Origin of the sequence: Muricoprocola aceti, assembly GCF_025567005.1 — a bacterium.
Taxonomy (GTDB): domain Bacteria; phylum Bacillota; class Clostridia; order Lachnospirales; family Lachnospiraceae; genus Marvinbryantia; species Marvinbryantia aceti.
On sequence record NZ_JAOQKE010000010.1, the window covers coordinates 1 to 90,751 of the forward strand.

A 90,751-nucleotide genomic window follows, 5' to 3' on the forward strand; every position below is an offset into this window, starting at 1 on the left:
GCAGCATATGGTTTTGAGGTACCATGTCATCCATGGAAAACATCATCATTTGTTCTCTTTTTTTATCTGTATTTTTCGTCATCATAAAAAAACACCGCCCTTCTGATATTTATTATATCAGAAAAGCGGCTCCAACAATAGCAAAACCCTGCAAAAGCAGGGCTTTGTCTACAGTCTGAGACAACAAATTAATTTGTTGTCTACCTGCGCTGCTGAATTGGCATACTGCCGGCTATGCGAATTTCTGTTTTCGTTATGTTATTGTATCTTTTTTCGATGCAGTCATTTCAAAGCTTAAAATCGATGTAACTGTTCAGAGCCAGGTAAAATAATAGTTATGATATTTTTACAAATACAACACTTTGGCCCTGTATGGTGATCTTTTTGCCATCACTGGACAAACCTCTTCCAAACTGATAGAGCACTTCACCAATCTGTCCATCATATGGGAATTCCACCGTTCTGGCTGCCGGATTGATGACCACCAGAATATTTTCTTCTTCGCTGCTTCTTACATAAGCCAGTGGATAGGCATTTTCTTCTGCATAGACATAGGTAATCTCTCCCTTACTCTGAAGAGCCGGGTGTGCCATACGGATCTGAATCAGCTTCTGAACCTCATGATACAGAGAATCCGGATCCTGTTTCTGCGCTTTTAAGGTCGGACGATCTTTTGCCGGATCCTGCTGGATGTAGAGACACTCCTTCGGGGCATGGCTGAAGCCTGCATTCATACTGTCATCCCACTGCATCGGAGACCGGGAACCAGTACGTTCATAACCACCTTCTACTGAGGTTAATCCTTCCACATAACGCATGCCTATCTCGTCTCCATAATAGATAAATGGTGCTCCTGGCATGGATAACAGGAAAGCAAAAGCAATTTTCAGTTCATCTCCCTGCAGCCGACGTGCCAGACGAGCCATGTCATGATTGCCTGACGGAATACAGATCAGGCCCTTGCATTCTGATTTCTCATAATTTTTCTGATAAGTATGTACAAATTCTGCAATATTTCCTTTTCCGCTGGAAGAAAAGAATGGTTCTTCACAACGGAACAGATCCATATAGTGAGATGGACCAAACTGGAGTAAAAAGTCCATATGGAAACCACCCTGCAGGGATTTATCCGGCTCGCCCCATTCTGATACCATTGCAGCATCCGGAAATTCTTCGTTCAGGAACTTCCGCACATTCTGCCAGAGCCGAATGGTTCCTTTTCCCTCTTCGTCATTTTTTACCAGTGATCCTGCCATATCTACCCGAAATCCATCACACCCCATTTTCAGCCAGAAACGCATCACGTCTTTCATCGCTTCCAGAGTGGCCTGCGGTCCCGGATCATCAAAGGACTGCTGCCATGGCTTATCTGGCTTGTAAAAGCCGTAGTTTAATGCTGGCTGATGAGAAAAGAAGTTCACCGCACAGGAGCCGTCACGATCAGAAATACCTCGGATACAGCCCATGCCATCTGGTGATTCCCACACGCAGTCCGTCCAGACATACCGATCGGTATACTCATTTTTCTCTGCTTTCATAGATTCCCGGAACCATCTGTGCGTCACAGCGGTATGTCCCGGAACCAGATCCAGAATCACATGCAGACCTTTTTTATGCGCTTCTTCAAACAACCGTGCCAGATCTTCATTGGTTCCATATCGCGGTGCTACCTGACAGTAATCTTCCACATCATATCCCGCATCTCCAAAGGGTGACTGAAAACATGGATTCAGCCAGATAGCGTTACATCCAAGCTCACTGATATCATCCAGATGTCGGATGATACCTTCGATATCTCCGATACCGTCAGCATTGGTATCCTGAAATGATTGTGGATAAATCTCATAAAACACTGCATTGTCCAACCACTTTGGCTGTCTTGTCTGTTCACTCATGTGTATTTGTTCTCCCTATTTTTATTTTCTCGCTGTTTTGCAATTTACTTCAGCAATTTCTTATAGTATACACCAACTTCTTTTATTTTTCCATCTGTGATAATCACTGTCATCTGCATCTGAATAATTTTTCGGATCATTTTCAGGTTCCCCCTTTCTTTTCTGAGCCAATCATAATATAATAAATCTATTCATTCCGTGGTTATAACCACAAAAAAAGAGGGTTTTATGAGAAAATTTCAGTCCATACTTTTTCAGGGATTTACCGATGAGGACTGGACACAGCCGAAACAACTGTCCGGTATCCGCATCACTTCTTACTCAAATTAAGTCAGATCGATGCCGGTGAAATGCAACTGGATGGATTGATCGAATATCACAAAAATATGATCTATCTTACAAAGGACAATCTATATGAATAAAAAGATTTCTTCTATCCGTCTGCCATTTCACTTTGACCGTGCCATGCTGCCGGTGATTTTCTCTCTGGCCTGGCCGACCATGCTGGAACAGTTTATGCAGACGGCTGTTCAATACATTGATACCGCTATGGTGGGTACTCTTGGTACCCAGGCTACTGCAGCGGTGGGATCAACCGGTACGATCAACTGGCTGATTGAAAGTACGATCTCCGCTATTGGAATTGGATTTTTATATTATATTTCCCAGTCAATTGGAGCAGGAAACATCCTGCAGGCAAAAAAAGCAGCCGGACAGGCTGTTTTTTCTACGGTTCTGGCTGGTATTTTCTTTACGGTTCTGACCTGCGGATGCAGTCATCTGGTACCGGTATGGATGCGGGTGGATCCTTCCATTCGGGATATGGCCGCACGATATTTCCTGATTTTATATTCTCCAATGCTGTTCCGTACCATGAATATTATTCTGGGTACCGTACTGCGCTCTGCCGGAGATGCCAGGTCTCCTATGATTGCCGGCATCACCATGAATGTGATCAATATTGTGCTGAATTTCCTCCTGATCTACAATACCCGTTCCGTGTATCTTGGCAGCTGGCTTCTCACTGTTCCTGGAGCCGGATGGGGTATTGAAGGTGCAGCCATAGCCAGCGCTGTTGCATACACTTGCGGCGGCATCTTGATTGCCTGGAAGCTCTGGCATCACGATACCGTATCCCCAAAAGGCCAGTCTCTCAGACCGGACCCACAGGTATTAAAGCCCTGCCTGCGTGTAGCTTTTCCAAATATGCTCCAGCGCTTTGCAACTTCTTTGGGCTATGTGGCTTTTGCTTCCATGATCAATTCACTGGGAGAACTGTCTACCGCAGCACATACCATCGCCAATACCGTAGAATCTGCCTTTTACATTCCTGGCTGGGGTATGCAAACCGCAGCCGCTACCCTCTCCGGCAATGCCAGAGGTGCTCAGGATGAGGCACGTCTCCATCGGCTTTCCAACACCATTATTCCAATGGAAATCAGCCTGATGCTGGTATCCGGAGGTATGCTTTTTGTGTTTGCACCAGTCCTGATGGGAATCTTCACACATGATCCTCAGGTACTTTCTCTGGGAACTACTGTGCTTCGTATTGTTGCCATGTCAGAACCATTTTACGGCGTACCGATCGTTCTGGAAGGAATGATGCAGGGACTGGGAAAAACCATGATTCCATTTATCTTCAATATCATCGGTATGTGGGGTGTGCGCATCGTTGGAACTTTCATCTGCACCCAGCTTCTTGGGCTGGGACTGATTGCTGCCTGGGGATGTATGATTGCACATAACCTGCTGCTGTTTGTACTGTATATCGCTTTATTCTCCTCTGGAAAATGGAAATAATGAATTATTTGTCTAATCTGAAAAAGGGCAACCGGTTCATTCCGGATGCCCTCATTTTTCTTCTATTCTTACTGTTCAATGTCTTTCATACTGAAGCTGATTCTGCCCATCTTGTCTTTTCCAAGGCATACAACCTTCACTACATCACCTAATGACAGTACATCTTCTACCTTGTCAATTCTCTCTTTGGAGATCTTGGAGATGTGTACCATTCCTTCTTTTCCAGGAGCAAATTCCAGGAATGCACCGAATTCTTTGATGCTGATGACTTTTCCTGTGAATACCTGTCCTGCTTCGAAGTCTGTGGTGATGATACGAATCATATCCATAGCTTCTGCCATCTTTTCTTTATCTGTTCCACAGATGGATACTGCACCATCATCTGTGATATCAATCTTCACACCAGTCTGTTCGATGATTGCGTTGATGGTCTTTCCTCTCTGGCCAACTACATCACCGATCTTCTGTGGATCAATGTTGATCTGGATGATCTTTGGAGCATATTCTCCTACACTGCTTCTTGGCTCTGCAATAGCTTTTGCCATAACTTCATCCAGAATGTAGGTTCTTGCAATCTTTGTCTTGGCAATGGCTTCTTCAATGATCGGACGAGTCAGACCATGGATCTTAATATCCATCTGGATTGCTGTGATACCCTTATGAGTACCAGCTACCTTAAAGTCCATATCTCCGAAGAAGTCTTCCAGTCCCTGGATATCTGTCAGTACAATGTAGTCATCGTCTGTCTCGCCAGTAACAAGACCACAGGAAATACCTGCCACGGCACTCTTAATCGGCACACCTGCTGCCATCAGTGACATGGAAGATGCACAGATACTTGCCTGAGAAGTAGATCCGTTGGACTCGAAGGTCTCGGATACTGTTCTGATGGCATATGGGAATTCTGTTTCACTCGGAAGTACCGGTACCAGGGCACGTTCAGCCAGTGCTCCATGACCGATCTCACGACGTCCCGGTCCTCTGGATGGCTTTGTCTCACCTACAGAGTAGCTTGGGAAGTTGTAGTGATGCATATAACGTTTACTTGTCTCAGCCACGTCCAGACCATCAATCTTCTGTGCTTCTGACAGTGGAGCCAGTGTACAGATATTGCAGATCTGTGTCTGTCCACGGGTAAACATAGCAGAGCCATGTACTCTTGGAATCAGATCTACTTCTGCTGCCAGCGGACGGATCTGGTCGATCTGACGTCCGTCTGGACGCTTATGATCTTTTAAGATCATCTTACGAACAGTCTTCTTCTGATACTGGTAAACTGCTTCATCCAGTACAGCCAGCCATTCTTCATTATCAGCGAATTCTTCGGTCAGTTTTTCCTTAATCTGACGGATGTTCTCTTCTCTCTTCTGCTTCTCATCTGTGAAGACAGCCACTTCCATCTCTTCCGGAGTCACGATCTTCTTCATTGCTTCGAAAAGCTCTTCTGGAACTGCGCAGCTTGTATAGCTGTGTTTTGGTTTGCCACATTCTGCTACGATGGTGTCGATAAATGCGATAACCTTCTGGTTTACTTCATGAGCTGCAAAGATTGCTTCAATCATCTTATCTTCCGGTACTTCATTGGCACCAGCTTCAATCATGATGACTTTTTCTCTGGTAGATGCAACAGTCAGCTGCAGATCAGATACTGCCTTCTGTGCTGCGTTCGGGTTGAATACGAATTCACCGTCAATCAGACCTACCTGTGTGGTAGCTGTAGGGCCGTCAAATGGGATATCTGAAATCGCAGTTGCAATTGCAGAACCCAGCATAGCAGTCAGCTCCGGTGCACAGTCTGGATCTACGGAGAGTACCAGATTGTTCAAAGTTACATCATTTCTGTAATCCTTCGGGAACAGCGGTCTCATCGGTCTGTCGATAACACGGCTGGTCAGAATTGCATTCTCAGATGCCTTTCCCTCTCTCTTATTAAATCCTCCCGGGATCTTTCCTACTGCATACATCTTCTCTTCGTATTCTACGCTAAGTGGGAAGAAATCGATTCCTTCTCTTGGCTTCTCGGAAGCAGTTGCTGTAGAAAGGACAGTGGTATCACCATAGTGCATCAGTGCTGCACCATTTGCCTGCTTTGCTACACGATTTACATCGACTGTCAGTGTTCTGCCAGCCAGTTCCATGGAATAGCTCTTATACATGGTCATTCTCCTTTTCTTTTTGTTGTTACAGCGGCATAAGTCTTCCGAAACGACTGAAAAAAGCACTTACAGGAAATGCGCTTTTCAGTGGTCTCGGCTCTCTGCCGTCTGTGTGTTACGGTGTCTGTTGTCTGTAAAACATTTTACTGCAATAGAATACACGATCCGCGAATATTCTATTGTCATGAACAACAACGGGGACGGTTACCCGTCCCCATGTAAATTATTTTCTGATTCCTAATTTTGCAATTAAAGCACGGTATCCTTCAATATCAGTTTTCTTTAAGTATGCCAGTAAACCACGTCTCTGACCTACCATTTTCAGAAGACCTCTTCTTGAATGATGATCCTTAGGATTACTCTGCAGATGAGCTGTCAGTTCCTGAATTCTTGCTGTTAATACTGCGATCTGTACTTCAGGTGATCCTGTATCTCCTTCTTTACGTCCGTATTCAGCGATAATTGCCTGTTTCTTTTCTTTTGAAATCATGATTCTTTCTCCTTTCATTTTTAAACGCCTCACACTAAGAAACGGTCGGAGTGTCCTATCTCTGAGTGTCGGCTCATTTCATACCCGAACATTGTAACATGATCTTTTTGCTTCGTCAACCTCTTGTTGCAAATATCATAAAGAATATTCCACCGATACAACAACACAAAAATCCTGCATAATATATCGTCCTGGCAAGTTCTGTTCTTTTATCATTTTTGTATAGTTCAAATTCTTCCGGTTTTCTTTCGTTATAACGTATCTGTACCTCTTCATTCACCATATACAGACAGGGATTGCTTCCTTTTGCATATTGTTCCCGATGAAGAATTCCATCCGCATAAAATGTAATTACTGGATAAAAATAATCATGTATACCTGCCTGTCGTCCAAAGCTATCTGGTTCTCCCGCTACAATCTCTGCTACTACACCAGTTGTTTTTCCCTTGTATTTCTGTCTTCCTTCTATGGATAACAGCCAGAAATACCCTGCCAGAACCAGCAGACCTCCCAGCGCAATAAATACGATACTTGCTGTCAGCATTTTTTTCACCACCTGTTTTTTTCTTTAGCTATCATATTTCAGCCATTAAGAAAAGTCAAGTACTGATGCAATTGTACCGCACCATTATGGATCAGCGTACTTTTTTTCCTTATTCACTTTCCTCTGCCGTATATTCCACCACATCTGTCCTTGTCACTTGTTTTATATGTTGTTTTTTTAGACGACTATATACAAATTCACGGAAAATCGTATAAAATACCGATACCAGCGGAATAAAAATAAGCATACCTACAATTCCCATGAGATTTCCACCGATTGTAACTGCCGCCAGTACCCATATCGATGGCAGTCCTACGGATCCTCCAACAACATGTGGATAGATCAGATTACCTTCTATCTGCTGCAAAAACAAAAATACTATAATAAATAAAACTGCCTGTCTGGGATTTATCATAAAAATCAAAAGACTTCCCACTGCACAGCCGATAAAAGCGCCAAAAACAGGAACCAATGCGGTAAATGCAATCAAAATACCAATTAAAAGTGCATATGGCATTTTTAAAATACTTAACGTAATGACAAACATAGTTCCGAGAATCACAGCTTCCAGACACTGTCCGGCAAGAAAGTGTGCAAAAGTCCGATAGGTCAGGGAACATATTTTAAGAATTGCATCTGCTTTTTGTTTTGGAATAAACGCAAAAATCACTTTTCTTACCTGCAAATGCAGTCTTTCCTTCTGGAAAAGAATATAACAGGCAAAGGAAAACGCGATAAAAAAGGTCGCTAATCCGCTGGCAATGGAACCTACTGCTGACATCGTCGTATTCATCATATTTCCGGCGCCGCTTCCAAGAAGACTTATCCCCCATTTAATTGCCTGATCAGGCTGAAACTGCAGTTGATCTACCAGCTTCATAATTTCCTGATTATCATGTGAAAATTCTCTGATCCAGTTTTGCATCTGTGGAATAAAATCCGAAATACTTGTCATCAGATTTCCCATTGTCTGTGTTAGCTGAGGTATCACACCAAACATTACCAATACAATTACACCAGCCACCAGTATAATTGTAAGGAGCAGACTTATCGGTCTCGCAGCTTTTTTGCCTGTTTTATTTTCTTCTTTTATATTTCTGAGAATTTTCTTTTCCAGAAAACTCATTGGCACATTAATCACAAAGGCAATTGCACCACCAAGCGCAAAAGGAAACACGATTTTCCATGCTGTCTTTAAGACTTCAATCACTACATCGAATTTCCATAAAGCAACTACGAGAAATGCAGTAAACACAATCAGTTCCCGAATTTTTTTCATCGATCGTCTGCTTAAATCCATTATTTTTCTCCACTTCTTCTTAATTTTTTTACAATAAAGATCTCTTTAATAAAAAAGAGACCCTTATCGCATCATAAAAATGCAATAAAAGTCTCACCATTTCCTTATGATACCGGATGCTTCCATCGTACTGACGATATCACAAACGCAAAACTGTTAAGCGTAGGTTACTCCCCTTTATTGGCACCAATCATACACCCGATCCAATCTCTCTGTCAAGGTATGACATTGCCAGCTCTGATCTTTTTTCACTCTTTACTGTTAAAATATTCTTTTCCAAAGCAGATATCCCTGTGCATCTGTGCTTTCAATTCATCCAGATCCGGGAACTTCTGCTCCGGTCTCTCAAAGGAATACAACTGCACTTCAATTTCTTTTCCGTACAGATCTCCTTCAAAATCAAATAAATAGGTCTCTACGCCTCGGAAATATTCTCCCACAGTAGGCTTATATCCTATATTCGTTACGCCATTGAATATTCCTTCTTCCAGAACAGTCTTTGTCGCATAGACCCCATTGGGAGGCAGAAGCTTTCCCACGGATGGAATCAGGTTGGTGGTAGGCATTCCTAAGGTTCTTCCGATCCTCCGTCCATGAAGCACCTCGCCTCTGACTGTATAAGGATACCCCAGAAGTTCTGTGACCAGTTCCATATTTCCCTTTTCCAGTGCATCTTTTACGTAGGTACTGCTGATTTCCCGTTCCTGATACATCTCCTTTGGAACGATCTCCAGCGTATACCCCAGTTCTTTTTGCATCTGTTCCAGCAAATGGCAGTCTCCCTTTCTCTGATAACCAAACCGGAAGTCCTCACCTACTGCAATATATTTTGCCCGCAGACGTTTTACCAGAATATCACGTACAAAGTCTTCCGAACTCATATGAGAAATCTCCGGAAGGAATGGACAGTCGATCCACCAGGATACGCCCATCTTCTTTAAAAGTTCTTTTTTTTCACCTTTGGTCAGCAGTGCCGGATTCTTCGGATCCGGCCAGATGGTTACTACCACACTCTCCAGTCCTGCTTTTTCCTTCTCACAGATCCGCCGGATTAACTGCTGATGTCCCAGATGCAGTCCGTCGAACTTCCCCAGTGTCACCGCGCTGTCTCTGTCCATGGTATAATCGTCCATTAAGCCTTCTATATACTTCATGTTCTGTTCCTTTTTTTCCTATTTCTCATTTCGCCAGTCTAAAAACATCTTTACCGGCTGATAACGTTTTTTCTGCATATCATACTGGTAGACTCCACAGAAATGTTCCTGTGAGTCATATATACGCACCCAGCCGAAAGCCCTTTTTTCTGCTGATGTTCCTGTGAACTGATTTGGAAATAACGGATTTCCGTTATACAAAAATCTGTCCATTCCTTTTTTCATCTCGAAAGCCGGATACTGCTTCAGCATCTGATCCACCGGAATAATATGCTCCAGGAGTTCCTGACTGACACTCTCTCCCTCTGCCTTCTTCTTCTGCAGTTCTTCTGCTTCTGAAAGCCGCAGAGCGTCCTGAATCTCAAAGATCCCTACACGGATACGGGTCAGTTCTTCCATACAGGCACAGATTCCCAGCTTCTCTCCGATATCATGACACAGGGTACGGATATAGGTTCCCTTCGAACAGGTCACGGTCATGGTAACTCTCGGCAGGTCGATCTCTTCGATGGTCAGTTCCAGAATCTTTACAGGTCTGGCCTTCCGCTCAATGGTCTTGCCTTCTCGGGCCAGTTCATAGAGCTTTTTGCCATTTACCTTCAGTGCAGAATACATCGGTGGAATCTGTTCGTAATCCCCGATAAAACTCTCTGCCGCTTCCTTCACCTGTTCTTCTGTCACGGTCACCGGCATTTCCTTCAGAACTGTTCCTGAAATATCCTGCGTATCTGTCTCTTTTCCCAGAAGCATAACGGTTCGGTAAGTCTTATCCTTATCTGTCAGCATATCGCATAATCTGGTTCCGGCTCCCAGACATACCGGAAGCACCCCTTCCGCATCTGGATCCAGGGTGCCTGTATGTCCGATCTTTTTCTGCTTTAAAATTCCCCGCAGCTTTGCCACTACATCATGGGAAGTGTAGCCTTTTTCTTTGTAAATATTAATGACGCCATGAATCATTTTTTCACTCGTCTCCTGTTATTACATCTGTTTTTCAATATGAAGGGTCAGATTATTGATCACATCATGCATGGATCCCTGCATGGTACATCCGGCTGCACGCACATGTCCACCGCCGCCAAAATACTGAGCTACTTTACAGACATCCACATAAGATTTGGAACGAAGACTGACCTTATATTCCTGTACATTAGTCTCATACAGGAAAATAGCCACTTCCACGCCCCTGGTCAGTCTCATCTGACTGACAATGCCATCCAGATCTGACGGTTCCACACCGTAAAACTTCATATCTTTTTTCTTAATGGCACTGATGATACATCTGCCATCCAGAACCATTATGCTCTCCAGCAGTGCTCTTCCCAGAATCTGATTCTGCACATAAGTCTTTTCCATGTAAGTAGTGTCAATAATATAACTGCAGTCAATATCTTTGCGCATCAACTCTGCCGCCACTTCCATGGTATGAGGAGAGGTACAGGAATACTGAAAGATTCCGGTATCATGGGCAATCCCCATATACAGCGCTTCTGCAGTCTCTTTGGTGATCTTTTCCGGATCCATCACATGATAGACCAGTTCTGATGTCGAACTGACAGCCGGATCCACATAATCGGTATCGGCAAATCCCTTGTTGCTCACATGATGATCATAGCAAAGGGTATGGCGGGCTGTCTGAAAATACTTTACAGATTCGCCCAAACGTCCCAGATCTCCACAGTCCAGCGCAATAAACAGATCATAGATCTCATCGCTGTCACAGTTATGATGGATGTCCTCTGTGCCGCTGATGATGTGATAACTCTCCGGTATCTCCTGCAGATAGACATCGATCTTATTCAGCTGTGGAAAGTTCTCTTTTAAGTACAAATACAGTCCCATACAGGAACCGACACAGTCACCGTCCGGCCGGATATGGCCGGATATGGCTACTGTTGTGATTCCATTCAGTTCTTCCCTGATGTTATTCGTCTTGATCATCCTCATCCCTCCCGGATTCTTCCACATGATTTTCATCAATCAGCCTTGACATATGAACACCATATTCAATAGACTGATCCATTATGAATCGGATCTCCGGTGTATTTCTGAGATTCAGGTTTCTGGCAAGCTGACGTCTGATATAGCCGACTGCACTGTTCAGACCTTCCAGCGTCTTTTTCTGCGCTTCCTGATCTCCAAGCACACTGATATATGCTTTACATGTCTTCAGATCCGGCGCTACTTCTGCCGTAACCACTGAGGTCAGCGGATGAATACGTGGATCTTTGATCTCTCCACGGATAATATTAGCCAGTTCTCTCTGCACTTCGCTGTTAATCCGCGTATTCTTTATGCTGTTTTTTCTCATAATTGCTCCATTTCTCCAGGTACCCAGGCTGCTCCTATCGTGGTACTTCTACCATAGTATAAGCCTCTACCTGGTCAAATTCCTTGATGTCATTGAATTTTTCAAATACAAGACCACATTCATATCCTGTTTTTACTTCTTTCACATCATCTTTAAATCTCTTCAGAGATGCCAGTGCTCCATCAAAGATCTGTTCTCCGTCTCTGGTGATACGGCAGGAACAACCTCTCTGGAATACACCATCCAGTACATAAGCACCTGCAATGGTACCAACACCAGATGCCTTGAATGTCTGACGCACTTCTGCATGACCGATAACTTTTTCTTCAAATACCGGATCTAACATACCCTTCATAGCCGCTTCTACATCGTTGATTGCATCGTAGATGACACGGTACAGTCTCACGTCTACATTTTCACGCTCTGCGGTTGCCTTGGCACCGGAATCAATACGTGTGTTAAATCCAATGATAATTGCATTGGATGCTGCTGCCAGGCTGACATCGGATTCATTGATGGCACCTGCTGCTGCATGGATCACTTTTACTGCTACTTCTTCATTGCTGAGTTTTACCAAGCTCTGTTTTACCGCTTCTACGGATCCCTGTACATCGGCTTTTACAATCAGGTTCAGTTCTTTTAAGTTACCAGCCTGAATCTGTGTAAACAGATCATCCAGAGACATTTTGGACTTGGTCTCTTCCAGAAGCTTTTCTTTGCTCTGGCTGATGAATGTCTCTGAGAAACTTCTTGCCGCTTTTTCATTTTCGCATACAACGAATACTTCTCCTGCATTTGGTACATCGGAAAGTCCGAGAATCTCTACTGGTGTAGATGGTGTTGCTTCTTTGACACGTTTTCCTCTGTCGTCCATCATAGCACGAACCTTACCATAGCTTGCGCCTGCTGCCACGATATCTCCTACATGGAGAGTACCTTTCTGTACCAGCACGGTAGCAACCGGACCTTTACCTTTATCCAGTTCAGCCTCAATGACCAGACCTCTTGCTTTTCTCTTTGGATTGGCCTTCAGTTCCGCTACTTCAGCAGTCAGAAGAACCATTTCCAGCAGTGTATCCAGACCTTCATGGGTATGAGCAGATACTGGTACACATACGATATTTCCACCCCAGTCTTCCGGAACCAGTTCATGTTCTGCCAGTTCCTGTTTTACTCTGTCGATGTTCGCTGCCGGCTTATCAATCTTGTTGATGGCAACGATCACTTCAACACCTGCTGCCTTTGCATGGCTGATTGCTTCGATGGTCTGTGGCATTACACCATCATCGGCTGCTACAACCAGGATTGCAATATCCGTTGCATTGGCACCACGCATACGCATAGCGGTGAATGCTTCATGTCCAGGGGTATCCAGGAAAGTAATCTTCTGTCCGTTTACCTCAACCATGTAAGCACCAATGTGCTGTGTAATACCACCGGCCTCTCTGGAAATTACATGGGTATGGCGGATGGCATCCAGAATAGATGTTTTACCATGGTCAACGTGACCCATAACACAGACAACAGGCGGTCTGCTTACCAGTGTATCTTCTGGATCATCCTCTTCTTTTAACAGTTCTTCTATGACGTCTACTTTCACTTCATGCTCTGCAATACAGTTGTATTCCAGTGCGATCTCTTCTGCAGTTTCATAGTCAATCTCATGATTTACGGTTACCATAGTTCCCTGCAGGAACAGCTTCTTCACAATAGCTGCTGCCTGAATCTTCAGAATATCTGCCAGTTCACGAATGGTCATACTGTCTGGCAGTGTTACGGTTCTGATTTCATCTTCTTTCTTTTCTACCGGTTTTTCTACTGGTTTTACCGGTTTGATGAATCTTCCTGCTTTCTTTTCATTCTTCTGAGGATTATTCTTCTGTCCGGAACGTCCCTGTCCCTTCTCTTCTCTGTCGAACTTGTCATGCTTGTTATATTTTTCTTTTTCTGCACGGATACGGGACTCTTTGGTTACCGGCTTGCTTGCGATCTCTGGCTGAGCCATGGCACGTCCGCCACCGTTTCTTCCCTGGCTGCGTCCCTGTCCTCTGTTATCTCTGCTGTCTCTTCCGTCTTTATCACCAAAAGTTCTTCCCTGACCACGGTTGTCTCTGTCTCCAAAGCTTCTTCCCTGACCGCCGCGGTTATTATCTCTGTCTCCGAAATATCTTCCCTGGCCTCCACGATTATTGTCTCTGTCTCCAAAGCTTCTTCCCTGGCCTCCACGGTTGTTATCTCTGTCTCCGAAAGATCTTCCCTGACCTCCACGGTTATTATCTCTGTCTCCAAAGTTTCTTCCCTGACCGCCGCGGTTATTATTGTTGTTGTTTCTGAAGTTCTGACGATCCCCTCTGGAGGTCTCTTCATTTCTGGTATTCTCTGCTTTTGCCGGTTCTGCTGGCTTTGTCTGACTTTCTGCTTTTGGTACTGCCACCTTAGCTGCAGAAGCCTGTACCGCCGGTTTCACTGCATTTGCAGCAGCTACAGTTTTTTCTGTATTCTGTACCGGTGCTTCCGGCTTTACCTCTGTCTGAGCTGGCTTTGCAGCTGCCGGACGATTCTGTGGTGCCGCTGCCGGGCGCTGTCCAGCAGGTCTGCTGCCTGCTGCCGGACGCTGTCCCTGTGTACGCATACCGGATGGTCTCTGAATTCCGGTACGGCTGTTCTGAGAATGGAAGACTCTGGAAATATTCTTTTTCTTCGGTGCTTCCCCTGTCTTTGCAGCTTCTGCTGCAGGTGCTGCTTCTGCAGCCGGCTTTCTTACAACCTCTTTTACCGGTACCTGACGTTTTACCGTCTGTATCTGATCCTCTTCCAGCACACTCATATGACTCTTTACTTCAATGCCGTTTGCTGTCAGACAGTTGATGATTTCTTTATTATCTCTACCTAATTCTTTTGCTAATTCATATACTCTTATTTTTGACATACTCACTACCTCCGTTAGCCAATGTTAACTGCTTTCTGATTGCATCGGAAAGACCCTGATCGGTCACTGCCATGGATGCTCGGAATTCTTTTCCCATAGCTCCCCCCAGTTCTGTCTTCGTACCGTAAAAATATACGGGAACCTGATAATAATCGCACATATTCCTGAACTTCTTTTTTGTATTATCAGAGGCCTCATCTGAAACAATGACGAGATATGCAGTTCCAGTCTTCACAGCTTTTTCTGTAGAAAACTCACCGCTCACGGTTTTACCGGCCTTCGTTGCCAAACCTACGAGAGAGAGTACTCTATTCTGCTTCAATCTGCTCGATCTCCTTCTTCAAACTTTCATATATTTCCGCCGGAATATTCATCTTCAGTGAACGTTCCAGTCCCTTATTTTTACACGCTTTTTCAAAACAGGCGGACTGTTTGCAAAGATATGCTCCCCGTCCGTTCTTACGTCCTGTTGTGTCAATCACAAGTTCTTCCTCCGGTGTCCGGATGACGCGCAGCATCTCTTTTTTGCTCTTCATTTCCTGACACCCGATGCATTTGCGCATAGGGATTTTTCTTGCCTGACTCATATACTCACTCCTGCCTTATTCTTCTGATGATTCTGCCGGAGCTTCTGCGTCAGCAGTCGGTTCTTCTTCATAGTATTCATCGTATCCGTCTTCGTAATACTCATCTTCATCATATGCTTCGAAATCGCCTGCCTCGATAGCCTGTGTCTCACTCTTGATATCAATCTTGAAGCCGGTCAGTCTTGCTGCCAGTCTCGCGTTCTGTCCTTCCTTACCGATTGCAAGAGATAACTGATAATCAGGAACTACTACCTTGGCTGTCTTCTCATCATTATCTGCTGCAACGTAGATAACTTTTGCAGGACTTAATGCATTCTCGATCAGAATTGCAGGATTCTCATCCCAGTTAATGATATCGATCTTCTCACCTTTGAGTTCATCCACAATTGCATTGACTCTGGCACCGTTTACACCAACACACGCTCCTACCGGATCTACATCTGGATCATTAGACCATACTGCCATCTTGGTTCTGTTGCCAGCTTCTCTGGAAATGCATTTGATCTCTACTGTACCATCTCTTACTTCGGTTACTTCGTTCTCAAATAAACGTTTTACCAGTTCCGGATGGGTTCTGGATACCAGGATCTTCGGTCCCTTTGGTGTATCTTTTACTTCCAGTACATAGACTTTTACTCTCTCGTTTGGCTTGAATGTCTCACCTTTAACCATTTCGTTTTCATTTAAAATAGCATCTACTTTACCAAGATTGATGCTGACATTTCTTCCCAGATATCTCTGCACAATACCGGTTACTACTTCTCTTTCTTTGCTGTAGTATTCATTGTACAGTACCTTTCTCTCTTCTTCACGGATCTTCTGCAGAATCACATTTTTTGCATTCTGAGTAGCAATACGTCCGAATTCTTTGGATTTGATCTCTACATTTACGATATCACCCAGCTCATACTTGGAGTCTTTCATCTTTGCATCTGTCAGACTGATCTCCGTTACCGGATCTTCTACCTCTTCTACTACTGTCTTGGCAGCCATAACAGTGAAATCTCCGGTTTCCGGATTGATGGTTACTTTTACGTTGTCTGCTTTTCCGAAATGGTTCTTACATGCCTGAAGCAGAGACTGTAAAATCGCTTCCAGTAAAGTGCTTTTGCTGATATTTTTTTCTTTCTCCAGAATATCCAATGCTTCGATTAATTCGCTGTTCATTTTCCTCATTCCTCCTTAAAAATCAAATGCGAGCCGGATCAACGCTATGTCAGACCGGTTGATCTGCATCTTTTCTTCCTCTTCAAGCTCAATGGTTACGGTTTCTTTATCGTATGCTTCCAGTATGCCGATAAATTCTTTCTGTCTGTTAATCGGGCGGAAAGTGCGGATCTCCACCTCTTCCCCGATACTTCTGGCGAAGTCTTTTTCTTTCTTCAGCGGTCTTCCAAGACCAGGAGAGCTTACCTCGAATACATAAGAATCTTCTACAAAATCCTTCTCATCCAGAATATCATTTGCTGCTCTGCTTACCAGTTCACAGTCATCTACGGTAATTCCACCCGGCTTATCGATATATGCTCTCAGGTACCAGGTACCGCCTTCTTTCACATACTCCACATCTACCAGTTCAAATCCGTTGGCATCCACGATTGGCTGCAGAATCTCTTCTGTCTTCTGTTCATATTCTTCTCGTTTTGTCATTCGACCTGTCTCTCCTCCTTTATTTTTCAACTGAAACATAAAAGAATGAGTGAACTTTTCGTCCACTCATTCACGTCAGTTACATATATCGTTGTTATCATAACACGCTTTTTTCAAAAAAACAAGAGTTTTTCAGCTTTTTTGTGCCTCAATTTTCTCAGCAAGCTCTGTCAGATACTCCCAGCGCTCCATTTTCTGTTCCAGAAGTGCCTCTGTCTCTTCTTTTTCTTTTGTCAGATCTGACAGCTTTCCGTAGCTGCTGGCATTGGCCATCATCTCTGCTTCCAGATCAGCAATTTTCGTTTCCAGTTCTTCGATATCACTCTCAATCGTCTCAAATTCCCGCTGTTCTTTGTAGCTGAACTTTAACTTCGATGGCTGCTTTCTTCCTGCATTTTTCTGTTCTCTGACCGAAAGGGTGTCTGCTTTTTTCTGAACTGATGTGTTCTTCCATCCACCAGGCTCCTGACCATAGCGTCGTTCAAAGGCAATCAGATAATCGCTGTAACCACCTTCATATTGCCGGATATGCCCATTTTCTTCAAAGGCAAAGATCCGTCGCACAATCCGGTCAAGGAAATAACGGTCATGGGATACCGTAATCACAATGCCATCAAAATGATCCAGATAATCTTCCAGAATTGTCAGAGTCTGAATATCCAGATCGTTTGTCGGCTCATCCAGAATCAGTACATTCGGAGCACTCATCAATACACGGAGCAGCTGCAGTCTTCTGCGTTCCCCGCCGGATAATTTTCCAATCAGACTATACTGCATATTACCATCAAATAAAAATCGTTCCAGCATCATAGCCGCCGTGATCTTGCCTTCTGTAGTGGTGATATATTCTCCCACTTCTTTGACATAATCGATCACGCGCATATTCTCATCCATTTTTCGGCTGTCCTGGGAAAAATAGCCGATTTTCACAGTATCACCGATCGTGACTGTTCCTTCTTTCGGCTGTTCTTCTCCTACGATAATTTTCAACAGAGTACTTTTTCCACATCCGTTTTCTCCTATGATGCCGATGCGGTCATTTTTCAGGAAAATATAGCTGTAGTCCCGGAACAGCACCCGGTCGCCGTAGGCCATTGACACGTTCTCCAGTTCAATGGTCTTTCGTCCCATTCTGGTGCTGACAGAACTCATCTCGATGACAGAATCCTCCACTGGCCCTTTTTGTGCCTGCATCTCTTCAATACGCTGAATATGGGCCTTCTGCTTGGTAGATCTGGCTCTGGCACCTCTGGCCAGCCATTCCAGTTCGGTACGAAGCATACTCTGGCGCTTCCGCTCTGATGCAATCTCGATATTCTGCCTCGCCTCTTTCAGACGAATGAATTCTGAATAATTTCCCGGATAAGTATAAATCTTCCCCTTATCCAGTTCCACGATCCGGTTGGATACCCGGTCCAGAAAATAACGATCATGAGTAACCATCACCACCGCACTTTTGGAATTCGTCAGATAATCTTCCAGCCATTCAGACATGGCATTATCCAGATGGTTGGTCGGCTCATCCAGAATCAGGATATCCGCTTCAGATAACAATACCTGTGCCAGTGCCACACGCTTTTTCTGTCCGCCGGACAGTTCACTCATTGGCTGGTCAAAGTTCGGTACCTTCAGCTGGTTCAGCATGGTTTTCGCATCACTTTCCAGCGTCCAGGCATTCCATTCATTCTGATTGCCTTCCATCACTGCCTCCAGCGCTGTCATATGCTCTGGGAAAGTCTGCTGCTGTGTCAGAAAGCGAATCTGTACCTTGTTTCCTTTTGTCACCTTCCCCACATCCGGTTCTTCCTGTCCGGCAAGAATCTTCAGCAACGTAGACTTGCCGGTTCCATTGATGCCAATGATTCCGATCTTGTCTCCTTCCTGAATACTGAAATCTGTATCATCAAACAGCTTTCGTTCCGTATACGCTTTCGTCAGATGTTCTATGGTCAGTAAATTCATACTCGGATCCTCGTTCCTTTCGTATCGCGACCTGCGATCTTTAACTTATCCAGATGTACTTCTTTTTCTTTATAGTAAATGACTTTATCCTTTTCACTGTCCGGATAGTATACCTCTTCAATTCGGTCCTCTCCGTCCAGTTTCATACCGCGAACGCCAATCGCCGCTTTCTTCTTCTGTGGTATCTCACTGATGGCAATTCGCAGGCACATACCCTGATGGCTGCGAAATACACAGGTCTGCGCTTCTCCCAAAGCTGCGATCGATACTACTTTATCTTCTTCTCCCAGCTTCGTTGCTGCAATGGTACGTTTGGCTACGTCAAATTCCGTACCCTCTACCTGCTTGATCATTCCCTTTTCCGTAACAAAAATCAGTACTGACATTCTTACTTTCTGCAGAGTATCTACAAAAATAATTCGTTCCGTCTTACCATCATAATTACAGATATTATCAATCGGCTTGCCCTTATCACGGAACTTGCCATATGGCACATCCATGACTTTTAACAGATGCTGACTTCCCGTATCGGTCATGACACAAAGCTTATCCGTATTCATGCAGAACAGCACATACTTGCTTTCTGCATCCGCTGCTTCTTTATTTCTCTCATAAACAGCCGGATCCACGGTTCTGGCATAGCCGAAACGATCCATGAGGAATACCACTTCCATGGCTTCTGCTTTCTTTTCTTCGTAAACAGCTTCTTCGCCATTCTCCACTACCGTCCGGCGCTCTCTGCCATATTCCTTCTTGATTGCTTTTAATTCTTTTACAATCAGGTTCGCCATGGAATCATAGTTATTCAACAGATCCTGATAGGTCTCAATATGTTCCAGTGTGATCTCGTATTCCTTCTGCAGTGCCTCGATCTCCAGTCCGATCAGCTTATACAGGCGCATTTCCAGAATTGCTGCCGCCTGGGCTTCTGTAAACTTCAGCTGCTCTGCCTGCTTCCTGGATGCTCTGGACTTGAACTTGATTCCATCTATCACGCCCAGTACCAGGCAGTCCTTTACCTGCTGCTGGCTCTTGCTGCCTCGCAGGATCTCGATAATCAGATCAATCACATCACAGGCCTTGATCAGACCTTCCTGAATCTCTTTCCTGTGCAGTTCTTTATCTAATAAAGTCTGGTATTTTCTTGTATTGACTTCAAACTGAAAATCAATATGATGCTCAATAATCCGCTTCAGACTCAAAGTCTCCGGTCTGCCTTCTGCCACCGCCAGCATATTCACTCCAAAGGTATCTTCCAGCCTGGTCTTTTTATAGAGCATATTGATCAGATTCTTCACATCCGCATTCTTGCGCAGCTCCAGTACAATACGGATACCGTCTTTGGAAGACTGGTTGGAAATATCTGTGATATCTGTGGTCTTTTTTGACTCTACCAGATTCGCAATATCATTTAAGAACTTGCCAATATTCGCTCCCATCATGGTGTACGGGATCTCCGTAATGACCAGATTCTCTTTTCCGCCCTTCGTCTGTTCCACTTCCACTTTTCCACGCAGACGAATCTTGCCGGTTCCTGTTTCATATATCTCCAGCAGGTCATCTTTATTGACTACCAGTCCTCCGGTCGGGAAATCCGGTCCCTGGATATATTTCATCAGTTCTTTTGTGGTAATGTCGCCATTTTTGATCGTGGCAATCACCGCATCGATCACTTCTCCCAGATTGTGAGGCGGAATGCTGGTCACCATACCAACCGCAATACCATCTGATCCATTGACCAGAAGATTCGGCAGACGTACCGGAAGCACCTCCGGTTCTTTTTCCGTCTCATCAAAGTTCGGCAGAAACTTCACTACGTTTTTGTCCAGGTCACCCAGGAATGCCTCCTGGGTGATCTTCTGCAGTCTGGCCTCCGTATATCGCATAGCCGCTGCCCCGTCTCCTTCGATGGAACCGAAGTTACCATGTCCGTCTACCAAAGGCAGTCCTTTTTTGAATTCCTGTGCCATCACCACCAGTGCGTCATAAATCGAGCTGTCACCATGAGGATGATACTTACCCATAGTATCTCCCACAATACGGGCACTTTTTCGATAAGGCCGATCATAGCGGATACCCAATTCATACATATCATACAGAGTTCTTCTCTGTACCGGTTTTAATCCATCCCGGACATCCGGAAGTGCTCTGGATATGATAACACTCATGGCATAGTCGATGTAAGACTTCTGCATCACTTCCGAATATTCGGTACGAATGATCTGTTCTCCTGTTCTCTCCATATATTCACACTACCTCTTTCTTTGCAAATTCGTGTAAGTTATCTATACTTTATCAGATATCCAGTTCTGCATCCTGTGCATGTTCATAGATGAAGGCTCTTCTTGGCGGAACTTCTGACCCCATCAGCATCTCCGTTACGCTGGAAGCCATACGAGCATCCTCGATCTCCACCCGTTTCAGAATTCTGGTCTCTGGATTCAGTGTCGTCTCCCACAGCTGTTCTGCATCCATTTCACCCAGACCTTTGTATCGCTGAAGAGTAAAATTCTTATGTGTCTTTCTATACTTTTCCAGTGCTTTATCATCATAGAGATATTCTTCTTTTCCTCTGGCCGGCATAGCCTTATAAAGAGGTGGCATGGCAATATAGACATGGCCTTCAAAGATCAGTTCCGGCATAAAACGATAGAATAATGTCAAAAGCAGAGTGCTGATATGGGCGCCATCCACATCCGCATCGGCCATAATAATAATCTTGTCATAACGCAGCTTTGTAATATCAAAGTCATTGCCGTATCCTTCTGAAAATCCACATCCAAATGCATTGATCATGGTCTTAATTTCAGCATTGGCCAATACTTTATCGATGCTGGCTTTCTCCACGTTCAGAATCTTTCCCCGGATCGGCATGATTGCCTGATAATTTCGATTTCTTGCCATCTTGGCTGAACCGCCCGCCGAATCTCCCTCTACGATAAAGATCTCACACAGTTCCGGCTTTCTGCTTTCACAGTTCGCCAGCTTACCATTGGAATCAAAGGAATACTTCTGCTTCGTCAGCATATTCGTCTTGGCTTTTTCTTCAGTCTTACGAATCTTGGCAGCACGCTCTGCACAGCTTAAGACCTGCTTCAGTACTTCCAGGTTACGGTCAAAATACAGTACCGCTTCATCACTGACTACCTTGGCCACAGCTTTAGAAGCATCTTGATTATCCAGCTTGGTCTTCGTCTGACCTTCAAACCGTGGCGCCGGATGCTTAATGGATACCACCGCTGTCATACCATTTCGAATATCCGCTCCGGTAAAGTTCACATCTTTTTCTTTCAGGATACCAAGTTCTCTGGCATAGGTATTCATGATACCGGTAAATGCCGTCTTGAAACCGGTCAGGTGAGTACCACCCTCTGCGTTGTAAATATTGTTACAGAAGCCCAGCACATTCTCATGGAACTCATTCACATACTGAATAGCACATTCCACAGTAATCCCGTCACTTTCTCCCTTGAAATACACTGGTTCTTCATTTACCAGTTCTTTATTCTTATTCAGATCCTTCACAAATCCCAGAATGCCATCTGATTCATGAAATTCTTCATGATCCAGCTCTGCCTGTCTTCTGTCTTCAAAGATGATGGTCAGAGCAGGATTCAGATAAGCCGTCTCATGAAGACGGCTTTTGATCTCATCTGCAGAGAAATACGTCTTTTCGAAAATCTCCGGATCCGGTAAGAAATTAATGCAGGTTCCGGTCTCTTTGGTCTTTCCCAGTGTAGGGAGAAGTCCATTCACCAGATCAATGGTCGGAACTCCCCGTTCAAACCGGTCATGGTGCACATATCCTTCCCGACTGATCTTCACATCCAGATAAACAGACAGCGCATTCACCACCGAAGAACCTACGCCGTGCAGGCCGCCACTGGTCTTATAATTGCTGTTATCGAATTTTCCTCCCGCATGGAGTGTGGTAAATACCAGACGCTCTGCAGGCATTCCCTTCTCATGCATGCCAACCGGAATACCCCGGCCATTATCGATGACTGTGGCGGAACCATCCTTTTCCAGATACACCTGGATCCGGTCACATTCCCCTGCCAGATGTTCATCCACCGCATTATCCACGATCTCATACACCAGATGGTTCAGACCTTTTCTGGAAACACTTCCGATGTACATACCAGGTCTCTTCCGGACTGCCTCCAGTCCTTCCAATACGGATATACTTGCTGCATCATAAGTCTTCTTCTTTGCCATACCAATGCTCCATTTCTCAATACAATCCTACTGTGTCAAAAAAAGCTCCCCTTAATCTCTTAAGGAGAGCTTTCTATTTTGTGAGCAGTTCGTAGGGGAATCGAACCCCTGTTTCCGCCGTGAGAGGGCGGCGTCTTAACCGCTTGACCAACGAACCGTACTTGCATATAATACAATGTTATCTTCTAAATGTCAACACCTTTTTTTAATTTTTTTATTTTGACTGACTTTATTTTTTAATTATACCAGAGGTACTAATCAAATTCCCATGACTAACCCTACACCGGAAAGGCAAAACCACGCTGAATCCGTGGTCATATACCCGATTGGCAATACAAGCTCGACCCCGGAAAAGCAAAATCTCGCTGAATCCGTGGTCATATACCCGATTGGCAGTACAAGCTCGACCCCGGAAAACAAAAATCACGCTGAACTCGTGGCTGTTTACCGGTTTTTCCAGGTAAATTTCTTCTATGGAAAAGAATCTTCAAAAAAGGCCTCATTCCAGGTACTAATTCGTACCAAGATATGGGGTCTTTAAGATCCATTTCTATTTTAGATCCTTTTTAATTTTACTTCACAATCATTCCGGTCTTTCTGTCACTGAACAGTGCTACTTCGATCAGGAAGATGATTCCAAGGATCAGCTGCTGCAGCTGTGTCGGGATCATCAGCATAACCAGACCACCGGAAAGTACTTTGTAGGTCATAACACCAAAAATGATGTTATAGAACCGCACTTTCGCACCACCATTTACCGGCATTCCGCCAAGTACCAGTGCGATCATAATCTGTGTCTCCAGCTGATTACCTGCTGTAGATGTTACAGAACCTACTTTGACAGAGTTGATGAATGCTGCCAGTCCGGTAATACATCCTGCTGTCATGTAGATCAGCATCTTGGTGCGGTCTACACGGATACCTGCAAATCTTGCTGCGGTCTCTCCTGCTCCGATTGCTTTCAGTCTGGATCCCAGTCCTGTGTAAGTAAATGCAAGATAAGCCACTACGAAGATGACAATGGTAAAGGTAAGCATGAATGTCAGTGTATTTTCATTATCCGCAATGCTCTCCGTACGGATCTGTCTCTTCAATGACTGTTGAAACAGAAACGTCTGCATAAGAAGAGCTGCCATGACACAGCCAACACAAAATACCATGATTGCTTTTCGCATGGTCCAGCCGCTTTTTTTCACTTTTCTCCCCCTGATCACCCAACAGTTTCTTCTGCTTCTATGGTACCGTTTGGACCTTACTTTGTCAATTTTTTAATTACTTGTATTTGCCTTCCATTTCGTTTATAATCCAATCAGCATCTTATATTTATCTGGAGGCATTTATGACACATACATCCATTGATCTGCATGTCCATTCCACTGCTTCCGATGGCACTTTCACACCAACTCAGCTGGTACACTATGCCATTTCCAGGGGTCTGGCTGCTTTTGCCCTGACGGATCACGACAGCGTGGCCGGTCTGAACGAAGCAATGTCTGCTGCTGCAGGCACCTCTCTGGAAGTCATCCGTGGAATTGAATTTTCTACCGTTTATCAGGGAAGTGATGTCCATATTGTAGGGCTGGATATCGATCCAGCTCATCCGGATTTTTCGAACCGGCTGCATCAGTTTCTTCATTCCCGGGAGACACGCAATCTCCGTATGATAGAAAAGATGCGGAAAGATGGCATGATCATTTCTCTGGAACTGCTGCAAAGGCGCTTTGGAGATACTGTTCTGACCCGTGCACATATTGCCCGGTTCCTTATGGAAGCCGGCTATGTATCCCAGATGTCAGAAGCTTTTGACCGCTTCTTAAGTCCTGGATGCCCTTATTATATCGAACGGGAAAAAGTGACACCTGCGGATGCCGTACAGCTGATCTGCTCCACTGGAGGGATCCCGATTCTTGCACACCCAATTCTGTACCATTTCACCGATGAAAAGCTTCGTCAGCTGATCGTTTCTCTGAAAAAAATGGGTCTGATGGGAATCGAGGCTATCTATTCTACCTATTCTGTCAGTGAAGAAGCCTATATTCGTGATCTGGCTGCTGAATTGGATCTTTGTATTTCCGGCGGTTCTGATTTTCACGGGGATAATAAGCCGGGGCTCGATCTTGGCTGTGGGTACGGACACCTGGACATTCCTCATTCTATTTTAGATACATTACGCGAAAGAAGGAAATACTATGAAGACTGAAACAAAAATTCTGTTTACGGATCTGGACGGCACACTGCTAAATGATCAGAAGCAGATCTCAGAAGGCAATCTGGCTGCGATCCGTCAGGCACTGGATCTTGGACATAAAGTGGTGATCTCCACCGGCCGGGCTCTGGCCAGTGCAAAGAAGCAGGCTGAGACTCTTGGTCTCACCATGCCCGGATGTTATATCATTGCATTTAATGGTGCCTGTATCTATGACAGTTATGAGCAAAAAGTAGTGTTCTCTCAGACTATCCCAATGGAGTATGTCTGCCACCTTTTTGAAGCAGCTCACAGCCATGGCATTCATATTCAGACCTATGATGATACACAGGTAGTGACAGAGACTGAAAATGAAGATCTGTACGAATACTGCCGCAATACCAGTATGGATTATAAGATTGTTCCATCCATTCGCGAGGCACTTACCACGGATCCTTACAAGGTTCTGGCAGTCGATTATCAGCACCATGAACCACTGATTCAGTTTCAGAAAGATATCAGCGGCTGGGCACAGGGAAAAATCGATGGTTACTTTTCCTGCGACTCCCTGCTGGAGATCATTGCACCAGGCATTTCCAAAGGAAATGCTATCCTGCGGTTATGCGAGCAGCTTCAGATTCCACTGGAGCATACCATTTCTGCCGGAGATGCTGACAATGATATCTCCATGCTGCAGACCACTCCGGTCAGTGTCGTGATGAAAAATGCTGATTCTCATATGCATACCTATGCTACTTATATTACCGAACATGACAACAATCATGATGGAGTGGCAGAGGCTATATATAAGTTTATGATATAAGAAAGCGAGGACACAATTATGAAAAAAACAAAAATCATCTGTACTCTTGGTCCATCTACTGACAAACCAGGCATTCTGGAAGCATTAATTGAGTCTGGTATGGATGTTGCAAGATTTAACTTTTCTCACGGAGATCACGAGGAACAGAAAAAACGGTTTCTGGAACTGAAGCATGCCAGAAATAAGGCAAAAAAACCGATTGCCGCACTTCTGGACACCAAGGGTCCTGAAATCCGTCTGAAAGATTTTAAAGAAGGGAAAGTCATTCTGGAAAAAGGCCAGACATTTTCTCTTACTACCCGTGATATCGAAGGTGACGCTTCTGCAGTTGCCATCACCTATACCAATCTGCTTCACGATGTGAAGCCGGGTGACAGTATTCTGATCGACGATGGTCTGATCGGGCTGACCGTCAAAGAAATCACTGATACAGACATTGTCTGTACCGTAGAAAATCCAGGTCCTGTATCCAACCATAAAGGTGTGAATGTTCCAAACGTATCTCTGACCATGCCGTTTATCAGCCCAAAAGATCATGATGATATCCTTTTCGGTATTAAAATGGGCTATGACTTTATTGCTGCTTCTTTCACAAGAACTGCCAGTGATATTCTGGAAATTCGCAAAATTCTGGAAGAGGAAAACTGCGATACAATCCGCATCATTGCAAAGATTGAGAACAAAGAAGGAGTAGATAATATCGATGAAATTCTGAAAGTTGCTGATGGTATCATGGTAGCCCGTGGCGATATGGGAGTGGAGATTCCTTTGGAGGATCTTCCTGTTATCCAGAAAAGTCTGATTAAAAAGGCCATGTTCGCAGGCAAAATTGTCATCACAGCGACGCAGATGCTGGATTCCATGATAAATAATCCACGTCCTACCAGAGCTGAGACTACTGATGTAGCCAATGCAATCTTCGATGGAACCAGTGCCATTATGCTTTCTGGAGAAACTGCTGCCGGCAAATATCCGGTAGAAACCCTGCAGACTATGGTACGTATTGCTGAAAGAACCGAACGTTCCATCAATTATGTCAATCGATTTAATCACCGGTCTACTGCATCCAATCAAGACAATGTAACAGAAGCCATTTCCTATGCCACCTGTTCCACTGCTCATGACTTAAATGCAGCCGCCATTGTAAGCGTTACCAAATCAGGAAGTACCGCTCAGATGATCGCCAAATTCCGTCCGGACAGCCCGATCATCGGATGTGCCACACATCCACATGTATGTCGCCAGCTGAGCCTTTGCTGGGGTGTCATTCCAATTCAGACAAAAGAAGAACAGGATACCTTCGAACTGTTCGAACACTCCATTGATGAAGCTGTTCGTGCCGGTCTGTTAAAAGAAGGTGATGTGGCAGTTATTACCGCAGGTGTTCCTCTTGGTCGTCCTGGAACTACTAATCTGATCAACGTACATGTTGTTGGGGAAGAATACTAAAATTCAATGCCATAAAACAATCCCGGGTGTTTGACGCACCCGGGATTTTCTATTACATACTCATTTAATTCCAGCTTTCCGGCACAATTCCTATGATATCATCCATCTCCAGCATCTTCAGCATATCTGCTTTTGTCGCTATGCAGACAAATCCATAAGAGCTGATACCATTCTCCTCGATATAATCCGCTATACTCTTGTCAAATATGCTACTTGTATATTCCTCCATCATATTGATGAATTTGTGCTGGTCTCCCATATACCGCAGCATGCTGACCAGATGCTGGGTCATCACCGATTCATCCTGCAGCTTCTGCTCTGCCTTCTCATAATCTGCATCATCATATCCATCCTTTTCATATAAGGTCAATTCCGGATATTTTTCATTCCATGCTACCGGTGCCAGTGCCTGTGGCGCATCACAGGCATATCCAACCACTTCTCCCCCATCCTCACTGCCATACACAGCGACCCAGACAAGTGATGGCCAGACATCCTGTTCTTTCAGGGAATCCATGATCTCATTTACTTCTGTAAATGTCTTTGGACGGTCAAAGGACACATAAGCCTGATACATGGTATGATCATCTTCCAGTTCATCAATAGCTGCCTTTCCGTCCTCCAATGTTCCGTAAAACCATCGATTATAAATCGTCAATTCTCCATCTTCTTCGATCACATTTTCTTTCATCTGAGATACAAAATCCCGATCCCGGTTCAGCCCGTATCCCACAAAATAATTTGCTGGGCCCCCCTGAAGATAATCTGGATTATACAGCTCCAGTTTGCCCTTTCGAATCTGTCCGGCTGTAGTAGTTCCCCGCTTCGTTCCAAAACTGATGACTGGAGATATTAGAATCTGATAGTTTCCATATCCATTGGAAAGTGCCTGTACATTATCACAGACTTTGCACGGAAGGCTCAGTTCTGCATATACATGAAAATCCACCTCGATCTGAGAGTAGGAAGTTTGATAAGTAATATCTCCCGACCTCGTCTCCAATATCTCGGTTTTCGCCGGATTATAGTAAAGCGAAGACATCAGTGGTGACATGCCAAACTGTATAAAAAGAACTACTGCCAGCACGACTCCACCTACCGCCATTCCCATTCTTCGAAAGCTTCTGTGAATGGATTTCTTTACATAGGCTTCAAACTCTTTTGCTGAGGCGGTGTTCTGCTCCATCTTCTCTTTTGCATCTGTCTGTTCACCACTGTCTTTACTGAAAAACTCCTCCTCCAGATCATCCATCAGCCGATCTGCCAGATAATCACTGATAGCTTCGGTCTTTTCAATCTCTGCTTCTACTTCTTTTGTTTCTTCTTCCGTCAGCTGATGCTTCTTATATCGTTCTATCTTTTCTCTATAACTCATATCCATCGCCCTCCATCTCATTTCGCAGCTGCTTTTTCGCCCGATATGCCAGCACCCGTACATTTTCAGATGTCAATGACAGAACTGCTGCAATCTCTTTGATGCTCATTTCTGAAAAATAAAACAATTCCAGTATCTCCCTCTGTCTGTCCGGCAGCTTCATCATTGCCCGATACAGTTGCTTTTTCTGCTCATTCTGTATGACATTTCCAAAAATGGTCTTATCAGACACTGCCAGTTGCTCATCCAGTTCTGTCTCCCGGTTTCGTTTTCGTAATTCATTCAAACAGGTATTTCTGGCTACTTTATAAAGCCAGGCTCGTATGTTGGTATGAGAATCTGAAAGAGAGAGAAGCGCTTTTAAGAATACATCCTGCATCAGATCTTCTGCCAGCTCCCTCCTCTTTGGTTCTTCTATAGATATAACACATCAAGACAGAGTTTGTTACAATATTCTTATTCTTTTTATCGTTTTGTTTTTCTGTGCCGAAATACAAATATAAATGATATATACCACTCCAACGAACAGCATCAAATTCTGAGCATCCATTCCTCTCTGAATTATTCTCCTGAATCTATCTGAATGCGAAACGGTTCTCCCACTTCTTTCCAGCCATAATTTTCTTCTGCGGGTGGAATGAACCTCTCTCCCCACTCATATTTATCATCTTCCACCTTTTCCCTCTGCTTGTCCGATTACAAGTATGATTTCTTGTAATCTGATTTTATCATCTCCTACTCTATAAGTCGTATCTTTTTTCAAAAAGTTACCAGAAAAATAAAAAAAGTTCAGTTTCCTGAATTTCAGGATTCTGAACCTTTCTTTTTACTTTTGTTATTATTTTTTCTGCATCTTTTCTATCTGACAGGTATGGATCTTGTTTTTCTTATTATAATTGATTCCTGCCAACAGCAGATTTCCATGGTACTCTTCCAAAACTGCCGGATAATTCTTTTCTTTGATCTGTCGAATTGCGCCTTGTGCGCTTTTATCCCATTTCAGTTCAATCACGACTGCAGGTTTTTGTGTATATTTTTTTCGCGGTATCATACAAATGTCTGCAAATCCTTTTCCTGTCGGTAATTCCCGAACTATATGATAATATTCCCTTGCAGAATAAAATGCCAGCATAACTGTACAGCTCAATGAATTTTCATCATGGTAGCTCAGAATGGAAATCTCCTCATGCGCACGTTCAATTCCTTCTGCTACTACCTTTTCCTCCTGATTCCATAATGCTTCCAGCAATGTTTTTGAATGATCTATTGATCGAATTACTTCACTCCATGATAATGTACTGATCGCGTTCACATATTCCTGTGCCACTTCTTTATTTGGAATGGTCACAGTCTTATCTGTCCAATGATAACTCAGATACCCCAGATGTACCAGCAGTGTCAGTACATCATCTTTTACCTTGAATGATGTCATGTCATTTCCAAATGTTCCGATATTGATCCGAACACGATCACCAGCCAGCATACGTACGATATCATCCTTCAGTCCCTCATAATTCATCTGAATATAGACTTTCAGTGCTTCATAGCTTTCCGTCTGATTCCAGTAATTATCATATATGCCGCTTAACATAGCCTCAACAACTGATTTCGGACTGTACATCGAATATTTTTTCTGACTGATTCCTTCCACTGTGATCAGATCATATCCATCATACCAGGCTTTCGCCTCTTCAAAACTTCTCTGATATTTCTGACAAAGCTCATTTACTTCATCCTCGGTGAAGCCGAAATACTCCGTCATTTCACGCGGATTGGTCATGGAATATTCCGTAAACATATTTAGCGCAGAATGCGAACCATATTTCTTTATCGGTAAAATTCCTGTCATATATGCAAGTCCAACGTACTCTTTATCCTTCAACCACGCACGCAGAAAATCCAGATACTTTTTCTGTGCCGACTGCTCATTTTCATACTCTCGAAACAGACAATCCCACTCATCAATCAGAATCACAAAAGAACGTTGTGTTTCTGCATAAATGTCCTGCATAGCAAATATCAGATTATTTTCCTCTTCAGGCACAATCTCCTTATATTTCTTCTTTAATTCTCGAAGGAGCCTTTTCTGCAGCAATTTCAGCATTTCTTCCACATCATGTGACAGGCTCAAAAACTCCTGCACATTAATTTTCAGTACCTCATGCTGATTTAAATGGCTGCGGTATTGCGGGCTGTTACTGATTTTAAATGGCTGAAACAGCAGATCTGTATCTTCTTCGCAGCCATAATATGCAGCCAGCATATCAGCCGCCATCGATTTTCCAAAGCGACGTGGACGGCTTACACAGACATATTTTTGTCGTGTACCCAATACAATATTTACTTTTTCAATCATTCCTGTTTTATCTACATAAATCTGTGACTGAATACTCTCTCGAAATCCTGCACTTCCCGGATTTAAATAAATTCCCATATTGCCGCCTTCCCGCTCTCACAAATATACCTTTCTGCTACCTGTTCGGAATAAGTAAAGTGTAACATACCCTATCTAAAAACACAATCTCAACCCCTACTCTATCATCTCTTCAATCTCATTCAATTCCTGCATAATTCCCTTCTGGCGTTCGCTGAACAGCAAACTCTTGTTATACTGATAGTAGCGATCGCAGCCGTTCTGATCCACATACCAGACTGCATAGTAGTCGGTATTTAATTCTGTCAGGAAAATAACCATTTCCTGGCTGTCTCCAAAGGTCCTTTCCATAAAGTCGAACGCATAATTCAGCATCTGATCGGTAGCATCGATGATCTGTTCTCTCTGCTGTGTCTCCGCCGCGAATTTTTCCCTGATGCATGCAAAGGCTTCCTTACCGTCGAGGTGTGCTGTCTTCACTTCATCCCGGTATGATTCCAGTCTCTGCTGAATCTGCATTCTCCTGTGCAGGCTGTCTTTATCCAGCTGTTCTGCCTTTTTCAGCTGCTCCGTTTCTGCCTCATACTGCAGGCACAGGTCTTCCAAAATGCTGGATACCTGTTCCGTCTCCATCCGACCCTTTACCTGCTTCATTTCCTCATATAATTCTGTCACCAGCGTATCCACCTCAGAAGATTTACGGAAATATTCATGGAGTCTTGCGATCAACAGGCCAATGACACTGAGTTTTTCATCAAAGGCCGCTCTTCGGATCTTATCGCATGCTTCTTCTGTAATATGGCCCTGCAGGATCTCTTCTACCTTATAGTCCTTCTGGTACTTGTAATACAGCTCCAGATAATTGGCAAAATCCTTTGCTATCTTCCAGTGCTGAATATACTGATAGACTACCTCTCGATCCATCGGAAGTCCCAGATCTTCATAGACGCCGATCATCTGGGACAAATCCTCCCATCCACGGGCGGTGGCAAACATCTTACCATCTACCGTCGTCTCTACTCGATAGAAGTTCTCTTTCTTCAATTCCAGATAAGAGATCACTGCCTGATGAACCCCTGCCTGATATGCATATTCCTTCCAGACAGAAAAATCGGCTTCCACATCGATCTTCTTGATACGGTCCAGCGTCACTACATCGAATTCCCGCACCGAGCGGTTGTATTCTGGTGGATTTCCTGCCGCCACGATTACCCAGCCTTCCGGCACCTTCTGATTACCAAAGGTCTTACACTGCAGGAACTGCAGCATAGTCGGAGCCAGCGTCTCGGATACACAGTTAATCTCATCAATAAAAAGAATCCCTTCTTTTAAGCCTGTCTGCTCAATCTTCTCATAAACCGATGCGATAATCTCACTCATAGTATATTCCGTTACGGAATAGGTCTTACCACCAAATTCCTTTTCCCGGATAAACGGCAGGCCTACCGCACTCTGTCTGGTATGATGCGTGATGGTATAAGACACCAGTGCTACCTTACATTCCCTTGCCACCTGCTCCATGATCTGGGTTTTCCCGATTCCAGGAGGTCCGATCAGCAGCAGCGGTCTCTGACGAATCGCCGGTATACGGTACTCTCCATATTCATTTTTGCTCAAATATGCATGGATCGAATGTTCGATCTCTTCTTTTGCTCTCTTGATATTCATAATCCGACTCCTCTATGATTTTTTGCTTCATGGCAGCTTTTTCTAACATTTCTCAATTTCAAGAATGCAACGCCATTCTTGCTGGAGGCTTCTCAGGAGTGAGATAACATCTCACTTCTGAGAACGATTTTCATTGCCCACGGCGGTACATCTGTCTGAGACTGTTCTTCATCCATGAAGACAAAAGCTGTCTGAAATGGTGGCATCCGCCTCGGATACATACCGAATCCATCCGTAAAATACAATAGTCCCTTCAGATTGGAAAACTCTTTTTTTCTGCACAGTTCTTCCACGTAAGTAAACGCCGGTCGAAAATCCGTACCGCCACCGCCTGCCACTTCAAAATGCTCCATGTAGTCTTTTAATTCTTCCTCAGAAGTAATCTTCACATCCGCCTGTACTTTTTCATCACACTGAATGATATGAATATGGATCTTTCGAAAGAAGCTTTCCTGCTCTTTTAAAATGCTATAAGTTTCTTCCAGGAAGGCCTTCACCAGATCTCCAGAACAGGACATAGAAGTATCAATGACAATGGCAAACTCTTCCACTTTCATCACCTCTCTGGATTCCTGTGGTTCAATCAGTGGCATATTGCCATACATGGACAATCCATAACTGTAAAAAATATAATCAAAGTTATCCGGATCGATCTGCATCTCTTCCCGAAGCACCGCAAACTTACGCAAAAATGTCCGGTAATCGATAGTCTCCCGGTTCGCCACTTTCAGCTGATCCCGCAGATTCCCTTCCGCATCCACTGCTTCTTTGGAAAAGGAGTTCAGATCCATCTCCATCTTCTCACGAACATCCTTCCATTTGTCACGCTGCTGCTCAGTCTTTGGCTGCTGATTCTGGTGATTCACCCAGTAACGATGATCATCTACTGTAAATTCCCGTAGCAGCTGCTGCAGCTTCTTTTCCCCCGGCAGTTCTGTAGTCAATACATGATAGATGCCTTCCGCTGTCAGCACCTTCAGTTTTTTTCGCAGTTCTTTATAGGTGCTCTCTCTCAGCCAGGAAATGGGCACCGTCACACAACGTATCTGCATACCGTCAATGATGGATTCCATGGCAATATCACATGCCAGATTCCAATATACCGTATCCTCTTTGGGCGGTGTAAAGACATGGCAGAACAGACAGTGTAACACCATATGCAGATACGCACGGTTCACCCGCTTTCTGTCATCCCTGTAATAACTCCCCAGATATCTTGCATTATAATAAATCACATTTCCGTCTGTAGCCACGGTATCTACCGTACTGTCCATGGCATAATCCAGAGAGGACAACGCCACATCCAGGAATCGCATATGCAGATATAATTCATTTCGCGCGGTAAACAGAATATGTCGTCCCACAGATTCCATTCTCCGTGCAAATTCTTTTTCCTTTTCAAATATATCTTCCATTTTTCTCCTCTTACAGATCAAATGTCTTCTTTTTCTTTCCAAAATGCTGATGCTTGTAATCCATCAGAAAGCTCTGGATTTCCAGTCGTCCCTTCTGATTGGCTTCTTCTATCAGATCAGACAGTTCCTCTTCTCGCCAGTCAATAAATCCGGTCAGGAATTCCAGAATCTCATTCTGTTCGAACTCGATACACCATCCCGCAGCTGACATACGGTGCTCCATAAGGTAAGACTGATAGACTCCTTCTGCATCTCTGGAAAGTTGTTCTTTCTCCATCAATCTGGTCACCGCCAGTTCAATACAAAAGTCCTCGCTTTCCAGATTCTGTGCTTCCTGAAAAAGCCGGTCATATTCTCCAAACTGGAATACTCCATCCTGAAAACACTGACGATAACTGTATCCAGAACCGTGAAACTGCGTCTCCAGCATACGTGCCGGTGTATTTTCCACTGCCTCTTCATAATATTCCGGAAACAACAACGTGCATATTCGATCCTTATAAACCATACTTGCTTTCAGCTCATGATGCACTTCACTGAGTACATCTTTCATGCAATATCCCTCCGCCTGATCCATTCGAAAAGTAAGTTTTTTCAGATGATGGCATCCGGTAAATGCGCCTCCTGCAATATCTCGGGTACGGTGAGTGATGGTCAGTGCCTCCAAATAATAACATCCATAAAATGCATAGCCGCCAATCTCCCGTATGGAATCCGGAAGAAGGATCTCTTTCACCTGATTGCCACAGATCGCCGCTTTCTGATCTGGTTCCCTCCTGGCCTGGGAAAAGATATACGGAGCCAGTGCCGTCACCGGCAGTCCTTCGATCTGTGCCGGAACTGCCACACGTTCTTCACTGCCGTATATACGCTTCAGCAGTATTTCCCCATCTTTTACTTCATATTCAAATTCCATATTTCCCCCTGTGTTCGGTCCAGGCGCATGGAAATTCATGCGCGCAACGATAAAAAGCGGGGAAACTGCTCCCCGCCTGTCCCTTTTATCTTATTCTTCTTCATTCAGTCCATTCAGATAATCATCAATGGCGCCTGTGGATACCTCATAGCTTTTTGCTACTGGTACATGTACCTTACCATACACGGAAAAACCGATCCAGCAGACTACCAGTGCACATACTACATATCCGCCAATCTTCCATGCAAGACGTTCTCTTTTCTCCTTGCGCATAATCTTCTGTCTGTTTGCTTTTTCCTGCTTGTATTTATCTACTTTTGCCTGACTCATTTTACTACTCCTGTCATCGACACCTGCATATCACAGGCCTGATTGGGAAATGTGATTTCCTTTTGTCATTGTAGCACAGATCCGGCGGAATTTCATCCCTTTTTTGTCTACATCCTCAGCTTTTTATGAAATTCCCGGAAAGTATCTTTTTTCTGAAAAATCATAAGACCTGTCAGTACCAGAAAACTGATACCACTGCAAATCACCGATAGATACACAAATCGAATCAGATTCAGCCATACCAGCACAATCGGAATACATCCTGCCATCGCTGCCTGAATCAGATAAAACAGATATTCCTCCCGTTCCAGGTGCTGTACCTTTGCGATCACTGTCATAGAACAAAGCACGCCTAACGCTCCAATTGGCAGTACAAAATCCAGAGACCATCCCATCCAGCCGGTATAACGATCCCACACTATGGCCAATATGGTTATCAAAAGCAGCTGCCACATTTCATTTTTCAAAATATTCCGCCGCTTGCTGTAGGCGACTGCCACCAAAAGCCAGGTGCAGGCGATCCCTGCCACTGCGAACCCAAACCAGTTTAATGCTCCGGTGAACAGATAGTCCGATACAGCACAGATGACTGCTGCTGCAATACACAGGAAGCTAAAGATCCGAAAGATCTGCCTTTCCTCTTTCTCCTGTTGCTCATTTCTTCCAGGGAAATCCTGTTTTTCTTCCCGAAATCCAACGGATTCTTCTTTTAAAATCCTCTGAAAATTCCGTTGTATATTATCATTTGGCAGCTTGGAAGTAAAACCAAGCAGCATCTGATCCTGATAAGAACAGGAACAGAGCTGTAAAATATCGGTACTGGCAAAAATGCCAAAATGTTCGATATACGCTTCATAGCCAGGTGGAAAACGTAAAATCCCGATATTGGAATATACTGCAGTAATGCTGCGACTGCCGAGGGACGCCCCTATCATCAGAAAATATTTTTTTATTTCCAGTGGTACTGCACGTACAAACGGATTTTTTTCCAATCTGACATACCCATTCATATGACGTGCCACATTTTCCCTGATCAGTTCTTTTCCAAACTGTTCTTTCACATGATTCACCACGTCCTTTAGCGTGGTATTCGCCTCAAAGGTATAGCCTACTTCAATCCAGCCAAAGAAATTCGCCATGGACTGAGATGGGAAATAATTACGCAGGTTCACCGGCACCATCAGTGTCACAGGCTTTTTCTGCCGGCTTCTCGGGATCTCTTCTCCAATTGCACACAGCATCACAGCCGCCAGAAATACCGTGATGGATACACCATAGGATTTTGCCTTTGCATGGATCTCTTTCACCGGAATATTCAGTTCCGTAATCTGCATCTCTTCGTGAGGAAGTTTTTCTCCTTTTAATCTGACAGCTGTCGGCTTCTTCTCGCTTTTTCCCTCTGGTAATGAATAATACTGGGAAAAGCTGTCTTCCTCCTGATCCCATGGCGTACTCTCTTCTCCAGACTCCATTCTAGAAAGATGTGCTTCCGGGTGCTTTCGGATCAGATAATTCTGCACCAGTTCCTGCAAAAAGTGCATCGCACCGGTTCCGTCTGTCAATGCATGATAAACTTCAAAATTAATCCTATTCTTATAATAGGTTACTTCAAAAAGCAGTGTTTTTTTATCCGGTATATAGAGCCTGCTACATGGCGGCTTTTTTTCTTCTGTTACCACAGATTTAATCTCTCTTCGCTCCAGATAAAACCAGAACAGCCCCTTTCGCAGCACTGCCTGAAACAATGGATATTTCTTCATAGTCTCATCCAGTGCTTTCTGCAGGATCTCAGGATCTACCGGTTCTTTACATTCACAGTAAAACCGAAACACTCTGGTGTCGTGCTTTCCGGTCACCAGTGGAAATGCCAGCGCTGCGTTATCCAGCTTTCTCCATCTTGAATAGCCTGTCTCCATTATTCTTCGCTTCCCTTCAGAAATGCATTGATGTACGTAAAGCTCTCCCGCACATGCAGAAAACGAATTCCCAGAGCAAAAAATCCATGAAAGGCATTCTCGATCCGGTGCAGTTCTACGTCATTTCCTGCTGCCTGCAGTTTTTTCGCATAGTCCTCTCCCTCATCCCGCAGGGGATCCAGCTGTGCTGTCAAAATCAATGTCTTCGGGAGATGTGAAAAATCCTCGGCCAGGAGCGGCGCAAAATATGGATTCTGCCGGTCCTGTGGACAGCTCTCATACAACTTCAGATAATCTTCCATCTTTACTGCTGTCAGAAGATACTCTGTACCGTTCTCCTGTACAGAAGGATATGGGGATTGCTCTGTATAGCAGTTATACAGCGCCGGATAGATCAAGATCTGACGTTTCGGAGTAAAGTCTCCGGTATCTCTTGCCTTCAGACATACCGCTGCTGTCAGATTGCCCCCTGCGGAATCCCCCATAATCGTAATCTGATCCGGGTGAATCTTCAAAATACTGTGATTCGTGTACAATGCCTTTGCCGCTGCGTAGCAGTCATCCAATGCTGTAGGAAAGCGGTATTCCGGCGCCAGCCGGTATTCCACCGATGCTACAATACAGCCGGTAGCCTGCGCCATTCTGGCACAAACTCTGTTATATGTGGCAACACTCTCTGTTACCCATCCTCCGCCATGGAAAAACAGCAGTACAGAAAAATGACTGCGTTGATCCGGCTCCAGATGCATGGCTTCCTCAGTAGGAAAATACAGACGCACCGGAACCTCATACTCCCCATTATAGATCTTTGTATCCAGTTTCTTTAAAAAGATAGCCAGGGCATCTAATTTTTTCAGATCTGCCAGCCGGCGTGAAGACTCTACTTCAATATTTCCACTGGACAATGCCTGTAAAACGGAATGCATCGTTTTTGAAATCAAATCTTTTTCCTCATCTTTTTCTTTTATAGCCAAAACGGGCATGATGTTCTCCTGCACCATACCCGTCTGCTTTCTATTCTTCTGCTTCAGACGCTGCCTCTACGATCAGCTTCACGCAAAGATCATATCCAAGCTTTCCGCTGTCCAGTGTCATATCATAATTATGACTGTCGCCCCATTTCTGGCCGCCGCTGTAATGATTGTAATAGTTATGTCTGGCATGATCTCTCTTGGTCAGCATCTTCTGGATCTCTGTAGCGTTCTTTGTTCCGGTCAGTTCAGTCACCCGTACGCCTCGGTGCAGTTCATCTGCATGGATGAATATATCCAATGTGTCAATCTCTGCTTCTTTTAAGATCACATCTGCACAGCGTCCCAGAATCACGCAAGGTCCCTTCTGCGCCATTTTGATGATAATTGCTTTCTGAATCTCATGAATAGCATCCTGAGAATCATTAAAATAGGAACTGGAAATCGAACTGATCTTTTTCCAGATATCATCGCTGGTAGAGCGGTCTTCCTCTTCCTTTTCAATCAGTTTCTTTTCAAATCCACTTTCTTCTGCCGTCGCACGGACAATGTCACGGTCATAAAACGGAATTCCCAGTGCTTCTGCTACCTTTGTTCCGATGGAATGTCCTCCTGCACCGTATTCACGGCTGATTGTGATTACTTTATTCATAGTAAATACCTCCCTCGTATAATATATTTTAGATACATAAATACCTGTATCTTGATTAATAAGTCACTAAATAAATATTGTTCAATAGGCTTAGTAAAGCCCATGATATAATTGTCCCAGTGTCAATCAGGTAATAGTTCTTCATACCTCTGTTGAACCAGTGATGGTTGCTTCATAATAAAGTCTGTTCCCCTGACATGGAAGTTAACTTCAAACCGGCTGGCTGTTTGCTTAAGTACATGGACGACCATCTAGCAGTGTGGTTTCGCATCTGTCCATCTTAAGCTGGATTCTTATATGCGAGGGTGTTGATGCTCCATGATCATGGGTTTTACCAAGCCGATTGAACACTTTAATCCACAACGAAAGAAGGTGATCACAATGAACAAACTTTACGTCGGTATTGATGTGAGCAGCAAATCCAATGTCGTTTTCCTGATGCTTCCAAATGGTGATAAACACAGCAACTTTTCTGTTGCTAACTCTCAGGAAGGTTCTACCCAGTTGGTAAAAAGAATCTATTCTGCTTTAACTTCACATTCCCTTGACACGGTTCTGATCGGTCTTGAAGCAACCTCCGCGTACGGAGACAATCTCGTGTACTTCTTAAGGGAAGATGCCACTCTGGCACCGTTTAACAGAAAGATTCACGTCCTCAATCCTAAGCAGGTCAAAAAATTTCATGACTCTTACAATGACCTGCCAAAGAATGATTATGTGGACTCCTTTGTTATTGCTGACTGCCTGCGTTTCGGTAGAATCAACAAAGAGGTATATATGGAAGACTACCGTTATAAAGCTCTCCAAAACCTCACACGAGCACGTTTCTTCGCTGTTCAGAATCTTGTCAAAGAAAAACAGCGATTCATGAATGTGCTGTTCAAGAAGTATTCTACGATGACGCAGGAGAAGGTATTCAGCGATACCTTCAGCAGTACTGCCCTTGCTGTCTACGATGAATTTGAATCCGCAGAAGCACTGGCAAATATGGACTTACATGAGCTTACTGACTTCATCATTGAAAAAGGAAAGAATCGTTTTCCTGATCCTGATGCAGTAGCCAAAGCCATCCAGAAAGCTGCCCGAAGTTCTTACCGTTTACCAAAAACGGTGAATGATTCTGTCAATCAGGTGCTTTCTATATCCATAACCTCCATGAAGGCATTGGAAGTTCAGATCAAAGAGTTCGATAAAGCAATCAAAACGCAGATGGAACTCTTGCCAAATGTATTGGTATCCATTCCTGGTATTGGCCCTGTATATTCAGCGGGGATCATGGCTGAAATCGGTGATATTAATCGTTTTGATAATCAGGCTGCACTTGCCAAATATGCAGGTCTTGCCTGGAAGCAACACCAGTCAGGTGGATTTGAAGCTGAAGTTACAAGGCTCATTCCATCCGGCAACCGATTTTTAAAGTATTATCTGTGTGAAGCTGCATTTTCCCTTGTAAGATGCGACAAAGAATACAGCGACTTCTACCGCCTCAAATACAAAGAGGTAAACAGATGCCAGCACAAACGTGCACTCGCATTAACTGCCCGTAAATTTGTGCGTTTAGTCTTTCGACTGCTGAAAGACAACCGCCTATACAGTCCAGCAAAGTAGATTTCATCTGCTTGTTGGTGAGCTACGCCCTGCTCATTTTTAAAGATTTGATCGACAGGGCTTAGGTGGGTGTTTTTTGTCTTCGTGAAATATATGAAAAAATATATGATTTTTTGTTATTTATTTCTTGACATCACACCGCTGGACTTTCTTAATCCAGCAGCGCATTGACCATCTCTTTGTCAAACACCACCTGTGGTACATGATCTACCTCGATCTGATACAATGTATTGGCTGCAATATGCTCTGCTGCCTGCTCCAGATCACGAATACCGGAAGTATTTCGATAACGGTCGATGACCGCATCCAGTGCCTCCTCGGTTACCACACATTCTTCCTCTCTGAGGCTCATGCGCTTCAGTACTTTTGGAAGTGCAAATCTGGAGAATATCACTTTTTTCTCTTCTGTCGTATAATCCGGAATCTCAATCACTGCAAATCGGGACATCAGCGGCGCACTGATCTGATCTTTTTCATTGGCCGTTGCAATCGGATATACACCGACTGTCGGGATCATACATTCCATATAATTATCCGTAAAGCCCAGATTATCTAAAAGTGTCAGAAGCACATCTGCCGGGTTGCCATTTCCTTTACCGGAATTCGCCTTATCCAGCTCATTGATGATAAATACCAAATTCGATGTTCCAGCCATGGAAAATGCATCCATGATGATACCCGGCTTGGCATTGGCATAAATTCTGGAGCTTCCGGTAAGCTGTTCCGGGTCATTAATGGAACTCATATCCAGTGTGGTCCACGGAAGTTTCAGGATTCTGGCAACCGCATAGGCAATCTGAGACTTTCCAGTACCGGCCGGTCCGATCAGCAGCAATCCGTATGCCGGAAGGGTATGGGTACGGTTGATCTGTATAATAGTTTCTATGATACGCTGCTTTACCCGCTCCATTCCATAAAGCTCTTCATCCAGAATTCTTCTGGCTTCTTTCGGATCAATGGCTTCAAAATAATTATTCTTCCACTGAATATTCATCATAATTGACAGTGCTCTCTGTGCATGGCGCCGTTCTTCCTGAGACACTTCATGGGATCTGGCCACCGCCAGATTCCTTCTTGCCCACAGACGGATATTATCCGGCATGGTTCTGCCTGCACAGGTCATAAAATCTGTGATGCTCTGAATGCTGGTCAGCTTCATATCGTCACCGATCTCTTCCTTGTCATCCTCTTCGATCTCTTCTTCCGGTGCGTTGCTGGCCAGGAGACGTTCAATCATGAACTGAAGAAATCCGTCTTCCGCTGACAGCTTGGTACCGCCGCCAAAAGCAATCTCCCGGATCTTATAAACTGCATAGCCCCTTTCCAGATTCGCTCCTGAAAGACGAACCGTAATATGATTCTCTCCCAGCCAACGAAGCAGACTGATAAATCTTGCATCGATCTTCAGAATATCTGCCTGAATTGTCTCATCCTCTTCTTTAAATTCGAATGCAGTTCTCTTTGTCGGATTCAGAAAAATCCCACAGGAATGATGCTTCCACTGTCTTTTGCTGTTATCCAGCACCATAATCGGCTGCTCCGGTGTCGGCTGTGGATTATCTGAATAGAAAACTTCATAAGTACACTCGGTGATCTTCTTACTCTCTGATGCCCCGCTAAAATCAAATACTGGCATATTTATTTTCCTCTTTCGTAACTGCTCAGTACCTTCACAGTTACAGTGGGTTCTGAACAGTTCCTCTCTTTTATTTAATTCCGGGTATGTTTTTTCATCACTTTTCGTGCTGCACATACCAGTATTACTATACCAAGAATTATGGTAATTGTCCATATCCAGACAGGCACATCATGAATATTAAAACATCTGACACTGACCCACATCTGATTGATATCCTGATTCTGTTTCTCATCAAAATAAATCATAATCGAAGACCGATCCATGGCATCTGCATCCGGATACTGGGCATACAGCTGTCTTTTTACCTGCTCCGCCGGTGCCGTGATAATATAATCCTCACTGTCTGTATCTTCTGTGAAAAAATAAGCCAGATCATAATCTACCGTATCTTCTTCCTCATCTTCTGCGCTATAATTCCAGTCTGCATATTCAAATATTCTCGGGTCATCCCCGCCTGAAATCACAGAGGTATAACCGATATAATACATATTCCTGATGGCATTGTCCGGACGGGAATTGAAGTTAATAAATGCTTCTGCTGCCTGCTGTTTATCTTTGTCTTCTCCGACTCCGTTTTTCAGCATTACCCATCCGTCAAAATAAATATTGGTAGATTCTTCCGGTACCGCATAGTCCAGAAATACCCCGTCTTCTTCTGCCTGATCCATGGTATAGACCGCATCACCGGACCACTGATAATTAGCCAGTACTTTTCCGGTAATCATATCTGCTTTCCCAGAATCTGTTTCAAAAGAATAGGCATTATTTTTCACATCCTGCAGATAATCCTGTACAGCCTGAATGGTCTCAGGCGAGGTATCGTTCATCTCATCCACCAGTTTTTGCCTGTAATCCGGGTCATTTCGGAAACTTTCTGACGTGAGCAGATCAGATTTCAGTGCACCAACGGCTGCAAAATAAGAATCTCTTACATTATCCTTGATGGTTACCTGACGCTTATAGTCTGGGTTATCGAGAATCTTCCAGCTGCTGGCATCCTCTTCACTGACTTCTTCCGGATTATATACAATACCGGTCAGCCCCCACATATAGCCGGCTGCATATTTGCTCCAGGCTTCTCCGTTAATTTCATTTTTCTCAAAAATATTACGGATGTATGGAGATACTCCTTTACTGTAATAATTATTCTCATCTGACGTATCAAAAAAATGTTCGGATAATGGAACAAGCTTATCTTCCGCCATCAGCTTCATGATCATATATTCTGACGGGCAGACAATATCATATACATCTCCCAGTGTCAGCATATTATACAGATCTTCATTGGTTCCAAAGGTCGAATACTCTACCTTTACTTTTACTCCATACGTCTCATAATACCACTGTTCAAAGTCTTCCACCATAGAGTTTTCTCCTATGATATCTCCACTTTCCAGATCAATGGTTTCTTCTTCGTCCCAGTCCCCCAGGTCAATGTATTCTTCCCAGTTACATACCCGTAAGGTCACTTCTTTCGCAGCTGTTGTACCATCTTCCGCACAAACACGGCTGTCATACAAAGATCCAAAAGGATTCATGCCAACTGCCAGCGCCACTGCGGCTGCCAGAGTCATACCGATTTTGATTTTCTTCATTTTATGCATCCGCCCTTTCTGACACTTTTTTATTGGCCTTCAGATTCATCACTGCCACAAGGATCAGTACGATCAGGAAAATGACAGTGGACAATGCCCACAACGCTGTTTTAATCGTAGTCTGAGCTCCTTTGGTTGCATTTACCACGTAGGTACTGATGGTATCAAAGGTAGCCGGTTTGGTATAGGTTGCTACAAAATAATCATCTAAAGATAATGTGATGGCCAGGGCAAATCCTGAGATGATACCCGGCAGAATCTGTGGAATCACTACCTGTGTCAATGCCACAAATGGGGTTGCGCCCAGATCCAGTGCCGCCTCATAGATACTTGGATCCATCTGCCGGATCTTCGGCATAACAGAGAGGTATACAAATGGTGCACATAAAATCACATGACCAACAACCAGCGGTACAAACGTATCTTTACTGACACCGAATACGACTACCAGTAAAATACACAACGAAAATCCGGTCACCACATCTGCATTGACTACCGGCACCTGATTCATTGTGGAAATCGCCTGAGACACTCCTTTTTTCGAATAGAATGCTCCGATTGCTCCCAGAGTGCCAAGCAATGTAGCCAGAATGGCCGCTCCTACTGCAAGCAGCAACGTTCCGCCGATCATCCCAAGAAGCTCTGGCGTAGTAAATAATGTCACATAATTGTGAAGGGAAAAGCCCCGAATAGAGCCAATATTGGCAGCATCTGTAAAGCTATATACAGCCAGAATAAAAATCGGCAGATAGAGGAATAACAACACCAGTATCAAGAACGCACTTTTGATATATTTTTTCATTATAACAGGGCACCTCCTCTCGTATTTTCTTCTCCTGATCCATTGGTCAGTAAGGTAAACAGGCAGATGATTCCCAGCAGAATCAGAGCAATCATGGAGCCGCCATGCCAGTTGTAGGCTGCAAAATAGCTTCCAATCAGACTTCCCATAATGTAAGTGCTGTTATACAGCATATCCAGTACAACATAGTTTGTCATTGCCGGCAGAAATACCATCGACACCCCACTGATAATACCAGGTACCGACAGTGGCAGTGTAATCTTCCAAAATGTCTCCAGTTCACTGGCTCCCAGATCCATAGCCGCCTCGCGCAGCGACTTATCCAGCTTGGAGATTGTGGTATAGATCGGGAGAATCATAAATGGCAGGAAGTCATAGGTCATACCAATCACTGCATTTAAAAATGGATGCATGGCCAGATTTCCTTCCAGTACTGTCAAGACTTCCTTTAATGCTGTGATACGCAGGGAAAAGTTGATCCACATCGGCATCACAAACAGCATCAGTATTACAGATTTACTTTTCATATTACTAAATGCAAGAATATAGGCAATCGGATAGGCCAGAAGAAGACATACTGCGGTAGTGACGATTGCCAGTGCAAAACTATAGCATAGAGTTCCCACTGTGTTCGGATTGGTGAAAAAGCCAGTCAGATTGGCAACAGTGAACTGCCCCTGTCCGTCTGTAAATGCATAATAAAATAACACCAGCAGAGGAGCAATCACGAATACCAGTAAAAACAATGCATAAGGGATGCCCAGGCTTTTTCTGGAAAATGATAATTTACGCATGGTCTCCTCCTTATCTCTTTAAAGCGAATTTCATTTTATCTACTGGCATCAGAAGACCTACCTGGTCATCCATGTTCCACAGATATTCATCATTTACAATAAAATCCTGTTCCAGATCTGTATGGATCACATAACTGTAATGATCTCCTTTATAGATCAGGTTGCTGATGTATCCCTGTACAATTCCCTCTTCCATATTATCTGTCATCCGGATATCAGAAGGCTGGATGGATACCATAATTTTGGTTTTCTTCGGATCAATTACTTCTCCGTGAGCATCCAGAAGCGTACCGTCCTCTGTACGTCTGCTTCCTTTGATGATCCTGGTCACACTGGTATCCAGGATATGTCCATTATATTCCAGATGAAAGTCCGGATTAATATCTGCCGCAAAAATGTTAGTATGATCCTCGGCAATCATAATATGAATATTCTCAGGGTCTACCCGCATTCCCACACGTTCTCCAGGTGTCGCAGATTTAACAGTCTGAATCACCATCTCATTCTTTCCGGATACCACCGTAATCTCATAATGCATTCCTTTAAAAATCACCGAATCTACCACACCAGAAATGATTCCCTCTTCAGGAGCAGTAAGTTCCACATCCTCCGGGCGGACAACAGCAGTAATATGCGTTCCCTGTTCCACATCATCCACACAGGCAAATTCTCCGCCGCAGAAACGAGCCTTTAATTTACCGGTCATGATACCATTAAAGATATTACTTTCTCCGATAAAGTCTGCAACAAAAGCATTTTTCGGTTCATTGTAGATGTCTTCCGGGGTACCGATCTGCTGCATCTTACCTTCTGACATAACAACAATCTTATCTGACATGGTCAGTGCCTCTTCCTGGTCATGAGTAACATAGATAAACGTAATGCCCAGTTCATCATGCATAGCCTTCAGCTCGATCTGCATTTCTTTTCTCATCTTCAGATCCAGTGCCCCAAGCGGTTCATCCAGAAGCAGAATCTCCGGTTCATTTACCAGAGCTCTCGCAATAGCAATTCTCTGCTGCTGCCCACCGGAAAGCGTTGCCACACTTCGATTCTCAAATCCTTCCAGATCTACCAACGCCAGGACTTTTTTTACTTTCTTTTCGATCACATCCTTCGGCGTCTTCTTCTGTTTCAGACCAAAGGCAATATTCTCATAAATGTTCATATGAGGAAATAGCGCATAACGCTGAAACACAGTATTGATCGGTCGTTTATTCGGAGGCAGATTGGTAATCGGCTCTCCGTTTAACAGAATCTCTCCTGATGTTGGAAGGTCAAATCCGGCTATCATACGCAAGGTTGTGGTCTTTCCACAGCCAGATGGACCTAAAAAGGTCACAAATTCTCCTCTTTTTACTTCCAGATTGAAATCAGATACTGCTGAAAATCCGTCTTCATAGGTTCTGGTGATATGTTTCAGTTCAATAATATTGTCTGATTTTCCCATGTTGCTCCCTCTCTTTTTCACTAATATTTTAAAATTTGGATTACACGGATTGTTACGTGCTTCGCACTCTCACTTCTCCGTTCCACTTCGGTCGGTGCTAAGCATGTGCCACTGGCACATAGCACTGTAATCAGAACATCGGCGGCGTACTGACCCAGATAAACTTTGCCGGGCGCTGCCCAGGATTCTCAATACGGTGAATCTTCTTTGCCGGATAATAGAAACTCTCTCCTGCCTTTACATGATAGATCTGGTCTCCCAGAATGACATTCAGCCTTCCCGACATCACATAGCCGAATTCCTCTCCGTCATGGGGCTTATCTTCTTCCAGGCTCTGATGCGGTTGCACCACCACCAGGAGCGGTTCCATTCGATAACGCTGAGCAGTGGGGACAATCCACTGAATACTGTTTCCCGCTTCATCGATCTTTTCAAAATAGCCCTGTTCGGAAAATACTACCTGTTCTTCTTCTGTCTCTTTGAAAAAGTCAGCTGCAGTCGTTCCCAGACATTCGATCAGATCCAGCAATGTCACCACAGACGGAGATACCTGCCCTCTTTCCAGCTGAGAGATAAATCCCTTTGTCAGTTCTGTCCGGTCCGCCAGTTCCTGCTGTGTCAGTCCGTTCCGGTTTCGCAGATCCCTGATTTTCCTGCCAATCTTCTCATTAATATATTCCAGTTCCATTTTTGAAACTTTCGCCTCCGATTCTTTAATGCTAAACTAAAAATATGTTTTTACTAAACTTTTCTCCAAGAAAAAATTATACTACTAATAAACTTTCTGTCAATTATTAATATGATTTTCTTTCTTTTTTCTTTGTATTTATTTAGATACAATCTCACTTCTTTTCCATTTTGTAAAACAGGGGTATAATAATGGTGATTTTGATGTAAATTCACAAAGGAGACCTGATATATGAACTGGATGGATCAGATGGGCATTCGCCCGGAATTACAAAAAGAGGTGGCTCATTTTCGAGAACGATTTGACAAAGACACCGCACCATCTTCTGTCAGAGATGCTGCGGAAGTTCCGCGTTTTCACTATCTTGGAAAAGATATTTTGGAAAAAGCTATCTGTGCCCTGTTGTGTGAAAAGAATCTTCTGCTGGCCGGCCCAAAAGCAACCGGGAAAAATGTTCTTGCAGAGAACCTGGCCTGGATCTTTGGCCGTCCCTGCTGGAATGTTTCTTTTCATATCAATGTGGATGCTTCTTATCTGATCGGAACGGATACTTTTGATGGAGAAAAAGTAGTATTCCGTCCAGGTCCAGTCTACCAGTGTGCAAGGTATGGCGGTTTCGGTATCCTGGACGAGATCAATATGGCAAAGAATGAAGCCATGGCCGTTCTCCATGCTACCCTGGACTATCGGCGGATTCTGGAAGTATCCGGCTATGACCGAATCGTCCTGCATCCTGCTGCCCGCTTCATCGGTACTATGAATTATGGCTATGCCGGTACCAGAGAGCTGAACGAAGCTCTCGGATCCCGTTTTCTGGTTCTTCAGATGCCGACCATCTCAGAGAAACAGCTGGATCTGCTTCTGAAAACGGAATATCCGGAAATCGGACGGAATATGTGCCGCCAGCTCAGTGCCATTTTTTATGAACTGGATGCCAAAGCAGAAAGTGCCGAGATCAGCCCAAGAGTCGTAGACCTGCGGGGACTTCTGGATGCAGTCGCCCTGATGCGTCTCGGTCTTTCCCCTCTGGATGCCTGTGATATGGGACTGACGAATAAAGTCTTTGATGCAACGGAACGCGCTATCATTCATGATGTCATTGCAGCGAGGATACCAAAATCATGGAATTAACACATTCTCTGAAAAAAAGAGCCACGAACATGGTATGGACTGCTGCAGGACGTTATGATTTTGAACCAGTCTATCTGTTCTTTCACAGTAATAACGAACCATCCCTCTATCTGAATACCCTGGAAGGACTGGCTTATCGTACCATGAATCCGGATATTTTACTGCCATTTTTAAAGGGTCTGGACTTTGGCCGTAAGCCGGAAAAATTCCGTTCTCTGGCTCAACTGGTTCTGGAACAGGCAGTCTTCTCACGGGAATGCAGCAGGCGTTCCTCTCTTTCTGCTCTTAGGGAAGAGTATGCCAGACTGCATCTGACCGAATTTCTTCCTGCCGGAAGATACACAGAATTGGGCTGGGAACGTCAGGCACTGATTCACTGGAAACGGGTTCTTCACATGGATCTGACTGATTTTTCCAGGCGAGAACTTTCCCTAGCGGATGCTATGGAAAGCATTGCAACTCTCCCGGATGCAGAACTGGTTCGATCTGCAAAAGCAATCTTTCGCAAATATTATTATTATCAGCCTCTGGACGCCAGGAAATCTGAAACGACAAAGTTTGTAGGGGCCGGTCTGTTTCTTGTGATTCTTGGTCAGTTATTTTCCGGTGATCTGCATATCCGGCTCTCTGATCCTGATAAAAATGGCTTTTCTCCTGTCTTTTCCCGCCTCTATGTAATGGAAAAGCATCTGCTTAGCCAGACCACGGCAAAAGAAGATCATGATTATATGCTCCATACCTTTGGTCCCTGTCTCTTTTCTGACAGCCAGATGGCGCTTTTTGAAAAAACATTTTGTACCGGTTACCATTCCAGAAGTCTTCTCTGGTATGCAGGTGCAACTTCTCCGGACCTGATCTTCGGTGCAGAACAGGAAACACAATATCGAAAAAATCTGCAATATTATCAGAAAGATAAACGCTACTATGAGCGAAGTATCCATCAGATTACAGAACATCTGAAGCAGGCGCTGGAAGAACAGCAGGAACCAGATCTGGTACGGGTACAAAGCGGCCATCTCAATCCGGGACAGGTCTACCGTATTCCTGCCATGCATGATCTGTCTGTCTTCTATCGGGAAATCATCTGGCCTATGCCAGATTTTACCGTTGATCTGGTGCTGGATGCCTCCAGCTCCCGCTGTCAGGAGCAGGAAAGTATTGCTGCGCAGGCGTATCTGATCACCCAAAGTCTGCTGGAGCTCCAGATTCCGGTTCAGGTCACCAGTTTCCGCAGTATTCGTGGATATACGATTCTCCAGTTGCTGAAAACTTATAGGGAAACTGGCACTGCTGATGGTATCTTTCACTTTTTTACTGCCGGCAACAACCGGGACGGACTGGCTTTTCGCGCCATTCGCCCACTTATGGAGCAATATGATACGCCCCATGCCAAACGAATTGTTCTGATCCTGACCGATGCCCTGCCTTCAGATTCCAGACGGGCAGCTTCTGATCATGGCTTATTACGTGGAAAAGATTACCGGGACACTCTGGCCATTGATGATACAAGGGAAGCCATCCGCCAGCTCCGGTCAGAAGGGATCTGTGTGGCTGCCATTTTCTGGGGCGGTGATTATGCTGTCCCATCTCTTCGCAGGATCTATGGGGATTCTTTTATCCGCATCAAACAGATTCAGCAGTTCCCGGATGCTGTATCCGGCCTCCTGATGCGCCTTCTGGATCAGATGCATGAGCAGTAACCCCATGGTTTATTTTTTCATTTTAGGCTGACAGATCAGACTGGCGATATAAGAAAAAATCAGCGCCGATGAAGTTCCTGTAGCCGCTGCCGTAAATCCGCCCTTGAATAACCCTAAAAAGCCGTCTTCGTCCACGGCTTTTTTTACGCCTTCCCACAGATTGTTGCCAAATCCCAGCAGGGGAACTGTCACACCTGCCCCTGCATATTCTTTTAAATACGGGAACAGACCAAAAGCGCCTAAAAAAGTACCGGTCACTACCAGAATGACCATGATTCTTCCAGGCATCAGCTTCGTATTTTCAATCAGAATCTGCACCAGCACACAGACCAGTCCCCCTACCCAGAACGCATTGAAGTATTCCATATTCTTTCATCTCCTTTCTCAGCAATGTTCCAGTATAATGCCATGGGCAATCCCAGGCACGCTCTGGCCTTCATTGAAACTCACCGGAGACATCAGAGCTCCTGTAGGCACGAACAGTACCTGTTTCCAGATTCCTTTCCGAAGGTTTGGCAGAATCAGTGCTGACAATACCGTTGCGGAGCAGCCACAGCCACTTCCTCCTGCATGGGTATCCTGTGTCTCCCTATCATAGATCTCGATTCCGCAGTCCATATGCTTCTGGCTGATGTCATAGCCTTCTTTTTTCAGAAGATTCAGCAAAATCTCCTGGCCTACATATCCCAGATCCCCTGTGATGATCTTATCATAATCCAACGGACCTCTCCCAAAGTCCCGAAAATGTCCCGCTATAGTATCGCACGCCGCCGGTGCCATAGTCAAGTTAACACCATAATTTTATTATGCTCCCAGTAAAATTTCTGTTTTATTCTTGTCTAATATATCTTTATTATTCTTAATATATTCTAATGCCTCTAAATATGGATTCTGATATTTAAATACGATTTTAACTTTCTTGTTCTCATAAATATATATAGTATCTATAAGTGCCACCACTACTTCCCTTGTCAATTTATCTATATTTTGATATTTTACAAATTGGTCAAGGAATTCATTTTTGCTGTCTGCACCTTTTTCAGTCTTTTCTATCTGATCTTGATATTCCATAACTTTCTGAAGTGCATTCTGTTTCTGTAATTCAAAACGCTCCTTCAATTTGACATATTCATTTTTTGTTATCACGCCGCTTTTCCAGTCTGGATACAGATCACAAAGCATATCCTCAGCTTTTTGAACATCACTCCTTGATTTTTCTAACATTTTTCTCAATCTTACTGCTTCTCTGTTTGCATTTTCATTCATATTAATCTCATTGATTGCCTGTTCCATATCTACAGCCAGCGCAATCTGACTTTGAATTGCTGAAAGCACGATTTTTTCCAGATTGTCTATTCGAGTGGAATGTTTGGTGCATGCATTTTTATCAATCTTTACATATGTGCTACAAACATAATAAGCATATTCTCCATAACTATGATGGTGGCATTTTCGTGACATACTCCGACCACAGTCACCACACTTCACAAATCCTGATAATGCATAAAGCTTATTATTTTGAGGTGCCTTTCTTCCCCTTCGTTTTAATAATGACTGAACTATTTCAAAATCTTCTTTTGATATAATTGCTTCATGTGTACCTTTTACTATAATCCAATCATCTTGATTCACTCGTTGCGCCACCTGTACTTTATAACTTTTAATTTTAAGCACTCCCTGTACCAAGTCTCCAATATACATCTGGTTGCTGAGAATTTTTCTAACGGTACTATACCCCCATTTTCCATCCGATATTTTTGCATACTGATTTTTATAATTTATTCCCAATTCCTTTTTATAAGCCGATGGATTTTTTACTCCCATTTCATTTAATTTTTTTACAATGGATATTATACTTATCCCTGAAATATACCATTTATATATGTCACGTACTACGTATGCCGCTTCTTCATCAATAACGAGATGATTATGATCTTGTGGATCTTTTTTATAGCCATAGCAGGCAAATGATCCAATATGCTTTCCCTGCTTTCTCTTCATATCCAGTGAACTTCTTACTTTATTTGATATATCTCTACAATATTCGTCATTTATCAAATTTTTAAAAGGTACTATGATATTATTCATTGACTGGGGATTTTTATAGCTGTCCAATCTGTCTGTTATTGAAATAAACCGTATATCCATCAATGGAAACATCTTTTCTATATACTGTCCTACCTCAATATAATTTCTCCCAAATCTGGATAAATCCTTTACAATAACGCAATCTATTTTTTTTGCTTTTATATCATCTATCATGCGTTTAAATTCCGGTCTTTCAAAATTTGTTCCGCTCCATCCATCATCCACATATACATCAAATACAGATATATCTGATTCTAACTCTACAAACTGGTGCAGTAACTCCTTCTGGTTTCCTATGCTATCACTTTCTGCTTTATCCCCATCTTCTCTTGATAAACGCACATAAAGAGCCGCCTGCCAAATCTTCATAGTTCTGCCAGACCGCTCTTTTTCATTTTCATACAATAATAATTCATTTACCATAGACACAGTATCATCCTCCACTCATAATGAATGGCGTACTATGCTAATGTTCTACACGCTTTTATTATACACGCCATTCCGGACTAATACAACATTTATCTGATTCATCACTATGGTACTTTTTGTTAATTATCCGTAATCACACCTTCCAATAATTTCTGCAAAGTTTTTTCACTATTGTCCCAGATAAGTTCCACCTGATACCCTTCCATCACATATTTATTCACAGATGTTATATTCGGAAGCAACGATTTCATTCTTTTTGAAGGCGGAGATCGAAAATCAATACTATCTGATATCCCATATACATCTTTTAAAACATTCCTATTAATTGAATCATCGTAGTTCAAATCCAAGTTCTCACTTCCTCTCATCCATATTATTCCATTTCTTTCAAACCCTATTCAGTCAACTGACATTCCACTTTTTATAATAAAAACAGCCACATACATTTCTGTACATGACTGCCTTTTTCTACTTCCATGCTGTTTCATAACGCCCGATATACATCGGAACCTGATCTGACAGAAATGCTTCTTCCTGTCTCTGTCCCCTGTATCTCTTCGTACACATGAATATCTTCCCATCCCTGCTTCTGCTGCATAGCCAGTAATCCCGTTCCCCGGTTCCTGCGACTTCTTCCCGGACATCCACGTAATACTCCTCTGATACTTTGTACCGTTCTGCTGTTACGATCTGTTTTTCCACTTTGGCAAACCTCCACTTCCTCTTTTGGCTGCCCCTTAATTTTCCCCATTGCAGTCTATCATACCACGAAAACATGAAAAGGAAAGTATTGACTTTTTGATAAAATTGCAGTATGGAGAGCATTTGTCTCCCTACAGGGCTGTCTGTGTTTTTACTTGTTTCTTTTACGGCAGGCTTTTTCCAATTTCTGTCAGCCACTTTTCCAGCCCGTCCCAGGATGGCTTTTCTTTCGGGCGGATTTCCGTATTCAGCAGTACTTCCGGATCTATTTCCAGGATGACTGCTTTTCCCTGTTTCTCCAGTTCCCGGAAATACTTCAGGTCTGTCTCATTGATCAGCTTCAGGTTTTCCATCTTCTTTTTTCGTCTGCTCCTTTTTTGCTTTCTTTTTGAACCCAAATACCAGTGACCGGTTTTCCGGACAGAAAAAGGCGGCTGCCTCTTTTGGTGACATTTCATGGAATACGGCATTTTCCTCTGTCCAGTCTTTCTGCATATCCGCTTTGGAAAATGCCCCGACAATTGTATGTGCATGCAGGATACCGTCTGCCGCTTTTACCGTTTTTGCTTCGACTGACAGTGCCACGCTCATGAGATGTTCCAGCTTGCCGGTCTGGTTATAGCAGACATGGCTAAGCAGGTAGGCATTCCCGGCACGTACCTTTTCCAGTTCCTGAAATACTTTGGATTCTTCATAAACACAGTGGTACTTTTCAATCTGCCGGACATAGGATTTTACCAGTGTCACTCCTCCGCCATCCAGATAAAACCGTTTCTGCCCTTCCCTCAAAAGGCTCTCCTTTTCCGCCTTTGACATATACGGGCCAAGTTGTTCGGATTCCAGATAGGCTTTGCTCTCCCAGGTATGGTACTTATCATCCATGACGGCATCGTAGCCCTTGATAAAGATCAGACATCTGCGGTTGTCCATCTTTCTTACCTCATCCGGCATCAGGATCTCCCGGCCAAGGACATCATAATTGTTCGAACTGCTTCCATGGCTCCCTTTTGTTTCCCCATGGGATTTTTTATCAATCGTATACTTGCCAAGGAGCTTGCTGATGTATTCATGTGTCCCCTGCTCATTGCCGCCAAGGTAAACAAGCGTGTCACAGTTACCTGTCAGCGATTCCCAGTCATCCTTAAACATGGATTTGATCTGTGCAATGTTCTGGATGATGATATTGGCACTCATGTTTCTGGAACGCATGGTAGCCAGCACGTTGATAAAGTTTTTTGGCAGTGCGATATTGGCAAATTCATCGAGCCAGAATGCCACATGGACCGGAAGTTTCCCTTTGTGTTTTTTGTCCGCAATCAGTTCCAGTTCCTGGAACATCTGCGTATACAGCATCCCGCAGATAAAGTTGTAGGACTTGTCGTTATCCGGGATCTTCAGAAACAATGCCACTTTCCGCTCCGGGTTTTCAAAGACGCCTTCCCCAAAGGATGCAAAGTCCATGTCATCGGTTTCCAGAATGCGCAGAACCTTTGGATTCTGCAAAAATGCAAGCCTTGCATGGGCGGATATGAAAATCGACCGGATCGTATCCTGTGCCCCGCCACGCACCTTTTCATAGGTGACACGGGCCGGATGGTCTAACGGGAGCTGTTCCATCAGCCTGTCCAGGTCAGACTTTTCGCCCTCTTTTGCCGGGACTTTTGCCATGTTCAGCATTTCCATAAAACCGGGCATGTTCGCTTCTCTTCCCATTTTGGGAAACTCGTACCAGACGTAGGACATTAACGCCTGGTGCAGCATGGACTCCGCGTGTTCCCAAAACGGATCAGACGGGCTGGATTCCTTTGGCGTGGTATTGGCCATCATGTTGGTAATCAGCTTAATGATGTCTTCATCCGAATGGATGTATCGGAACGGGTTGTACCGGTCCGATCCGTCAAAATCAATCAGGTCAAGGACACGCACCTCATAACCATGCTGCTCCAGATAGCCGCCACAGTCTCTCAGAAGTTCCCCTTTGGGGTCTGTCACGACAAAACTGGTTCCGCACTGGTACAGGTTCGGTTTCACCTCATAAAATGATTTTCCGGAACCGGAGCCGCCAATGATGACCGAATTGGCATTGACGTTCTGCATGTCGTATTGAAGCCTGGCAGTCTGAGACAGAATTTTGTTTTTCTCCGGCTGCTGGAAGTTACAGGTATAACGGTTCAGTTCCTTTGCCGTCAGCAGCCTGCTGGTACCAAACTCTCTGCCCGGCATGAAAATCCTGGTATCTGCCATTTTGTACAGAAAGAAAAGACCCCACAAAAAGGATAAAAACACCGTCAGTAAAACTGAATTTTTTGTGATGAGCGGGGCTCTCCATGGATCGGTCAGGGCAAGGATCATGGTGTCCTCGAAATTCTCTATCGTTACTTGATGGAAGTCCACCCGACCGACAGCCAATCCAACATAAATCAGGAACAGCAGAAGGATCACGTAAAGACCAGCATTCTTTTTCTGGTTGTTTCGGTTGTCCATGTTACCTTACCTTCTGTCTGCCCTGTTCCCGCAACTTTTCCGGGAAATTTTTGATGGTTTCTGCCAGAGTGCCAAACGGCTTTTCCTGACTGAACACAGGCATTCCCTCTGTCTGCTCTTCTGCTTCCTGTTTTGACAAATTCAGCATCTGCATGATCCGGCTTCCACTGTCATATGAAACCGCTGGCCGTGCTCCTTTTTTCGCTGTTTCTCTGACCTCCTCCAGATCTACCACCGGGTAGCTCTCCTGGCTGTCAAGGATGCAGATATCTTTTCTGTGTCTTTTCCCTGCCTCTGTATATAGCTCCACTTCCGGTTCTTCCTTGTCCACTTTTTCCAAACCTTGCGTTTTTGGGCCCCGCTCTCTCAAATCCATTCGTTTCGGATTCCATTCTTCTGCCTTAATAATATGCTCTCTTGGAATCACCACGCCTTTTCCATCCACCGTCTCATACAGTCCCCACTTTTCGTTTTCCGCCAGCGGCTCCTGTTCAAAGGTCTGGCTGGTTTCTGACATGACCTGTTCTCGTAATTTTGCCATGCCGGACAGCAGGATATCCTCTTTCGGCTCCTCTGCCGGTTTCCTGTCTTCACCGGAAACCGTTCTGGCCGTTTTCCTCTGCTCTTTTTCCAGTTCTTCTTTTGCAGAAATTTCCAGGTCTTTTAGTTCCTTTGTTTCTTTGCCCTTCTCATCCCGCCCGGTTTCGGCATAGTCCATGGCAGAGATGAGCCCTGCCGCAGTCTCACGGCAGGGTCCATCCTTGTGGTCCAGCAGGAAGGCCTTTACTTTTCCGATGTCCGAAGCAGCAACGGCGTACTGGGTTCTCCCATCCCCTCCGCACAGATCCGGCAGCCTCGCAAACAGGATCTGATGGGCTTTTAATTCCTTTTCGATGCCTTTTAATTTTTCTTCCTTTTCCGTGGAAAAATTCAGGTAGATCAGGTTGTCACCCTTGATTTTTCGCAGGCGGGTAAGGTTCGTTTTGCCTTTCCATTTGGACAGATACAGCGTGTTCCAAAGTTTCATCTGGATCAGGGCAGCCCGGTAAGTCAGCTTCGTAACCACGCCAAATACCTGGCCGGATATCATGATGATCTGCAGGGCATCACTTACTTCGCTCATGCTCTTGTTTCTCCTTTCCGGGCAGTTTCTCCTGCTCCGCAGCTTTTTTGTACGCTTCCAGAATTTCCTGATTCAGCATCTCAAGGAACATGACGTGGTACGATGCAGGGCAGACGATCTGGTACGGCTGGTTCCGGTACAGCCCATGTGGATAAAGCACGTACAGGCTTCCCCGTTGTTCCCGGATCTGGATTTCACGGATCTCCATACAATCTTTATAGGTAAGCGTTGCAATCCCTCGGATATATTCCGATCCCTTCACCAGCCGTATGGAGATCCTGATATCCTCTATGCAGTAGTCCCATCCGACATTCTCTCTGACCAGCCTTGCCACTTCCTGCAGTACCGCCGTTTCTACTTTTTTCTGAATCTCCGGATCTGTGAAATGCACCACCTCTTTCTCTTCCTTTCCTACCTTCCTTTTCGGGAAGTAGACACGTGTCTCTTCTCCATTCTGGAAAACCTTTACCTGCTGTATCTCTATCAGGTCATCCAGAATGACATCCCCGACCGCAAGAAGCTTTTCCTGCCCGATGATTTTCATGTTTGCTGTGATGTTCATGTTTCTATGTTCTCCCCTGCATATGCCTCCCCGGTTTTCCTATCCATCTCTTCCACCACCCTGCCTGTCAGCATCACGCCTTCTGGCACTGCCTGTTCTTTCATGAGGAATGCCTGCGCCGCTTCCTGCGGGGTATACAGGATATGGTATTTTGATCCAAACTCTGCCATGAGGATACGCTCATAGTTTTTCAGCCACTTTTCATGTTCCTTCTGCTCCTGTTTCTGCATCCGTTTTTTTAACAGTTCCCGTCTTTCCTGCATTCTCCGGATTTCCTCTTCCATCTTTTGCATCTGTTCTTCAGTGCGTTCACTCTGCTGCTGTTCCATTTTCTCTGCCCTCCTCTTCCTTATCTGCACATGGCTTTTCGTTCCTCTTTTCGTTCCAGTTCTTTTTGATAGGCCCGTTCCATGCCCTGTATGATCGCTTCTGCCGTTGTCTGGATGGTAGTCAGGGATGCCAATAGCTCCGGCACCTCTTTTCCGGATGACCAGCCTGCGATATACCCAAAGCTGTTTTCATCCGTCCGGTTTCCAAAGTAACTGTTCACCACAAACGCCACCGATTCCGCTTCCACTTCTTTCGTCCTTCTGTCCTTCCTAATGCCAGTCAATGCCTGTTCTTCCTCCAGCATTTCCTGGTTATGCAGCATGGCGTGGCTGAGTTCATGGATTAATGCTGCGGCGGTCTGACGTTCACTCATCCCCTCCCGGATGCAGATCCGTTTTTCCGTATGGCTGTAATATCCATCTACTGTGTCTTCCATTGGTTCATAAGATACCGGCACCGGGGAGATCCCGCAGACGGCCGAAAAAAAAGTAGGGAACTGTTCCACTTCTCCATGAAGGCTTTCCACGATGGATGGGAGCTCCCTGCCCTCCGTCTGGGAGACATCAAACACATGCACGACCCGGAAGCCCCGAAGCATGTAAAAAAGATCCGGTTCTTCCTGATCTTTGGTTTCCTCATCCACTTCTGTTTTTTCCTTTTTCGTCTTGTAGGTAACCGGAGCCAGGATCTGGATTCCTTTTTCGCCTTTTTTCACCTGACGCCCAAACTTACTTTTCCAGGTCTGGTAGCCCGCCACATGGCTTGCAGCCGGTCTCTGCAGGTAAATCAGAAGCGTATTGTTAAAGCTGTAATGTGGGAACTTCGCCATGGTCCTCAGATAACTTTTATACTTTTCGCTGTCAAAGATCCCGGTGACCCCATCCACCAGTTCATCCATCAGTTTCTTTACCTGTTCATCCATTCCTCACATCCCCTTTGTGCTTTTATAAAACCGGTGCAGACATGGGAACTGCTTTTTCCTGTGCCGCATGTTTCTTTCCATATTTTTCCGGATCCTTTTCTGCATTTCTGACATACTGGCCGGCATTTTCCAGGACGTGTGCATAAGCAGAATAATGCTGTACCTTATCTGACAGGAAATCCTCTTCACTTACCTCACTCCTGTTCACTGACTGCACCAGTTCTGCCATTTCTTCCAGCGACATGGCATCCTCCTCCGGGAGAAGGATGACTTCATGTTTGGATGACGGCAGTACATAATAATCCCCTTTCAGTTCTTTTGCGATCCTATCCTGGATATCCGGATTCATAATACCTCCTGCACCAAACTTCTGGTCCTCATTGGTAAGGATATACATAGGCACAGGGGATATCCCGCATCCCGGGACCGCCTTAGTCAGGAATTCGCCTATGTTCAAAAACATCATATTCTTTTTTGCGTTTTCCATAGCTGCCCTGTGGATCTCTTCTCTTGTCGTTCCCCACTGTTCCATGATTCCGTCCGTGATCTTGATGCTGCTGTTTTTGAGTGGATACCCAGCCACTACATAATACTGTGCGAAATCCCCCTGTTGTTCATGCACCACGCCGGACAGCATCTTCTGGTTTTTCTCTGCATCGCAGATATATACCTGAATATTTGGTTTCATTTCTGCAAAATCCAGAAAACGCTCCATCGAGATCTGTTCGGTTTCCTTAAGCGCCCCGCAAAAAACTTCTCCCATCTGGAAGCAGATTTTCCGGTAATCCTTTTCTCCGAGCATTTCCATATCCTGCATATCTTTTTCTTTCATATAAGCATTTAACAGATCCTCCAGATAAACACATGGTGCAAGGGAACTTCCATCCGCTTTTTTCACAGACAGGCTGATACCGGTCTTTTTTCTGTCATTTGTCCGCACTACCGTTCTGGTATCCAGGTCACAGTCCTGATATTTTTCAGGCACATATTCTTTGATATGCTGGCAGATATAGGCCAGCAGTTCTTCTTTCTTCTGTTCCATTTGTATGTTTCCATCCTTTTCTTATCTTTTGCCTTTTTTCAGAAAAGCTTATCCACGTACCATCCCTGTCCGCTGCTTTGCCGTTTTCTCCTGTTCCTTTCCATACTTTTGTGGATCCGCTTTTACTTTTTTCTGGTACTGGCAGGCATTTTCCAGGGTCTGTGCCGACGCTGAATAATGCTGCACATGGTAGGATAAAAGATCTTCTTCCCCCACCCGTTCATTGGCCATTTTTACTTCTGCTGTCAGATCATCCAGATCTGTTTCCGGATTGTCTGACACAATCAGGACTTCATGGATCGATGACGGGAGCACGTAATAGTCCCCTTCCATCTTATCGGATACCAGTTTCTGGATATCCGGATGTAAAATCATCCCTGCGCCATAACAGCCTTTTTGATTTGTCAGTACATACATGCCTCTTTCTCTGTTTTTTTCCAGTTCGTCTTTTGTGCAGGCCCCTTCCATAAATTCTTCCATCGGTACCAGCCGCATTTCCTGTTTCATATTTTCCATCGCTGCTTCCCGCAGTTCCTCTTTTGAAACTTTCCACCCCTCCAGCATACGGTTTGTAACCTTCAGCATGGTATCTTTCAGAAGAAAATCTGCAAGATAATAATATTGTGCAAAATCTCCCGTCCCGTCAGAAACCAGTGTTTTCAGCATTTCCCGGTTTCTGTCCGGATCACAGATCCCAGCACGCAGGGCTGGCTTTACGTATGGAAACGAATGGATCTGGCTGGCTTTTGCAAAATCAAAGTCCGATCTGGTCATTCTGTTTGCTGCATACACAGATGCCATTTCCCGGCAGATCTTCTGGCAGGTCTTTCTGTCCCCGGCAATCTGTTCCAGATCCCGATACACTGGATATTCATATTCTTCTAAAAAACTTTCCAGAAACAGGCAGGCACTGACATGCTCCATTTCCCCCTTTTCTGAAACGATGACCGCCGTCCGCTTCACATCATTTTCTTTCAGGATCTCTTCTATCCTGATCCGGTATTTTTCTGTCTGCGGGAGGTAGTCCGGCAGATGATCTTTCATATATTCAGCTAATTTTTTCTTCATCTGCTCCATCTGGTTTTCTCCTTCCAGCAGATCTTACGCCTTCATAAAACGTATACATCCGCATCCTGTTCTTTCCTGTATCCTCCGGTTTGCTCTCTTCCAATGTTATGCTTCCGCCCTTTGGCAGCGTCATCTGATAATCCATCTCTGGTCCTCTCTTTCATTTTTATTTTCTGCGATATGTGGTAGTAGGTCTTTTTTCTTTCAAAACGGCAATGGCATCACCTCTCCTCTTTCGTTTATTCTGTCAGTTTTCTGCTTCTCTCTATCTCTGTCCTTCCCAGATTCAGTTCCTGATCTTTTTCTGCATCACTCAGGATTTTCAGTTCCTGGTTCAGGTCTTTTTCTGTCATGCGGTATTCCTTCTGCTTTTCTTTTAGATTTTTGTAACGGCTCCTCACCTCTTCCAGTGTCCCGTAACGTTCCACCTCGGATAAAAGCTCTTCTGCTTTTTCATATGCTTCCGGCAAGCCTTCCATGTTTTTCATAAACCGCTCATATTTTCGCAGTGCCACAAATGCTCCGCTTTTCCGGATTCTGGTGGAGGTGATTCTTTTCTGTTCCATCAGATACTTCTTTTCTCTGAAAAGCTCTTCCTTTCGTTCCTGCAGATCATCCACGGATTCGATATCGTGTTCTACCAGATAACGGATCACATCAGCCAGCCTCGTCACTTCCAGTATTTCCTTCCGGTTCGCCGCCCAGCTCAGTTTCCTGTACTCCGGTTTCCGGATAAAAAAGGTCTGGTTCCATCTGCGGTAAAACTGTTTCTGGTACTCCGGCATCTTCCAGCCAGGTGACTTCTGTATCCTGGCACAGATGATGTTTTGCATCTCCCTCTGGCTGCCATAAGTTGCCATCCGGTAATCCAGTACATCTCCATACTCTTTGTTTTGAATCCGCTCTGTCAGTTCTTCTTTCGTGTATCCCATTCCCAGACGGCTGGTACGGACGGCCTGCTTTCTTCCATCTGGTTTTAATGATAAATACTTTCCGCTTCGTACCTGATAGCCATGTTCCGCTAAATAGGAAAGAAATGCTTCGTACGTGTCACTGTATTCTATGGCTTCGTCAATATCATCCCGGATGATGTCATACCAGCTGTACCCGGCCTGTTCCTTTCCTAATTTTTTCTGCTCCTGTTCATGCTTCCATTCTCCGTAAGTTTTCCCGGTTTTCTGATCTGGTTCCAGAACGGAAAAACCATACTTTTGGCATAACCGGTCCGTGATGGGCTGTATCCGTTTCTCCCAGTCCCCTCTTGGAGAATGGAATTTTTTTCCTGTTGTTATCCCAACCGAATCAAACGTGATATGCGCATGAAGGTGCCCCGTATCGTTATGGACGGCAATCAGGTACAGATAGTCTTCCCCCAGAAGCTCTGTGGCAAATTCTTCTGCAAAAGCCAGGCACTGCCCCGGCGTGATCCTTTCATCCGGTGGAAAGGAAATGACATAATGGAAGCCCTGTGTACCGTCTTCTTTCTCCCAGTACGCTTTGTTCCTCATCATGCTCCGGTAAGCCATCTCCCATGTATGCCCGGCTGTTCCTCCAATATAGGTTCCCTGCATGGTTTTCTCCGGCCTGCAGATATAGCAGAGATTATGTTTCAGATGCCCGGCCCTGTTACCAGATTTACGCTCTTTCAGACGCAGCAGCTTTGTGATTGCCATGCCTTTTTCTCACTAATTTCCGATATACCTTTTCGTAAGATTTATCCAGCCTGGTTAAAAGTCTGCTCAGTGCATCGGTATCTTCTTTCATTACAAAACCTCTTGCATGGCTCGCCTTTACGATCTGATTGATATTATTTCCGATTTTCCGGTTTAAATAGTCCAGATCCCTCAGGGCATCCATGATCTCAACCGGCTGTTCCCTTGCGGTTCCATGTAGCGCACAGTTACGGACATAGGCAGATCTGGTTTGATGGTTCTTTCGGCTAAGTTCATTGATCTGCCGGATTTCCCACTCGCTGCAGCGGACAAGGATCACCCTGTCCTTGTTATTTTTCTTTCCCATAATCTTTTTTGGCTCCCCCTTTTTCCTATATTTCCCGGTGCCAGAACACCCATCTTTCTTGCGGTTTTTCTCTATCAGATAAGTAAATGGCAAGATACGCATTTGTATATACAAACGCACTTGGCAGGGAGTTCCCTGCGACCCCGTATTTGCTAATGTTATGAGGCAAATTCCCATGATCCGCTGTCCAGCCAGTAGATGCCCGTAACCACTGATCCGTCTGATACGGAAAAAGTCACTTCTGCCCTTCTGGTGTCCGGATCAATCTGATAGTCTGTCACGGCAGCATCTGTGGCTGCCTGATTTCCTCTTCCATACAGGTAGTGGTACAGTTCATACTGAAGCAAATATTCATTTCCGATATAATTCTTCAGTTCTTCCGGGAGATGCCGGATGGAAAATCTGGATGCATCATAAGCGTTTTCAGTTTCCTGTGTCCTGCGATTTTCTGTTTCCGGGGCAGTCCTCTGCTCTTCCAATACTTGCGTATCTTCTGTCATTCTGATCGGTTCCTCTTTTTCGGTTTCCGTTTCTTCCTGTTTCTTTTCCTTTAAGGCAAACAAATAAAAATCCGGAAGTTTTGGGAAAAACGTTACGATGAGCTCTTTGCTTGTCTCACTCCCAAGCTCTGCCAGATAAACCTGCGATGCTGCGGAAGATCCGGTAAGTTCTCTGGTAAACCGGACACTGGATGCTGTCAAGTTCCGGTCTTTCAAAAAAGAAGAGAGTGCCGTTACAAATGCACTCTCCTGAAAATTCAGTTTCTTTTTTTCTTTGCCCGTCAGCCCGGATACCCGGATCATCCCTCCAACCGTTGCTTCTGATTCTTCTCCAAATACCCATTCTAACGGAATTGTGTAACTTTCCACTTCCGTCTCTGCTAATTTCTGGATATGCACCTGTGCGGGCTTTTTCTCCACTACAGCCGGTTCCTGTCCTGTAAAGAACACAGCCGCTGCAAGTACGATCAGGATTCCTGCAGCCAACCAGCCATACCGGAATGTCTGATGCTCCTGCTTTGCTTCTGTCTGCACTGGCATCAGCCTCTGCTCCGCTTCCAATCTTTGCTTTTCTTTCATTTAGCTCCCCTTACTTTAAAGCCCCTCGTAGGAATAGGCTTTTTCTTTTTTGTTATAGGTCCCTTTGATGGTTTTCCCGGTATTTAACTTGATCTCAAACGTTGCCTCTTCCTTTTCCACGTCAATCTTGTGGCTACTCATGGTTCCCACAATCTCACCTGTCAGCTTTTTGGATAACACATACTCAAATGCCTTGTCGTAAAACTTGTCTTTCCCACCGCAGTAATCCAACAGGTTCTGTGACACTTTCAGGATATCAAAGGAAGTGGTGACCGTCCTTGTTTCGCCTCCGGATGCCCCGGTGCTTCCAGAGGACCTTCCTGCCGATCCGGTCGTTATCGTGCTGCTCCCGCCGATGCTTCCATTTCCAGATGTTCCATACCCGGATGTCCCGCCGGTACTTTCCGGACTATCCGTTTCATTCTCGCTTTCAGCCTCTGCTTCCGTCAGTTCGGAAAAAACATATTTTTTCTCTTTTACAAAGAACGTGGCAAGCAGTTCCCTTTCCGGGTCTTCATTCAGGTAAAGGTAATGGTATACTTTATCACTGTCCTGTTCCCCGTCATAGGCCCGTTCTTCAAATGTGATATCGGTCACATCCGAATAACTGCTTCTGGCGGAATCCACATGCAGGGAATCACCGAACTGCTGGATAAACTCTTTATCATCAAATAAACCGTTATAGCTGACCAGAATCTCTGAGGTCACACCATGCAGCGTGATATCATAGCCATCCGATTTTTCCGTTTCTTCTGTCTCAGTCTCGCTGTAGGACAGCATCTGATCTGAAAAACTGAAATTCATAATCACATCTGCCTTTGGCATGACAAAATTGATTCTTTTCTCCGTTGTCTCCGTATCCAGAACCGAATAGTTGATTCTGCTTAAGTTCGTATCCTGCATATCCAGATCTTTAAATTCCTTTCCATCTTTTGGGGATACCAGGATCGTCACAAACGTATCTTCCGGTATGGACAGGATCGTTGCCGTTCCTGCATCTTCTTTTAAATACTCCTGATTGAATGCAAACCCGGCATCACTGCTTTTATACAGGGTCACCTCATGGGACACGGCTTCGGTTTCCGGTTCCTCTATTGGAATATCATTCTGATGCTTTTTCACGTTTAAAAAAATCAGGATTGCAAATACCATTACCATAAATACACCGGTAATCACAGCCGGAAGTTTGCTCTTCTTCTTATACATATCCATTCTCCTTTAATTTTCTTCCTCAATGCCTTCCGGATAAATCCGGTAGAACTGATACGCTGTATCATACTCACAGATCAGGTTTTCCTCATGGGTAAATCCATCTTCGGTTTCATAAACCAGTTCTGTCCGGTATCCGCTCTCTCCATAGGGTTCCAGAAACGTTGCGCTGGTTAAGTGGCACGTCTGGCCTGTGATGCCCTGAAGATATAATTCTGCCGTTGTACAGAAAGCTGCTTCTCTGTCTCCAAGAAACTTCTTTGCATATCCTTCTTTTCCTTCCCGGTAGAGGGTTTTTCTTTTTTCCCCTACTGCCTCGGTTTCAGATAAGCCGCTCCTTTCATCCGGGTCTTCACTTCCACCTGCCGGTGTCTTGACAGATAATCGTTCTGTCTGTCGTTTTTCACTTTCTGTACCATCTGTTTTCTCCGATTCACTTTCCTCATCCGTTTCTGTCTCCTGTACTCTTCTGATTCTTCCCGCCAGCCCGTGGCACGTATCCGTAATAATGCCGGGGATGACAATGGACAGCACCATCACGGTCGCCCATAAAATAATAAAATACCAGTTTCTTTTTTTCATTTTTCTTCATCCTTCTGTTATGATCCAAAATACCAGTTCCCGCCGTTTCCGATCTGCACTGCATCTGATCCGGTCACCTTTCCTTTCGTTGAACGGAAACAGGTGTATGGGTGGTTACGTATCCCTTTTTTCAGGCAGTCATGAACCGCTTCTATGACATATCCCGGTACATTTCCGCCCAGCCTGCTTCTCCAGTAGTTGTCGATACTGTAGCAATACTGCCCGTTCGCTGTCAGCTGCTGCAGGGCATTGGAACCGCAGTAGGACCATCTGGCAGATTCTGTCCTGTTCATGGCTGATGTGATGACGGCCAGTGCCCCGTCATAACTGCCATTATCTTCCTGCGCCACAATCGCCCAGATCAGTTCCAGCTGTTCCTGCGTATAAACTGTCCCGTCCGTCTGGTTTCCGCCACTGCCTTTTTTCGTTTTTCTTACGGTCTGTGTCGTATATCTGCGGATGGAAGTCACCGGCATATAATCCGCCCGGCTGATGGTTGGTCCCGGTCCCGGATTGGCTGCCGTATGACAGGAATCCCCGGAACACTGTACGACCATCCCTTTTCCTATATAAATACCAACGTGTGGACCAGAAGACCAGTACACAATATCCCCCGGCTGTGCATCCATGAAGCTGTCAACTGCCTGTCCCTGTATGCCCTGTTCTTCTGCAAGTCTTGGCAGCACAATGCCAAACTTAGAAAACAGGCTCTGGGTAAAACCGGAACAGTCAGCGCCGCTTACAAGTGACGTCCAGCCCCAGACATAGCCCAGTCTTCCAACGTACTGCTGTGCCGCCTTTGCGATCTGTTCGCCCAGTGTGCTGCAGGCTTCTTTGACGGATTTTAAGGTGTAATAGCAGCTCCGGTTCTCCTGCGGGGAGATCAGTTCCTGCGCCAGCGGCATGTCACCTTCTCCGATACTTTTTACCAGATCCACAGATGCCTGTGTTTCCAGAAGGCTGCTGATCTGGACAAAGCCACGCACATCCCCGGATTCCACAAAGAGCCATCCATTATCCACCGTTTCTAAGACATATACCAGACACCCGGACATGCTCCTGCCAACTTCCCTTGCATCTTTTCTGGCATACTCCAGAATCGATCCGCTGTATAAAAAAATGGCATATTCCTTCTGCGCTAATACTGGCTGTGTCGTTGTATGGGTATAGGTAAAGGCTGCATTATCTGCAGCCTCACACCACGCTTCTCCTTCCGAGAATGCTTCTGTCCCAATTTCAGTTACCAGTTCTTCTGCCATGGTCTTCTCCAAAAGTTCCTCTTTTTTCACAAATCCACGGACATTCCCGGATTCCACGTAAGCCCATGTTTCATCCACCTGATCCAAGATATACAGTTTTCCAAAATAAGGGATTTCCCCTACCTGTTTTGCCCCTGTACGAATAGATTCATAGACTGCGGTGTTTCCCAATCCATCTGCAAGCGTGCAGTCCCATTCTGCTTCCGGGATCTGAGTAAAACGAAAATCTTCTGCATATTCCATATCCTCTCCATAGTCTGTCCATGCCGGACTGTAGGATGGAACCTCTGGCTGCCAGTCTGTTTCTGACTGTGTCTCCGATTGACTGGCTGTTTCCAATTCTGTTTCCCGCTGTGTTTCTGTTTCCGGTACACTTTCTGATCCGCTCCCAGTTCCTGCTTCACTTTCTGTTTCCGGCTCCGTAATGATTTCTCCGTCAGGCTTGTTTTCTGTCACATCCTCGCTTTCTGTCTCTACCGCTGTTTCCATTTCTGTGTCTGTTTCACTTTCATCTTCTGTCACCGCCTCGCTTTCTGTTTCCAGTTCTGTGGTTTTCTCGCTTTCCGTTTCTGGTTCGGTCATGGTTTCGCTCTCTGTTCCCGGCTCTGTAGCTGCTTCACTGCTATCCGGCTCTCCCTTCGTGTCCGGCTCACTTTTTGCTTCCGTCTTTGGCTGTGTCACCACTTCTGTCTCCTGCACTTCTGGCAGATCTGTATTGCTTTCTATATCTTCTTTTTCTGTGCACTCACTTTCGGTTTCCACCGCTGGCAGTTCTTCCGCCAGTACCGGTTGCATCTCACTTATGCATAAAGCCAGTGCACAGATTATCCCGACTGCACGTTTCATCTTTCTCCTCGCTTTTCCTTTAGTTTCCAAAGTACCAGTTTCCATTGGCACCAATCTGTACTGCATTTGCTCCTGTCTCACTTCCTTTTGTAGAGCGGAAACAGGTGTATGGGTGGTTACGGATGCCTCTTTTCAGGCAGTCTTCCACTGCCTTTTTCGTATAGTCCGGCACGTTGCCGCCCAGCCTTGCCTGCCAGTAATTGTCAATGCTGTAGCAGAACTGCCCCGGTGCCGTAAGCTGTTGCAGGGCGTTCGATCCGCAGTAAGCCCACCTTGGGGAATCCACCCGGTTCATAGCGGTGCTGATGACGGCAAGAGATCCTTCATAACTTCCGTTATCCTCCTGTGCCACAATTGCCCAGATCAGTTCCAGTTGTGCCTGTGTATAGCCTGTCCCGTCCACCTTATGCCCGCCGGTTCCAATTCCACCGGTTGTTACCGGTTCATTGATCCGTATAATGGCTTTTATGATACCAGACGGCAGATCCTGCGGTCCCAGTGACTGCACCCTGATACTCTGTGCCCCGGCTCCCGGTACGGTATAGCATTTGCCTTTCCCGATATAAACGGCTGCCTGCATCTTAGTCCCGTAAAAGCAGATATCTCCTGCTTTTAACTGCCCGCTTTTTACCAGCTTCCCCGCTGATTTATTTACATCCAGAATCTTGCAGCTTTCCTTTACTTCTTTTTTTACCGTGTCATTCATCATCAGTTTTCCTGAGGTGCTCCAGTAAATGATCTGTCCATACTCCAGGATTCCAAGATCATACAGCCCCCAGCAGACCAGCCTTGGTCCGTTTAATCTTTTATTTCCATCCGGTGCAATTGCTTTTTGGAAACTTCCCGCTCCGTACAATCTGGATACATGCCAGCTTTTTCCTTTTTTGATATCCGCCCGGATTTCCTTATCATAGGCTTTCATGACCTTTACCAGTTCTTTCCCGCTTGGTCCGGCAGTCCCTTTCAGCCGGTAGATCTGGATCACTTCTTCTGACTGGCTTTTTTGAAGCGGACCGATAGAAGCAACTTTTCCACCGTCCTTTTTCACATCGTACCATTTGCCATCCCCGGCATAGACATTGATGTGGTCTACGTACAGACAGATATCACCCATCTGCAAGATATCTTCTAACTGGGATACCGTTTTGTAGCAGCTTATGGTCTCGCAGTATTTCCGGATTTTAGACGAACCGCCACCTGCAAAACTGATACTGCCATTTCCCTGTGTGGTAAAGCCATCCCCTGCGTCAAACACGCCCATATCCCGGAGCGCCCAGGTTACCATCTGTGCCTCTGTCAGCATCCGTTTTCCTTTCTTTTCCACTTCAAAGGATTCTGCATTGTCATATCCATATTTCCAACTTCCTTTCCGGATCTCAGAAGCATATCCATCTAATGTCTCAAGCAGCTGCTGTGCAGAAATAATATCACTGTCCACCACTCTCCTTACCTGATAAGGACGTCCGTCTGAAGCCACGCTACTCTCACAGACGCCTCTCCCGGCATGGGCGGCATCGTAATTTTCCGGACCACCGGAGCAGTGAATTATATTTCCGTTGCCGGAATAAATTGCCACATGGCTGCTGGCATTCGTTGAAATACTCCCTGAATAAAATAAAATCAAGTCACCCGGAAGTGCCTGATCTGTTCCGTTTGTAGCTATCACCGTCCCGCCTGAGACTTCCATTGCATAGGTAGTCGAACCAATGTCATGGTCAAAATGGGAAAATACACCACTCACAAACGAGGAACAGTCTGCATAGTCCATCCAATCATCCTTTCCACCACGCCCTGCACCCCAGACATAACGGGTTTTTCCAATCCATTCCCGCGCATACGCAACAATAGCTTCCCCATTGGAACTCCCAACGGACTGGTCCGTTTCTTCATCTGATGCCAGAAACATCCCTGCCATCATCATCAGAATTAAGATAAGAAGTAACGGAAAAGCTGCCCCGCCAAGTGCTGCCAGAACAGCCATGCCCGTACGCATCCCGGATTCCTTCAGTTGCTTTACTGTTGCTGTTCTTTTTTTCAGAAACTTTACTGGGATTTCCAACATATAGCCCCCGGCTCTGGCAGTTTTCTCGGTTTCCTCTAAGAAGCTCCTGTTCTGTTCCAGATTCCTTGCATCCTCTTTCTGCTGTTCCCTGTTCAAATTTCTTCTTATATAATGGAGTATCCGGCGCTGCTCCCGTTTCTTATCTCTGGTTTGCTTTTTTCTGTCCTTCTGAATATCTGGTTTCTTTTTTCTATCGGCTTTATTATGTAAGGACTTTTCCTGTCTCTGTCTGTTTCTGTCCAGATACCCGGATACGGTATCTGTCCTTTCACTGCCTTGCTGCCTGTCCAGTCCGGCATTTCTTATGGCTCCCGACATACCCCGAATATCTTTCCTCATACGGATACCGGGATCATCATAGTTCTTCCTTGCATCCCGTCTCTGCCTGGCCATCCCAGTCTGCACATCCCGTCTTTCTGGCAGATCATACCTTTCTGATTCCAGATAAAGTCTTTTTTGTACCTGCCTGTGTCCCCACCGTTTTTCTGCTGATACCTCCTGCCTGTCTGCCATTCCCTGATTGTTCGGGGCCACTGCATAGCTTTTGGCTTTTTTTAGTATCCGCTGTCTTTTTTTCGGGCTGTATGTTCTCCAGATCTTTCTCTCTTTTCTGGACAGTCCGGTAAATGCATCGCCGTTTTTTCGGATATCCGACTGAAAAGTCCTTACTTCAGGTGTCTCTTTTCTGGTTCGTATCTCCATCTTTTATCTGCTCTTCTCCGGCCTTTTCTCTGTCTTTTTTTCGGGCGCTTTCTTTTGCTCCGGATGATCCCGCTCTTTCACGGCCTCCTGATAGGCTTTCATCATAAGATCCGACACCATTCTTCTCGTCATAAAATCAATGGGATAAAAATGGTTTTTATAAATTTGTTTATTGTCTTTCGTAAACTGACCGCTTGGATAAGCCGGGAATGACACATACAACTCTTTTTTCTCATCACTTTCCGGTTCTGTTTCTGTCCCACTGTACTTTCTCAGTGTGATCCCGGAAAATGCAAAGCAGCCATCCATGACAACCGTTCCAATGCCTTTCGTCATGGACTGTGGATCTTCTACCAGATATGCCTTTGCTTCATATTTCACTGCTAACTTATCATCTACATTAAACTGATACCATCTGCTTTTCGACTGGGCGGTATATTCATAGGCTTTTAAGATATTCCCATACAGTTCATCGCGAAATTCTTTGGTGATTGGGAAACAGTAGTCCTGATAGTTTCCTTCCTTATCTTTATAATGAGGCATGGCTACATAAAGTTCCTCTTCTTTACTCCTTAAAATCCTGATATTTTCCACCTTCATATTTTCATTAAAAATGATAAATGCAGACCCGCACACATTCTTTTTATTGTCCCCATAACGGCTGATCCCGATTTCATACTGCATTTTTCCGTTCCTCCTCTTCCTGTACTTTTTCATGGAAGTTGGTGTTAAACATCCTGTAAGGCTCACTGTCCTTGGGGAGCCGTCCATCCCTTGGGATATATTTCTCGCCAAATTTCAGAAGCCCGGTTCCCGGCGGTGCATTCCGGACATATTCTAACAGGCTGTCCGATACATCAAAGATCCCCTGCAGGATATCCAGCTCCGCATCACCCATGGACAGCAGTGACAGATACTCACTGTTGCTTAACATGGTTTCCACCACCTTCGACTGCATCAGGTCAACGATCTGCTGCGTAATGCCGGTACAAAGGCCGCCCAGTTTTCGTACCTCTTTCCAGATTTTCTGCAGCCGTCTGGCGCTGAACTCATCCGCAACCAGATTGTGAAACTCGTCAATGTAGAGCCATGTGGCAACTCCTCTTTTGCAGTTTTCTGCGATCCGGCTTCGGATCAGTTCCAGTAAAATCAGAATTCCGATGCCTTTCTGCTCGTCTCCCAGATCTGCCAGCCCAAATACCGTCAGCCGTTTATGGATATTTACATTGGTCTGTTTTGCAAAAATGTCCATTGGCTCTGTGATCCATGCTTCCAGTGCCAGCTTCAGTTCCCTTGCATTGCTCTCTGGCTGTCTTCCCAGTTCTTCGGAAAATTCCCGTAAGGTCGGAGCCTGTACCTGCTTTCTTTTGGCCGGATCTATATTTTTATAAATATTCTGCACGCACCGGATCAGGATGGATTTGTCCTGCGCTGACAAACTTCCACCCTGAATCATGGAAAACACAGCCTGCATCAGTTCCGCCTTGTCCCGGATAAAGGTCTGCTTCGTGTCCATGTACTTCCAGGTATCCAGCCCCAGCGGATTCACATGATGACCTGTAGCTGACCCAAAACGGATAAACTCACCTTTTAACTTTGGTGTAAATTCTTCATTTTCATTCTGGGGATCGACATAGATAATGTCATCTTTTGTGTTTAACAGCACCTGCATCATTTCTATTTTGACGTCCATCGACTTGCCGCCGCCCGTAACTCCAAGGGTAAACCCATTCCCGTTTTTTAACATTTTCCGGTTCCCGATCAGCATATTTTTACTGATCTGATTCACGCCGTAATAGATTCCACCCGGCATGTATAATTCCTGCACGATAAATGGCGTAAGGGCACTGACTGGCTGGGTAAAGAGCGGCTGCATATCCGTGACATACCTTGCTCCGGTCGGGATTGCCGTCTGGATCACCTCAATCTGCCGGTAATAAGCAGGTTCAAACATCAGGTTTTCTTCTGCCGCTGTAGCACGGAACGCTACCAGATGGTTTTCCAGTTCCTGCCGTGTATCTGCAGAAAGCACCGCATACAGAGCAACGTAAGACATTTTTTCATCGTTATCGTGTATAATATCCAGATAGGATTCCAGTTCTTCTTTTTCCTGACGTTTTTCATACGTGATATCACTGGAATAAGCATGCTGCTTATTTCTCGTTTCCTGCTGTTTTTCAATAGCCCTGCCATTTTGCATCAATAACTCTTCCAGCCTTTTTGTCACATACTGCATCGGTACTGCCGCCACATCCATGGTAAGGATCAGATGGTAGGTACCGGATGTCAGCCGCTTTATCACATCCGGGTTTAAGGATGCAGGGAATACCGGAAGATACAATGCCGTCACATAACGTCCGTCCATCTGGATACAGCTTCCGTCATATTCCCCGTATTCGTTTTGCCCGTGTTTGATGACATGCGGACTGATAATATCATGCCAGTCCTGCTTTCCTTTTTTCAGGGTATCCCAGTCATACTGAAATTCCGCTTCTTTCCCGCACCGGTAAAAGTCATGCAGCATCCGAATCCGTTCTATCCCGGATATGGAAATCAGCCTGCTTTTTAAGGTGCGGAAATTCACCTGCAGGTTTCCCTCAATGCTCCGGAAAAAGTTCCTGGCTGCATCCACATCTTTCCGCTTACAGCTGATAACCAGAACCCTGACCTGCTCCATCCCGGACAGCCCTTCCATCAGAATCTGTTCCATATGACGGTTCATGGATCGGGTAAGCTTTTCATACTCAGGATCTTCGTTTTTCAGGAATACCTGAGCTTTCACTTTTTCCATGTCCCGGTTTACGTTCATAACCAGGATTTTATAAGATACATTCAAGGAATTTAAAGTCTTGCACCACAATTTCAGAAACTCTGTTTTTCCATCGTCATCCATGGTTGAAAAATTGGCATCCTCAAACCAATATGCTTTGTCATACAGTTTTTCCGCATCCTCCGGTTTTTTCTCCAGTTCAAAAATCCCATCTTCTGATATCCGGTGAACCGGTATCAGTTCCTGTACCCGCTTCGGAACCGGATATAATTTCACACTTTTTTCTTTAAAGTCCAGCATGGATTTCCCGATCCATCCCATCTTCTGTCCCTCCTTCCATCTGCAGGTATACCTGCTTTATTCTGCTGTTTTTCTTCCCTGCGCTTTTCTCTGGTTCTTCCAGATAATACCGGTCCCGTTCTTCCGTCAGTGGGGACGGACTGTAAAAACAGGCTGGCATCTTTGTAATTTGATACTTTTTCAGAAGATTACCTGCTACATCGTGCCCCGTTACTTTTGCCATTCCTGCCAGACCAACTGTAAGAGGCAGCGGCAGGGATAAATACATAGCCATTGTCTGTGGTACAAAAAGGCAAAAGGTAAGGACTGTATAACAGATCAGATAAATCAGAAGGATCACACCTGCATATGCAGTCTCTTTTGCGCTGAATCCCTTAAAAAAATCATCTTTATAGTTATCAATGTTGGTATTTACTGGTATCTGCATCTAGTATCTCCTTTTCTGTCATAATCCCAGGCACCTGCGCACGGTGTTATCCGCCAGCTTTGCACTGGATGAACATGCCAGCATCGGCACACAGTACCCACAGACGGTCAGCATAATTCCGATTACGCTTGCCTCCCCGGTTGTATTAAACGCTGCGGCATCTTTGGTCAGTCCATAACTGATTGCAATCGCAAGGGCAATGACGACTGCTTCCAGCGCATACCCGATAAAGGTACGCAGCCACGCGATTCCGGTCTGGTTAAAACTGCTCCCACCGGCGAACCCGGCAAAAGCCGCCGGTGCAAACGGGATACACAAATACATCTTAAACAGCCTTGAAAATACCGTCAGCAGTATCTGCACCCCGCACACAATAATGATGGCTGCGCCAAAAAATCCTGCGGCCATTCCAACCAGCCCGCTGGAAAGCACCGTTCCCCCAGATGCCTTGTCTTCCGCAAGCTGGCTTTTAAACGAATCAAACACATCCGAATCCTGTTCTTCTGGCAGTTCCATACCAACTGTCGATACCACTGCCGTGGCACACTCTGTTATCCCCGTTACCAGTGCCATGGAATTGGCTATCAGAGATGTGGTCAGCACCAGCCTGATAAATAACTTAAATATACCGTCAAAGGAAAAGGTGCTTCTTACGTCAATGCTGTCCCTGGCCCAGCCCATCAGGAAATACATCACGGTGAGCGCCCCTCCAATTCCAAGGGAAAGGGAATAGATGGAGCCTGTTACCATACTCCATCCACCACTCAGCCCCTGTGGATTCATCTTCAGATAACTTATACTGATGCGGTTACAGCCGTTCCAGATAAACGTCCCGCCTTTCAGACAATTTGCCCCGGCATCAATCATGGCATTTCCCATGGATTCCAAAATCCCGTCTACCAAAAAACTCATCTGTCTTTTCCTCCATTATTTCAGGAAATTTACGATCTGAGGTGCCATGATAACCAATAGTCCAGCTACTACAGACTTAATTCCCTGCGTCATCTGGGATGGGTCATGGGAATTTAACCCGAATGCCGCCAGGTTGAAAATCCCATATCCCAGAATCATCACACCCATGGCTGATAATATGTTCATAAACAGCTCTGATAAACTGTTAATCTTACTGACTGCTTCCTGCGCCCCTGCCATATTGACGGTATGTATCAGCATCATCAGCGTCATTGGCAGGATATTCGCTCGTTTGCAGATTGTCTTGCTTTTGCTCTGTCTCACTTATCTCGTCCTTTCTGCTGTCTTTTTTTCCTCTTTCACAATCTCACGCTCTAATACTCCCGCTTCATGGAAACTATAATAGGTTCCTCTTTTTCCTACGATAATGTGATCCAACAGATGCACCCCCAAAAGCTCTGCTGCGTACTGCATTCTTTCTGTAATCTCAAAATCTTCCCTGCTTGGTGTTGGATCTCCTGATGGGTGGTTATGCATCATAATCATACTTGCCGCATTGGATAAAATCACGCTTTTCAGCAGTTCCCTTGGAATGGCACACGCCTGTGTCAGCGTACCAATGGACGCTACTTCCATATTTAAAACTTCTCCCTTTGCAGATATGTTTAATACAAACATCATTTCCCGGTCAGCCTTCTGCATGTCATTCATCATCAGATAAATGGCGTCTTTCACATTTGCTATTCTTCTGTCCCCAAACAAAGAAGGTACTTCCTCCAGCCTGACCCTCACCTGTTTTAATTTCTGCATATATCTTCACCGCCAAATTCGATCTCCAGGATCTGGTCTTCCGGGAGATTCCAAATCAGTTCCAGCAGTTCTTCCAGTGTTACTCTAATTGTCACAGTTATCGTTCCTTTCCAGCTAAAAGAGCCGGCCGTTTCCGGCCAGCCCTGTTCTTTTTAGTCTTTCTTCTTTTTTCTTCGTAACAGACAGATCCCTGCCATGCCAACGCCTGAAAGAATCAGGACAATCGCCGGGAGATAACGGTTTATATCACCGGTCTGTACCATCTGCGCTATGACATTTCCACTGCCTGAGGAAGACGGGGTGCCGCATCCGGTTGTGGTAGTCTTTGTCTTTCCAGTCAGATCCACCAGCGTATCCTTTGGTTCATCATACATGGTAACAGGCTGCACTTCCAGCGAATCCGTTACCGTAAAAGTCACATTTTCTGCCACCTCATAGCCTTCCGGTGCGGTCACTTCGATCAAGGTATACTCTCCGGCTGCCAGATTCATTTCATGCGGGGTTTCTTCCGATACCCATTCTTCTATCTGATTGCCTTTCGCATCTTTGACCGTTAATTTGGCTCCCGGCAGTTCTTTTTTGCCAGTGATATCTTTCTTGCTGACTGTCACCCGGATCTTTTCATCCAGCATCTCCACCTTCTGGATGTCTTTGGTATCCGTTACTACAAAGGTAATTGTTTCCGCCTTGGCATAGTATTCCGGCGCTGCAGTTTCCGTCAGGGTATAGGTTCCAATAGGCAGCATTTCTATGTAATGCGGCTCTTCTGTGGATACCCAGCTTTCCACTGTTTCACCGTCCTCATTTCGGATCTCCAGGGATGCTCCCGGCAGTTCTTCTTTCGTGGTGATATCTTTCTTGGAAATCTGTACCTTTGTAACTTCATCCTGCATGGTTACTTTCTGCACTTCCAGTGAATCTGTCACCTCGAACATCACGGTTTCCGATGTGACATACCCTTTCGGCGGCAGAGTCTCTGTCAGGTAATAAGTTCCAGCAGGCATGCCATATACGAAATGCGGTTCTTCTGTGGATGTCCACTCGTCCATGACTGCATCATCCTCCGCAGAGGTAATTTTCAGCTGTGCCCCTGGGATTTCTTTTTCCCCGGTTATGTCGGTCTTTGATACCTGCACCACATTTGGCTGGTTTGTGATTTCCAGCTCATATTCTGCTTTTCCATCAATCAGCCCGTTTTCATCCACTTCAAACATATAGGTCTCTGTGTTCAGGTTGTAGCCGGGGATCGTTGCTGTTTCCGCAACCATATAAGTACCGTTCTTTTTCAGGTATGGCACACGGATTTCTCCATTTTCATCCGTCACGTAAATCTGGTCTTCCGCATCTTCTGCATCGGCTTCCTTCACCCGGAACGTAATACCGGATAATACTTTGCCGTCTACGCTGTCAGTTTTTCGGATCTTTACCGCAGTCGGTTTATCCTTGATATCATCCAGAGGCAGGATCATGGTCTGGTCTTCCGGATTCACCAGATTTCCTTCCTCATCCAGTTCGTCAGTCAGTTCAAATTCAAACCGGTCTGGATTGATTGCCATGCCCGCATCCGGCACTTCTGCCTCCTGTACATAATAATGTCCCAGGAATAACTCTTTGGATACCGCAATACCATCTTCATCCGTGGTGATCCGGTCTACAATTTCCCCTTCTTTTACGTAAATCTCTCCGGCACAGTCTGCTATATCTTCACTTGCTGTAATTTCAAAGACATATCCGGCTCCCAGATGCTTCCCGGTCTCTTCATCCACTTTTGTAACCTGCACCTTTTTCTTCATCGGTTCATCCGAAATGGTAAGTTCCACCAGCTCCCCTGTCTTTTCCCCGTCTGTGATCTGCACCGGGTATTCTGTCTCACTAAGCAGGTATCCCCGGATACGGATGATTTCTTTTACAAGATAAGTTCCGGTATAAAGTGGTTTGGATTCTGCTACAGACTCTTCATTGGTAGTAATCGTATCAACGACGGTTCCTTTTTCATACCCTTTTCTGGTATGGCCGCTTCCGTCTTTCACTTCATTTGCCTTGATTTCAAATACAAACTCTGCCCCCGCCGGGCTTCCTGTTACGGCATCTGTCTTTTTCACCCGGATTGGACGCTTCACCGGATCATTGGAAAAGACCAGATCTTCCAAACCGCCCAGTATCTCAATATCGGTCTGCCAGTCTGCCCCTTCCTTTTCCGGTTCTTTTTCCACTACTTTGAAGGTCAGTTTCTGCTTTGTATTTAACTGGTAATGATCTGCAGCCTCAGTTTCTTCAATACGGTAGGTTCCAGGGTAGAGCAGCTTCGTTGTCTGCGCCCAGCCTGTCTCATCTGTCCGGATCTTTTCAATCACAGCATCTTTTTCGTACCCAGGATAAGCTTTTCCTGCTCCGTCCAGTATGTCTTCCTCTGCAAGGACTGCAAAAGTAAATCCGGCACCGGCCATTTCCTGGCTGTCTGTGTCCAGCTTTTTCACTTTTACCTGTGTATACTGTGCACGTTTATCGGTCACGGTCACAACAACCGGATGCTCCAGATCCCCTTCCTCAGTCAGTTCCACCGTTACATCCTCTGCACGCTGATACCCTTTTGGCGGGATCAGTTCGTGGATGGTATACGTTCCAGCTGGAAGCGTTTCTTCAAACTGCACGGTTCCATCCTCTGCGGTCTGGAAGGTATCGGTCTTTTCTTTTTTGCCTTTCACCTGAAGGGATACTGTTTTTCCCGCCTCGTCCAGGATCTGGAATGTCATCTGACCTCTTGTAATCAGGTTTCCCGTATCTGCATCCCGTTTTTCAATCACAATGGCAGCCTCTTTTAAATGGTTTACAATCTCAGCCTCATATACGCTTTCCTCATCAATGGTGATGATCTCTTTTTCCATTGGCTTATGGTATTTCGGCGGTGTAATCTCTGTCAGCTCCCAGTCACCAAAATACAGGTTCTCTGCCATGCCTTCCCCTTTTTCATTTAACTGGATACGTACTTTGATACTTGGATCTGCCACATAGGTAAGTTCAAACACTACTTCGGATAAATCACGTTTTTCCCAGATTTTCGGATCTTCCTTTTCGTCCGGTGCCTTGATAATCTTCAGTTTCCCAGTTTCCGGCTTTTCTGTCACATGTACTGCAATCGGCGCATTTTCTGTATTTCCAGCTGTCACCGTCACACTGACCACCTCATCCGATATATGATACCCGGATGGTGCCGTCTCCTCCCTGATCTGGTAGGTTCCGGTCTTGACTGCAATGGTTTCTGTCCTGCCATTCTCCTGTGTGGTCAGACCTGCCACTCTTTTTCCGGTGCTGTCATAGACCCCATACACCGCTCCTTTTAAGCTGTATGGTTCCGGTACTTTTGTGCCAAGCACCTGATCCGTTTTTTCCAGATACAGATAGCCTTCATCTTTATCATTGGTTACATTTAATGGGGTACAGGTAAGCTTGACTGCCTGTAATTCTTTTCCGTCTGTGTGGTCACTTACCCCCACGCTGTACTCCCGGCTGTCTAATACATACCCTTCCGGTGCTTCCACTTCTTTTACAGTCAGAACTGTGCTCTCTGGAAGCCCAACGCCCACCGTATCATTGATCTGGTACAGGGCATCACTCTTCTGCGTTTTCCATGCAGTCAGATAATGCGCTGTGTCATAACTGATTTTTCCGTCTGAGTCTGACTTAAAATACCATGTACCGACTGCCTTTCCGGAACGTGTTCCTTTTACCTGAAAAACAGCCCCGGCAAGTGGAGTCTGAGTCTTTTTATCTTTCTTTACCAGAAATGTGCCATTAAAATAAAATGGTTTGTTGGTAACTGTCAGACTGGTATTTTCCCCGTTATTCACGGTTATTTTATATTTGTGGGTATCCCATGCATGTCCAGGCATTCTGGCTGTCTCCACGATCCAGTAGGTACCCTCATCCAGTTCTACCACCTGGGAGACTTCTGTTGCAGAAGCTGAGGCCGGGGAAATGTCCACATCAGCTGCCTGTTTGGTGCATGCCTCATCCTCATAAATGACAAAAGCAGTGTCTACCTGAATATCTGAAAAAGTCTTTACCAGATTGTCAGATGCACTGCGTTTTTTCAAGGTTAAAGTGCCGCCGCCTTCTTCTACCTTAATATAGGTGGTTCCTCCAAAAGTCTGGAATCCATTGGCGCCCTTTAAAGTCATTGTCAGCTTGATCTTCGTTGGTTTATTATTTTTGTCCGTCATCAGCGTTGCTTTCATGGTTGCTCCGCTGCAACACTGGCTGAATGCCCCGGATGTATACCAACCCCAGTGTCCGTATCCAGATCCCGGTGTGGTACATTTCACATCCATCTTGGTCGGAATTGCGCTTTCCATATCCAGTTTTAGCGTCTCTTTGATCCAGGTCTTGATCTTTGTCCGTAAGGAAGACTGCAGGGTTACATGGGCTTTACTCTTCGCTCCTACCGCAGAGGCTCCGGAATCTGACCCATAGGTCTGCAGGGATTTCACTACAGTTGATTTTCCGGACCATGTTTTGGAAGTTGAGGCACGCATGGAAGAAAGTTCCATGCCATCTTCCCATACCCATTCATCACTCCGTTTGTCTGCTTTGCCGCTATCTTCATAGCCTGTTACATCTGCCAGAATCTGGTAGGTATGTCCTTCCTTCAGATCCATCACATAGACTGTTCCATTTTCTGTCATGTTCTGTTCCAGCACACAACCATCTGCCACCGTACCGTCTTCATATACGGTTACCTTTGGTGTAATCTGATGTCCATACGGGGATCTGGCTGTCAGTTCCAGCATCTGTGCTTTTCCTGTATAATCTGTCCCGTACTTAGCCAGACTGGTTTTGCCACCTGCTTCCGTTACCAGACATTCCACTTCACCGGATACTATATGTACCACTGCGGTCCCACTTTCCTGTTCTGCATCTTCTACCGTGGCCTGACACTGTACTTTAAACGTCTGGCTTAAATCACTCCATGCATAAAGTTCATAAATAACAGTATACGTTCCTGTTTTGGATACATCAAATCCGCCGTCATCCAACAGATCCATGCCAAAGATATCCCAGTCATAATCCAGGTTTGCATCTAACAACTGGAATGGTTCACCAGCCTTTACATGTATCTCCTCACCCTGTACCGTTTCACCAATATAGGTTGGCAGCTTTCCAGCATGGGATGTGTCACCATAGGATTTCAGATAAAAAATATTATCATAATCGTTAGATCCTGTATCTGCATCTTCTTTTTTATCCGTCACCGCAAACGGCACAACAACATACCACTGATAAGCTGGGTCTTCCTGTAACGTGGCCTGATAGGTCAATTCACTGATGTTCTCTCCACTGTAGTCAATTTCCCCTTTCAGCCACACAATGTCTGCTCTGTCAAGCATGGCGCTTTCCGGATGGTAATCTTTCACATCAAACTTCTGATCCTGGCTCCAGACTGTACGCTTCTTTAAGGTAACTGTTTCGCCGGGATCTGGAAGTGTCATACGGTACAGTTCGTCTTCCGATACTTCCGTTCTTTCACTGGCTGAAGTCTCTTCTGCCGTTTTCTTTTCCGTATTCGTCTCAGTCTCTGTCTCTGTTTCTGTTTCTGCTTCTGATTCCGTCAGAATATTTGTCTGTTCTTCGGTTTCCGATTCAGCTTCCGTTACCGGAATTTCTATTGCCCCTGTCATAGTTTCTGTTTCGGATTCTGTGACAGGCTCAGATTCAGAAGGATCTTCCACCAGAATCGGACGTACGACAAACCAGTACTCCTCACTGCTTTTATCTACCCGGTACACAGTCTCATATTTACCCGGCTTATCATAGGTAATATTCTCTGATATCAGGGTAATTTCATAACCGTCTGCTTCATATGGAATGTTACGGAAATCTTTCTCCGGGTCAAAATCCCATGTATCATACGGAATAGCCAGTGCCTCTACTACTTCAATGCTCCCAGTATTCGGCAGTAATGTCTGTGCATCTGTTTCTTTGGATGGTTCCGGTATTGGACGTGCTTCGGTTTCCGTCTCTGTCTGCTGCTCTGTCACTGCTTCGGTTTCAGCCTCCAGCACTTTTTTCTCTGTCTGTTCCTCTTCCGGCGGTCCAGTTTCCGTCAGGTTACTTTCCGTTTCTGTCTCTTTGGCATCTGAATTTTCTTCTATGGTTACACGCAGCTCTACATTCTTTTCCGGCATTTGAAATTTGCAAACATCTTCTTTCCAACTACATGGAATCTCTTCTTTCTCCGCTAAAACCTGAACCTGTTCTACATGGAGACCGTCTTCCGCTGTAATGCCTATCTTGACCGCTTCCTCCGGTGCATATGCCAGTATTACCGACTTATCTGAAGTTTCCTTCACTTTCGCATGGTCATACTGATATGTGCATCCATCCATCTCTTTTAACAGCACCTCATAAAGCTGTACCGGCATTTCACTTTCACTGCCGGTTTCTGTCTCTGACTGTTCTGTCAGTTCTTCTGTCTGCTCCATCTGTTCCGTCTGAATCTGCTCCGCAGCAATGACCGGAAGAGGGGATAACAGGTTTGAGACTGACATAACCACCGCCATCAACAGAGATGTTGCCTCTTTTCCTTTCTTCATATTCACTTTTCCTCCTGTTTTTGTTTTCGGCTTTTTTCTCTTCACCTCGTTTCCCGCCAGTTTTTAAGCAAAAAAAGAGACCGACCAGTTATGATCGATCTTACTTTGCAGGTCTTTTCTGCTTTTTCTTTTTTTGCATCTTAACAGTAACACAGGTGGTTATTTCCATTCAATACCCATCCGTTTCGAATGGATTTGACTGGTTTTCATGTATTTTCATTGATTTACATTTTATATAAGAACTTATAATGTCATATAAAATACCATAAAAAACCGACTGATTCTCAAATGAACCAATCGGCTATCCTTCCGCATCTTCTATTATCGTTGCTGTTCCCTCATATTCCTTTTTTACTGATAAATCATTTAAATTGTAATCTAAGTGAATAATTCCTGTTCCATATTTTTCATTTTCTACATCAGATGTACACGCCACTTCTTCCGCTACTTTTTTATACCTCTGCAGAACATTCATTACCGGTAATTTTTTATCTTTGAAAACGGAAGTCGTTGCATATTCTGACTTCTTTTCTCCGGATGTACTTAGAAATTCAATCATATTTTTTGCATCTGCACTGCCATGATGGGGTATCTTTATGTAGTTATAGATTCTGGGAATATTTTCCTCTTCTGCTTCATTATTCAGTGCTTCTATTGTTGCATGATCCATATCACCTGCAAACATAAAATTAACACATTCTGAATTTAACAACACTTTAACAATACATGCTATCCCCATTTGATTTATATTTGGTTTCTTATTTAATCCCTGCATTCCTCCTAAATATGAAAATGGTGCAATACATAATATTTCCACTTTTTTGATTACATTTTTCCCATTAAATTCTATTCTATCCAAAATCTCTGGAAAATGACACAGTGAATTTATTTTTTTCCTGTAAATGCTTTCTTTCCCTTTATTCAATAAATGTAGGTATGAAACAATTTTCTGGCATTCTTTTGAATACTTCTGTCCACCTGTAAGTACATTGGCTGTACATATTTTTGTTGATTTATTACTGTATTTTTCAATTATCCGATCCATACCTATAGAATGGTCATCGTGAGGATGTGTCCATACGATAAGATTTACCCTTCCCTCTAAATGCCATTCACTTAATATTCTATCCGTTTCTTTACTGTTTTTTTCATAACAGTCTATTACCAAGGAATACAATATATTTCCAGCTGCTGTGTGTAAAATAAAAAGGCTGCTTTCTCCTTCTGAATCATATCCAATATGATAAATTGAAATATGAACTTCTTCCGTTTTACCTAATGTAATCATAATTATTTTTCCTTAAACCGCACTATACTGTTTACATCAAAAACATTATCCCTTTGTATTCTTGGATATGATGCTATTCGCTGGTTCTCTGCATGAAATTCAACTTTAGGTCTACATCCATTCATCGTGGAAGCTTTTCTTGCTTTTACAGCTCCTTTTGTTCTTATTGCTTTACTCATTTATATTCACCCCCTCTTTTACTTTATCTGTTTTTCCAATCAACAAATCATTTGCAAATCCTTCTGTAATATGGCTCATAAACAGTTCAAAGGATATTTTATTTAAATCATTTATGATATTCTCAAAATTTACTACTTCTTTAGACGGTTCATATGAAACAGTAGTATTCATTTTTCCTTCATAAATCTCTTCATCATACGAGGTATATCCCTTAATAACTGATTTTACTATGCTCACATTATATTCTCCATATCTGAATTTATTGCAAATAGATGTCGATTCTGGAAGAATATTTTTTTCTTTTCTTTGAATCAAATAACATGCATCTGCAAACATTTCTTTATTATAACATTGATATAACCGATACAATGATTTACAGTATATACTGTCTTTTTTGGTCAAGTATATTCCTTCTACCTCGAAATATTCTTCCTCTGCAAACAATGTTATTAATTGCGCCATAAGCGAAATATTCTCTTTCAGTTTATGAGCTGCCTCATAATTTAATGTAATTGAAAGGAATAGCTTACTAATAGTAATTATCTCAGTTTCATCTTTTGAGCAATATCGTATAACACTTTCCGTATCATGATATCTTTTTAAAGTTGCTGTTGAAACATAATTTCTTTCTCCATAAGCGGATAATTCATCTCTTGAAAATTCGCTTTCTCGTCTACTATAACGTTCCGGAGATAAAATTTGCTTTATTTTTTCCTGCGTATTTTCTATTTCGATCCTAGTAATCCCATGAAAATCTATAAGAAGTTCAATTTCATCGTATATATTTGCCTTAATTTCGTCAGGTAAAATATCTTGCTTTTTCTTTTTAACCGTACTCATTTTCCTTTCCTCCGGATTTTTAGTAATACTATTATATCAAACTTCCACGCAATACACACTATATTTTTATTCTTCCTCTCCAAATTTCGAGGCTGTCTAGTCTATTCTGATCCATCCCCGTATCCTCTCATTTCTATCTCTATTATAATTTTCTTTCAGCCAAATAACAACTGAACAATTTATGAAACCGTCAGAAATAGATTTATTCTATCTGAATACCCTGCACTACCTGTCTTACGGCCTTATCTCCTGTACAGGTAGACAATGTGACAATCTTTTCTGTCTGCCCGTCCCAGACATCTAGTGTAGATTGCCCCTGCATTTTCCTCATCCATGCTTTGTATTTCTCCACATCACCAAACTGAATCGTATAGGTCTCACTCCCCGTGTGGGTGTTGTACACGGCACATATCTGGTACAGCAGATTTTCTTCTGGTGTGATGATCCAGAAATATGGACATTTTTGCAGTGTCTGTTCATTTTGCAGATCTTTTAACATGGCAAACATACTTCCATCTCTCATATTATGCCCGTAGATGATACTGTTATAATTCTGGAAGTCCGGATCATTCGCTGCATCCAGAAAGATACTTCCTGCAAACAGTTCCTGCCTGTACATATCATGATGCAGGTAAAATTGATTATCCCCTCCCTGAAGCACCGGATAAGAAAGATCCAGTGCCGGGATCTGCAGCCATGCAATAATATCCTGGTTGGCTGCTTTCACCTCTGTCCACTTAACCTCCGGAGGCTCCGGTACTCCCACCGGCAGTGCTTTCTTTTCTTCTATTACTTCTGCAGTTTCCGTTTCTTCTGTATCGGATTCTATAAAATGTACCTGCGCATATATGTACTCATCCCTGCCTTTTTTGTATTCCTCATGTACACTTATGCCTTGATACACGCCGCAAACAATTAAACCCACACCGACTATACCAGGACAAACCGCTGCTGCAATCCTGCTTATCTTTTTATTCTTCATATGTACTATACCCATCCATCAGCTTCAGCATCATACTCCGTCTGGCTTCCTGTAACTGCTCGCTGAAAATCTCTCCCAGCTGCTCCAATGCACGTCCCCGTATTCTGCTGATCGTTGACACACTAAGCCCGGCCATTTTTCCATATACCTGCCACTTTTCTCCCTGTATACAGATATGATTCACTATTTCCTGTTCTTTCTTTGGCAGCTTTGCAATACATTTCTTCAGCAATGTGATCTTGCATTTTTCCCGTGATATTGTCACCAGTTCCTCAATGACTTCTTCGATCTGCTCTTCCACATCCTGCCTTGACCGCATCAACGCATAATACAGTCTGTCTTTCTGTGAGGTCGATTCCATCTCATCAATGACTTTTCCGGCAACAATACGTGTTCTGCTGTTACGTTCCATGGCACTGTCCAAAGATTCTACCTCATGCATCACATCATTTTCCCGATTATGGAGCATTTTTTCCATGTCCGCCAGATGCGCCAGATACTCAGCCAGCTCCTGTACATCCATAGCTGCAAGCTCCGAATAATATTCTACTCTCTGTCTGTGCTTCCCATCCTGTTCTTTCATGGCACTGGTATCCTCCACTATTTTTTATGATCCAAAATGATAAAATCTCGAATATCATTTTGAGGAAACGCCCTAGACATCCCAATTAAAAAAGTGCTTCCACCATCTCTTTCGCCTGAAAGAACCCTGCTCAAATAGGAGCGGGATATCTGCGCCCTCTCAGCCAGCTCGATCTGTGTCCATCCTCTTTTCTGCATTAATTCCACGATTTTTTCTACATTCATTTTCATCCTGTCTTCCTCTTTTGTTTCATTGTGATTTGTTTTTTTATATTTTTGTTTCCATTTGTCAACACTTAGATAAAAATAAATGCTGCCATTACAGCAGACTTTCTAATTATGAGTATATCTGTAGACCTCCTTTTCGTCAACCCATTTGTTTCAAATTGGTTATTTTTTCTTTGTATTTGTTGCCATTTGGCAACAAATATGTTATAGTAAAGTTCACAAGAAGAACTTATATTTACCAAAATATCATATACAATCATAGAGGTTTTCATTATGAGTGATCATTCCATTCCTTTTAATAATCATAAAGATACTGTTCCTTCTACCACTGATCTGACCCCTGGTCAGTATTTAAGGGAAAAAAGACTGCAACGGGGATATAGTATCCGCAAATTGGCAGAAGAAGCAAACTGTAGTGCATCCTATCTTAACCGGATTGAACATGGTCAAAGACGACTGGATTCCATGGCGAATATCATATTATTGGCATCTATACTGGATTTTCCAGTCAGTGAACTGTTACAACTCACCAATCTTTCTGATGCTGAAATGCTTTCTCCGATTCGGACTGCATTTCCAAGTATCCAGACCAGTCATCAGGAAACCGTTATCACCAAATTTGCCAGTCTTATCACATCTGGTGCCCTCTCTGAGGAACAGATGGATCAATTGATATTCAATGCCACTGCGTTCAAGGAATACTGCCAGAAATGTAATCAACATAAATAGAAACACCGGGACTTAACTCAACAAATAACGTTGTGAAATGTCCCGGTTTTTTAGATTATCCGCTTTCAGATTGCGGATCTTTAGACGTTTATTTTATGAATTCCCTTATTCAAAGGTTCTGTAGTGTTATCCCTGATAGCAGAATAACACTACACTTGTTTTTCAGATGATGACTTTTACCTTATACTGCTTTCTTTTTACAAATTACTAACTGTAACTCAACTTCTCTATCCAGTTCATTACCGCCGTTCTTTACCGGAATCTTCTTACCGGAAAACAACTCACATACCAGAAGCAACATGGTTTCCAGAATCTCATCCGTATCCGTATAAAAAGCCTTTACGCATTCCGCATCTTCTGGATTGGTAAGTCTCGCCAGGTATTCATCCACTTTTGCCTTACAGCTATCATGCCTCTGCAAAATCTGCTCAATTCTCTCATTATGTAACACAATTTCATCTGTCAGATATTCCTGCTCATCTTCATCTGAAACAACCAGCACCTCCTTATCCGGTGTATTCATTCAATTTGTTTTCCTTTCCCTGTTACCTGAAAAAAAGCTGTATGACTACTTCCCCCCTTTCCCGCTTCCTTTTTTCTGGTAACAAATAAGAGTTCTGTTTCATCATTTTTATTATACAATATTCGCCATATTACTACAATCAGAACTTGCTTTTTTATGCAAATTTCATAATATACACCTTGCTTTATCTTTTACCATAGATTAATGATCTTCTTTCTTTTCCGTCTGTTCTGCATAATAATTCGGTGACCTATTGGGAAATACACAAATTCAACATATATGTTACAGTCATCCTGATCCTTCTCTGTTTGGTATACTGTTACCGTTAATTTATCCACTTCTGTATTCACAAAATAGTATGGCTCGAAACCATTTTTCTCATATTTTCTGACAATCTCCTGTGCACATTCTTCTCTTTTCACCATATCGTCATACAACACTACTGATATCCATTCATTTTGCTGTCCATCCATCCCATTTCTGATACTGCTGACTACTTCCATTGTTCTGTTTTTTGTTGGCGATATTGTCTGTCCACAACGTGACAATACCATTAAAGCTCCGCATAATAATACAATTTTCTTTTTCATTTCTTCCTTTCTCTCCGAATGTTTCGTTATAGCGAAACATTTTAAGCATACTTTGTCCTAATATTAGTGTGTAGATATATTTTTGAACCCGCAAAGGATTAACAAACATTATGCAGAAAATCAGACCGGATCTGGATATAGGCAGAAACATTCAACAGCTCAGATATAATGCTCAGCTCACTCAGGAACAGGTGCTTGCAAAGCTTAATGTCATGGGCATCCAAATGAGTAAAAGTACCTATGCCAAAATCGAAACTAATCGTATGAACATCAAAGTCAGTGAATTAATTGCCTTTGCCAAAATTTTCGATACTGATTTCAACGCATTTTTCAAAGGGTTATGACACATTCTCTGGGATTTCTCCCAGAGATTTTTTATCACAGAAATACTACAAATTTTGAATCAGCCTGTATAGCTTCTCAGTAAATTCTTTCCCACATTTTTTCTCCGTCAGATACCAGAATACTTCTGTTATGTGCATATAATACTCATCCTGCATCATAGTCCCTTTCATTCTGTTACAGGTTCTGCAGGCACACTGATAATTAGCCAGTTCATTTTTTCCTCCAGCTTCCAGCGGTATGATATGGTCAATCGTCATCTCTTCATAAGATATTTCTGTCCCACAGATCTGACAAATTCCATAGTATTTTCTGTAAATCATCTGTCTTTCCTTTTTTCTGATACTTTTCCTTTTTGCGTTCATGTAATTCTTTTTATTTTATTCCTCCCTATATATATACGGATCAGACATAAAAAAATGACAGCATTTTACAAATTTCTACAAAAAAAGTTGCTGCGTTTTTTCACAACAACTTTCCATTCATTTCATTATTTCAATTTTCGAAATCGTCTTTCCCCTACTACCTGCAGCCCCATCGGAAGCAGCAAAAGCACCACATAGGCTGCATAGAATACCATTGACATTCCAGTCACTCGGTTCATCATAATCATCGGGTTATACTGAATATTGGTCTGGTTGAACATCACGGCCATAAGGGTTACGGTAATACATGCAAATATGGCAATGACAAAGCTCCGGTCACGGTTATCGAACCGGTAGATGGAGAACGCCGTCCGTCCCCGCAGGGAATATCCACGGCACTTCATAGAAGCCGCACTGTCCATGAAGTCCTCCAGTGTCCAGGTAATTAAAATAGAAAGAAAGCTGCACATATGCAGCAGACACTGCAGCGGATTGCCCTGAAAACAGCCTTTGCCAATGCCTCTGCGGGACAGCTCGATTCTTCGTCCCCTCTGTTTTACCCTCGGTACAAACCGGAGCAGGATCGACAGATACAGGGAAAGTCTTGGGGATATTCTTCCAAATAAATAGACTACTTTGTCTGCGGATACCACTGCAAAGATACAGGAAAAGATCATGATTACGGCAGCGATCTTCGTTCCCCGGACAATCCCCACCGTCACAGCTTCCAGCGTGATCTGATTGCCGATAAAATTCATCCGCAGATTGGTGATTCCAAAATGATTGTAATAGGAATACCAGGCTGTGTAAGCCCCGATCAGCGGAATCAGACACAAGTTAAAAATCAGCGACCGCTTTCCATTTAATTTAATGGAATAGACAAATGCACACAAAAACGAAATGGCCAGATAAACCGGGTGGTCGAAGTTCACTGCACAGACGATGGCGGTCACAAAATAGATCAGGTTGATCATTGGATGGTAACTGTCAAATCTCATGCTTCATCCTCTTCCATCATACCGTATTTTACTTTGATCCGGTTCAGCTTCTCCATGATCGGCTTCTCCAGAAGCAGTACCGTCAGGAAGGTCGCCAGTGCATGGATGGCATTTACCGGAAGTCCGGATGCATAAATGGCGGCTGCAGAAGCCTTGTTAATCTCATTGGTCATCAGGAATAACGAGCAGGTATCCAGGAGAGGCCCCGTCACCAGCAGTACTTCCAGCCCGCCAAAGATGGCTGCCGGCACATTTTTGTCCTTCTTCAGTACCCCCGCATGGGTCAGGAGGCCTGCCAGAAATCCTGCGA

Annotated in this window: 80 protein-coding genes, 1 tRNA gene and 4 pseudogenes; 9 read left to right on the forward strand and 76 right to left on the reverse strand. The window is 44.3% G+C overall.

Annotation, left to right across the window (positions count from 1 at the left end; all coding sequences use genetic code 11):
* Positions 1-335 precede the first annotated feature (335 nt).
* Positions 336-1,895 carry an alpha-amylase family glycosyl hydrolase gene (locus tag OCV47_RS08920; protein WP_262654746.1) on the reverse strand — a complete coding sequence of 520 codons (1,560 nt, stop codon included), beginning with the start codon at positions 1,893-1,895 and terminating at the stop codon, positions 336-338.
* A 414-nt stretch (positions 1,896-2,309) separates the two neighbouring features.
* On the opposite strand from OCV47_RS08920, the gene OCV47_RS08925 reads away from it, so the two are divergent.
* Positions 2,310-3,695 (forward strand): MATE family efflux transporter, encoded by a 1,386-nt coding sequence (locus OCV47_RS08925; protein WP_262654747.1) that lies wholly within the window; start codon positions 2,310-2,312, stop codon positions 3,693-3,695.
* A gap of 68 nt (positions 3,696-3,763) precedes the next feature.
* Here the strand turns inward: OCV47_RS08925 and OCV47_RS08930 are convergent, their stop codons facing one another.
* From OCV47_RS08930 to OCV47_RS09015, 20 genes and pseudogenes are all read right to left on the reverse strand, one after another.
* Positions 3,764-5,851 carry a polyribonucleotide nucleotidyltransferase gene (locus OCV47_RS08930; protein ID WP_117449919.1) on the reverse strand — a complete coding sequence of 696 codons (2,088 nt, stop codon included), beginning with the start codon at positions 5,849-5,851 and terminating at the stop codon, positions 3,764-3,766.
* Between the two features lie 223 nt (positions 5,852-6,074).
* On the reverse strand, positions 6,075-6,341 hold the full coding sequence (gene rpsO, locus OCV47_RS08935; RefSeq protein ID WP_117449918.1) for a 30S ribosomal protein S15: 267 nt from the start codon (positions 6,339-6,341) through the stop codon (positions 6,075-6,077).
* 115 nt (positions 6,342-6,456) lie between these two features.
* The gene (locus OCV47_RS08940) at positions 6,457-6,885 is read right to left on the reverse strand and encodes a DUF3592 domain-containing protein (RefSeq protein WP_117449917.1); all 429 of its coding nucleotides are present in this window, start codon (positions 6,883-6,885) and stop codon (positions 6,457-6,459) included.
* A 109-nt stretch (positions 6,886-6,994) separates the two neighbouring features.
* Positions 6,995-8,185, reverse strand: a complete 1,191-nt coding sequence (locus OCV47_RS08945; RefSeq protein WP_262654748.1) for an AI-2E family transporter — start codon at positions 8,183-8,185, stop codon at positions 6,995-6,997.
* A 248-nt stretch (positions 8,186-8,433) separates the two neighbouring features.
* Positions 8,434-9,339 (reverse strand): bifunctional riboflavin kinase/FAD synthetase, encoded by a 906-nt coding sequence (locus OCV47_RS08950; RefSeq protein WP_262654749.1) that lies wholly within the window; start codon positions 9,337-9,339, stop codon positions 8,434-8,436.
* 18 nt (positions 9,340-9,357) lie between these two features.
* Positions 9,358-10,299: a tRNA pseudouridine(55) synthase TruB gene (gene truB / locus OCV47_RS08955; RefSeq protein ID WP_262654750.1), complete on the reverse strand. Its 942-nt coding sequence runs from the start codon at positions 10,297-10,299 to the stop codon at positions 9,358-9,360.
* Positions 10,300-10,320: 21 nt separating this feature from the next.
* Positions 10,321-11,280, reverse strand: coding sequence for a DHH family phosphoesterase (locus OCV47_RS08960; RefSeq protein WP_331481282.1), 960 nt, complete (start codon positions 11,278-11,280; stop codon positions 10,321-10,323).
* The gene (gene rbfA, locus OCV47_RS08965) at positions 11,264-11,650 is read right to left on the reverse strand and encodes a 30S ribosome-binding factor RbfA (protein ID WP_262654751.1); all 387 of its coding nucleotides are present in this window, start codon (positions 11,648-11,650) and stop codon (positions 11,264-11,266) included. The genes OCV47_RS08960 and rbfA overlap by 17 nt, the downstream gene beginning before the upstream one ends.
* 34 nt (positions 11,651-11,684) lie before the next feature.
* Positions 11,685-14,579: a translation initiation factor IF-2 gene (infB, locus tag OCV47_RS08970; protein ID WP_262654752.1), complete on the reverse strand. Its 2,895-nt coding sequence runs from the start codon at positions 14,577-14,579 to the stop codon at positions 11,685-11,687.
* Positions 14,557-14,901 carry a L7Ae/L30e/S12e/Gadd45 family ribosomal protein gene (locus OCV47_RS08975; protein WP_117449386.1) on the reverse strand — a complete coding sequence of 115 codons (345 nt, stop codon included), beginning with the start codon at positions 14,899-14,901 and terminating at the stop codon, positions 14,557-14,559. Before OCV47_RS08975 ends, infB begins: the two co-directional genes overlap by 23 nt.
* On the reverse strand, positions 14,888-15,166 hold the full coding sequence (gene rnpM / locus OCV47_RS08980) for an RNase P modulator RnpM (RefSeq protein ID WP_117449387.1): 279 nt from the start codon (positions 15,164-15,166) through the stop codon (positions 14,888-14,890). The genes OCV47_RS08975 and rnpM overlap by 14 nt, the downstream gene beginning before the upstream one ends.
* A gap of 15 nt (positions 15,167-15,181) precedes the next feature.
* Positions 15,182-16,333 carry a transcription termination factor NusA gene (gene nusA, locus OCV47_RS08985; RefSeq protein ID WP_262654753.1) on the reverse strand — a complete coding sequence of 384 codons (1,152 nt, stop codon included), beginning with the start codon at positions 16,331-16,333 and terminating at the stop codon, positions 15,182-15,184.
* A 15-nt stretch (positions 16,334-16,348) separates the two neighbouring features.
* Positions 16,349-16,816 (reverse strand): ribosome maturation factor RimP, encoded by a 468-nt coding sequence (gene rimP, locus OCV47_RS08990; protein ID WP_117449389.1) that lies wholly within the window; start codon positions 16,814-16,816, stop codon positions 16,349-16,351.
* Between the two features lie 132 nt (positions 16,817-16,948).
* Complete coding sequence (locus OCV47_RS16180; protein WP_416888012.1) at positions 16,949-17,422, reverse strand: ATP-binding cassette domain-containing protein; 474 nt, start codon at positions 17,420-17,422, stop codon at positions 16,949-16,951.
* A 72-nt stretch (positions 17,423-17,494) separates the two neighbouring features.
* Positions 17,495-17,911 (reverse strand): annotated as a pseudogene (locus tag OCV47_RS16185) (ATP-binding cassette domain-containing protein); the annotation flags it as partial.
* Positions 17,912-17,992: 81 nt separating this feature from the next.
* A pseudogene (locus OCV47_RS16190) lies at positions 17,993-18,778 on the reverse strand (ATP-binding cassette domain-containing protein); the annotation flags it as partial.
* The gene (locus tag OCV47_RS09000) at positions 18,775-21,021 is read right to left on the reverse strand and encodes a DNA gyrase/topoisomerase IV subunit A (protein WP_262654755.1); all 2,247 of its coding nucleotides are present in this window, start codon (positions 21,019-21,021) and stop codon (positions 18,775-18,777) included. The pseudogene OCV47_RS16190 and the gene OCV47_RS09000, both read right to left, overlap by 4 nt.
* Before the next feature lie 52 nt (positions 21,022-21,073).
* Positions 21,074-22,996: a DNA gyrase/topoisomerase IV subunit B gene (locus OCV47_RS09005; protein WP_262654756.1), complete on the reverse strand. Its 1,923-nt coding sequence runs from the start codon at positions 22,994-22,996 to the stop codon at positions 21,074-21,076.
* A gap of 85 nt (positions 22,997-23,081) precedes the next feature.
* Positions 23,082-23,153: transfer RNA gene (locus OCV47_RS09010), tRNA-Glu, on the reverse strand.
* Positions 23,154-23,568: 415 nt separating this feature from the next.
* On the reverse strand, positions 23,569-24,192 hold the full coding sequence (locus tag OCV47_RS09015) for an ABC transporter permease subunit (RefSeq protein WP_262654757.1): 624 nt from the start codon (positions 24,190-24,192) through the stop codon (positions 23,569-23,571).
* Between the two features lie 143 nt (positions 24,193-24,335).
* On the opposite strand from OCV47_RS09015, the gene OCV47_RS09020 reads away from it, so the two are divergent.
* From OCV47_RS09020 to pyk, 3 genes are read left to right on the forward strand one after another with little or no spacing between them, the layout of a single operon-like run.
* On the forward strand, positions 24,336-25,196 hold the full coding sequence (locus OCV47_RS09020; protein WP_262654758.1) for a PHP domain-containing protein: 861 nt from the start codon (positions 24,336-24,338) through the stop codon (positions 25,194-25,196).
* The gene (locus OCV47_RS09025) at positions 25,186-26,004 is read left to right on the forward strand and encodes a Cof-type HAD-IIB family hydrolase (protein ID WP_262654759.1); all 819 of its coding nucleotides are present in this window, start codon (positions 25,186-25,188) and stop codon (positions 26,002-26,004) included. Before OCV47_RS09020 ends, OCV47_RS09025 begins: the two co-directional genes overlap by 11 nt.
* Positions 26,005-26,022: 18 nt before the next feature.
* Positions 26,023-27,453, forward strand: coding sequence for a pyruvate kinase (gene pyk / locus OCV47_RS09030; RefSeq protein WP_262654760.1), 1,431 nt, complete (start codon positions 26,023-26,025; stop codon positions 27,451-27,453).
* A 64-nt stretch (positions 27,454-27,517) separates the two neighbouring features.
* Here pyk and OCV47_RS09035 read toward each other — a convergent pair whose 3' ends face one another.
* The 10 genes from OCV47_RS09035 to OCV47_RS09080 form a co-directional block, all read right to left on the reverse strand.
* Positions 27,518-28,828, reverse strand: coding sequence for an anti-sigma factor C-terminal domain-containing protein (locus tag OCV47_RS09035; RefSeq protein ID WP_262654761.1), 1,311 nt, complete (start codon positions 28,826-28,828; stop codon positions 27,518-27,520).
* Positions 28,818-29,252, reverse strand: a complete 435-nt coding sequence (locus OCV47_RS09040) for an RNA polymerase sigma factor (RefSeq protein WP_317244244.1) — start codon at positions 29,250-29,252, stop codon at positions 28,818-28,820. The genes OCV47_RS09035 and OCV47_RS09040 overlap by 11 nt, the downstream gene beginning before the upstream one ends.
* 414 nt (positions 29,253-29,666) lie before the next feature.
* Positions 29,667-31,262 carry an ATP-binding protein gene (locus OCV47_RS09045; protein WP_262654762.1) on the reverse strand — a complete coding sequence of 532 codons (1,596 nt, stop codon included), beginning with the start codon at positions 31,260-31,262 and terminating at the stop codon, positions 29,667-29,669.
* Between the two features lie 96 nt (positions 31,263-31,358).
* Positions 31,359-32,870 (reverse strand): ATP-binding protein, encoded by a 1,512-nt coding sequence (locus OCV47_RS09050; RefSeq protein ID WP_262654763.1) that lies wholly within the window; start codon positions 32,868-32,870, stop codon positions 31,359-31,361.
* Positions 32,871-32,962: 92 nt separating this feature from the next.
* On the reverse strand, positions 32,963-34,285 hold the full coding sequence (locus tag OCV47_RS09055; RefSeq protein ID WP_262654764.1) for a vWA domain-containing protein: 1,323 nt from the start codon (positions 34,283-34,285) through the stop codon (positions 32,963-32,965).
* Positions 34,286-34,295: 10 nt separating this feature from the next.
* Positions 34,296-35,201, reverse strand: a complete 906-nt coding sequence (locus OCV47_RS09060) for a leucine-rich repeat protein (RefSeq protein WP_256299458.1) — start codon at positions 35,199-35,201, stop codon at positions 34,296-34,298.
* Between the two features lie 90 nt (positions 35,202-35,291).
* Complete coding sequence (locus OCV47_RS09065) at positions 35,292-35,531, reverse strand: hypothetical protein (RefSeq protein WP_256299456.1); 240 nt, start codon at positions 35,529-35,531, stop codon at positions 35,292-35,294.
* Positions 35,532-35,638: 107 nt separating this feature from the next.
* Positions 35,639-37,447: a DUF6320 domain-containing protein gene (locus tag OCV47_RS09070; protein WP_262654765.1), complete on the reverse strand. Its 1,809-nt coding sequence runs from the start codon at positions 37,445-37,447 to the stop codon at positions 35,639-35,641.
* The gene (locus OCV47_RS09075; RefSeq protein WP_262654816.1) at positions 37,447-38,373 is read right to left on the reverse strand and encodes an alpha/beta hydrolase; all 927 of its coding nucleotides are present in this window, start codon (positions 38,371-38,373) and stop codon (positions 37,447-37,449) included. Before OCV47_RS09075 ends, OCV47_RS09070 begins: the two co-directional genes overlap by 1 nt.
* Before the next feature lie 88 nt (positions 38,374-38,461).
* Positions 38,462-39,070, reverse strand: coding sequence for a cytidylate kinase-like family protein (locus OCV47_RS09080; RefSeq protein ID WP_262654766.1), 609 nt, complete (start codon positions 39,068-39,070; stop codon positions 38,462-38,464).
* A gap of 381 nt (positions 39,071-39,451) precedes the next feature.
* Here OCV47_RS09080 and OCV47_RS09085 point away from each other — a divergent pair, with 381 nt between their 5' ends.
* Positions 39,452-40,678 (forward strand): IS110 family RNA-guided transposase, encoded by a 1,227-nt coding sequence (locus OCV47_RS09085; RefSeq protein WP_262654767.1) that lies wholly within the window; start codon positions 39,452-39,454, stop codon positions 40,676-40,678.
* A 151-nt stretch (positions 40,679-40,829) separates the two neighbouring features.
* Here OCV47_RS09085 and OCV47_RS09090 read toward each other — a convergent pair whose 3' ends face one another.
* The 6 genes from OCV47_RS09090 to OCV47_RS09115 form a co-directional block, all read right to left on the reverse strand.
* Positions 40,830-42,314: an AAA family ATPase gene (locus OCV47_RS09090; RefSeq protein ID WP_262654768.1), complete on the reverse strand. Its 1,485-nt coding sequence runs from the start codon at positions 42,312-42,314 to the stop codon at positions 40,830-40,832.
* Between the two features lie 74 nt (positions 42,315-42,388).
* Complete coding sequence (locus tag OCV47_RS09095; RefSeq protein ID WP_331481284.1) at positions 42,389-43,912, reverse strand: extracellular solute-binding protein; 1,524 nt, start codon at positions 43,910-43,912, stop codon at positions 42,389-42,391.
* Between the two features lies 1 nt (position 43,913).
* Positions 43,914-44,714, reverse strand: coding sequence for an ABC transporter permease (locus OCV47_RS09100; protein WP_262654770.1), 801 nt, complete (start codon positions 44,712-44,714; stop codon positions 43,914-43,916).
* Complete coding sequence (locus OCV47_RS09105) at positions 44,714-45,508, reverse strand: ABC transporter permease (protein ID WP_262654771.1); 795 nt, start codon at positions 45,506-45,508, stop codon at positions 44,714-44,716. The genes OCV47_RS09100 and OCV47_RS09105 overlap by 1 nt, the downstream gene beginning before the upstream one ends.
* A gap of 10 nt (positions 45,509-45,518) precedes the next feature.
* Positions 45,519-46,958 carry an ABC transporter ATP-binding protein gene (locus OCV47_RS09110; RefSeq protein ID WP_256300859.1) on the reverse strand — a complete coding sequence of 480 codons (1,440 nt, stop codon included), beginning with the start codon at positions 46,956-46,958 and terminating at the stop codon, positions 45,519-45,521.
* A 130-nt stretch (positions 46,959-47,088) separates the two neighbouring features.
* Complete coding sequence (locus OCV47_RS09115) at positions 47,089-47,646, reverse strand: helix-turn-helix domain-containing protein (RefSeq protein ID WP_117449412.1); 558 nt, start codon at positions 47,644-47,646, stop codon at positions 47,089-47,091.
* A 231-nt stretch (positions 47,647-47,877) separates the two neighbouring features.
* Here OCV47_RS09115 and OCV47_RS09120 point away from each other — a divergent pair, with 231 nt between their 5' ends.
* Positions 47,878-48,777, forward strand: a complete 900-nt coding sequence (locus tag OCV47_RS09120; RefSeq protein WP_262654772.1) for an AAA family ATPase — start codon at positions 47,878-47,880, stop codon at positions 48,775-48,777.
* Complete coding sequence (locus tag OCV47_RS09125) at positions 48,768-50,477, forward strand: hypothetical protein (RefSeq protein WP_262654773.1); 1,710 nt, start codon at positions 48,768-48,770, stop codon at positions 50,475-50,477. Before OCV47_RS09120 ends, OCV47_RS09125 begins: the two co-directional genes overlap by 10 nt.
* A gap of 9 nt (positions 50,478-50,486) precedes the next feature.
* On the opposite strand, the gene OCV47_RS09130 is transcribed toward OCV47_RS09125, so the two are convergent.
* The 34 genes and pseudogenes from OCV47_RS09130 to OCV47_RS09295 form a co-directional block, all read right to left on the reverse strand.
* Positions 50,487-50,843, reverse strand: a complete 357-nt coding sequence (locus OCV47_RS09130) for a SpoVA/SpoVAEb family sporulation membrane protein (RefSeq protein WP_117449414.1) — start codon at positions 50,841-50,843, stop codon at positions 50,487-50,489.
* An 18-nt stretch (positions 50,844-50,861) separates the two neighbouring features.
* Positions 50,862-51,257 (reverse strand): annotated as a pseudogene (locus OCV47_RS09135) (stage V sporulation protein AD); the annotation flags it as partial.
* Between the two features lie 24 nt (positions 51,258-51,281).
* Complete coding sequence (locus OCV47_RS09140) at positions 51,282-52,988, reverse strand: recombinase family protein (RefSeq protein WP_262654774.1); 1,707 nt, start codon at positions 52,986-52,988, stop codon at positions 51,282-51,284.
* Positions 52,989-53,113: 125 nt separating this feature from the next.
* Positions 53,114-53,344 (reverse strand): hypothetical protein, encoded by a 231-nt coding sequence (locus OCV47_RS09145; RefSeq protein WP_117449417.1) that lies wholly within the window; start codon positions 53,342-53,344, stop codon positions 53,114-53,116.
* Positions 53,345-53,462: 118 nt separating this feature from the next.
* Positions 53,463-53,696 (reverse strand): hypothetical protein, encoded by a 234-nt coding sequence (locus tag OCV47_RS09150; RefSeq protein ID WP_262654775.1) that lies wholly within the window; start codon positions 53,694-53,696, stop codon positions 53,463-53,465.
* Positions 53,697-53,860: 164 nt separating this feature from the next.
* Positions 53,861-54,049, reverse strand: a complete 189-nt coding sequence (locus tag OCV47_RS09155) for a hypothetical protein (RefSeq protein WP_262654776.1) — start codon at positions 54,047-54,049, stop codon at positions 53,861-53,863.
* Positions 54,024-56,180: a VirD4-like conjugal transfer protein, CD1115 family gene (locus OCV47_RS09160; RefSeq protein WP_262654777.1), complete on the reverse strand. Its 2,157-nt coding sequence runs from the start codon at positions 56,178-56,180 to the stop codon at positions 54,024-54,026. The genes OCV47_RS09155 and OCV47_RS09160 overlap by 26 nt, the downstream gene beginning before the upstream one ends.
* 1 nt (position 56,181) lies before the next feature.
* Positions 56,182-57,303: a hypothetical protein gene (locus OCV47_RS09165; protein WP_262654778.1), complete on the reverse strand. Its 1,122-nt coding sequence runs from the start codon at positions 57,301-57,303 to the stop codon at positions 56,182-56,184.
* Positions 57,287-57,865, reverse strand: a complete 579-nt coding sequence (locus OCV47_RS09170; RefSeq protein ID WP_262654779.1) for a SpoVG family protein — start codon at positions 57,863-57,865, stop codon at positions 57,287-57,289. The genes OCV47_RS09165 and OCV47_RS09170 overlap by 17 nt, the downstream gene beginning before the upstream one ends.
* Positions 57,862-58,194, reverse strand: coding sequence for a hypothetical protein (locus OCV47_RS09175; protein WP_262654780.1), 333 nt, complete (start codon positions 58,192-58,194; stop codon positions 57,862-57,864). Before OCV47_RS09175 ends, OCV47_RS09170 begins: the two co-directional genes overlap by 4 nt.
* Positions 58,195-58,214: 20 nt before the next feature.
* Positions 58,215-59,117, reverse strand: coding sequence for an ArdC family protein (locus tag OCV47_RS09180; RefSeq protein WP_262654781.1), 903 nt, complete (start codon positions 59,115-59,117; stop codon positions 58,215-58,217).
* A gap of 22 nt (positions 59,118-59,139) precedes the next feature.
* Entirely contained in the window at positions 59,140-60,159 is a 1,020-nt protein-coding gene (locus OCV47_RS09185) for a DUF5688 family protein (RefSeq protein WP_262654782.1), read from the reverse strand.
* A 48-nt stretch (positions 60,160-60,207) separates the two neighbouring features.
* On the reverse strand, positions 60,208-61,236 hold the full coding sequence (locus OCV47_RS09190; protein ID WP_262654783.1) for a DUF5688 family protein: 1,029 nt from the start codon (positions 61,234-61,236) through the stop codon (positions 60,208-60,210).
* Positions 61,208-61,372 (reverse strand): hypothetical protein, encoded by a 165-nt coding sequence (locus OCV47_RS09195; RefSeq protein WP_262654784.1) that lies wholly within the window; start codon positions 61,370-61,372, stop codon positions 61,208-61,210. The genes OCV47_RS09190 and OCV47_RS09195 overlap by 29 nt, the downstream gene beginning before the upstream one ends.
* A gap of 94 nt (positions 61,373-61,466) precedes the next feature.
* A complete protein-coding gene (locus OCV47_RS09200; protein WP_262654785.1) occupies positions 61,467-62,900 on the reverse strand; it encodes a relaxase/mobilization nuclease domain-containing protein in 1,434 nt (477 codons plus the stop codon).
* Complete coding sequence (locus tag OCV47_RS09205; RefSeq protein ID WP_262654786.1) at positions 62,863-63,246, reverse strand: MobC family plasmid mobilization relaxosome protein; 384 nt, start codon at positions 63,244-63,246, stop codon at positions 62,863-62,865. Before OCV47_RS09205 ends, OCV47_RS09200 begins: the two co-directional genes overlap by 38 nt.
* A 158-nt stretch (positions 63,247-63,404) precedes the next feature.
* On the reverse strand, positions 63,405-64,325 hold the full coding sequence (locus OCV47_RS09210) for a hypothetical protein (protein WP_262654787.1): 921 nt from the start codon (positions 64,323-64,325) through the stop codon (positions 63,405-63,407).
* 15 nt (positions 64,326-64,340) lie between these two features.
* Entirely contained in the window at positions 64,341-65,531 is a 1,191-nt protein-coding gene (locus OCV47_RS09215; protein ID WP_262654788.1) for a hypothetical protein, read from the reverse strand.
* Positions 65,532-65,543: 12 nt separating this feature from the next.
* Positions 65,544-66,116, reverse strand: coding sequence for a hypothetical protein (locus OCV47_RS09220; RefSeq protein WP_262654789.1), 573 nt, complete (start codon positions 66,114-66,116; stop codon positions 65,544-65,546).
* 17 nt (positions 66,117-66,133) lie between these two features.
* Positions 66,134-68,287, reverse strand: a complete 2,154-nt coding sequence (locus OCV47_RS09225) for an NlpC/P60 family protein (protein WP_262654790.1) — start codon at positions 68,285-68,287, stop codon at positions 66,134-66,136.
* A complete protein-coding gene (locus OCV47_RS09230) occupies positions 68,241-70,985 on the reverse strand; it encodes an NlpC/P60 family protein (RefSeq protein WP_262654791.1) in 2,745 nt (914 codons plus the stop codon). Before OCV47_RS09230 ends, OCV47_RS09225 begins: the two co-directional genes overlap by 47 nt.
* Before the next feature lie 3 nt (positions 70,986-70,988).
* Complete coding sequence (locus tag OCV47_RS09235; protein WP_262654792.1) at positions 70,989-71,669, reverse strand: septation protein SpoVG family protein; 681 nt, start codon at positions 71,667-71,669, stop codon at positions 70,989-70,991.
* Positions 71,659-74,076 (reverse strand): VirB4-like conjugal transfer ATPase, CD1110 family, encoded by a 2,418-nt coding sequence (locus OCV47_RS09240; RefSeq protein WP_262654793.1) that lies wholly within the window; start codon positions 74,074-74,076, stop codon positions 71,659-71,661. The genes OCV47_RS09235 and OCV47_RS09240 overlap by 11 nt, the downstream gene beginning before the upstream one ends.
* The gene (locus OCV47_RS09245) at positions 74,042-74,482 is read right to left on the reverse strand and encodes a PrgI family protein (RefSeq protein WP_262654794.1); all 441 of its coding nucleotides are present in this window, start codon (positions 74,480-74,482) and stop codon (positions 74,042-74,044) included. Before OCV47_RS09245 ends, OCV47_RS09240 begins: the two co-directional genes overlap by 35 nt.
* A gap of 18 nt (positions 74,483-74,500) precedes the next feature.
* On the reverse strand, positions 74,501-75,394 hold the full coding sequence (locus OCV47_RS09250) for a hypothetical protein (protein ID WP_262654795.1): 894 nt from the start codon (positions 75,392-75,394) through the stop codon (positions 74,501-74,503).
* Positions 75,395-75,409: 15 nt separating this feature from the next.
* Entirely contained in the window at positions 75,410-75,718 is a 309-nt protein-coding gene (locus tag OCV47_RS09255; protein ID WP_262654796.1) for a hypothetical protein, read from the reverse strand.
* On the reverse strand, positions 75,719-76,204 hold the full coding sequence (locus OCV47_RS09260) for a JAB domain-containing protein (RefSeq protein WP_262654797.1): 486 nt from the start codon (positions 76,202-76,204) through the stop codon (positions 75,719-75,721).
* A 152-nt stretch (positions 76,205-76,356) separates the two neighbouring features.
* On the reverse strand, positions 76,357-82,794 hold the full coding sequence (locus OCV47_RS09265; RefSeq protein WP_262654798.1) for a SpaA isopeptide-forming pilin-related protein: 6,438 nt from the start codon (positions 82,792-82,794) through the stop codon (positions 76,357-76,359).
* Between the two features lie 301 nt (positions 82,795-83,095).
* Entirely contained in the window at positions 83,096-84,082 is a 987-nt protein-coding gene (locus OCV47_RS09270) for a ComEC/Rec2 family competence protein (RefSeq protein ID WP_262654799.1), read from the reverse strand.
* A gap of 2 nt (positions 84,083-84,084) precedes the next feature.
* Complete coding sequence (locus OCV47_RS09275; RefSeq protein WP_262654801.1) at positions 84,085-84,261, reverse strand: hypothetical protein; 177 nt, start codon at positions 84,259-84,261, stop codon at positions 84,085-84,087.
* The gene (locus OCV47_RS09280; RefSeq protein ID WP_262654802.1) at positions 84,254-85,102 is read right to left on the reverse strand and encodes a hypothetical protein; all 849 of its coding nucleotides are present in this window, start codon (positions 85,100-85,102) and stop codon (positions 84,254-84,256) included. Before OCV47_RS09280 ends, OCV47_RS09275 begins: the two co-directional genes overlap by 8 nt.
* A gap of 202 nt (positions 85,103-85,304) precedes the next feature.
* Entirely contained in the window at positions 85,305-86,084 is a 780-nt protein-coding gene (locus tag OCV47_RS09285; RefSeq protein ID WP_262654803.1) for a class B sortase, read from the reverse strand.
* Positions 86,074-86,667 (reverse strand): sigma-70 RNA polymerase sigma factor region 4 domain-containing protein, encoded by a 594-nt coding sequence (locus OCV47_RS09290; RefSeq protein WP_262654804.1) that lies wholly within the window; start codon positions 86,665-86,667, stop codon positions 86,074-86,076. The genes OCV47_RS09285 and OCV47_RS09290 overlap by 11 nt, the downstream gene beginning before the upstream one ends.
* Positions 86,668-86,684: 17 nt before the next feature.
* The gene (locus OCV47_RS09295; RefSeq protein ID WP_117449999.1) at positions 86,685-86,897 is read right to left on the reverse strand and encodes a helix-turn-helix domain-containing protein; all 213 of its coding nucleotides are present in this window, start codon (positions 86,895-86,897) and stop codon (positions 86,685-86,687) included.
* A gap of 270 nt (positions 86,898-87,167) precedes the next feature.
* Between OCV47_RS09295 and OCV47_RS09300 the strand changes: the two genes are divergently transcribed.
* Positions 87,168-87,623 carry a helix-turn-helix domain-containing protein gene (locus tag OCV47_RS09300; RefSeq protein WP_262654806.1) on the forward strand — a complete coding sequence of 152 codons (456 nt, stop codon included), beginning with the start codon at positions 87,168-87,170 and terminating at the stop codon, positions 87,621-87,623.
* A 181-nt stretch (positions 87,624-87,804) separates the two neighbouring features.
* Here the strand turns inward: OCV47_RS09300 and OCV47_RS09305 are convergent, their stop codons facing one another.
* Together OCV47_RS09305 and OCV47_RS09310 are read right to left on the reverse strand one after the other, a co-directional pair.
* Positions 87,805-88,146, reverse strand: coding sequence for a hypothetical protein (locus OCV47_RS09305; RefSeq protein WP_262654807.1), 342 nt, complete (start codon positions 88,144-88,146; stop codon positions 87,805-87,807).
* Positions 88,147-88,337: 191 nt separating this feature from the next.
* Positions 88,338-88,736, reverse strand: a complete 399-nt coding sequence (locus OCV47_RS09310) for a hypothetical protein (protein ID WP_262654809.1) — start codon at positions 88,734-88,736, stop codon at positions 88,338-88,340.
* A gap of 110 nt (positions 88,737-88,846) precedes the next feature.
* On the opposite strand from OCV47_RS09310, the gene OCV47_RS09315 reads away from it, so the two are divergent.
* Positions 88,847-89,080: a helix-turn-helix domain-containing protein gene (locus tag OCV47_RS09315; protein ID WP_262654811.1), complete on the forward strand. Its 234-nt coding sequence runs from the start codon at positions 88,847-88,849 to the stop codon at positions 89,078-89,080.
* Between the two features lie 45 nt (positions 89,081-89,125).
* Here OCV47_RS09315 and OCV47_RS09320 read toward each other — a convergent pair whose 3' ends face one another.
* The 3 genes and pseudogenes from OCV47_RS09320 to OCV47_RS09330 form a co-directional block, all read right to left on the reverse strand.
* Positions 89,126-89,401, reverse strand: a complete 276-nt coding sequence (locus OCV47_RS09320; RefSeq protein ID WP_262654812.1) for an HNH endonuclease — start codon at positions 89,399-89,401, stop codon at positions 89,126-89,128.
* 167 nt (positions 89,402-89,568) lie between these two features.
* Positions 89,569-90,441, reverse strand: coding sequence for an energy-coupling factor transporter transmembrane component T (locus OCV47_RS09325; protein WP_262654813.1), 873 nt, complete (start codon positions 90,439-90,441; stop codon positions 89,569-89,571).
* A pseudogene (locus OCV47_RS09330) lies at positions 90,438-90,751 on the reverse strand (ECF transporter S component); the annotation flags it as partial. The gene OCV47_RS09325 and the pseudogene OCV47_RS09330, both read right to left, overlap by 4 nt.

Coding starts and splice junctions, on each gene's coding strand:
- OCV47_RS09060 (WP_256299458.1), bottom strand. CDS start 35,201: ATGGAATTTGAATATGAAGTAAAAGATGGGGAAATACTGCTGAAGCGT.
- rpsO (WP_117449918.1), bottom strand. CDS start 6,341: ATGATTTCAAAAGAAAAGAAACAGGCAATTATCGCTGAATACGGACGT.
- OCV47_RS09000 (WP_262654755.1), bottom strand. CDS start 21,021: ATGGAGAGAACAGGAGAACAGATCATTCGTACCGAATATTCGGAAGTG.
- OCV47_RS09190 (WP_262654783.1), bottom strand. CDS start 61,236: ATGGAGCAGATGAAGAAAAAATTAGCTGAATATATGAAAGATCATCTG.
- rbfA (WP_262654751.1), bottom strand. CDS start 11,650: ATGAGAAAAAACAGCATAAAGAATACGCGGATTAACAGCGAAGTGCAG.
- OCV47_RS09045 (WP_262654762.1), bottom strand. CDS start 31,262: ATGGGAATTTATTTAAATCCGGGAAGTGCAGGATTTCGAGAGAGTATT.
- OCV47_RS09285 (WP_262654803.1), bottom strand. CDS start 86,084: ATGAAGAATAAAAAGATAAGCAGGATTGCAGCAGCGGTTTGTCCTGGT.
- OCV47_RS09140 (WP_262654774.1), bottom strand. CDS start 52,988: ATGGTAAATGAATTATTATTGTATGAAAATGAAAAAGAGCGGTCTGGC.
- OCV47_RS09170 (WP_262654779.1), bottom strand. CDS start 57,865: ATGAACATCACAGCAAACATGAAAATCATCGGGCAGGAAAAGCTTCTT.
- OCV47_RS09305 (WP_262654807.1), bottom strand. CDS start 88,146: ATGAATACACCGGATAAGGAGGTGCTGGTTGTTTCAGATGAAGATGAG.
- OCV47_RS09205 (WP_262654786.1), bottom strand. CDS start 63,246: ATGGGAAAGAAAAATAACAAGGACAGGGTGATCCTTGTCCGCTGCAGC.
- OCV47_RS09070 (WP_262654765.1), bottom strand. CDS start 37,447: ATGGAGACAGGCTATTCAAGATGGAGAAAGCTGGATAACGCAGCGCTG.
- OCV47_RS09280 (WP_262654802.1), bottom strand. CDS start 85,102: ATGAGTACGGTTAAAAAGAAAAAGCAAGATATTTTACCTGACGAAATT.
- OCV47_RS09175 (WP_262654780.1), bottom strand. CDS start 58,194: ATGGAACAGCAGCAGAGTGAACGCACTGAAGAACAGATGCAAAAGATG.
- OCV47_RS09080 (WP_262654766.1), bottom strand. CDS start 39,070: ATGAATAAAGTAATCACAATCAGCCGTGAATACGGTGCAGGAGGACAT.
- OCV47_RS09265 (WP_262654798.1), bottom strand. CDS start 82,794: ATGAAGAAAGGAAAAGAGGCAACATCTCTGTTGATGGCGGTGGTTATG.
- OCV47_RS08925 (WP_262654747.1), top strand. CDS start 2,310: ATGAATAAAAAGATTTCTTCTATCCGTCTGCCATTTCACTTTGACCGT.
- infB (WP_262654752.1), bottom strand. CDS start 14,579: ATGTCAAAAATAAGAGTATATGAATTAGCAAAAGAATTAGGTAGAGAT.
- OCV47_RS08930 (WP_117449919.1), bottom strand. CDS start 5,851: ATGTATAAGAGCTATTCCATGGAACTGGCTGGCAGAACACTGACAGTC.
- pyk (WP_262654760.1), top strand. CDS start 26,023: ATGAAAAAAACAAAAATCATCTGTACTCTTGGTCCATCTACTGACAAA.
- OCV47_RS09155 (WP_262654776.1), bottom strand. CDS start 54,049: ATGGAAAACCTGAAGCTGATCAATGAGACAGACCTGAAGTATTTCCGG.
- OCV47_RS09295 (WP_117449999.1), bottom strand. CDS start 86,897: ATGAAAATGAATGTAGAAAAAATCGTGGAATTAATGCAGAAAAGAGGA.
- OCV47_RS09055 (WP_262654764.1), bottom strand. CDS start 34,285: ATGGAAGATATATTTGAAAAGGAAAAAGAATTTGCACGGAGAATGGAA.
- OCV47_RS09245 (WP_262654794.1), bottom strand. CDS start 74,482: ATGCAGATACCAGTAAATACCAACATTGATAACTATAAAGATGATTTT.
- OCV47_RS09105 (WP_262654771.1), bottom strand. CDS start 45,508: ATGCGTAAATTATCATTTTCCAGAAAAAGCCTGGGCATCCCTTATGCA.
- OCV47_RS09310 (WP_262654809.1), bottom strand. CDS start 88,736: ATGAAAAAGAAAATTGTATTATTATGCGGAGCTTTAATGGTATTGTCA.
- rnpM (WP_117449387.1), bottom strand. CDS start 15,166: ATGAGTCAGGCAAGAAAAATCCCTATGCGCAAATGCATCGGGTGTCAG.
- OCV47_RS08950 (WP_262654749.1), bottom strand. CDS start 9,339: ATGAAGTATATAGAAGGCTTAATGGACGATTATACCATGGACAGAGAC.
- OCV47_RS08940 (WP_117449917.1), bottom strand. CDS start 6,885: ATGCTGACAGCAAGTATCGTATTTATTGCGCTGGGAGGTCTGCTGGTT.
- OCV47_RS09100 (WP_262654770.1), bottom strand. CDS start 44,714: ATGAAAAAATATATCAAAAGTGCGTTCTTGATACTGGTGTTGTTATTC.
- OCV47_RS09035 (WP_262654761.1), bottom strand. CDS start 28,828: ATGAGTTATAGAGAAAAGATAGAACGATATAAGAAGCATCAGCTGACG.
- OCV47_RS09130 (WP_117449414.1), bottom strand. CDS start 50,843: ATGGAATACTTCAATGCGTTCTGGGTAGGGGGACTGGTCTGTGTGCTG.
- OCV47_RS09215 (WP_262654788.1), bottom strand. CDS start 65,531: ATGTATAAGAAGAAGAGCAAACTTCCGGCTGTGATTACCGGTGTATTT.
- OCV47_RS09250 (WP_262654795.1), bottom strand. CDS start 75,394: ATGAGTTTTTTGGTAGACGGGATTTTGGAATCCATGGGAAATGCCATG.
- OCV47_RS09240 (WP_262654793.1), bottom strand. CDS start 74,076: ATGGGATGGATCGGGAAATCCATGCTGGACTTTAAAGAAAAAAGTGTG.
- OCV47_RS09160 (WP_262654777.1), bottom strand. CDS start 56,180: ATGGACAACCGAAACAACCAGAAAAAGAATGCTGGTCTTTACGTGATC.
- OCV47_RS09095 (WP_331481284.1), bottom strand. CDS start 43,912: ATGAAGAAAATCAAAATCGGTATGACTCTGGCAGCCGCAGTGGCGCTG.
- OCV47_RS09220 (WP_262654789.1), bottom strand. CDS start 66,116: ATGAAAAAAAGAAACTGGTATTTTATTATTTTATGGGCGACCGTGATG.
- OCV47_RS08960 (WP_331481282.1), bottom strand. CDS start 11,280: ATGATCAAGACGAATAACATCAGGGAAGAACTGAATGGAATCACAACA.
- OCV47_RS08945 (WP_262654748.1), bottom strand. CDS start 8,185: ATGGATTTAAGCAGACGATCGATGAAAAAAATTCGGGAACTGATTGTG.
- OCV47_RS08920 (WP_262654746.1), bottom strand. CDS start 1,895: ATGAGTGAACAGACAAGACAGCCAAAGTGGTTGGACAATGCAGTGTTT.
- OCV47_RS09165 (WP_262654778.1), bottom strand. CDS start 57,303: ATGAGCGAAGTAAGTGATGCCCTGCAGATCATCATGATATCCGGCCAG.
- OCV47_RS09325 (WP_262654813.1), bottom strand. CDS start 90,441: ATGAGATTTGACAGTTACCATCCAATGATCAACCTGATCTATTTTGTG.
- OCV47_RS09075 (WP_262654816.1), bottom strand. CDS start 38,373: ATGCATTCCGTTTTACAGGCATTGTCCAGTGGAAATATTGAAGTAGAG.
- OCV47_RS09180 (WP_262654781.1), bottom strand. CDS start 59,117: ATGGATGAACAGGTAAAGAAACTGATGGATGAACTGGTGGATGGGGTC.
- OCV47_RS09090 (WP_262654768.1), bottom strand. CDS start 42,314: ATGCCAGTATTTGATTTTAGCGGGGCATCAGAGAGTAAGAAGATCACC.
- OCV47_RS09200 (WP_262654785.1), bottom strand. CDS start 62,900: ATGGCAATCACAAAGCTGCTGCGTCTGAAAGAGCGTAAATCTGGTAAC.
- OCV47_RS09260 (WP_262654797.1), bottom strand. CDS start 76,204: ATGCAGAAATTAAAACAGGTGAGGGTCAGGCTGGAGGAAGTACCTTCT.
- OCV47_RS09125 (WP_262654773.1), top strand. CDS start 48,768: ATGGAATTAACACATTCTCTGAAAAAAAGAGCCACGAACATGGTATGG.
- OCV47_RS09110 (WP_256300859.1), bottom strand. CDS start 46,958: ATGGGAAAATCAGACAATATTATTGAACTGAAACATATCACCAGAACC.
- OCV47_RS09050 (WP_262654763.1), bottom strand. CDS start 32,870: ATGAATATCAAGAGAGCAAAAGAAGAGATCGAACATTCGATCCATGCA.
- OCV47_RS09025 (WP_262654759.1), top strand. CDS start 25,186: ATGAAGACTGAAACAAAAATTCTGTTTACGGATCTGGACGGCACACTG.
- OCV47_RS09275 (WP_262654801.1), bottom strand. CDS start 84,261: ATGAGTAAAGCAATAAGAACAAAAGGAGCTGTAAAAGCAAGAAAAGCT.
- OCV47_RS09085 (WP_262654767.1), top strand. CDS start 39,452: ATGAACAAACTTTACGTCGGTATTGATGTGAGCAGCAAATCCAATGTC.
- OCV47_RS09270 (WP_262654799.1), bottom strand. CDS start 84,082: ATGATTACATTAGGTAAAACGGAAGAAGTTCATATTTCAATTTATCAT.
- OCV47_RS09225 (WP_262654790.1), bottom strand. CDS start 68,287: ATGCAGTACAGATTGGTGCCAATGGAAACTGGTACTTTGGAAACTAAA.
- OCV47_RS09120 (WP_262654772.1), top strand. CDS start 47,878: ATGAACTGGATGGATCAGATGGGCATTCGCCCGGAATTACAAAAAGAG.
- rimP (WP_117449389.1), bottom strand. CDS start 16,816: ATGACAAAACGAGAAGAATATGAACAGAAGACAGAAGAGATTCTGCAG.
- OCV47_RS09195 (WP_262654784.1), bottom strand. CDS start 61,372: ATGGATTATCAGATGACGCTGCCAAAGGGCGGAAGCATAACATTGGAA.
- OCV47_RS09065 (WP_256299456.1), bottom strand. CDS start 35,531: ATGAGTCAGGCAAAAGTAGATAAATACAAGCAGGAAAAAGCAAACAGA.
- OCV47_RS09185 (WP_262654782.1), bottom strand. CDS start 60,159: ATGGAACAGAAGAAAGAAGAACTGCTGGCCTATATCTGCCAGCATATC.
- OCV47_RS09235 (WP_262654792.1), bottom strand. CDS start 71,669: ATGCAGTATGAAATCGGGATCAGCCGTTATGGGGACAATAAAAAGAAT.
- nusA (WP_262654753.1), bottom strand. CDS start 16,333: ATGAACAGCGAATTAATCGAAGCATTGGATATTCTGGAGAAAGAAAAA.
- OCV47_RS09315 (WP_262654811.1), top strand. CDS start 88,847: ATGCAGAAAATCAGACCGGATCTGGATATAGGCAGAAACATTCAACAG.
- OCV47_RS09300 (WP_262654806.1), top strand. CDS start 87,168: ATGAGTGATCATTCCATTCCTTTTAATAATCATAAAGATACTGTTCCT.
- OCV47_RS09230 (WP_262654791.1), bottom strand. CDS start 70,985: ATGGAGATACGAACCAGAAAAGAGACACCTGAAGTAAGGACTTTTCAG.
- OCV47_RS09020 (WP_262654758.1), top strand. CDS start 24,336: ATGACACATACATCCATTGATCTGCATGTCCATTCCACTGCTTCCGAT.
- OCV47_RS09210 (WP_262654787.1), bottom strand. CDS start 64,325: ATGAAAGAAAAGCAAAGATTGGAAGCGGAGCAGAGGCTGATGCCAGTG.
- OCV47_RS09320 (WP_262654812.1), bottom strand. CDS start 89,401: ATGATTTACAGAAAATACTATGGAATTTGTCAGATCTGTGGGACAGAA.
- OCV47_RS09290 (WP_262654804.1), bottom strand. CDS start 86,667: ATGAAAGAACAGGATGGGAAGCACAGACAGAGAGTAGAATATTATTCG.
- OCV47_RS09005 (WP_262654756.1), bottom strand. CDS start 22,996: ATGGCAAAGAAGAAGACTTATGATGCAGCAAGTATATCCGTATTGGAA.
- truB (WP_262654750.1), bottom strand. CDS start 10,299: ATGATTCATGGCGTCATTAATATTTACAAAGAAAAAGGCTACACTTCC.
- OCV47_RS09115 (WP_117449412.1), bottom strand. CDS start 47,646: ATGGAACTGGAATATATTAATGAGAAGATTGGCAGGAAAATCAGGGAT.